This is a genomic window from Streptomyces sp. Root1310, from assembly GCF_001426425.1.
Taxonomy (GTDB): Bacteria; Actinomycetota; Actinomycetes; order Streptomycetales; family Streptomycetaceae; genus Streptomyces.
In genome coordinates this window covers 1-93,788 of record NZ_LMEQ01000011.1, presented here as the reverse complement: position 1 = coordinate 93,788, position 93,788 = coordinate 1, and the positions used below count along the sequence as shown (strand labels likewise).

The 93,788-nt window shown below is 69.9% G+C and carries 84 protein-coding genes and 9 pseudogenes; 45 read left to right on the top strand and 48 right to left on the bottom strand.

Features of this window, described 5'->3' with window-relative positions; translation table 11 throughout:
- Window positions 1-2: 2 nt before the first annotated feature.
- From ASD48_RS18125 to ASD48_RS18090, 8 genes are all read right to left on the bottom strand, one after another.
- Complete coding sequence (locus tag ASD48_RS18125; RefSeq protein ID WP_079073837.1) at window positions 3-1,199, bottom strand: ketoacyl-ACP synthase III; 1,197 nt, start codon at window positions 1,197-1,199, stop codon at window positions 3-5.
- A 176-nt stretch (window positions 1,200-1,375) separates the two neighbouring features.
- Window positions 1,376-1,837 (bottom strand): hypothetical protein, encoded by a 462-nt coding sequence (locus ASD48_RS18120; RefSeq protein ID WP_057602689.1) that lies wholly within the window; start codon window positions 1,835-1,837, stop codon window positions 1,376-1,378.
- Between the two features lie 467 nt (window positions 1,838-2,304).
- Window positions 2,305-3,888: a class I adenylate-forming enzyme family protein gene (locus tag ASD48_RS18115; protein ID WP_057602688.1), complete on the bottom strand. Its 1,584-nt coding sequence runs from the start codon at window positions 3,886-3,888 to the stop codon at window positions 2,305-2,307.
- Between the two features lie 220 nt (window positions 3,889-4,108).
- The gene (wrbA, locus tag ASD48_RS18110) at window positions 4,109-4,732 is read right to left on the bottom strand and encodes an NAD(P)H:quinone oxidoreductase (protein WP_057602687.1); all 624 of its coding nucleotides are present in this window, start codon (window positions 4,730-4,732) and stop codon (window positions 4,109-4,111) included.
- Between the two features lie 86 nt (window positions 4,733-4,818).
- A complete protein-coding gene (locus ASD48_RS18105) occupies window positions 4,819-5,817 on the bottom strand; it encodes a class I SAM-dependent methyltransferase (protein ID WP_057602686.1) in 999 nt (332 codons plus the stop codon).
- Window positions 5,814-6,971 carry a DegT/DnrJ/EryC1/StrS family aminotransferase gene (locus ASD48_RS18100; protein ID WP_057602685.1) on the bottom strand — a complete coding sequence of 386 codons (1,158 nt, stop codon included), beginning with the start codon at window positions 6,969-6,971 and terminating at the stop codon, window positions 5,814-5,816. Before ASD48_RS18100 ends, ASD48_RS18105 begins: the two co-directional genes overlap by 4 nt.
- 5 nt (window positions 6,972-6,976) lie before the next feature.
- Window positions 6,977-7,543 carry a cupin domain-containing protein gene (locus ASD48_RS18095; protein WP_057602684.1) on the bottom strand — a complete coding sequence of 189 codons (567 nt, stop codon included), beginning with the start codon at window positions 7,541-7,543 and terminating at the stop codon, window positions 6,977-6,979.
- A 39-nt stretch (window positions 7,544-7,582) separates the two neighbouring features.
- Entirely contained in the window at window positions 7,583-8,650 is a 1,068-nt protein-coding gene (locus tag ASD48_RS18090) for a type III polyketide synthase (protein WP_199875853.1), read from the bottom strand.
- 774 nt (window positions 8,651-9,424) lie between these two features.
- Here ASD48_RS18090 and ASD48_RS18085 point away from each other — a divergent pair.
- Window positions 9,425-10,384 (top strand): sigma-70 family RNA polymerase sigma factor, encoded by a 960-nt coding sequence (locus ASD48_RS18085; protein WP_057602683.1) that lies wholly within the window; start codon window positions 9,425-9,427, stop codon window positions 10,382-10,384.
- A 109-nt stretch (window positions 10,385-10,493) separates the two neighbouring features.
- Here the strand turns inward: ASD48_RS18085 and ASD48_RS18080 are convergent, their stop codons facing one another.
- Window positions 10,494-11,411 carry an aromatic prenyltransferase gene (locus ASD48_RS18080; RefSeq protein ID WP_057602682.1) on the bottom strand — a complete coding sequence of 306 codons (918 nt, stop codon included), beginning with the start codon at window positions 11,409-11,411 and terminating at the stop codon, window positions 10,494-10,496.
- 347 nt (window positions 11,412-11,758) lie between these two features.
- Between ASD48_RS18080 and ASD48_RS18075 the strand changes: the two genes are divergently transcribed.
- The gene (locus tag ASD48_RS18075) at window positions 11,759-13,009 is read left to right on the top strand and encodes an AfsR/SARP family transcriptional regulator (protein ID WP_079073835.1); all 1,251 of its coding nucleotides are present in this window, start codon (window positions 11,759-11,761) and stop codon (window positions 13,007-13,009) included.
- 51 nt (window positions 13,010-13,060) lie between these two features.
- Here the strand turns inward: ASD48_RS18075 and ASD48_RS18070 are convergent, their stop codons facing one another.
- Window positions 13,061-13,504, bottom strand: coding sequence for a nuclear transport factor 2 family protein (locus tag ASD48_RS18070; protein WP_057602681.1), 444 nt, complete (start codon window positions 13,502-13,504; stop codon window positions 13,061-13,063).
- A 389-nt stretch (window positions 13,505-13,893) separates the two neighbouring features.
- Between ASD48_RS18070 and ASD48_RS18065 the strand changes: the two genes are divergently transcribed.
- Window positions 13,894-15,666, top strand: coding sequence for an FAD-dependent monooxygenase (locus tag ASD48_RS18065; protein ID WP_057602680.1), 1,773 nt, complete (start codon window positions 13,894-13,896; stop codon window positions 15,664-15,666).
- 115 nt (window positions 15,667-15,781) lie between these two features.
- A complete protein-coding gene (locus ASD48_RS18060; protein WP_079073834.1) occupies window positions 15,782-17,293 on the top strand; it encodes an MFS transporter in 1,512 nt (503 codons plus the stop codon).
- A gap of 104 nt (window positions 17,294-17,397) precedes the next feature.
- Here ASD48_RS18060 and ASD48_RS18055 read toward each other — a convergent pair whose 3' ends face one another.
- Complete coding sequence (locus ASD48_RS18055) at window positions 17,398-18,876, bottom strand: multicopper oxidase domain-containing protein (protein ID WP_057602679.1); 1,479 nt, start codon at window positions 18,874-18,876, stop codon at window positions 17,398-17,400.
- A 450-nt stretch (window positions 18,877-19,326) separates the two neighbouring features.
- Window positions 19,327-20,526 carry a ScyD/ScyE family protein gene (locus ASD48_RS18050; protein ID WP_107104347.1) on the bottom strand — a complete coding sequence of 400 codons (1,200 nt, stop codon included), beginning with the start codon at window positions 20,524-20,526 and terminating at the stop codon, window positions 19,327-19,329.
- Between the two features lie 570 nt (window positions 20,527-21,096).
- Between ASD48_RS18050 and ASD48_RS18045 the strand changes: the two genes are divergently transcribed.
- Window positions 21,097-21,732 (top strand): hemerythrin domain-containing protein, encoded by a 636-nt coding sequence (locus ASD48_RS18045; protein ID WP_057602677.1) that lies wholly within the window; start codon window positions 21,097-21,099, stop codon window positions 21,730-21,732.
- Window positions 21,733-22,125: 393 nt separating this feature from the next.
- On the opposite strand, the gene ASD48_RS18040 is transcribed toward ASD48_RS18045, so the two are convergent.
- The gene (locus ASD48_RS18040; protein WP_057602676.1) at window positions 22,126-22,722 is read right to left on the bottom strand and encodes an NAD(P)-binding domain-containing protein; all 597 of its coding nucleotides are present in this window, start codon (window positions 22,720-22,722) and stop codon (window positions 22,126-22,128) included.
- Between the two features lie 43 nt (window positions 22,723-22,765).
- On the bottom strand, window positions 22,766-23,584 hold the full coding sequence (locus ASD48_RS18035; RefSeq protein ID WP_057602675.1) for a 3'(2'),5'-bisphosphate nucleotidase CysQ: 819 nt from the start codon (window positions 23,582-23,584) through the stop codon (window positions 22,766-22,768).
- 139 nt (window positions 23,585-23,723) lie between these two features.
- On the opposite strand from ASD48_RS18035, the gene ASD48_RS18030 reads away from it, so the two are divergent.
- The gene (locus tag ASD48_RS18030) at window positions 23,724-24,617 is read left to right on the top strand and encodes a LysR family transcriptional regulator (protein WP_057602674.1); all 894 of its coding nucleotides are present in this window, start codon (window positions 23,724-23,726) and stop codon (window positions 24,615-24,617) included.
- Between the two features lie 118 nt (window positions 24,618-24,735).
- Here the strand turns inward: ASD48_RS18030 and cydC are convergent, their stop codons facing one another.
- The 4 genes from cydC to ASD48_RS18010 are packed head-to-tail and all read right to left on the bottom strand — an operon-like array spanning window position 24,736 to window position 30,679.
- Window positions 24,736-26,511, bottom strand: coding sequence for a thiol reductant ABC exporter subunit CydC (cydC, locus tag ASD48_RS18025; RefSeq protein ID WP_079073833.1), 1,776 nt, complete (start codon window positions 26,509-26,511; stop codon window positions 24,736-24,738).
- Entirely contained in the window at window positions 26,508-28,274 is a 1,767-nt protein-coding gene (gene cydD, locus ASD48_RS18020) for a thiol reductant ABC exporter subunit CydD (RefSeq protein WP_079073832.1), read from the bottom strand. Before cydD ends, cydC begins: the two co-directional genes overlap by 4 nt.
- A gap of 47 nt (window positions 28,275-28,321) precedes the next feature.
- Entirely contained in the window at window positions 28,322-29,362 is a 1,041-nt protein-coding gene (gene cydB, locus ASD48_RS18015) for a cytochrome d ubiquinol oxidase subunit II (protein ID WP_057602673.1), read from the bottom strand.
- A gap of 15 nt (window positions 29,363-29,377) precedes the next feature.
- Window positions 29,378-30,679 carry a cytochrome ubiquinol oxidase subunit I gene (locus tag ASD48_RS18010; RefSeq protein WP_057602672.1) on the bottom strand — a complete coding sequence of 434 codons (1,302 nt, stop codon included), beginning with the start codon at window positions 30,677-30,679 and terminating at the stop codon, window positions 29,378-29,380.
- Between the two features lie 195 nt (window positions 30,680-30,874).
- On the opposite strand from ASD48_RS18010, the gene ASD48_RS18005 reads away from it, so the two are divergent.
- From ASD48_RS18005 to ASD48_RS17995, 3 genes are all read left to right on the top strand, one after another.
- Window positions 30,875-31,792: a LysR family transcriptional regulator gene (locus ASD48_RS18005; RefSeq protein ID WP_057602671.1), complete on the top strand. Its 918-nt coding sequence runs from the start codon at window positions 30,875-30,877 to the stop codon at window positions 31,790-31,792.
- 240 nt (window positions 31,793-32,032) lie between these two features.
- Entirely contained in the window at window positions 32,033-32,356 is a 324-nt protein-coding gene (locus ASD48_RS18000) for a 2Fe-2S iron-sulfur cluster-binding protein (protein ID WP_057602670.1), read from the top strand.
- 199 nt (window positions 32,357-32,555) lie between these two features.
- Window positions 32,556-33,476, top strand: coding sequence for an aromatic prenyltransferase (locus ASD48_RS17995; RefSeq protein ID WP_348983220.1), 921 nt, complete (start codon window positions 32,556-32,558; stop codon window positions 33,474-33,476).
- Window positions 33,477-33,988: 512 nt separating this feature from the next.
- On the opposite strand, the gene ASD48_RS44270 is transcribed toward ASD48_RS17995, so the two are convergent.
- Complete coding sequence (locus ASD48_RS44270; protein ID WP_157880651.1) at window positions 33,989-34,675, bottom strand: hypothetical protein; 687 nt, start codon at window positions 34,673-34,675, stop codon at window positions 33,989-33,991.
- Window positions 34,676-35,365: 690 nt separating this feature from the next.
- Here ASD48_RS44270 and ASD48_RS17990 point away from each other — a divergent pair.
- Complete coding sequence (locus ASD48_RS17990; RefSeq protein ID WP_157880650.1) at window positions 35,366-35,878, top strand: hypothetical protein; 513 nt, start codon at window positions 35,366-35,368, stop codon at window positions 35,876-35,878.
- 287 nt (window positions 35,879-36,165) lie between these two features.
- On the opposite strand, the gene ASD48_RS44265 is transcribed toward ASD48_RS17990, so the two are convergent.
- Window positions 36,166-36,489, bottom strand: a complete 324-nt coding sequence (locus ASD48_RS44265) for a hypothetical protein (protein ID WP_157880649.1) — start codon at window positions 36,487-36,489, stop codon at window positions 36,166-36,168.
- Here ASD48_RS44265 and ASD48_RS44260 point away from each other — a divergent pair.
- The 5 genes from ASD48_RS44260 to ASD48_RS17960 all read left to right on the top strand — a co-directional run bounded on the left by ASD48_RS44260 (window position 36,473) and on the right by ASD48_RS17960 (window position 38,618).
- Window positions 36,473-36,814, top strand: a complete 342-nt coding sequence (locus tag ASD48_RS44260) for an SdrD B-like domain-containing protein (RefSeq protein ID WP_157880648.1) — start codon at window positions 36,473-36,475, stop codon at window positions 36,812-36,814. The genes ASD48_RS44265 and ASD48_RS44260 overlap by 17 nt on opposite strands.
- Window positions 36,815-37,190: 376 nt before the next feature.
- Window positions 37,191-37,355 (top strand): 50S ribosomal protein L33, encoded by a 165-nt coding sequence (rpmG, locus tag ASD48_RS17975; protein WP_057602666.1) that lies wholly within the window; start codon window positions 37,191-37,193, stop codon window positions 37,353-37,355.
- 89 nt (window positions 37,356-37,444) lie between these two features.
- A complete protein-coding gene (locus ASD48_RS17970; protein ID WP_057602665.1) occupies window positions 37,445-37,705 on the top strand; it encodes a type B 50S ribosomal protein L31 in 261 nt (86 codons plus the stop codon).
- A gap of 35 nt (window positions 37,706-37,740) precedes the next feature.
- Entirely contained in the window at window positions 37,741-37,863 is a 123-nt protein-coding gene (gene ykgO, locus ASD48_RS17965; RefSeq protein ID WP_020132570.1) for a type B 50S ribosomal protein L36, read from the top strand.
- Between the two features lie 569 nt (window positions 37,864-38,432).
- Window positions 38,433-38,618 (top strand): hypothetical protein, encoded by a 186-nt coding sequence (locus ASD48_RS17960; RefSeq protein WP_242432639.1) that lies wholly within the window; start codon window positions 38,433-38,435, stop codon window positions 38,616-38,618.
- A gap of 368 nt (window positions 38,619-38,986) precedes the next feature.
- On the opposite strand, the gene ASD48_RS17955 is transcribed toward ASD48_RS17960, so the two are convergent.
- Window positions 38,987-39,553 carry a Uma2 family endonuclease gene (locus tag ASD48_RS17955; protein ID WP_057602664.1) on the bottom strand — a complete coding sequence of 189 codons (567 nt, stop codon included), beginning with the start codon at window positions 39,551-39,553 and terminating at the stop codon, window positions 38,987-38,989.
- A gap of 729 nt (window positions 39,554-40,282) precedes the next feature.
- Between ASD48_RS17955 and ASD48_RS17950 the strand changes: the two genes are divergently transcribed.
- Entirely contained in the window at window positions 40,283-41,188 is a 906-nt protein-coding gene (locus ASD48_RS17950) for a pentapeptide repeat-containing protein (protein ID WP_057602663.1), read from the top strand.
- A 328-nt stretch (window positions 41,189-41,516) separates the two neighbouring features.
- Here ASD48_RS17950 and ASD48_RS17945 read toward each other — a convergent pair whose 3' ends face one another.
- Both ASD48_RS17945 and ASD48_RS17940 read right to left on the bottom strand, forming a co-directional pair.
- Window positions 41,517-42,410, bottom strand: a complete 894-nt coding sequence (locus tag ASD48_RS17945) for an RNA polymerase sigma-70 factor (protein WP_057602662.1) — start codon at window positions 42,408-42,410, stop codon at window positions 41,517-41,519.
- 72 nt (window positions 42,411-42,482) lie between these two features.
- Window positions 42,483-43,661, bottom strand: a complete 1,179-nt coding sequence (locus tag ASD48_RS17940; RefSeq protein WP_057602661.1) for an FAD-dependent oxidoreductase — start codon at window positions 43,659-43,661, stop codon at window positions 42,483-42,485.
- Window positions 43,662-44,135: 474 nt separating this feature from the next.
- Between ASD48_RS17940 and ASD48_RS17935 the strand changes: the two genes are divergently transcribed.
- Window positions 44,136-44,870 carry a dienelactone hydrolase family protein gene (locus ASD48_RS17935; RefSeq protein ID WP_057602660.1) on the top strand — a complete coding sequence of 245 codons (735 nt, stop codon included), beginning with the start codon at window positions 44,136-44,138 and terminating at the stop codon, window positions 44,868-44,870.
- Between the two features lie 165 nt (window positions 44,871-45,035).
- On the opposite strand, the gene ASD48_RS17930 is transcribed toward ASD48_RS17935, so the two are convergent.
- The 4 genes from ASD48_RS17930 to ASD48_RS17915 form a co-directional block, all read right to left on the bottom strand.
- Complete coding sequence (locus ASD48_RS17930; protein WP_057602659.1) at window positions 45,036-45,575, bottom strand: NAD(P)H-dependent oxidoreductase; 540 nt, start codon at window positions 45,573-45,575, stop codon at window positions 45,036-45,038.
- 91 nt (window positions 45,576-45,666) lie between these two features.
- A complete protein-coding gene (locus ASD48_RS17925; RefSeq protein WP_057602658.1) occupies window positions 45,667-46,647 on the bottom strand; it encodes an aldo/keto reductase in 981 nt (326 codons plus the stop codon).
- Window positions 46,648-46,972: 325 nt separating this feature from the next.
- Window positions 46,973-47,455, bottom strand: a complete 483-nt coding sequence (locus tag ASD48_RS17920; RefSeq protein ID WP_057602657.1) for a nitroreductase family deazaflavin-dependent oxidoreductase — start codon at window positions 47,453-47,455, stop codon at window positions 46,973-46,975.
- A gap of 10 nt (window positions 47,456-47,465) precedes the next feature.
- The gene (locus ASD48_RS17915; protein ID WP_057602656.1) at window positions 47,466-48,311 is read right to left on the bottom strand and encodes an SDR family oxidoreductase; all 846 of its coding nucleotides are present in this window, start codon (window positions 48,309-48,311) and stop codon (window positions 47,466-47,468) included.
- A gap of 247 nt (window positions 48,312-48,558) precedes the next feature.
- On the opposite strand from ASD48_RS17915, the gene ASD48_RS17910 reads away from it, so the two are divergent.
- A complete protein-coding gene (locus tag ASD48_RS17910; RefSeq protein ID WP_057602696.1) occupies window positions 48,559-49,515 on the top strand; it encodes a helix-turn-helix transcriptional regulator in 957 nt (318 codons plus the stop codon).
- Window positions 49,516-50,051: 536 nt separating this feature from the next.
- Here the strand turns inward: ASD48_RS17910 and ASD48_RS17905 are convergent.
- Together ASD48_RS17905 and ASD48_RS17900 are read right to left on the bottom strand one after the other, a co-directional pair.
- Complete coding sequence (locus ASD48_RS17905; protein WP_057602655.1) at window positions 50,052-51,170, bottom strand: acyl-CoA desaturase; 1,119 nt, start codon at window positions 51,168-51,170, stop codon at window positions 50,052-50,054.
- 7 nt (window positions 51,171-51,177) lie between these two features.
- Complete coding sequence (locus tag ASD48_RS17900; protein ID WP_057602654.1) at window positions 51,178-52,233, bottom strand: ferredoxin reductase; 1,056 nt, start codon at window positions 52,231-52,233, stop codon at window positions 51,178-51,180.
- A gap of 87 nt (window positions 52,234-52,320) precedes the next feature.
- Here ASD48_RS17900 and ASD48_RS17895 point away from each other — a divergent pair, with 87 nt between their 5' ends.
- Complete coding sequence (locus tag ASD48_RS17895; RefSeq protein ID WP_057602653.1) at window positions 52,321-53,460, top strand: PucR family transcriptional regulator; 1,140 nt, start codon at window positions 52,321-52,323, stop codon at window positions 53,458-53,460.
- 298 nt (window positions 53,461-53,758) lie between these two features.
- Complete coding sequence (locus ASD48_RS17890; protein WP_057602652.1) at window positions 53,759-54,097, top strand: thioredoxin family protein; 339 nt, start codon at window positions 53,759-53,761, stop codon at window positions 54,095-54,097.
- Between the two features lie 230 nt (window positions 54,098-54,327).
- On the opposite strand, the gene ASD48_RS17885 is transcribed toward ASD48_RS17890, so the two are convergent.
- Complete coding sequence (locus ASD48_RS17885; RefSeq protein ID WP_348983219.1) at window positions 54,328-54,534, bottom strand: hypothetical protein; 207 nt, start codon at window positions 54,532-54,534, stop codon at window positions 54,328-54,330.
- A 664-nt stretch (window positions 54,535-55,198) separates the two neighbouring features.
- Between ASD48_RS17885 and ASD48_RS44255 the strand changes: the two genes are divergently transcribed.
- The 4 genes from ASD48_RS44255 to ASD48_RS44770 all read left to right on the top strand — a co-directional run bounded on the left by ASD48_RS44255 (window position 55,199) and on the right by ASD48_RS44770 (window position 57,729).
- Entirely contained in the window at window positions 55,199-55,498 is a 300-nt protein-coding gene (locus ASD48_RS44255; RefSeq protein WP_057602651.1) for a hypothetical protein, read from the top strand.
- 255 nt (window positions 55,499-55,753) lie between these two features.
- Window positions 55,754-55,885, top strand: a complete 132-nt coding sequence (locus ASD48_RS46000) for a hypothetical protein (RefSeq protein ID WP_282438196.1) — start codon at window positions 55,754-55,756, stop codon at window positions 55,883-55,885.
- A gap of 421 nt (window positions 55,886-56,306) precedes the next feature.
- Window positions 56,307-56,867, top strand: a complete 561-nt coding sequence (locus ASD48_RS17875; protein WP_199875851.1) for a hypothetical protein — start codon at window positions 56,307-56,309, stop codon at window positions 56,865-56,867.
- Window positions 56,868-57,417: 550 nt separating this feature from the next.
- Window positions 57,418-57,729: a hypothetical protein gene (locus ASD48_RS44770; protein WP_242432638.1), complete on the top strand. Its 312-nt coding sequence runs from the start codon at window positions 57,418-57,420 to the stop codon at window positions 57,727-57,729.
- 327 nt (window positions 57,730-58,056) lie between these two features.
- On the opposite strand, the gene ASD48_RS17865 is transcribed toward ASD48_RS44770, so the two are convergent.
- On the bottom strand, window positions 58,057-58,839 hold the full coding sequence (locus ASD48_RS17865; RefSeq protein ID WP_057602649.1) for a sulfite exporter TauE/SafE family protein: 783 nt from the start codon (window positions 58,837-58,839) through the stop codon (window positions 58,057-58,059).
- A gap of 411 nt (window positions 58,840-59,250) precedes the next feature.
- Here ASD48_RS17865 and ASD48_RS17860 point away from each other — a divergent pair, with 411 nt between their 5' ends.
- A complete protein-coding gene (locus ASD48_RS17860) occupies window positions 59,251-60,108 on the top strand; it encodes a MerR family transcriptional regulator (protein ID WP_057602648.1) in 858 nt (285 codons plus the stop codon).
- Between the two features lie 85 nt (window positions 60,109-60,193).
- Window positions 60,194-61,108 carry an IS982 family transposase gene (locus ASD48_RS17855; protein WP_057602647.1) on the top strand — a complete coding sequence of 305 codons (915 nt, stop codon included), beginning with the start codon at window positions 60,194-60,196 and terminating at the stop codon, window positions 61,106-61,108.
- A gap of 444 nt (window positions 61,109-61,552) precedes the next feature.
- Here the strand turns inward: ASD48_RS17855 and ASD48_RS17845 are convergent, their stop codons facing one another.
- Complete coding sequence (locus tag ASD48_RS17845) at window positions 61,553-61,888, bottom strand: MerR family transcriptional regulator (protein ID WP_057602645.1); 336 nt, start codon at window positions 61,886-61,888, stop codon at window positions 61,553-61,555.
- A gap of 931 nt (window positions 61,889-62,819) precedes the next feature.
- Here ASD48_RS17845 and ASD48_RS17840 point away from each other — a divergent pair.
- Together ASD48_RS17840 and ASD48_RS17835 are read left to right on the top strand one after the other, a co-directional pair.
- Window positions 62,820-63,112, top strand: a pseudogene (locus tag ASD48_RS17840) (ATP-binding protein); the annotation flags it as partial.
- An 80-nt stretch (window positions 63,113-63,192) separates the two neighbouring features.
- Window positions 63,193-63,778: pseudogene (locus ASD48_RS17835) on the top strand (carbonic anhydrase); the annotation flags it as partial.
- Between the two features lie 384 nt (window positions 63,779-64,162).
- On the opposite strand, the gene ASD48_RS17830 reads toward ASD48_RS17835, so the two are convergent.
- Entirely contained in the window at window positions 64,163-64,996 is an 834-nt protein-coding gene (locus ASD48_RS17830) for an alpha/beta hydrolase (protein WP_057602644.1), read from the bottom strand.
- 187 nt (window positions 64,997-65,183) lie between these two features.
- On the opposite strand from ASD48_RS17830, the gene ASD48_RS17825 reads away from it, so the two are divergent.
- Complete coding sequence (locus ASD48_RS17825) at window positions 65,184-65,576, top strand: hypothetical protein (protein WP_057602643.1); 393 nt, start codon at window positions 65,184-65,186, stop codon at window positions 65,574-65,576.
- A 73-nt stretch (window positions 65,577-65,649) separates the two neighbouring features.
- Here the strand turns inward: ASD48_RS17825 and ASD48_RS17820 are convergent, their stop codons facing one another.
- Entirely contained in the window at window positions 65,650-66,069 is a 420-nt protein-coding gene (locus ASD48_RS17820; RefSeq protein WP_057602695.1) for an FKBP-type peptidyl-prolyl cis-trans isomerase, read from the bottom strand.
- A 965-nt stretch (window positions 66,070-67,034) separates the two neighbouring features.
- On the opposite strand from ASD48_RS17820, the gene ASD48_RS44245 reads away from it, so the two are divergent.
- A complete protein-coding gene (locus tag ASD48_RS44245) occupies window positions 67,035-67,433 on the top strand; it encodes a hypothetical protein (protein WP_057602642.1) in 399 nt (132 codons plus the stop codon).
- Window positions 67,434-67,506: 73 nt separating this feature from the next.
- Here ASD48_RS44245 and ASD48_RS44765 read toward each other — a convergent pair whose 3' ends face one another.
- On the bottom strand, window positions 67,507-67,887 hold the full coding sequence (locus tag ASD48_RS44765) for a hypothetical protein (protein WP_199875849.1): 381 nt from the start codon (window positions 67,885-67,887) through the stop codon (window positions 67,507-67,509).
- 926 nt (window positions 67,888-68,813) lie between these two features.
- Between ASD48_RS44765 and ASD48_RS45310 the strand changes: the two are divergent.
- The 3 genes and pseudogenes from ASD48_RS45310 to ASD48_RS45300 form a co-directional block, all read left to right on the top strand.
- Window positions 68,814-68,966 (top strand): annotated as a pseudogene (locus tag ASD48_RS45310) (DUF3117 domain-containing protein); the annotation flags it as partial.
- Between the two features lie 24 nt (window positions 68,967-68,990).
- Window positions 68,991-69,167 carry a DUF3117 domain-containing protein gene (locus ASD48_RS45305; protein WP_242432641.1) on the top strand — a complete coding sequence of 59 codons (177 nt, stop codon included), beginning with the start codon at window positions 68,991-68,993 and terminating at the stop codon, window positions 69,165-69,167.
- Window positions 69,168-69,748: 581 nt separating this feature from the next.
- Window positions 69,749-69,859: pseudogene (locus ASD48_RS45300) on the top strand (IS5/IS1182 family transposase); the annotation flags it as partial.
- Window positions 69,860-69,974: 115 nt separating this feature from the next.
- Here ASD48_RS45300 and ASD48_RS17800 read toward each other — a convergent pair.
- Both ASD48_RS17800 and ASD48_RS17795 read right to left on the bottom strand, forming a co-directional pair.
- Window positions 69,975-70,532, bottom strand: coding sequence for a hypothetical protein (locus tag ASD48_RS17800; protein ID WP_057602640.1), 558 nt, complete (start codon window positions 70,530-70,532; stop codon window positions 69,975-69,977).
- A 91-nt stretch (window positions 70,533-70,623) separates the two neighbouring features.
- Window positions 70,624-72,735 (bottom strand): helix-turn-helix domain-containing protein, encoded by a 2,112-nt coding sequence (locus ASD48_RS17795; RefSeq protein WP_057602639.1) that lies wholly within the window; start codon window positions 72,733-72,735, stop codon window positions 70,624-70,626.
- 103 nt (window positions 72,736-72,838) lie between these two features.
- Here ASD48_RS17795 and ASD48_RS42040 point away from each other — a divergent pair, with 103 nt between their 5' ends.
- Complete coding sequence (locus ASD48_RS42040; protein ID WP_079073828.1) at window positions 72,839-72,973, top strand: DUF3099 domain-containing protein; 135 nt, start codon at window positions 72,839-72,841, stop codon at window positions 72,971-72,973.
- Window positions 72,974-73,278: 305 nt separating this feature from the next.
- A pseudogene (locus ASD48_RS46165) lies at window positions 73,279-73,458 on the top strand (helix-turn-helix transcriptional regulator); the annotation flags it as partial.
- Here the strand turns inward: ASD48_RS46165 and ASD48_RS45290 are convergent.
- Window positions 73,425-74,126 (bottom strand): hypothetical protein, encoded by a 702-nt coding sequence (locus tag ASD48_RS45290; RefSeq protein WP_242432643.1) that lies wholly within the window; start codon window positions 74,124-74,126, stop codon window positions 73,425-73,427. The pseudogene ASD48_RS46165 and the gene ASD48_RS45290 sit on opposite strands and share 34 nt — an antisense overlap.
- A gap of 488 nt (window positions 74,127-74,614) precedes the next feature.
- Here ASD48_RS45290 and ASD48_RS45285 point away from each other — a divergent pair, with 488 nt between their 5' ends.
- The 4 genes and pseudogenes from ASD48_RS45285 (at window position 74,615) to ASD48_RS17775 (ending at window position 78,014) form a co-directional block, all read left to right on the top strand.
- Complete coding sequence (locus tag ASD48_RS45285; RefSeq protein ID WP_057602637.1) at window positions 74,615-74,857, top strand: hypothetical protein; 243 nt, start codon at window positions 74,615-74,617, stop codon at window positions 74,855-74,857.
- Window positions 74,858-75,303: 446 nt separating this feature from the next.
- Window positions 75,304-75,915: a hypothetical protein gene (locus tag ASD48_RS17780; RefSeq protein ID WP_157880646.1), complete on the top strand. Its 612-nt coding sequence runs from the start codon at window positions 75,304-75,306 to the stop codon at window positions 75,913-75,915.
- Between the two features lie 531 nt (window positions 75,916-76,446).
- Window positions 76,447-76,565 (top strand): annotated as a pseudogene (locus ASD48_RS45280) (IS5/IS1182 family transposase); the annotation flags it as partial.
- Window positions 76,566-76,946: 381 nt separating this feature from the next.
- Window positions 76,947-78,014, top strand: coding sequence for a S8 family peptidase (locus ASD48_RS17775; protein ID WP_057602635.1), 1,068 nt, complete (start codon window positions 76,947-76,949; stop codon window positions 78,012-78,014).
- A gap of 49 nt (window positions 78,015-78,063) precedes the next feature.
- On the opposite strand, the pseudogene ASD48_RS42030 reads toward ASD48_RS17775, so the two are convergent.
- The 3 genes and pseudogenes from ASD48_RS42030 to ASD48_RS17755 form a co-directional block, all read right to left on the bottom strand.
- Window positions 78,064-78,889: pseudogene (locus tag ASD48_RS42030) on the bottom strand (IS5 family transposase).
- A gap of 471 nt (window positions 78,890-79,360) precedes the next feature.
- A complete protein-coding gene (locus tag ASD48_RS17760; RefSeq protein ID WP_057602693.1) occupies window positions 79,361-80,260 on the bottom strand; it encodes an NADP-dependent oxidoreductase in 900 nt (299 codons plus the stop codon).
- Window positions 80,261-80,309: 49 nt separating this feature from the next.
- The gene (locus tag ASD48_RS17755; RefSeq protein ID WP_057602634.1) at window positions 80,310-81,239 is read right to left on the bottom strand and encodes an NmrA/HSCARG family protein; all 930 of its coding nucleotides are present in this window, start codon (window positions 81,237-81,239) and stop codon (window positions 80,310-80,312) included.
- Window positions 81,240-81,331: 92 nt separating this feature from the next.
- On the opposite strand from ASD48_RS17755, the gene ASD48_RS17750 reads away from it, so the two are divergent.
- Both ASD48_RS17750 and ASD48_RS42025 read left to right on the top strand, forming a co-directional pair.
- The gene (locus ASD48_RS17750) at window positions 81,332-82,117 is read left to right on the top strand and encodes an AraC family transcriptional regulator (protein ID WP_057602633.1); all 786 of its coding nucleotides are present in this window, start codon (window positions 81,332-81,334) and stop codon (window positions 82,115-82,117) included.
- A gap of 106 nt (window positions 82,118-82,223) precedes the next feature.
- Window positions 82,224-82,364: pseudogene (locus ASD48_RS42025) on the top strand (transposase); the annotation flags it as partial.
- A 30-nt stretch (window positions 82,365-82,394) separates the two neighbouring features.
- Here the strand turns inward: ASD48_RS42025 and ASD48_RS17745 are convergent.
- From ASD48_RS17745 to ASD48_RS17735, 3 genes are all read right to left on the bottom strand, one after another.
- Window positions 82,395-84,794, bottom strand: coding sequence for a DEAD/DEAH box helicase (locus tag ASD48_RS17745; RefSeq protein ID WP_079073825.1), 2,400 nt, complete (start codon window positions 84,792-84,794; stop codon window positions 82,395-82,397).
- Between the two features lie 458 nt (window positions 84,795-85,252).
- Window positions 85,253-85,747, bottom strand: a complete 495-nt coding sequence (locus ASD48_RS17740; protein ID WP_057602632.1) for a lamin tail domain-containing protein — start codon at window positions 85,745-85,747, stop codon at window positions 85,253-85,255.
- Between the two features lie 293 nt (window positions 85,748-86,040).
- Complete coding sequence (locus tag ASD48_RS17735) at window positions 86,041-86,742, bottom strand: HNH endonuclease family protein (protein WP_057602631.1); 702 nt, start codon at window positions 86,740-86,742, stop codon at window positions 86,041-86,043.
- 257 nt (window positions 86,743-86,999) lie between these two features.
- Here ASD48_RS17735 and ASD48_RS45270 point away from each other — a divergent pair, with 257 nt between their 5' ends.
- Both ASD48_RS45270 and ASD48_RS17725 read left to right on the top strand, forming a co-directional pair.
- Window positions 87,000-87,557, top strand: a complete 558-nt coding sequence (locus tag ASD48_RS45270) for a DUF6417 family protein (protein WP_242432637.1) — start codon at window positions 87,000-87,002, stop codon at window positions 87,555-87,557.
- 243 nt (window positions 87,558-87,800) lie between these two features.
- Window positions 87,801-88,808, top strand: coding sequence for an endonuclease/exonuclease/phosphatase family protein (locus ASD48_RS17725; protein ID WP_242432636.1), 1,008 nt, complete (start codon window positions 87,801-87,803; stop codon window positions 88,806-88,808).
- Window positions 88,809-89,207: 399 nt separating this feature from the next.
- Here ASD48_RS17725 and ASD48_RS17720 read toward each other — a convergent pair whose 3' ends face one another.
- Window positions 89,208-89,849, bottom strand: coding sequence for a BlaI/MecI/CopY family transcriptional regulator (locus tag ASD48_RS17720; protein ID WP_057602690.1), 642 nt, complete (start codon window positions 89,847-89,849; stop codon window positions 89,208-89,210).
- 682 nt (window positions 89,850-90,531) lie between these two features.
- Between ASD48_RS17720 and ASD48_RS45265 the strand changes: the two are divergent.
- Window positions 90,532-90,888, top strand: a pseudogene (locus tag ASD48_RS45265) (methyltransferase domain-containing protein); the annotation flags it as partial.
- 61 nt (window positions 90,889-90,949) lie between these two features.
- A complete protein-coding gene (locus ASD48_RS45260; protein WP_242432642.1) occupies window positions 90,950-91,213 on the top strand; it encodes a hypothetical protein in 264 nt (87 codons plus the stop codon).
- A gap of 386 nt (window positions 91,214-91,599) precedes the next feature.
- Here ASD48_RS45260 and ASD48_RS17710 read toward each other — a convergent pair whose 3' ends face one another.
- The 3 genes from ASD48_RS17710 to ASD48_RS45255 form a co-directional block, all read right to left on the bottom strand.
- Window positions 91,600-91,881: a hypothetical protein gene (locus ASD48_RS17710; protein WP_057602629.1), complete on the bottom strand. Its 282-nt coding sequence runs from the start codon at window positions 91,879-91,881 to the stop codon at window positions 91,600-91,602.
- 1 nt (window position 91,882) lies between these two features.
- Window positions 91,883-92,185, bottom strand: coding sequence for a toxin glutamine deamidase domain-containing protein (locus ASD48_RS42015; protein WP_079073824.1), 303 nt, complete (start codon window positions 92,183-92,185; stop codon window positions 91,883-91,885).
- A gap of 406 nt (window positions 92,186-92,591) precedes the next feature.
- Complete coding sequence (locus ASD48_RS45255) at window positions 92,592-93,785, bottom strand: DUF2637 domain-containing protein (RefSeq protein WP_242432640.1); 1,194 nt, start codon at window positions 93,783-93,785, stop codon at window positions 92,592-92,594.
- Window positions 93,786-93,788: the final 3 nt, after the last annotated feature.

The window sequence follows — 93,788 nt, the reverse complement described above, 5'->3', positions numbered from 1 at the left end:
CATCACCATTCGATGAGGGCGAGGCCTGCGGCCATGCCGCCGCCGAAGCCGGCGAGGAGGACGAGGTCGCCGGGGTGCAGGGCGTGGTTGCGGTGGGCGGTGTCGAGGGTGAGGGGGATGGAGGCGGCGCCGGTGTTGGCGTAGGTGTGCAGGGTCTGGTGCATGGTGGCGTGGGGGAGGGCGAGTTCGGTGAAGAGGGCGTCGAGCATGACGCCGTTGGCCTGGTGGGGGATGAAGTGGCGGATGTCGTCGGGGACGGTTCCGGCTTCGTGGAGGAATTCTTTGGTGAGGCGGGGGAGGTGGTCGGCGACGAATTGGCGGACGCCGCGTCCGTCCATGGTGAAGTAGTGCTGGTTGTTTTGGAGGGTGTGGGTGGTGGTGGGCTGGCGGCTGCCGCCGGCGGGGACCTGGATGAGGTCGTGGTGTTCGGCGAAGGTGTGCAGGGTGAGGTGGCGGATGCGGGGGCCGGTGGTGGCGGGGCCGAGGATGATGGCGCCGGCGCCGTCGCCGAASAGGACGGTGGTTTTGCGGTCGGTGGGGTTGAGGATGCGGGAGTAGAGGTCGGCGCCGATGATGAGGGCGTGGCCGCCTTTGCGGGCGAGGGTGCCTTCGGCGGCGTTGAGGGCGAAGATTTCGCCGGAGCAGACGGCGTTGATGTCGAATGCTGCGGCGTGGGTGGCGCCGAGGTTGTGCTGGACGTAGGCGGCGGTGGGGGGTTGGGGGCGGTCGGGGGTGGAGGTGGCGACGATGATGGTGCTGAGTTCGGCGGGGGTGATGCCGGCGGATTGCAGTGCGTTGCGGGCGGCGTGGGTGGCCAGGTCGGAGGTGGCCTGGTGGGCGGCGGCCCAGCGGCGTTCGCGGATGGCGGTTTTGGCGGTGATCCAGGCGTCGTCGACGCCGGCCGGTGCGCCGACCTCGTCGTTGGAGACGATCCGGTCGGGGCGGTCGGGGGTGGAGGTGGCGACGATGATGGTGCTGAGTTCGGCGGGGGTGATGCCGGCGGATTGCAGTGCGTTGCGGGCGGCGTGGGTGGCGAGGTCGGAGGTGGCTTGGTGGGCGGCGGCCCAGCGGCGTTCGCGGATGGCGGTTTTGGCGGTGATCCAGGCGTCGTCGACGCCGGCCGGTGCGCCGACCTCGTCGTTGGAGACGATCCGGTCSGGCACGTAGGCACCCGTACCGAGRATCCTGACGTCGGTCATGCGGCTGCCCTCCCCTCGTATGGGCCTTGTAGAAGAATGAATGGCTGCGCCGGCGTCCGCCGGCGGCGAAGGCCCGCAGACGCGACCGCCCCCGCCGGCCGTGCCGGGCGGGGGCGGCGAGCGCGGGCAGCGGGCGCGGACGGCGGTGTCCGGCAGGTGTGCCCCGGCTCGGCGGTTCAGGCCAGATAGCGCTGGATCGTCGGCTTGAGAAGGGTGATCAGCTCCTCCGTCGAGGCCGACGCGATCGGCTCCAGCTTCACGATGTAGCGCATCAGGACGACACCCCAGACCTGGGACGTCGCCGCGTTGACGTTGATCACCGGCACCTTGATGGTCTCCGCGGCCTGGTGGATGTCCATCCCCGAGATGCCGATGGACTTGCCGGCCTGCGCGAAGAGCTGGTCGGTGAGGAAGGAGCGCATCCGGTCGGCGCCCTCCTCGCTGTTGACCGCGGCCTGCAGGAGCCCGAGCAGCCGCGGCCGCACCTGCGGGTCCTCCCACAGCACGAAGGCCGCGCGCAGAAGCTGCTCGGCGAGCTCGTCACGCGGCCCGGCCAGTGCGTGCGCACCGGCCTCGCCCAGTGCGCCGCCCAGCGAGTCCAGGGCGTCCCGCTCTTCGGTTCCGACGGCTTCGGACATGTCCCCTCCTGATGTCGCACTGCCTTACCCGTGCTGAGCGATCCTCGGCACCTCCCACCGGACGGCGGGCACCCCGCAGCCGAGAACCCGGATCGACCGTAACGGCGGCCGATCGCATACGACTTGAACCCGCCGCCGGGCGATCCCGGCTCCCGGACGGCACGGCCCGCGCGGAAAAAGGGGGGCGCGCCGCGGCGGATCCGCCGGGCACCGCCCGGGTGACCCGGGATCCGGATGCCCCGCTCCGCCGGCGAGGAGGCGAGGAGGCGGGGAAGTTGGGCGCGGGGGGCGGCGGGGCGGGGGGAAGCCGCCGCTCCCCGCAGCTGGTGGGCCCCGCCGCGACCGCCCGGCGCAGGGCGCGGGCGCGGTCGCGGCGGCCGGTGGTGTTCCCACGTGGCGCCGGGCAGCTCACGCAGGGGCGGCCGCGGGCGGCGCGCCGCGCGCGCAGCGGGCGCGGCGCACGGGCGCTAGCGGCTCGGCAGCTGGTTCCTGAGCCGGTCGGCGAGCGCCAGGCGCTGCACCTTCAGCGTGGCGGTGCGCGGCAGTTCGGCCTCCGGGATCTGGACCGGGTCGGCCAGCTGCGGGAACCCGGTCACGGCCGCACGCCAGCGGTCCCGGTCCAGCGGCTCGTCGCCGTGGGTGCAGATCACCGGCACCGCCTCGGAGTTCGGGCCCTGCACGACGACCAGCTCGCTCAGCTCGTGCAGCTTGCCGAGGACGACGTCCTCGATCTCCAGGGAACTCCTCACCCCGGGGATCATGTCGACCTCCCGGTCGAGCATGTGCAGGCAGCCCAGCCGGGTGAAGTAGCCGACGTCGCCGGTTCCCCACCACTCGCCCTTGCGGTTGGCGTCGTAGCGCTCCTGCTCGCCGTGGTACGTCTTGGCGAGCCCGGGCCAGGAGACCTCGATACGGCCGGGGCTCTGCTCGGTGGGGCGCGTGCCGTCAACGCTGACGACCCGCACCTTCGCCGCGCCCCACGGCATCTGCCAGCCCACGCACCGCCCGTTCGCCCGGTGGGCGGAGTGACGCAAGTAGGCACGGCCGACGGCGGGGCCGACCTCGCTCTGGCCGTAGATCTGGAAGAACAGGGCGCCGCGCCGGTCGGACGCCTTGAGCAGCCTGCTCATGGTGCCCGGGTGGATCGCGTCGAAGGTGCTGCTGAAGACCTTCACCGAGCCGAACGGCGCCCGCGGGTCGTCGGCCAGCCCCTCCCACTCCATCAGCGAGTTGGGCAGCGCCTCGATCAGCGCCGGCCGGTGCTCGAGGAGGTGCTCGGCGACGACGGCGGGGGCCATCTCCCGCATCAGCAGGACCGGGTACTCCTTCAGCAGCGCCAGCGACATCGCCGCGACCATCCGCGAGTGCACGAACGGCACATGGATGGCGACGGTCTCCCGCTTGCGCAGCAGCGACAGCAGCCGCCACTGGGGCACGAGCCGGATGCCCTGGGTGCGGGGGGTGTGCACCACGAGCTTGGGGATGCCGGTGGTGCCGGAGGTGTGGGTGATGACGGCGGCCTCGTCGATCGGCCGGACCACCGGCTTCACCCGCTCGGCGCCCGCGAGCGCACCGAGCGAGATGCTGCCGGGCCGGTCGTCGGCGGAGGTGATGACCCGCTCGGTGAGGTCCGCCAGCGGTATGCCGGCGAGGACGTCGAGCTTGGTGCCGTCGGTGAGGAGCGTCGGCCGGCCGACCCGCTCCAGCAGCACGCCCACGGTCGTGGCGTCCAGGGCCGGCGAGAGGTTCACCACGATCCCGCCGATGCGGGAGACCGCGGCGGCGAGCATCCAGTGGTCGGCGTTGGCCGTCTTGTAGATCACGACGTGCTCGTCGGGCCGCACGCCCGCCGCCCACAGCCGGGCGGCGAGGTCGTCGACGTGCTCGGCGTACCGGGCGACCGTCAGCCGCCGGCCCGCCTCGGGCAGGACGTCCAGGTCGTGGTCCAGGACGATGGGTGTCGAGGGGTTCACGGCGGCGGCCATCTCCGGCAGGAGACCGATGTGCAGGCCGCGCTTCTGTATCGAGGAATAGACGGTGGAGCCCTTCATCGGGCTGTCTCCTTCGGGCGAGGGATGTCTGCTGTTCGCCGGCTGGGTGCGGGATGCCAGGGCGCGCCGGCCGCGGCGCCTGCCCGGACACGGGGCGGCACGCGGGTGCCGGCCGCGAAAGGGGCGGCGGCGGTCCCGGGAACCCCGGGACCGCCGCCGCGGAGGGTGACGTCGCCGTACGGCACACACCGCCGTGCGGCGACGTCACCGTGAGGGGATCTCAGGCGGCGGCGCGGCCGGCCTTGATCGCGCAGGCGATGTCCACCACGCGCCGGGCCTGGTAACCGGCGCTCTGCAGGACGTCCTCGCCGGGACCGCCGTTGGCGCCGCCGGCGCCCGAGACGTACGAGGTGCCGTACGGGTTGCCCGTCTTGAACTGGATCGGGTCGGTGTAGCCCGGCGGCACGATGATGCCGCCCCAGTGGTAGAAGGTGTTGCTCAGCGCCAGGATGGTGGACTCCTGGCCGCCGTGGGCGGTGCCGGTGGAGGTGAACGCCGAGACGACCTTGTCGGCCAGCGCACCCGTCTGCCACAGCGGGCCCGCGGTGTCGATGAACGCCTTGAGCTGGCTGGAGACGTTGCCGAAGCGGGTGGGGGTGCCGAACAGCACCGCGTCCGCCCAGCTCAGGTCGTCGAGCGTGGCCACCTCGACCCCGGCGCTGTCCTCGGCGTGGCGGGCCCAGGCCGGGTTGGAGGCGATCGCCTCCGGCGGGGCCAGTTCGCGGACCTTTCGCAGCCGCACCGTCGCGCCGGCCTTCTGCGCGCCGGCGGCCGCGGCCTGCGCCATGGTGTGCACATTCCCGGTGGCGCTGTAGTAGATGATCGAGACGTTCACGGTTGCCATGTGCGGGTTTCCCTCCGTGACTTCTGTGTCCGGCGGCCGGGGGAGAGCCGCTCGCGCGCCTCTCCCCACGAGCCTTCGCGCGCCGCCTACCGGGCGACGACCAGGGTGGCGGGCTCCGCGGTGTGGAAGGAGACGTCCTCGAAGCCGGCCTTGACGAGCCAGTCGCGGTAGTCGCTGCGCGTCCAGGTGCTGCCCTGCCGGGTCTTGAGCAGCATCTCCGAGGCGAAGATCAGCGGGAACGCCGGGCCGCTGCGGTCGTCGTCGACGACGTAGTCGTTGACGACGAGGGTGCCGCCGGGCTTGAGGGCCTGGCGCAGCCGGGTGAAGACCTCCACGTTGCTCTCCGGGCTCTCCTGGTGAGCGATGTGCGAGTACACCGCGACGTCGTAGGCGCCGGTACCGAAGTCGGTGGTGTGGAAGTCGCCGTCGATGGTGGTGAACCGGTCCCCGACGCCGCGCTCGGCCAGCAGCCTGAGCGCGATCTGGTTGATCGGCGCCCAGTCGAGCTGGGTCGCGCGGGCGGCCGGGTTGGCCTCGAGCCAGATGCCCGAGTAGATGCCCGAGCCGCCGCCCACGTCGAGGATCGAGATCTCCCCGGCGTCGGCCAGTGCGAGCACGTCGGCGGCGAGCGCCGCGGCCGGCACCGACTGGGCGGCGATCGCCGTGACGATGCCCTCCCAGTGCGGGTTGTTGGCGACCTCGACGACCGCGTCGTCCTTGACCGGGCCGCCGGCGCGGACCACCTCGGCCAGGTCGGTCAGGGAGCCCGTGTGGGTCAGCTTGAGCCTGGCGAAGGGCGCCAGCGAGACGGGGCTGTCCTCGACCAGGTAGGTCGCCGCCTCGGGGGTGTTGCGGTAGCGGCCCTGGTGCAGCTCGACCAGGCCCACGCTGACCAGCCCGTCGAGGAGGGCCTGGGCGCCCCGCTCGGCGATGCCGGCGCGCGATGCGAGCTCGGTGGCCGTGCCGGTGCCGTCGGCGAGGTGGGTGAAGACCGAGTGGGTGGCGGCTGCGGCCAGGACCCCGGTGGCCCAGTAGCCGTTGATCAGCCGCATGATGCCGACGGGTGACGGCCGGTTGTTCGTCATGCTGCCCCTCCGAGGACCGCTGTGGAGGACGAGTGGGTGCGAACCGCCCCGCGCAGGGCGGCCACGACCCGTTCGACCTGGTTCGGCTTGAGTTCCGCGTGCATGGGTATGGCGAGGTGACGTGCGAAGAGGTCCGCCGAGACGGGGCACTTCTGCTGCGCGTCGAACACCGGCTGTACGTGGGCCGCGAACGTGCCGTGCCCGCAGCCGATGCCCTGGCCGCGCAGCTCGGCGGCGACCGCGGCGCGGTCCACCCTGGCGTCCAGCGTCACCATGTACGTCTGCCAGGCGTGGGTGCGGTCCGCGGGGACGGCCGGCACCGTCAGCAGGTCCTCGTCGGCGAGGAGTTCGGCGTACTGCGCGGCGATGGCGCTGCGGCGCCGGAGCAGTTCGTCGATGCGGCCCAGCTGCACCTGGAGGATGGCCGCCGCGATGTCGGACAGCTTGAAGTTGTAGCCGATCTCGGTGAACGTCGGGATGGGCAGGCCGACGACGTTGCCCATGTCGAAGATGCTGCCGATGCCGAAGGAGGAGCGCAGCCGCGCGTCCTTTCCGACCGCGGGGTCACGGGCGAGCAGCGCGCCGCCCTCACCGCTGGAGGCGCCCTTGCGGCCGTGGAAGGACAGGCAGCCCACTTCGGCGAGCGCGCCCGCCTGGCGGCCCTGGTACGTCGCGCCGACCGCGCAGGCGGCGTCCTCGACGAGGAACAGGCCGTGCCGGTCGGCGATCGCCTGCAGTTCCGTGTAGTCGGCGGGCATGCCGACCGTGTCCACCGCGACGATGCCGACGGTGCGCGCGGTGACCAGGTCGGCGACCGCCTGCGGGTCGATCGTGTAGGTGTCGGGCCGTACGTCGGCGAAGACGGGGGTGGCGCCGACGTAGAGCGCGGCCTGGGCGGGCGCCGGGAACCCGTAGTCGGCGACGATCACCTCGTCGCCCTCCTTGACGCCGAGCGCGAGCATCGCCAGGTGCAGCGCGGCGCCGCAGTTGCTGACCGCGACGGCGTCGGCGACGCCGTACTTCTCGGCCAGCCGGGCCTCCAGCGCCTTGCCCCGGGGGCCCTGACCGGCAGGCCAGCCGGAGGCGAAAACCTCGGCGACGGCCGCCAGTTCCTGCTCACCGAGACTCGCGTGGACCAGGGATATCGGTTCCATCGAGGTCACCTCCCGCTCTGCTGCTGGTGTGGGCCCCGGCCGGGGATGCCGGCGGCCGGCGGTTCGTAGCGCAGCGGTGTCAGCTGCTGGACGTCGTAGCGCTTGCGCATCTCGGCCACGGCCTCGGGGTCCACGGCGGTGCCGCGCGACCAGATCTCGGCGATCTCCTCGAAGTAGTCCTCGTGGACCGGCGAGGGAAGGCACTCGAAGAGCATCTTCACCGGCCTGTCCGTGGCGTTGCGGAACGCGTGCGGAGTGCCGGGCGGCACGAACATGCAGCTGCCCTCACCCGCGCGGATGACACGGTCGCCGGTCGCCGACACCCAGTTGTGCCAGCTGTCGGTCGTGCGCTCGGTCGGCTCGAAGCACAGCAGGTCCAGCTCGCCGTCGAGGACATAGAAGAACTCCTGTGCGTCGTCGTGCACATGGGCCCCGACGTCGAAGCCGGGCGGCACGATCACCTCGAAGATCGATACGGAGGAGCCCATCTCCTCGGTGGCCTTGAACGTCACCTCCTGCGCCGGGGTGATCAGTTTTCGCCCAGCCCCCGCCGGGACGATGAGGTCAGTCATCGCTTCGCTTCTCTCGTCTCTTTCGTCCGGGCACGGGCGTCAGGCGGCGTTCTGGGAGACGTCGGCGCCCCAGGTGCCGAGCGCCATCTCGGCGGTGATGCCGGGGCCGAACCCGGCGATCAGACCGGTGGCGCCGGGAGCCAGGGTCTCCTCCTCGAACAGCCGGCGGGCGGCCTCGAGGACGACGGCGCTGGCGATGTTCCCGTACTCGCTCAGCGTCGACCAGCTGTGCCGGAACACGTCGCGGTCGACCTCGAGGAACTTGGCGAGGTCGTCGAGGATGCGCGGGCCGCCGGCGTGGACGATGTAGAAGTCGAGCTTGCCGGCGTCCCAGCTGTGGTCCTTGGCCAGCTCGCGCAGGACCGGGGCGAGCGGCTCCATCGTGCCGGGCACCCGGCGGTCCAGCTGGAAGTGGAAGCCGGTGTCCTTGACGGCGTAGGAGATCCAGTCCTCGGTGTTGGGGATGAGGTAGGAGGCGTTGCGCTCCAGCTCGATGCCGACGCCGCCGATGCCGCGGACGACGGCGGCGGCGACCGCGTCACCGAACAGGCCGTCGGACAGCAGCGAGCCGATGTCGTCGGCCTCGGGCTGGTAGCACAGCGAGCACAGTTCGCAGGAGACGATCAGGACGTTGCTGCCGGGGTGGGCGACGCAGAAGTCGTGGGCCCGGTTGATCGCCGCGCCGCCGGCCGCGCAGCCCAGCTGGGCGATGGGGATCTGCCGGGTGTCGTGGCGCAGGCCCATCTTGTTGATGAGCCAGGCCGTCAGCGACGGCATCATGAAGCCGGTGCACGACACGTAGATGATCGCGTCGATGTCACGGGCCCTCAGATCGGCGTTGACCAGGGCCTGTTCGATGACCGCGGGGGTGCGCTTCTTCGACTCGATCTCGTAGATGCGGTTGCGCTCTTCGAAGCCCGGGTGCCGGAGCGTCTGCTCGATGGGCTGGACGATGTGCCGCTTCTTCACGCCGGTGTTGCGGATCAGGCGAAGGGCCAGGGGGAGCTGCTCCTTGCCGGCGTGCGCCTTCTGCGCGAACTCCAGGGTCTCTTCCACCGTGATGATGTATTCCGGCGCGCTCATCGCCGGCTTGCACAGCCTGGGCATATTGGGAATCCACTTCTCTTGGAGTCTGGGACAGCAAGGGCAGGAGGATGTCGAGCCGAGGGCCAGGGGGCAGGTCGCGTTCGCCTGTCCGCCGGCGGGCCGACGCGGGATCGCGGATACGGCAACGGCCGGCCGCGGACCGCGCCGGGCCTCCCTCGCCGCGCGAGCGGACAGGGAGGTGACGTGGTCCGCGGCCGGCCGGGCCGCAGATCGCTACAAGGGTGCTCAAGACCGAGTCGTCGCCGCTGGCGGCGAGCGCTGCGTGGTGGTTCAGTGGTTCTGCGCCACACGGATGGGGCGACGTCCCTGGCCGGCCGTACCGGACAGGGCGGCACGGCGGGCAGTGCGGGACAGGAGGGGAAGGCGGACGCGGCGACGGGCAGGACACGGGGTCAGTGCCGTGGTTCCCGCTTGCGCACGTCGCGCGGTGAGGGGCTTCAGCTGCCGGGGAACCGCAGCCGGCCGTGGTGCTTCAGAGCACTCAACTCGCCGCCCCGTAAATACTTTTGGGCAGGCGAGTGGTGCGGCAATCGTGACACATGCAGATGACCCGCGCCAAGCGCTTCTCGGGGTGACCCACGTCACACTCCAGTCGGTCCGTGCCGCGTTCCCGAGCACTTCTCGTGCGGCTTCCCGGTGGCTTTGGTGCCGTCCTGGAGTCGCCCGTTCGGGTGCGATGCCCCCGCCGCGTCCCGCATGCGCCGTCCCGGCCCGTCACATTGGTGGGCTCCGGACTGTCAGACGTGTGAGGCACCGATGGGAGGGCGTGACCCGATGAACGAAAACGAATGGCTGGCCGCTCGATTCGAGACCGACCGGTCCCGGCTGCGGGCCGTGGCGTACCGGGTGCTGGGCTCGATGCCCGAAGCCGAGGACGCCGTCCAGGAGGCCTGGCTGCGCGTCACCCGCGCCGACGCGGCAGCGGTGGAGAACATGAGCGGCTGGCTCACCACCGTCGTGGCCCGCGTCTCGCTGAACATGCTTCAGTCCCGCAAGTCGCGCCGCGAGGACCTGGTGGACGCCCCCGATCCCGACCACGCGCAGCACCGCGAGACGGAGTCGGCCGACCCCGAGCAGGAGGCACTGCTCGCCGAGTCCGTCGGCGCCGCCATGTTCCTCGTCCTCGACACGCTCACGCCCGCCGAGCGGCTGGCGTTCGTGCTGCACGACATGTTCGCGGTGCCCTTCGAGGAGATCGCGCCGATCGTCGACCGCACTCCGGCCGCGGCCCGCCAGCTGGCCAGCCGTGCCCGCCGCCGCTTCCAGCGGCAGGGCATCGTGCCGGACACCGCCGCCACCGCTCACCGCAACGTGCCGGTGCCCGACGAGAGCGCCGACACCGAGACCTCCCAGGCCGGCAAGGCCGACTTCGTGCACGCCTTCCTCACCGCGTCCCGCGAGGGCGACTTCGAGGCACTGCTGTCCATCCTCGCCCCGGACATCGTGGTCCGCGCCGACCGGGCGGCGGTGCAGATGGGCATGGCCACGGGCATCGGCATGGCCACGGGCGCGGGCCTGACCGAGGAGATCCGCGGCACCGACGCCGTCACCCGCGCCTTCGCCAAACTCTCCTGGGCCCCGGTGCCCGCCCTCATCGACGGCTCCGCCGGACTGGCCTACGTCCGCGACGGCGTGCCGCACGCCGTGTTCCGCTTCGACATCACCGACGGCCTGATCACCGACATCGACATCCGCGCCGACCTGACCGGCCTGGACATCATCATCCTGAGCTGAACCCCGGACGGCGGCACGACGAGGGGCGGCCCGCACCGGGCCGCCCCTCGTCGTGCAGCGGTTGCGCCGGCGGCGCCGCAGCGGATCGGCTCCGCTGCGGCGCCGCCCCTCAGTCCTCCAGCGCGTCGAACGCCTTCAGCAGCTGCCGCTGGATGTCGGTGATGTGGTAGTACGCCCCGAGCTTGTAGTACTCCTCCGTGGACGACAGCGTGAGCCCGTACACGAGGGTGCGCTTCTCCCCGACGTAGGCGTACGGCGCCTTCGTCGCGTAGTTGCGGAACATCTCGATGTCACGCTCGTCCTCGGAGGGCACCAGCGTGGGGTCGGTGCTGATCGCGGCGAAGCACAGCCGGTCGATCTTCCCGGTGTCCCAGTTGAGGGTGGGATAGACCGCGAACGAGCGCTTGCAGAACTCCAGCCCCAGCTCGCCCGGCACCCGCAGGCCCAGCTCACGGGCCAGCGCCACGACGGACTCCGGCTGCAGATACTCCTGCTTCAGGTCACTGAAGTAGAGGTTGACCTGCCGCTTCTTGTAGTCCATCGACGTCATCTGGACCTTGTCCAGACCGTAGCGGGCGAACAGCTCGGCGTTCTCGGCCACGGACGCCGGCATGGAAGGGATGGCGGCCAGCTGGGCCACCCCGGGCATGTCGTCGGTGGGGAAGAACGCGTACGTCTTCTTGAAACCGCCGGTGACCTCCCCGTCGATGGCGAACATCGACACCGGCAGGTGCGCGACGGTGTCCGCGAGCAGTTCGTCCACGGGGGACCCCGTCGCCTGGAACAGCCCCTCCTTCACCACGGTGGCGTACGGGTCACCCTGGCTCACCGGCACCGAGATGCTGAAGTCCAGCTCCGTGGAACGACGGCCGCTCGCCATGGAGAAGACGACCACGCCGTCGGTGAGCGTGTCCTGGAAGACGGTCAGCAACGGGTAGATCTTCTCCCGCGCGCAGGACACGTCCAGCAGGCCGGCCGCTTCCTCCATGGCCGCGTACACCCGCTCGACATCAGCGGCTCCGGACATTGAAACCTCCATGCGTTGGTTCTGACGGACCGTCAAAGGTGACGGGTCAAAGGCCCCTTGCACGACGCGACGCCGTGCGCGGCCACCCCCGCCGCTCCCCTCGCCCCAGAGTCGGACACCCGCCTCGAATCAGGCTGGAGGAACGATCGGCGCTGACTCGTCGCACGGCCCACCACCGCACCGACTCGCGCACAATGACCAGGGCACGGACCGCCCCACGCCGACACGACGCGCAACGGGCCCGGACAGTGGGCGCCCTGAATCCCGATCACCGAACAGGCCGTTCCACCACGCTGCACCCCGAGTGCGGCCACCCGAACCAAGCCCCGGAAAGGGAGAGTTCCCGGATGGCACACGAGAAAGCCGATGCCGGTATTCCGCCCCACGGCCCCTTCACGCGCCCCGCACACCAGGACGCCTGGCGCATCGCACAGCTGGAACACGAGATCCGTGAGCTGCGCCGCACCAACGAGGCACTGTGGGCGTACATGGCCGGCGAACTCGCCAGAGCCCCCGGACTCCCGGCACCCGACGGGACGCTCCCGCAGCCGCCCACCGGACACGTCCCCCCGCACGCCACCACACCGAGGGCGGCGGCCGCGGCACCCGGGCGAGCGGAGGACGCCCGGATGACCACGCGGCCCTCGCCCCGCCCGCCGGCCCCACCGCGCCCCCTGGTCGAGTTCCGTGCCCTGGGCCCGATCGAGGCCGTCGTCGGCGACCGGCTCGTCGACCTGGGCGCACCCAAGCAGCGGGCCCTGCTGGCGCTGCTGGTCAGCAAGGTGGGCAAGCCGGTCGCCGTCGACCTGATCGTCGAGGAACTGTGGACCGGGCACCCGCCGCCCTCGGCGATCCCCTCCCTGCAGGCATACGTCGCCAACCTGCGCCGCGTACTGGAACCCGACCGCGAGCCCCGCACCGCGCCGACGGTGCTGCGCACCTACGGGCGCGGCTATCTGCTCGACAGCCGGGTCGTCGAGGTCGACGTGCAGCGGTTCAGCGAACGCGCCGTCGCCGGCTGGCAGGCCCTGGACGCCGACGACCCGCAGTTCGCCGTCCACGAGTTCGAGGTGGCACTGGCCCAGTGGCGCGGCCCGGCCTACGCCGAGGTGGCCGACACCGCCGGCGTCCGCCCGGACGTGGCCCGCCTGGAAGAGCTGCGGCTGTCGGTGGTCGAGGGCCGCTGCGCGGCCCTCCTCGCGGTCGGCGCCCACGAGATCGCGGTGGCCGAACTCGAGGCCTTCGTCCAGGACCACCCCTTGCGCGAGTACGGCTGCGAACTGCTGAGCCTGGCCCTGTACCGGGCCGGCCGGCAGGCCGACGCCCTGGCGCTGCTGCGCACCAACCAGCGGCGGCTGGCGGACGAGCTGGGCATCGACCCGCGACCGGCCCTGCAGGTGCTGGAGAAACTGATACTCAACCAGTCGCCGTCCCTGGACTGGCCGCCGCCCCAGGGGCCGGCCGAGACGTCACCCCGGCGCCCGCCGTCCGTGCCGAACCCCCGCGGCCAGCACCGGTCCGGCCGCCGCCCGCTGCCGCACCACGCGGCCCTGCCCGGCGCCGAGTTCCCGCGCTCACCCCTGCCGGCGGAACTGTAGAGCGCCGGCGGTTCCCGGGCCCTGGGCACGAGCGGCCCCCCGGCGCTGCCGCTACGGGCGGCTGGGCGTGATCCCGGCCAGGGGCGAGGAGTCCTCGTAGCGGACCTCGTAGACCCGCTCGGCGAACTTCCACCCGTCACCGGTGCGCTGGTAACGGTCGTGATAGATCGCGTAGTTGATGCCGCCGCGGCCGTCGAGGGCCCGCCCCACCTCCGACATGTACGCGCGACCGGTCGCCGTGTCCCCGTCGAGCCGGATCACCCCCGGATGGGTGTTCTGCACGAGGAAGTCCACGATTTCCGGCACTCGCCTGCCCCAGGCACGGATCGCCTCCGGGCCCTCGAGCTCGACAGGGATGTTCGGCATCCGCAGCGCGCCGTCGGGCGTGAACAACCCGGCCGCCCGGTCGTAGTCACGCATCATCACCGCATCGGTGAACTCACCGCGCAGCGCCTCGATCTCGACGCGATCCACGATGTCCTGGAAGTCACTCATCGCTGTGCTCCTGCCTGCTGAATGGTGTGTTCCGCTCACCGGATACGACAGCCCCGCCCAGCCGAACGTGACACGCTCCCGCCCGGGTTCACCCGTCCGGAGGACACCACGCGCACCCGTACGGCACCAGGCGCCAAGCCGACGCCAAGCCGACGCCAACCGGGCCCATAGTGCGGGCCAATCACCACAGCCGATGCTGGAGACCGCAGCATCGGCCGAGGCGCGACGCCACGGCGGCGAGGGCCGCCGTACCCGGGCCGGGCACACAAGCCGTGTCCGGGGGCGGCCCATCGGCCGAACCGAATCCCCCGGCCCGCCCGTCGGCGACCAGGGTCGTCCCCGACCGCCCGACGCCCCGCCCGCGGGCCCTCACTCATGAAAGGCCGAAAATGGAGGAGACCGAGGTTCCGGTCCTGATCGTGGGTGGGGGAGGCTGCGGCCTGTCCGCCTCCGTCTTCCTGTCGGACCACGGTGTGGAACACCTGCTCGTCGAACGGCACGCGGACACGTCGATCCTTCCGAAAGCGCACTACATCAACCAGCGCACCATGGAGATCTTCCGGCAGCACGGTCTCTACGACACAGTCGTCGAACGCGCCTCCTCCACCGACCGGTTCGGCCGGGTCCGCTGGCAGACCACGCTCACCGGCGACGGCCCCCTGGACCGGCGGGTGATCCACGAGATGGACGCCTTCGGCGGCGGCGCGCTGACCGACGTCTACGCCGCCGACGGCCCCGTACTGCCCTACAAGCTGCCGCAGCTCAGGCTGGAGCCGATCCTGCGCCGTACCGCCGAGCAGCGCAATCCCGGCCGGGTGCTGTTCTCCCACGAACTGGTCTCCTTCGCCGACCAGGGCGACCGGGTCGTCGCCGAGATCCGCGACCTGAACAGCGGCGAGGTCACCCGGGTCGTCGCACGCTACGTCATCGCCGCCGACGGCGGCCGCACCCTCGGCCCCCGACTCGGCGTGCAGATGCAGGGCACGGTGAAGATGGCCGACGTCTCCACCGCCTACTTCTCCGCAGACCTGTCGCAGTGGTGGCACGAGGGCACCCTGATGACCTGGTTCATCAACCCCGAGCGCGCCGACCGCAACTTCACCCTGCTGGAGATGGGCCCCCACTGGGGCCGGCAGTGTGAGGAATGGGGCCTGACCTCCTTCCTCCTGGGCGACGCCGACCGCGCCGACCCCGAGGCGGTCGCCGCCCGCATCCGCGAGGTGCTGGGCCTGCCCGACCTCGAACTGACCGTGCACAAGGTGTCGCAGTGGACGGTGGAGGGCGTGCTCGCCGACCGCTACCGGTCCGGCCGCGTCCTCATCGTCGGCGACGCCGCCCACCGCCAGCCGCCCACCACCGGACTCGGCCTCAACGGCGGCATCCAGGACGTCCACAACCTCGCCTGGAAGCTCGCCGCCGTCCTCTCCGGCCACGCCGACGACGGACTCCTCGACACCTACGAGAGCGAGCGGCGACCGGTCGGCAAGCGCAACGTCGACTGGGGCCTGGCCGCCTGGTTCCACCACCGCGTCATGACGGAAGCCGCCCTCGGCCTCGGCCCGCACGTCCCGCCCGAGCGCCGCTCCTCCGCGTTCGCCGACTACTTCGAGCAGTCCGAGGCCGGAGAGGTCAGGCGGGCCAGGGCGGCGGAGCTCTTCGCCACCCACCGCGCCGAGTGCCAGGCCCACGACCTGGAGATCGGTTACGTCTACGAGGAAGGCGCCCTCGTCCCCGACGGCACCCAGGCGCCGGCCGGCTCGCCCATGGGCACCGAGTACCACCCCACCACCCGCCCCGGGCACCGGCTGCCGCACGCCTGGCTGGAGCGCGACGGCCGACGGCTGTCCACCCACGACCTGGTCGGCGCCACCGGCGGCTTCGCCCTCCTCACCGGCCCCACCGGCGCGGGCTGGGCCGAGGCGGCCGAGCAGGTCGCCGAGAAGTTCTCGATCCCCCTCACCGTCGCCCGCATCGGAGCCGGCGCCGAGTACACCGGCGACAGCTGGGCCGACGTACGGGAGATCACCGAAGACGGCGCCGTCCTGGTACGCCCCGACAACCACGTGGCGTGGCGCTCCATGGACGCGGCCGACCATCCGGCGGCCGTGCTGACACAGGTGTTGTCCCAGCTCATGGACCACGGGACACCCGAAAGGCCCTAGCCCCGAAGGCCCCGCCGGGAAATCGGTGACGGCAGCCCGTCACATTCCTCCGCCGGGACCTGTCAAAGGGACGAGGCCTTGAGTCCGACCCAAAAAACAACGAGGAGAACAGACTATGTCCACAACCAGTGCCGTGCCTGCGGCAAGGGACTCACGGCGGTGGATGGTTCTCGCCGTCATCTGTGTCGCCTACCTCATGCTCACCCTCGACATGACGGTGATGAACCTGGCTCTGCCGTCGGCGCAGGAGGCCCTCGACTTCTCGGACGCGGACAAGCAGTGGATCGTCACGTCGTACGCCCTGTGCTACGGCACGCTGCTGCTGATCGGCGGAAAGCTCTCTGACCTCATCGGCCGCAGGGAGACCTTCCTCGTCGGCCTGGTCGGGTTCGCCGCGGCCTCCGCGGTCGGCGGCGCGGCCACCAGCTTCGGGATGCTGGTGACCGCCCGCGCGGCCCAGGGTGTCTTCGCCGCACTGCTCGCGCCCACCACGCTGTCGATGCTGGCCACCACGTTCACCGACCCCAAGGAGCGCGGCAAGGCCTTCGGCGCCTTCAGCGCGGTCGCGGCCAGCGGCGGCGGTCTCGGTCTGCTGATCGGCGGCGCGCTCACCTCCGGCCTGAACTGGCGCTGGTGCATGTACGTCAACCTGGTGTTCGCCGCGTTCTGCCTGATCGTCGGCGGCCGCCTGGTCCCGCGCCAGCCCCGCGCCAAGGCCAGCCTGGACATCCCCGGCGTCATCCTGGTCTCCGCCGGCCTCTTCGGCCTGGTGTACGGCTTCTCCAACGCGGCCACGCACTCCTGGGACACCCCCTCGACCTGGGGCTTCCTCGCCGCCGGTGCCGTGCTGCTGATCGTGTTCGCCGCCTGGCAGACCCGCGCCCAGCAGCCGCTGCTGCCCCCGCGCGTCGTCACCGACCGCAACCGCGGTGGTGCCTACCTGACCTCGCTCCTCGTCGGGATCGGCATGTTCGGTGTGCTGCTCTTCCTGATCTACTACCTGCAGACCGAGCTCGGCTACTCCGCGATCAAGTCCGGTCTCGCCCTGCTCCCGATGATGATCGTCACCGGTGTGGCCAGCAACGTCGGCAACATCAAGGTGATGCCGAAGTCCGGCCCGCGTCCGCTGATCACCATCGGCATGCTGGTCAACGCCGGCGCGATGCTCTGGCTGACGCAGATCGGCGCCGACTCCAACTACGCCACCGCGATCCTCGGCCCGCTCATGCTCATCGGCCTCGGCATGGGCATGATCTACGCCGCCGCTCTGAACACCGGCACCTCCGGTGTGGCCCCGCAGGACGCGGGCGTCGCCTCGGCGACCATCAGCGCCGGCTCCCAGCTCGGCGGCGCCATCGGCACCGCCCTGCTCAACACGATCGCCGCCAGCGCGGCCAGCGACTACGTCTCCAGCCACGCGCAGGGCAAGCCGAGCGCCGAGGTGTTCCAGCTCGCCGCGATCGAGGGCTACCAGCAGGTGTTCTGGTGGTGCGCCGCCATCTTCACCGCCGGCGCCGTCCTCGGCGGACTGATCCTGCGCAGCGGCCCGCTTCCGGCACCCGCCTGGGCCGCCAAGCCGAAGGTGGAGGAGCCGGAGGCCGGCGAGCCGGAGAAGGCACTGTCCTGACACCCACCGCCTGAGCGACACGAAAGAGGGCCGGGTCACCCCGGCCCTCCTTTCGTTTCCCGGCGGCTGGTGTCAGCCGCGGCGCGCGTCAGCTACGGCGCGCGTCAGCTACGGCGCAGCGAAGGCTTGCGCACCCGGAAGTTCGCCATCATGCCCATCGACGCGTGATCGAACATGTGGCAGTGGTACACGTAGGTGCCCTCGTAGCCCGTGAAGGTCGCCTGAAGCTTGACCGTCTCCCCGGGCAGGAGCGGCACGGTGTCCTTCAGCCCGCTCTCCGGTCCGGAGGTGACGGGCTTGCCGTTGCGCTCCAGTACGCGGAACTGCACGAGATGCAGGTGGAAGTTGTGCGGGGTGTAGATGTTGGCGTTGCGCACGGTCCAGATCTCCGTGGCCCCGTACTTGATCTCGGTGTCGATCCGGTCCATGTCGTACGACTTGCCGTTGATGAACGCGTCCATGGTCGCGCCGGTCTCGTCCATGCTCAGCACGAAGTCGCGGCTGACCGTGGCGCTGCCCGCGGCGGGCAGCGTGCGCAGCGTCGAGGGCACGCTGCTGGTGTCCCGGGCGGCCCCGGTGACCCGGAACTGCAGCACCCTGCCGACCTGGTCGACGGGGTCCCCGGGCAGCAGCCCGCCGGTGTTGGTGAGGATCAGCCTGGTGCCGGCGGCGTACCGGGAGAAGTCGACGACGATGTCGGCGCGCTCACCGGGGGAGAGGGACACCGACGTCACGTCGAGCGGCTTCTCCAGCAGCCCGCCGTCGGAACCGATCTGCTGGAACGCCGAGCCGTCGGACAACTGCAGCGTGAAGAAACGCAGGTTGGCCGTGTTGAACAGCCGGAAGCGGTACTTGCGGGCGGCGACCTCGAAGTACGGCCACGCCTTGCCGTTGGCCAGCAGCACCTGGCGCTTCATGAAGTCACCCATGGTGTACACGAGCTGGCCGCTGTCGTCGAAGCGCGCGTCCCGCAGCGCGATCGGCACGTCGTACGCCCCGGAGGGAAGGTTCAGGTTCCGCTCCACGTCGTCGGTGAGCAGATAGAGGCCGGTCAGCCCGCGGTAGACGGTCTCCGACTCCTGGTGGTGGGTGTGGTCGTGGAACCACAGGTTCGCGTGCGGCTGGCTGTTGGGGTACGTGTAGACCTTCGACCCGCCGCCCGGTGTGATGACGTCCATGGGGGAGCCGTCACTGCTCTGGGGCACGTGGCCGCCGTGCAGATGGATCGAGGTGGGCACGCTCAGCCGGTTGGTCTGCCTGACCACGACGCGTCGCCCGGAGACCGCCTTGATGACGGGGCCGGGGAAGCTTCCGTTGAACGTACGGACCCGGGTCAGCCGCCCCGGCAGGATCTCCGCGTCCGCCTCCTGCAGGGTCATGTCGTAGTAACTGGTCAGGCCCAGGTCGCACACCGGCTGCACGACCCCGGGCACCGGCATCGCCTGCTGGAACTGCGGAACGGTGCTCGGGTCCAGGTCGGTGGCCTGTGCGGGACCGGCCACGGCGGGTATCAGCAGGCCCGCACCGCCGAGGGCGCCGGTCACAGCTGCCCCCGCCTTCAGGACGGTTCTGCGCTGGATCATGTCCCCTCCCCGTGGGGTGTTGCGTGTGATGAAAGAGCAAAGACCTGGCAGAGGATGCATCGCTGCACTGTCGGGGCTCTGGAGCCCTGCTGGAGCAGCGGAGGCGGCAGCCGCGTCACCGGCGTGCCGCGTCACCGGCGTGCCACGCTGCCGCGGGCCCGCGGGCCGCATCGGGAACCGGCGCGTGCGGCGGGGCGGGCGTGCCGCCTCGAGGCCCGCCGCCGTCAGCAGCGCTCCGCATTCCGCGCGGGGGACGGCCCCTTGCCGCGCAGGACCGTCGTCACCGTCCCTGCCGCCGGCGGCTGATGCCCGCCCACCGGGACCGCGGTCCTGCGGCCCACCGGGCCGGCCGGAGCGGCGCACGGCGCGGGCGCAGCGTCGCGGGCGCAGCGTCGCGGGCCGGGCCGGAAGTGGTCCGGCCCGGCCCGCGAACGAGATGATCTGGACAGGTCAGCCGATCTTGACGATCTGTCCGTCGCCGGTGGCTCCGATGTCCGTGGAGGTGGTGCAGGCCGGCGCGTCCGTGCAGGCCGGCCACATCATGGTCTTGTTCGCCACGTAGATGGAGCCGTCGGGGCCCGCCGCGAAGCCGGTGGGCGCGAACAGCTTCCCGTCCGCCAGGACGGTACGGGAGTTGTTGCGGTGGTTGATCTGGATGACGTTGCCGATGGGGTCGCCGGTCGGCAGGAATCCGGTGGTGTCGAACTGGGTCACATAGAAGTCACCGTTGGCACCGAAGCCGCAGCCGCTGATGGCGCTGAAGCCGCTCTGCCAGACCTTCAGCTTGCCGGTCTTGGGCGAGTACCGGTACACGTTGGCCGCGGTGGCCGAGTTGCCGTGCCCGGTGATCTCGCCGATGTACACCCCGCCGTCGGGGCCCACGTCGACGCAGGTCGGCACGGCGTCCGAGCCGGCCGGCGTCTTGGGGACGAAGGCGAGCACCTTGACTCGGCCGTGCCGGTCGACCGAACTCAGCGTGTTCGCCCCGGCGTCCACCAGGTAGAACCCGCCACCCGGCTTCGTCGTCAGCGCGTAGGGGTTGGAGGCGGGATAGGTGTTGGACAGGTCCGGGTGGGCCGCGGTCCACTGCCAGTTGACCGTGCCGGGGTTCGCGATCACCTTGCGCCGGCCGCCGGTGATGTCCATCACCGACCCGTACTGCTTGCTCAGCACCGCGGACAGGTCCGCGGGCAGAGTGGACGGGACCTGCTCCGGCGACCCGGCCTGAAGCGTGTACACGTGGCCGTTGGGCCCGACGGCCAGGCCGTTGGGGCCGATCGTCTCTTCCTGGTTGAACGCCGTCGGCAGGCCTTCGGCGATCCGCACCGGCGCGCCGGAAGAGACGTCCGCGACCGACCCGGTGAGGCCGTAGCACCTGGTGGCGAAGCCGGTGCCTCGGCACTCCGTGGGGGTGGCCCCCATCTCGGCGACCAGGAGGTGACCGTCAGATCCCCAGGTCAGGCTCCGCGGTGAGTTCAGCCCGCTGGCCACCACGGTGACCGGCGCGTCGCTGGTGAGATGGCTGGTCGGACGGGGCGACTGCGTGACGGCCTCGGCCGCCTGCCCGGATGGTCCGGCTCCCACGCCCACGAGCGCTGCCGCTGCCGCCACACCGGCGGCCAGTGTCCTGCTCGTTTTGAGACGCCACATCTTGGCCTCATTCCCTCCGGTTCGAGTGAAACCACGACTTGATGACTGGTGTTCACACAGGACGCACCGGGACCGACTCGCACTGCTGCGGTATGACCGCCCCCCTGCATCTTGTTCTGGCGCCTCAGCATCGATCACATGACTTGTTTGTGACTGTCGGCCGGGTTGGCGCCGACTTGGCGGCGCGGGCCGGCGGCGAACCGGGCGGCAGGCCGGGCGGCAGGCCGGGCGCTGGAGGAGCCGGTAGGAGGGCCGGCGTCCAACTGCCGATGGCCCCCGTACGGTTCCCTCCTCCGAAGCCCGCCCCGCCCTTGAGCGTGCCCGTATCGCTGCGATGTGGCCGGATCTGTTCCGCGGCTTGGCTTCGGCTCGTGACGGCGTCCAGCAGGCGGGGCGCAGACGGACTTTCTGGGTACGGTCGTCGGCGGTCACATTTGTGCGCCACGGCCTGTCATGAGGGTGAGGCCGCGGATCGGCGCGACCGGCGCGGCACGTAACCAACAGACACGGCGGACGGGGCCGGATGCGAGAAATCCGGTCCGCCGACACGGGACAGATCAGGAGAGACCCATGGGCGACAGGCTCGACATGTCGTTGATGTACGCGATGCACAACGCGCTGCGGCGCGAGCTGGACATCATGGCGACGATCACGGCGCGCGTCGACGACGACCCGCGGCGGGTCCTCACCGGCGCCGTCGGCTGGGACATCTTCAAAAAGGCCCTGCACATCCACCACACCGCCGAGGACGAGGCGCTGTGGCCGGTGCTGCGCCAGGCGGCGGCCGGCCGCGCCGACGACCTGGCCCTGCTGGACGCGATGGATGCCGAACACGCCGCCATCGACCCGCTCGTCGAGACCATCGACGCCGCGCTGGCCGACCCGGAGGGCGGGCCAGAGCGCCTCGCGATCGCCGTTGACAGCCTGGCCGTCAACCTGACCGGACACCTCAAGCACGAGGAGGACCAGGCACTGCCGCTGATCCAGGATCTCCTGACGCTGGAGCAGTGGCAGCACTACGGCCGGATCCACGGCGCCAAGACCGGACCGGACGGCCCCCTTCTGACCCCCTGGGTCCTCGATGGCGCCGACGAGGACACCGTCAACAGCATGCTCGCCGTACTGCCCGAACCCGTGCGCGCCGCCTACCGCAACCAATGGCAGCCCGCCTACGCGGCTCTCGACCGGTGGAACAGCAAGGGCTGATCCTGTCCTTCGGCCCCCGGCCGGCGCCGAAGTGGCCCTCCCCGGTGAGCAGTTCGCAGGTCCGTCCTCGTCGGCAGCCGTCTCGGGTGCCGAGTTGCAGGGACGCAAGCCGGCGCCTGCGACGTCGGTGCCGGGGCGGTTGCCGGGTCCGGTCTCGAGGAACACCCGCGGCAGGGCGATGGCGGTGTGCGCGTATTCGGCCGTTGCCCGAAGCGCGCGCCGCCCGTCGCCGTCCCCGGCGGGCCGGGCCCACGATGCAGCCGACGCCGACGCCGACGCCGATCGTCGACTCCGCCACCAGGTCGGACAGTACATCCCACGATCGCGTCCCACCGGGAACCCATCCGTGCCACGCGCCGGCTCCGGCTGCCTCCGGCCGGCGCAGCTCGACAGTCAGCGGGCGATGGAGATCGCGAAGGGGGCGAATCCGGTGGAACGGATGACGTGAGGTACGAACAGGATCGCGGCCTCTGTGGCGCGGGCGGTCCGGATCCCGCCGAGGTCGGTGATCCATTCCTTTTGCCAGCCGAGGTCGGTGAGCAGTTCGCGGACGCTCTGCTTGGCCTGCGCGTCCTCGCCGGAGAGGAACACGGTCGGTGTCTGGGCGAGCGTGTCCGGCGAGGTCATCACCGGGAAGAGCATGGTGTTGAGTGTCTTGACGACGCGCGTTTCGGGGAGCGCCTTCTGGAGCTGTTCGGCCAGGCTCGAGCCGGGGTGGATCAGGTCGGCGGGCAGTCCGTCCGGTCCGTCGGTGGTGGCGTTGGAGACGTCGACGAGGATCTTGTCCCGGAGTTCTTCGCGCAGAGCGGCGAGCCGGTCCAGCGAGCCGGCGCCCGGGGTGGCGTTGATGACGATCCGGGCAGTCCGGGCGGCGTCGGCGGCGGCGCCCGGCGTGCGGTCCGCCACTGTCACTTCGTGTCCTGCCCGGGCGAGGGCTGCGGCCAGGTTGCCGCCGACGCGGCCGTTTCCGAGAACTGCGATCTTGGTCATGATGATCTGGTCCTTCCGTGGGCGTGCGGGTTGCAGTGCGCGGTCAGCGTGAGAGCGTGGAGACGGCCTCGGCGTGGACGCCCGGCGCGGCGGCCACAAAGCTCTGGCTCTGAGGGGTCCAGGGGCGGCCCTCGGCGTCGGAGATCCGTCCGCCGGCCTCGGTGACGAGCAGCGCTCCGGGAAGCAGGTCCGCGCGGGCGCCGGCGAACTGCCAGAAGGCGTCGATCCGGCCGGCGGCGACGTTCAGCAGGTGCAGGGTCGCGGGCACGGCGACGCGGACGACGAGGGCGTCGAAGAGCATCGCGGTGATCGAGGAGCCGACCCGCCGCACGACGTTTTCGTCCTCGTCCGGCCGGGCCTGGCTGGTGGCCACGATGCTCAGGCCGAGGTCGGCGGTCCGGGAGACGTGCAGCGGCCGGCCGTCGAGGTGGGCGCCCGCGCCGGTGAGCGCGGTGTAGGTCTCGCCGGTCAACGGCAGGTGCACCGCGGTGAGCACCGGCTGGTTCTCCCGCACGAGAGTGGCGGTCACCGCCCACTCCGGCAGGGCGTGCAGGTGGTTGACGTTGCCCTCGGCCGGATCCACGACCCACCACTCGCCGGCCGGCAGCGCCCCGCCGTCCAGTTCGTCCTCCACCCAGCCGGCCTGCGGGCGCAGGCTCGTGAGACGGGGACGCAGGATGTCGAGAGCCGCGTCGTCGTTGACGGCCAGCGCGCGCATCAGCTCTTCGCGGCTCTGGTAGCGGACCACCTCGCCGAAGCGCTCGCGCAGCGCCGAACCCGCCTCACGCACGGCGATCGCGGTCTGGGCGAGCAGGTCGGCGTCGGAGGCGGCGACGTCGGTGGTCCGGAGCGTTTCGGACATGGCGGTATTCCCGTCTGAGGAGGGGTGCTGAGGCCGGTCGAGGGCCGAACTGCGCGTTACTTCCTGCGCTTTCGCCTCAACGGTAGGCAGCCCGGCGATTAACTTCAAATGCATGTCAGGCACGGCTAGGATTACTCACATGCAATTGGATTTGAACCTGCTCGCCGCGCTCGACGCGCTGCTGGAGGAGGGCAGTGTGGCCGGGGCGGCGGCGCGCCTGCATGTCACCGCCCCCGCGATGAGCCGGAGTCTGGGCCGGATCCGGCGCACGACGGGGGATCAGATCCTCGTGCGCACCGGCCGCACGATGACCCCGACGCCGTATGCGATCGCCGTCCGGGAACAGGTGCACGAGCTGCTGCATCAGGTCCAGGGGGTGCTGGCGCCGAGCCGTGAACTCGATCTGGCGACGCTCGAGCGCACGTTCACACTCCGCTGGCACGATTCCCTCGTCGCCTTGAGCGGCCCCGCGCTGCTCGCGGCCGTGCGCGGACAGGCGCCGGGTGTGCGGCTGCGCTTCGTCGCGGAATCGAGCATCGACACCCCCGAGTTGCGGCGCGGCGAGGTCGACCTGGAGGCGAACTCCAACCGCCCGAGCGCACCGGACATCCGTGCCGAGAGCGTGGGCGAGACCCGCCTCGTCGTCGTCGCGAGGCAGGGGCACCCCCTCACCCGCGTCAGGACCCTCACCGCACAGCAGTACGCCGACGCCGAACACGTCACCGTCTCGCGGCGTGGAAACCTCACCAACGCCATCGACGACGCCCTCGCCCGGCTCGGCCTCACCCGCCGTGTGGTGGCGACCGCGCCCACGGAAGGGGCCGCTCTGGAGTTCGCGCGCGGCTCCGACATCCTCATCAGCGTCCCCGAAGCCACAACGCGGCCAGCGGTCGCCGACCTCGGCCTGGTCGTGCTCCCCCTCCCGCTCGAACTGCCGTCGGCACCGGTCTACCTGTCGTGGCATCAGCGCTACGACACCGATCACGCCCACGCCTGGCTACGCGGACTGGCGCGAACCGCGCTGGCCCTGTGAGGAGAGTCGTCGTCGGCGCCGTGGCTGCGTCACCGAGAAGTGGAGGACGTTTCGATCCGGAGCGCACCCGACAGTGGAGGTGAAGACGGCGCCGGCGCCCTCATGGCGGCCCGGCACGTCACCCGGCCACGGCAGCCCCCGCGGCCCCGGCCGCACCGGAGAGCACCCGTCCGCGCTCGATCGTCACGACCTGGTCGGCGCCGGTGAGGCACTCCCGTTCATGCGTGACCAGAAGGGTCGTACGGTCACGGGTGGCGTCGAGGATGTCGGCGAGCACACCGGCCGCGACGTCCGGGTCGAGTCCCTCGGTCGGTTCGTCCAGGACGAGGACAGGCGGGTCGGCGAGCAGCGCGCGGGCCAGCAGCAGCCGGGTCCGCTGCCCGCCGGAGGGCTCCGTGCCGTCGGGCCCGAGGCAGGTGTCGAATCCGTCGGGCAGCGACTCGATCCAGTCCAGGATCCGCGCCCGGCGCGCCGCGTCGCGCAGCTCGGTGTCGCCGGCGTCCGGCCGGGCGAGCAGCAGGTTGGCGCGGATGGTGGCGTGGAAGACGTGGGCGTCCTGGGTCATCCCGGTGATCACCCGCCGCACGTCATGGCCGGCGCAGTCCCGCAGCTCGCGGCCGGCGACTTCGATGCTGCCGCCCTCGTAGTCCACGAACCGCATGAGCGCCGAGATCAGCGTCGACTTCCCCGAGCCGCTCGCGCCGAGCAGCACGGTGCGCCGTCCGGCCGGCAGGTGCAGGCTCAGACCGTCCAACGCCGGTGCGTCACAAGCAGGGTGGCGCACCGTCAGGTCGCGGATGCGCACGCCGACCGGGCCGTCCACGGCGAGCGCCGCCGCGGCGGCCGGCTCGACGACCGGCGCCGGTGTGTCGAAGAGGTCGGCCAGCCGCCCCGCCCGGGCCCGCACCTCGGCGAGCCGGAACGCGGCCGCCGGCAGCGGCGCGAGCGCTTCGAAGGCCACCTGGGAGAGCACCGCGAGCACCGTCAGATGGACGGCGGGCAGTTCTCCGTCGGCATGGGAGCCCAGCGCACTCCACACGACGGCCACCAGAGCCGCCCCCTGGAACAGCATCAGCACGGCGGACGCCAGCGACGTGGTCAGCGCACGCCGCCGCTCCAGACGGGCGATCCGCTCGGCGGCCAGCCGGGCCCGCCCGGCGGCCCGCCCCTGGGCGCCGTAGGCGGCGAGGTCCGCCGCCCCCTCGCTCAAGTCCACGACGTGCGCGGCGAGTTCGGCCCGCAAGGCCGCCTGCGCCCGCCCCGTGCCCCGGGCCACGGCGAGCACGGTCGTCGGCACGAGCAGGACGGCCACGGCCAGCAGCAGCCCGAGGAGAAGACCCGCCTCGGGCAGCAGCACCGCCGCCGTCGCGGTCGCGGCGACACACACCGCGGCGGCGGCCGCGGTCGGCAGCACGATCCGCAGCAGCAGATCCTGCGCGGCATCCACGTCGTCGACGAGCCGGGTCAGCAGATCACCGCTGCGGAAAGCGGGCGTCCCCGCAGGAGCCAGCGGCACCAGCGCCTCGTACACCTTGGTGCGGAACCCCGCGACGGCCCGCAGCACACCGTCGTGCCCGAGCAGCCGGTCACCGTAACGCAGGGCCCCGCGCCCCAGCGCCAGGGCGCGCACGGCCACGATCGCAAGGCTCACCGAGGCGAGCGGCGGCTGCTGCGCGGCCCGTGTGATCAGCCAGGACGCGGTCGCCATGAGTGCGGCTGCCGCCAGTTCACTGCCGGCCGCGGCGAGCCCCGCCGTCAACAGCCTGCGCCAGTACGGCAGAAGATGACGCACCAGGCGCACCGTCGGCCAGGACCCGCCCGGCGGCCGGACGGGGGGTACGACCGCCGGGCGGGAGTCTGTGCGGCGCTCGGCCGCCGTGTACAGGGAGGTCATGAGGTCAAAGCCCCTTCGGGGGGAAGGAGTCGCGGTGCACGGAGGGAGTCCGCCACCGTCTGCGGAGGCCCGTACTTCACCGTTGCCGGGTGCGGGTCCGCCACCGTTTCCAGCCGCCCGCCCCGCACCGTGACGACGCGGTCGGCGTACGGGAGCAGGCTCGTGCGATGCGCCACCACGATCGCGGTACGTCCGCGCATCAGCCGCACCGTGGCACGCGTGACGGCGGCCTCGCTGTCCGGGTCGAGATGCGCGGTCGGCTCGTCCAGCAGCAGCACGGGCGCGTCCTTGAGGAAGGCCCGGGCGAGGGCCAGGCGCTGCCGCTGCCCCGCGGACAGCCCCGCACCGTGTTCGCCGAGCAAGGTGTCGTACCCCTGGGGCAGGGCCTCGACGAAGTGGTCGGCGTACGCGTCGCGGGCCGCCTGCCGCACCTCGTCGTCGCTCGCGTCGGGCTTCCCGAGCCGGATGTTGTCCGCCACGGAGGCGGCGAACAGGTGCGGGCGCTGCGGCACCCACGCCAGCCGCGCCCGCCAGTCGTCGGCGTCGAGGCCCGCCAGGTCGGTGCCCCCGACCGTGATCCGGCCGGCCGAGGGCTCCACGAACCCCAGCAGCAGGGCCAGCAGTGTGGACTTTCCCGCCCCGCTGGGTCCGACCAGGGCGATGTGCTCACCGGGCCGGACCTGCAACGAGACACCGTCCAGGGCGGGCACGGACCGGCCCGGGTAGGTGACGCACACGCCGTGCAGGGACACCGGCACGGTACGGACATCGGGCGTCGCGGGCCGCTCGCCCGCGCCCCCCGCCGCTGCCGCCGCCTCACCCTCGTCGAGGATCGTGAAGACCTGCTCCGCCACCGTGACGCCCTGCGAACTCTCGTGGAAGGCGGCCCCCATCGCCCGCAGCGGCAGATACGCCTCCGGCGTCAGGAACAGCACGACCAGCGCCGTACGCAGGTCCAGCGCACCCCCCAGCAGCCGCAGCCCGACGGGTACGGCGACCAGCGCCACCGACAGCGTCGCGACCGTCTCCAGCACGAACGACGACAGGAACGCCACCCGCAGGGTCCGCATCGTGGCCCGGCGATGGGCGTCGGCCATCTCGCCGACCCGCCGGGCCTGGTAGTCCTCACGGCCGAACGCCCGCAAGGTCGGCAGCCCGGCCACCACATCCAGGAAGTGCCCGCCGAGCCGCGCCAGCAGCCGCCACTGCCGGGCGGTGCGCCGCGCGGTGTGCATACCGACCAGCGCCCCGAACACCGGGATCAGCGGCAGCGTCACGACGACGATCAGCGCCGACGACCAGTCGGTCACGAACAGCCAGACCACCACCGTGAGAGGGACGACGCCGGCGGCCGCCATGGTGGGCAGCGCCCCGGTGACATACGGATCCAGGGTGTCCAGCCCACGCGTCAGCAAGGTGGCCGTCTCGCCGTGCCGGCGCGCCGCCGGCGTGGACGGCGCGGCGTGGCCGAGCCGGTCCGCGAGCCGGCCGCGCAGCGCGTGCTTGGTGTCGGCCGCGGCCCGCTGCGCGAGGACGTCCCGCGCCCAGCCGAGCAGCGCCCGCAGCGCCACCACGCCGCCCAGCGCGGCCGGCGCCGCGAACGCGACCCCATGTCCGGCGAAGGCGTCCGCGAGGACCCCGGCCAGCAGCGTCACCTGGACGACGACGAGGACCGCGGCGAGGAACGCCAGGCCCGCCGAACGCCCCACATGGCGTCGCAGCACCGGCAGTTCCCGCATCAGACGGCGTTCGACCGGTTTCATGCGCGATCCCTCCCCCTTCTCAAGGCTGCGGCTGACGGGCGGTCTGCTCAGAAGTAGCTGAGATGACGGCGTCCCGTACGTCCCCTGAAGGCCCACCAGCTCCACGCCTGGTACGCCAGGATCGTCGGGACCACCAGCACCCCGAACCCGCTGAGGATCTTCAAGGTGGCGTCGTCGGTGACGGCGTGCCCGATGTCGAGCCCGTGGCCGGCCGAGCTGATCAGCAGATACGGGTAGTGCCCCGCCCCGACCAGCAGCACCGGCAGCGCGGTCGCACAGCAGGTGGCCACGAACGCCCGCACCTGGTGCCCGCCGGCGAAGGACCACCAGGCGACACCGAGCGCCGCCGCGATCGCGGCGGCGATCACGGCCGCCACGCCCCGGTTGGTCATCGAGGCACCCTCGCCGAACGCCGTCAGCAGCAGTGCGAGCAGCGCCGCCGCACCGGTCGCGGCCACCAGCCGCACACCCAGCCGCCGTGCCCGGCCGGCCACTTCGGGTTCCGAGCGCAGGGCGACGAAGCCCGCACCGTGCGCCGCGAACAGCAGGATCGTGGTGACACCGCACACCAGCACGAACGGCGTGAACACCTCACCGAACCCGACCCGGAAGCTGCCGTCGGCCCGCCGCGGCACACCGTGCAGCAGCAGGCCCACGACCAGCCCCCAGCACAGGGCGGGCAGCGCGCCACCGAACACGATCAGCGCGTCCCACACCCGGCGCCCGGACGCCCCCCGGGCCCGGCGGCGCAGCTGCACGGCCGCGTTGCCGAGGACCAGACCGACCAGGATCGCCACGATCAGCGGATACATCGCGGGCAGCAGGGTGCCCTCCAGGTGCGGGAACGCACCGAACATCACTCCTGCGAAGGCGACCAGCCACACCTCGTTGCCGAGGAAGAACGGAGCGATGGCATCGAGCGCGGCGTTGCGGTCCGAGGCACTGCCGCGCTCCTGCTCCTCCTCCTTCTCGCGGGACCTGCCGAGGAAGGGGTGCAGCATCTGTGCGCCGTAGTCATATCCGCCGAGCACGAAGTACCCGGCGAGCAGCAGGCCCAGCAGGGCCAGCCAGGCGGTCTGCAAAGTCATCTCGTCAACTTCCCCTCAGAAAGCCGGGACCGGCTGTTTGTCGCCGGCGCCGTCCGTGGGCCCCTCGAGCCGGTCCTCGGTGAGCGGCTCGGTGGCACCGAGCTGGGTGGCGTCGGGGCCGCGGAGGGCGAAGCGGGTGATCAGGGTCCAGTTCGTCACCGCCAGCGCCAGGAAGACGGCGATGAACACCGTGCAGGACGCGATCAACGAGGCCCTGCCGACATGGGACAGCGCGTCCTCCACCGTCAGATGGCCGTAGACGAGCCAGGGCTGGCGTCCCACCTCACGCACCACCCAGCCGGCCACCGAGGCCAGGAACGCGAACGGGATCATCGCGGTCATCAGATAGGCCATCGGACGCCACCGCACCAGCCGGTCCTTCCACAGCAGGAACACCGCGATGAAGGTGATGGTGGAGATGGTGTTGCCGATGAGCGTCATCGCGTTCATCGACAGATGGATCCAGCCCTGCGGCGGCACATAGTCACCGGGCCCGAACTGCTCCACGAGCCGGCGCTGCACCTCGGCGACACCGGAACCGTCCAGCACGGCGGCCTTCATGGGCTGCGTCCGCTCGATCACCGGACGCTGCAGCTCGCCCACCACGACGACGAAGAAGGAGGCGAGCATGGCCACCCACGTCCCCAGACGCAGGGAGGAGCGGAACAGGTCGGTCTCCTTGGTGCCCCGGGCGAAGTGCCAGGCACTGATCCCGGCGACGAAGACGCCGCCCGTCATCAGCGCGGCGAGCGCGATGTGGCCGAGGGCGACGAGCGCCATGTCGTTGGTGAGCAGCGCCCCGAAGTCGGTCAGGTAGGCGACACCGCCGCGGACTTCGTAGCCGACGGGATGCTGCATGAAACCGTTGGCGATCAGGATCCAGAACGCCGAGGCGTACGCGGTCAGGGCCACCAGCCAGATGAGAGCGACATGCACGCCCCGGCGCAGCCGCCCCCAGCCGAAGATCCACATCCCGAGGAACGTGGACTCGGCGAAGAACGCGATCAGCGTCTCGAGCGCCAGCGGCGCCCCGAAGACGTTGCCCGCGAACTTACTCAGTCCGCTCCAGCTCAGCCCGAACTGGAACTCCATGACGAGGCCGGTGACGATACCGACCGCGTAGTTGATGACGTAGAGCTGTCCCCAGAAGCGCGTCATGCGCTCCCGGACAGCCTTCTTGGCGGGATCGCGGGTGTACGCGGCCCGGGTGTGCATGAACGCCACGAGGGGGACGAGCCCCATCGTGAGGATCACGAACAGCCAGTGGATGCCGGTGGTGGCCGCGAACTGGAGTCGGGCCAGCTCCGCAGCGCTCATGGATGCGACCTTTCCTGGTAGGGCGGCGGGAGAAGGACGGAAGCGGGGCCCTCGCATCGCGTGTACAGGCACCGGACGTCACCGCCCGTCACCTGTGCGGTGACCTCGATGAGACCGTAGAGAGAATTGCTCATGCTTTCCAAGACCGGTTTTGCCATGTGACGATGCCTCGAAAGACATAAGTGAAGGTGGCTCGTGGATCTGCTGCAGTTGCGCTACTTCCAGACCGTCGCCCGCTACGAGCACATCAGCCGCGCCGCGCAGGAACTGAGCGTCGCCCAGCCCTCCCTCAGCCGCACCATCGCGCGCCTGGAGGCCGAGCTCGGCTCCACGCTGTTCGAGCGCCAGGGCCGCGGCATCAGACTCAACGCGTACGGAGCGATGTTCCTGCGCCACGTCGACCGCGCCCTCAGCGAACTCGACGACGGCATCCGGGCCGTACGCGAGGCCGGCGAACTCGGCCTCGGCCGGGTCAGCATCGCCTGCGAGACGCTCCTGACCATCACCACGGTCCTCGGCAGCTTCCGCGCCACCCAGCCCTACGCCGACGTGCGGCTCTTCCAGTCGAACGCGGAGGAGATGGAACGCCAGCTGCGCGTCGGCGAGGTCGACTTCTGCGTCGCCTCACAGCAGCTGAACGGCACACACCTGGAGTCGCTCGAACTCACCCGCGAAGAGGTGCTGCTCGCCGTCCCGCGCGGCCACTGGCTGGACGGACGGGAGGCCGTGACGATCCGCGAGATCGCCGACGAGCCCTTCGTCACCACCCGCAAGGGCCACTGGCAACGCACCCTCCTGGAGACGCTGTTCGCGTCCGAGGGCCTGACGCCCCGGCTGTCCTGCGAGGGCGACGAGCCGGGCGCGAGCCAGGTCCTGATCAGCGCCGGTCTCGGCATCGGCCTCATCCCCGCGATGTCCCGCCAGGCCGGCACCGAGACCCGCGTCCCGGTGGCCTGGGTGCACCTGGACGCCCCCGCCTGCCACCGCGTGCTCACCCTCGTCTGGCGCCGCGACGCCTACCTGTCCGAAGCCGCCCTGAGACTGCGGGAGTTCATCACCTCACGCCCCTTCATGACCCACCGCCTGCCCGACCCGAACCGTCCCCGGTCCTAGCCGTTCTCGAGCAGAGCTGGACTTGGCGTGCGGAAAAATCCTCTGCTACGGTCCGGTTTTCCTCACTTTCCCCGGCTTCGGGCATCGCGTGTCCCGACGGCCGCCGCGCGGCAGCGAGTTGACGAGGGTGTCGCGTCCCCCGCCCTCTCTCCAGCGGTACTCCACCCTTTTTCATCGGCCGCTTGACCGACCTCCGAGCACGCGCCCACGCATGGTCAAGCGCTCCCCGAGGAGTCCCCCATGCCCAAGATCACGTACATCTCCGCCGGCGGCACCGAGCGGACCATCGACGTCCCCGTCGGCACCAGCGTCATGCGCGGCGCCGTCTTCCACGACATCGAAGGGATCGTCGCCCAGTGCGGCGGCAACGCCCAGTGCGCGACCTGCCACGTCTACGTCGACGACACCACCGCCGGACCACTGGACCCCCGGCAGCCCGGCGAGGACCGGCTGCTCGACTACACCGTCTGCCCCCGCCGCCCCACCAGCCGCCTCAGCTGCCAGCTCAAGGTGACCGAGGCGATGGACGGCCTGATCGTCCATACCCCCGAACGGCAGGACTGATGCCCCCTCCCGCCCCCATCCCGGCCGCCTCCTGACCCCCCGGCAGGACACCGGCTCCCGCCCGCCAGCGGCACGACCCCACCAGCCCACCAGCCCACCACCCCACCACCGTGCCGCCAAGCCGGCGCCAACTCACCCTCCAGTCCTGGCCAAGACATACGACCCATGCTGTGCGGTACGAGCCATAAGCAGAGGTTTCATGTCGACATCTGGGGGATTGATGTCTGGAAAAGCCAACATCCAACGTCTGTATTCAGCCGTGGAAGAAGCGGCCGGCCTGTTGGACATAGCGTGCTCACGTGACCGGATGTGGCCCACCCTGACCGCATTCGAGGACGTCTTCGCCGATGGCGCCATCGTCTTCAACATGGTGACCAGCGGCGGCCGCATAGGAGACCTCTCCTTCGACTTCACGCTGCCCCCCAGCGCCGGCGACCCCTACGAACTCGCCCTCTCACACGGCCTGGTCGACGAAACCGACCACCCCATCCGCGCCCTCTTCTCGGACATCCAGGCGCGCTGCCCCCTCCAGGCGTACGGCGTCGACTACGGAATCACCAGCGGCTTCCACAAGACCTACGCCTTCTTCCCGCTCGGCGACCCGCAGAGCCTGGCACAGCTCGCCGACATCCCCTCCATGCCCAGCGATCTGTCCGAGCACGTGACCTCGTTCGCCGCCTACGGCCTGGCCGACAAGGTCTCGGCCATCGCGATCGACTACGCGCGCCGCACATGGAACGTGTACTTCAACGGCCTCTCCGCCGACCACGTACAGCGCACGGCGGTCCTCTCCATGCTCAGCGAGTTCGGCCTCCCCGAGCCGAGCGCCCAACTGCTGGAATTCATCGAGACCTCGTCGGCGCTGTACCCCACCTTCGGCTGGGACTCCTCGAAGATCGAGCGGATCAGCTTCTCCACGAGGACCACCGATCCGGCGGCACTGCCCGCCCGGACCGAACCGAAGCTGGAGCAGTTCGCGCGCAACGCCCCCTACGCCTACGAGGGCGAGCGGGTACTCGTCTACGCGGGCGCGCTGTCGCCCAGCGAGGAGTACTACAAACTCGCGACCTACTACCAGATGACCGCCGCGGCACACGACCGGGTCCGCTCCGCGAACTGACGCCCCACCGCACGCGTCCGGCCGCGCCCGGCCCGGCCGCAGGACGCCTGCGCCCGGCCCGGCCACCGGATCCCGCGCCCGCCAGGAGACGCCGCAGCCCCCCGACACCGCGGCCGCGCCCCGGCGGAGCAGCCGGGCGCCACCCGACCGCAGACCGGACGGGCACCCGGACACACCCCGCCGAGCGCCGTCCGGCTCCGTCGGCCACCTCGTGAAGCCGGCACGGCGAGGCCGGCAAGGACCGCCCCGCGTGTGTGGTCCGTTCCGTCCCCGGCGCCGCCCGGGCGGCGTCCACGTGAAGTCGTCCTCGCCGTGGGGATCCCGGCCGTAGTCCGACGAGTCGACTGCGGCTGCCCACGGGGGAGTGCCTGCGCGGAGCCGGGGAGCCCCGCCGAGCAGGAAGCGGACATCGGCGCCGGCGTCCGGCCTCCCGCAGGGACCTGCGGCAGAGGCAGCCCTCCGCCTCGCCTTCCAGCGCGACGATGACATCGGCGAGGTCATTACAGTCCAATTCACCATGGCTGCTGGTACCAGGGCGCCTGAGGGGAATGGTTCCTGTAGAAGTTTTCGAGTCGACGGTTGTACTCCGCTTGAGCTAAATCCTGTATCCGGGGCGAGGGAGATGAGTCCCCCGCTGTTTTGAGCTTCAGGAATATTTGCGCTGCGCCGAGAACCAGATAGATCGCGAAGAAGAAGGCCGGCCACAGAAATATGGGCGCTGCATAGACTAGCCATTGTGGAGGACCGTCCTGGGTCTGGGGTGCCTGAACGATCAAGGTATCGAGAAAAAATGCACCCCCCGCGGATAGGATGGCCTTTATTTTTTGAGGGGTTCGGAGTTCGTGCCAGGTCCAGTTCAGGCCCAGGGTTGGCTTTCTGGGTGTGGTCGGCCAGCCCTGGCTGGCTGCCATACGTGCGTTGTACGCCAACCTCGGGCGAACTTTTTGGAGATAGAATATTCCCGCCGCGAGATAGACAGGGCCCAAGAGGATCGCAAGCGGCGGTGCGAAGATCAAAAAGATTCGGAACTTCTGGGTGGACCCGGTTTGGATCCAGTCATAGGGGTGCTGCATGATCACGTCGGCGGCAACGCCGATGCTGAGAACAAATCCAACGATGTCGGCAGTCGCGACTAAAGCAGCTGGCACGCGGATCATCAGATCGATACTCTCTTCTGCGGCACAGGGTGGTTCGCCCATTTGGCGGGTTCGCAGGCTATGTCCGTCCGGCCGGAGCCGCATCCCTCTTTGGGTGTATTTTGAGAATTCCCGACTGCGCTCTGGTGATCGTGGTGCGCGTGTGGGGTGTGAATCGAATGTACAGGCGAGGATCCTGTGACCCTGTGTCAGGATCCATTTCGGTCGCAAGGTTTGGGATGCCGGGACGTGCCTCAACGCCGCGGAAGTCTATGTACCGACTCTCGAATGACGAATGGTTGGAAAACTGCATCTTCCCCGGTCCGGAACACCCCCGATCCTGGGTGGTCATCACCTGCGCCGCTGACGCGGACTCGCCCGTGGGCCGCCTGGTCCGCGTCGCAGGGTTCCGGCCCGTCGCAGTTGCCGGTGCGGGGGCGCAGGTGGGTGACCTGGGTACGGGCGAGTACAGGCGACCATTTCGATGCACGTAATTGAATTTTTCTGACAGATATTAACTGCATCGATGCAACTCCGCGTTGGCCGCCGGTTTCGGGGGGAGCCTTGTGGCCGGGGGCGTTGAAAAGGCCAGGGCGGCCAGGGCCTTGGGGTGACGCCTTTGCCGGGAACGACGCCAGTCACGTCGAGAGGCCGCAGAGCATGTCATTCGATCGGCTTGAGAAGTCACACCTCGTCATCCACTCCTGCGCGGTGGGCGCGGCCTTTTGGTCCGGTGCCTGGGGAGCCGTACCGGTGGCGGGAATCACTCCCGACACGGCTGGCCTGGTGGCCATATGTACCACCATGGGTGGGCTGCTCGCGCAAGTCCATGGAAAGGGCGCCGGGGAGCTGAGCTTTGTGGGAGCCGCGGCGGCCGCCGGGCAGTACTTTGCCGGGGCGCTGATCGTCAAAGGGTTGTCCTCGCTGATTCCCGTCGTCGGGACCGTGGTCAATGCAGGCATCTCCCTTGCCACGGTGGAGGCGGTGGGCTGGGCGTTCTACTTGATCCTGAACGACGGGAAGGACCCGTCGCAACTGACCAAGCAGGACATGAAGGACTACCTGCGGCGTGGTGAGCATCTACGGTCGGAGCATGCGCAAACCGAACGGTTCGCGTGGATGGACGACGTACCGACGGACGTGAAGAAGACCGTCGAGAAGCTCTCCAAGGAGGTGTCGGCACCCGGTATCGGCGAGGGGCGCCGTGCCGTCCTGCTCGCTGAGATCGAACGCCTGCTGGCCCCCTACAGGCCCATCCAGGACTGACCGCTCTTCTGGGGTGGCGTGGAAGCCGTGACAGGCCCTGGCGTGCCCGGCTGGAGCGAGGACCGCCTGCCGGAACGGCGGACGCCGAAGGCCGTCCAACACCCCGTGCACACCACCTTCGTTCGCCCTCGGCACGAGGAACTCGGGCGCCGAGGCGGGCGGGTTGGTGCGGCCCCAGCACCTGGGCCAGGGCGGGCAGCAGGCCGGGCCGCGAGGCCCGAGGCCGGGGCGGGAGACCCGACATGCGGGCGGTCCTGCCTGGTGGAATAGTGAAATCGGGTGGGGCATCAGGGCATGTGTTTCCGCCGGGCCGGCAGGCAGTGCCACGGCTTCGGATCTCCAGTCTCTTCGTCTGTCAGAAGCAGGGAGAAGCCCATGCGTAGGAAGATTCTCGTGTCCGCACTGACGACAGCGATGGCCTTCAGCGGATGGACCGCGGTCACTTTCTCGAATGCCGACGCGGCGGTGAAGGCCGCGCCCAGAGCCACCTGCAGGGTGTCCGAAGGCCCTGGTGGCCTTTTCGGGGTGTCGGGCAAAGGATTCAGGGCGGGCGAAAGAATCACCGTGCGGAATTCCAAGGGCAAGGCGGTGCGCGTGACCAAGGCGATCACAGGAGGGTTCTTCGAGGTCACCGGGCTGCCGAACGGCAACTACCGCGCCAGCGGAAGAACCGCCACCGCGTCCTGCCCGAAGTTCGTGCCGGACGACGACGGCGCCATCACGTGCACGGTCACCAAGGGCCCGGGAAAGACCTACGGCGTATCCGGCAGGGGATTCCCGGAGGGCGAGAAGGTCACGTTGAAGAATTCCAAGGGCGCCGTCGTGGACACGACCGTCACGATCAAGGACGGCTTCTTCGAGTTCACCGGCGTCCCCAACGGCACGTACACCGTCACCTCCACGTTCGCCCATGTGACCTGCCCCAAGGCCACGTAGGACAACGGCCACCGGGCCGCGGCCGAGGGCCTCTGCCGGCAGGCCGCCGACGCCGGCGACGTGTCCGCGCTGAGCGGGCCGGCTGGGCCCGGCACCAGGAGCGGGCGGGCGGCCTCGACCGGAGGCCCGGGCAGCCCCGCCGTGACTGTCCTGGCAGGCGCCTGGCATCCGCGGGATGCCAGGCGCCTGCGCGCGCATCGGCGGCAGGCCGGGATGCATCCGTGCCGACCTGCCTGCGGCCATCCCCGCCGACCTGCCTGCGGCACCGGAGCTTCGTGCCGGCCGGCCGGGAATGAGAGGGCCGGGGAGGTTGTTCCACACCATGTAACTGACATGCTCCGGTCAATCCGGAGGGTGTGGGTGAAAGGAGGACCTCATGGCACGCAGCAGCATGCGTCCCGTCGTCACGCTGAAGTCGACGGCCGGGACCGGCGTCACCTACGTGACCCGCAAGAACCGCAGCAACGACCCCGACCGGCTCGTCCTGCGCAAGTACGACCCGCTCGCGGGGAAGCACACCGCCTTCCGCGAGGAACGCTGAACCACGCTTCCGCCCCGGCGGACAGCCGTAAGGCAGGCGGCCGTAGGGCAGGCAGCCGGAAGGCAGACAGCGACAGGAAAGGAAACCCCATGAGGCCCCGCATCCATCCCGAATCCCGGCAGGTCGTCTTCCGTGACCGCGCCGCGAACGCCCTCTTCCTCACCCGCTCCACCGCGGTCTCGGACCGGACGGTCGAGTGGGAGGACGGCAACACCTACCCGCTGGTCGATGTCGACATCTCATCGGCGAGCCACCCGTTCTACACCGGCACCTCGAGGGTCGTGGACACCGCTGGACGGGTCGAGCGGTTCGAGCGCCGCTACGGCCGCGCAGCCCCGGCCCGCCCCTGACCGCGGGCCGTCATCCGGACAGGAGGAAGCAGACCATGAAGGTACGCAAGTCCCTGCGCTCACTGAAGTCCCGACCGGGGGCCCAGGTGGTGCGCCGCCGGGGCGTGGTCTTCGTCGTCAACAAGAAGAACCCCCGCTTCAAGGCCCGCCAGGGCTGACGGCACCCGCTCACCGAGCCGGCCGGCCGGCTCGGTGAAGGGGGCGGGAATGCCGGTGCGGCGGACGGTGTTGTGGACGATGTGATCGTGGAGGGGACAGTGTCCCCGGGCCTCACCTATTGCCTGCGGGGACGATCGTCCGGCTGAAGCCCCGCAGAGCCTTTCGCCGCGTAGGCGACCGCCCTTCACGACCACGCTCTATCGTCTGCGGCCCCGGTCCGGCATCCTCGCCGGCCCGGGGCCGCAGACGTTTTTGCCGCCGGCGCGGCCCCGTTCACGAACAGCCGCGCACACCTTGCTCTCTCCGGGTGGCGGCGATCGTCCCGCCGTGCCCGCTGAGACACTCGGCACCCCGCCTGCGCAGGCCCGCCGGCCGAGCCGGCCAGAAACCCGGCCTGCCCGGACCGGTGTCCAGGAGTGTCCCGTTCCTGAGCCGGGACTCTTCGCTGCCGCAGCTCACGTAGCGGCAGCGCCCGCTGCCCCTGCCGGGGGACCGGCGGCCACGTGATCATCCACGGGTGCCCCGCTGTGTGCTTACGGCTACCGGGGGCGGGGAAATGATGATCGCTATGACGAGCGCGACGCAGAACTACGGTCTCCTGTGGACCGACCCCGACGGAACCCCGCAGGCGTCCGCCGGCAGGTACGACAAGCGGTCCGCGAAGCACCGCCGCACCGAACTGAAAGCGGTGGGCTGCACCCGTGTCGAGATCGTGCCGGTCAGGCCTGGCGAGGTTCCCGAACCGGCTGCCTGAGCGGAACGGGGCGGGGCGTGAGGGCGGCATCGACGGCTCGGTCTGCGAGGGGGATATGCCGGCCCCACTGCCCCGGGGGGGAGGGGGGTGGGGCCGGCGTGCGCTCGAACGGCCGGGGGGACGGCGCTGCGTCGAGCTCATCTTCGCTGCTGCCCCCGGTCGCGAGGTATATGCACGCCTCCGGCGCTTCTCCCGTTCACACCACGACGCCACCGGCCTGCCCATCGCCTGTCACCTCGTCGAAGCCCCCGGCGGCACCCTCCGCCGATGGGCGAGTGGTGGGGTGCCCGGCACTGCCGTGCGGTGCTGTCTGCCCTGGAACCGCACGGCAAACCTCACGCGCTGCCGGCTGCTGAGCAGCGTGGGAGTCAGATCCGGCCGAGATCGATCTCCACCGGAAAGGGGGCCGCCACCTTGAGGATGCCGGTGAACACGTCTCCGTCCCGGTAGGTCTTCGTTGCGGGGTCGAGAATGTAGGTGTACACGAGAGGAACGCCTGTCGCGGCCTGCTCGATTCGCCAGTAGAAGCCGATGCCTGCCTTGGCGTACTGGTCGACCTTCACGATCCGGTCGGTGGTCTCCGAACCGGGCGACACCACCTCCGTGACCAGAAGCACGTGCTCAGGGCGGGTAGGGGTGACATCGATCGTGTCTGCGCGGTACACGACGACGTCTGGGCGGCGATTGGTGAGCGGGACGTCCTGAAGCCGGACGTCGAAGTCCGTGTCGGCATTCCACTCCGGGCCCGCGGCGGCATCGAGGGCGTTCGCCAGAATCCGGGCCAGCCGGTGGTGCCGCTTGGACGCACTCGGACTCACGACGACCATCCCGTCCACGACCTCGATGCCGGTGCACTGCTCCTCGGACCAGGAGTCGTACTCCTCCGCCGTGATCTGCTCATGCATCCACGCCGGGGCCATCATCTCGGCCGTCATGAAGCACCTCCCGGACGCTATGCGGCGGGCCCAATCCCGCTGATTCAGCCTACTGTCTGCCATCCGTCCGACCCGCTGATCTCACCCACACCCCCCTTTGCTGTGGCGCCGCGACCGGCAGGCCATGGCAGGCAGGAACGGGCGCGATGGGCTCGGCGCCGGGGGAGCGGAACAGTGTCCCCGCGATCTGGCATGTAGCGGATGCTGGCCCTGCCCAGCCCGTAATCGGCCCCTACCACCGAGGCGACGGTATTCAAGCTGCGCGGCATCCGTGGCCTCGCCGAGGTTGCCATGAAGCGTGGAGCAGGCTCGTTGGCGGCGCCCAGTCTCGATGTAGTCCAACGTTGTTGCCGTGATGTGGTCAAGGTGGGGCCGGTTCGGTGAGACACCCCGTCGGTGGGGCTGCCGCGGTAGGGGATCTGGTGGAGACCGTGCCGCAGCCTGTCCGTGAGCTGCCCGTGAGATTCGACCGACCCGTCGTAGTGTGTGACGCCCCGGCCGTGGAGGACACGACGGTGATCGTTCGACCGTTCGCCCGAAGCTGCCGGTCGCCGCACCGCCACAATCCCGGTTCATCCCGGTTTTTCGGGGTTCCATGGCTGTATGCCCAGGCTGAGCACCTTGCCGCAGTTGCGCCGAATCCTTCACCGCGGCACACGTCACAAAAGCCCAAGGCCGGCAAGACGTTCTCGCACGGACGACCGTACAGCGGGGAACCGACTGCAGTTGGTGGCGCTGTCGCTGCCGGGCATCGCCTCTCTTGCCGCCCTGCTGTTCACCTGGGCTTCGGTCGAGCAGTCGGGAGAACGGTTGCAGATCGCCGAGCAAGGGCAGGTGACCGGCCGGTTCAATGCAGCAGTCGGCAGCCTCGCCTCACCGGCTGTGGATGTCCGCCTTGGCGGCATCTATGGCCTGGAGCGTCTCATGCGGGACTCGCCGCCCGACCAGCCCACCATCGTCAGTTTGCTTACGGCATACGTTCGTGAGCACGCCCGCGGGAGGGTGGCCGGCTCAGCCGATGCCCACCCGGCCGCGGACGTCCAGGGGGCCATGACGGTGCTGGCCAACCGGGATCCCGCGCGTGACGGCAAGGGCGACTTCAACCTGCGCGGCGTTCGCCTGCACCACTTGGGCTACATGGGGATGTGGGACCGGGCGCGCCAACGCGTTATCGGTATCAATTTTCCGGAGGCGGACTTCACTTCCGCAGATCTGAGTGACGCGGACTTGGAGCACGCCCGTCTGACCGGGGCGGGCATGGCGGGCACAGCTTTGCAGGAAGCAACGCTGAATGAGGCCCAGTTGGCGGACGCCGACCTCACCCATGCGGATCTGGCACGGTCGCAGATCAGGCGAGCCGACCTCAGGCGGATCCAGGCGGCCGGGGCGCACTTCGACGATACAAACCTGAATGGATCTGAGATGGAGGATGCCGACCTGCAGCGGGCCAGCCTCGTCCGTGCCAGTCTGCCCGGCGCGATCCTGCGCGGAGCGGACCTGAGGCAAGCCGACCTCCGTGACGCGGACTTCACCGGAGCGGACCTTACCGGCGCCGACTTCACCGGAGCGAAGAACCTGTCGACGGCGAATTTTGATAGGACCGTCCGCAAGGACACCCGAGGTCTGCCTGCATGACGACAGCCCGCTTTCCGCAACCTCGACTCACGGTGAACCGGCGGAAAGATGTCCCCCCCCCCCCCCGCCAGCCCGAAGCCCGTGGGCAGTTGGCAGTTGTTTTCGTGCGTATCCCGGGTGGCCACGAAGATGATTGCGGCCACCGCCTCGCGCCACCTCGTCGGCTTCGCCGCCCGCTCTGTGGACGTTCCCGAGCCGGCGAAACCACCTCCAAGGCACCAGCGGGTCAGCCGGCCGGTCCGCTGCTCGGGGTTCCGGATCGGGCGCCGCACGGGGGCGGCAGACCTGACACCTCGGCGGCGCGCCCCCAGGGTCTGCCGGTCATGCTTCAGGGCAGCGCCAAGCTGTTGTCGGGGGTCAGACCGCTGAGCTTTTCGGGGTTGACCTGGAAGCGCAGGTTCTGGATGCGGCCGTCGGCGAGGTCGAAGGTGAAGACGCCGACCGTGTGTCCGCCGAGGGCGGCCAGGACACCGAGCTCGCCGTTGACGAGGGCCGGCTCCATCGTCAGGGCGGCCAGTTCGGGCTTGGCCAGGAAACCCACGATCCAGCGCGCAACGTGGTCAGTGCCGTGCAGGGGGCGGCGGGCGGCGGTGACCTTGCCGCCGCCGTCGGACCAGGCGGTGACGTCGGGGGCGAGCAGCTCCATGACGGCGTTCAGGTCGCCGCCCGCGCAGGCCTGCAGGAAGTGGGCGGTGATCTGCCGGCGCCGGGTCGGGTCGGCGTCGAAGCGGGGGCGGCGGGCCTGGACATGCTCGCGTGCGCGGTGGGCGATCTGGCGGACTGTCGGCTCTGGACGTTCGAGGGTCTCGGCGATCTCGGCGTGCGAGTAGCCGAAGACCTCGCGGAGCAGGAAGACGGCGCGTTCTACGGGGCTGAGGGTTTCCAGGACGACCAGCATCGCCGTGGAGACGCTGTCGGCCAGTTCGGTCTCCGCGGCGATGTCGGGAGAGGTCAGCAGGGGCTCGGGCAGCCACGGCCCGATGTAGGTTTCGCGGGTTGCCTGTGCGCAGGTGAGGCGGTTCAACGAGAGGTTGGTGACCGTGCGCACCAGATAGGCCTTGGGGTGGCGGATGGCGTCGTGGTCTGCGGTGCTCCAGCTCAGCCAGGTGTCCTGGAGGACGTCCTCGGCGTCGGTGACGCTGCCCAGCATGCGGTAGGCGGTGGCGAACAGAAGCCTGCGGTGTTCGAGGTACGGGTCCTTCTCGTCCCTGGCGTCGACCATCGGCTCATGCTGCCAGCGCTGCAACCAGGGCGGCAAGGCCCGAGATCATGGCGCTGGGAGCCTGGGCGCCCGTCATGCCGCGGGCTTGCGGGTGGCGCGGCCGCCCTTGGAGATGATGGTGGTGACGTTCATGCGCTTGCTGAGCCGGTAGGTCGTGAGCGGGCTGGCGCTGACCAGCTCCTTGTATGCGACGGCGCTCCGGCCGGTGAGATGCATGCGGCGGGGGGTGTCATCGGCCTTGGTGAACTGGATGACGGCGTCACGGCGGCCGAGGCTGACCGGCTGGTGGAAGTAGCCGAAGCGGAACGGCTTGACGGCCTTGCCGCGTACGAGCCGCGCGATGGCGTCGGCGGTGTACTGGGCGGTGGGCAGACCGCTCTGGCAGGTGCCGTGGATCTGTCCCCAGGCCTGACGGACGGCGGCGGCATCGCCGATGGCGCGGATCTGCGGGTGGGAGACCGAACGCAGGGTGGCGTCTACCAGGATGAGGCCGTGGTCGTCGGTGGCGATCCCGGCGTCGGCGGCGAGCGGCGACACCTTGACGCCGGTGGTCCACAGGCAGGCGTCGGAGGAAATGAGCCGGCCGTCGGCCAGTTCGACGGCGTCGGGCAGCACCTTGGTGACGCGGGCGCCGGTCTCAAGAGTGACGCCGAGGCGCTCCAGCGCGCCGTAGAGGTAGGCGCGGGCCTTTGGCCCCAGCATGCCGCCGGGCTCGTCCAGGCTGATCAGCGTGACGTTCAGGCCAGGGTGGCTCTCGGCGATCTCGGTGGCCGCCTCGATGCCGGTCAGGCCGCCGCCGCAGACGGTGACCGTGCCGCCGGACGCGGCGACCTCGGTGAGGCGCGCGGCAAACCGGCAGGCGGTCTCCGGGGTGTTGAGGGTGAACGCGTGGATGTCGGCGCCGGGGACCTTGCCGGTCTCGGTCGAGCTGCCCAGCGCGTAGACGAGCGTGTCGTATCCGAGGGTCTTGGTGCCGTCGACGGTGATCTGCCGGGCCTCGGGCTCGATGGCGGTGGCGGTGCCCTGGACGAACGTGACACCGGTCCCGGAGAGCAGGTCGGGGATCTGGTGGTCGGCCGGCTCCTGACCGGCGGCGATCTGGTGCATCCGCAGCCGCTCGACGAACCGGCTCGACGGGTTGACCAGGGTGATCTTCACGTCGGTCCGGCGGGTGCGGTGGGCCAGCCGGATGGTGCCGAACAAGCCGGTGTAGCCGGCGCCGAGGACGACGATGTGATGGCCGTTGTTCATCGGATCTCCCAAGGTCGGGTACCGGCATCGGTGCCGGTGACGCCCATGGGACAAGCAGCCCGCACCGGACGTGACAGGCCGCAGATGTGATCCACGTCACCTCGTGCGCGTCATTGGTGTGCTGGGACGAAGGCCCCGCAGCGTCCGGGCCCGCGCGGCCAAAGCGGAGAGAACGGCATCACCCCGGGCGGTGCGTCGAGCGGGTTCGGGAGCGAGGTGTCGGCCGAGATCGTTCTTGCGAACTGCAGGGATTCCTGCCGGTGTTGGCGGCGGCATCGGCGGGTGGGCTATGTTGCAGACATGACCACCGGGACGGCATTGCGCCACACACGGATGGGTGACCCGGTGCCCTCCTGAGCGCCGTACGGGCCGGCGCGGGCCCGCTGTCCGATCGAGGATCGTGCGCTGCCGCGCGGGCTCCTCCTCCGTCGTGTTGATCACAGGCTCGACCCATCAACCACGACAGGAGAATCCATGCCCACCAAGACGCTGCAGATCCCCACCGCGGACGGCCACGCCGATGCTTTCGCCGCCTTCCCCGTCCACGGCGAGCAGCACCCAGGGGTGCTGCTGTACGCGGACGGCTTCGGCATCCGGCCCGTACTGCGGGAAATGGCCCGCGAGCTGGCCGGGCACGGGTACTACGTGCTCGTCCCCAACTTCTTCTACCGGCACGGTCCGGCACCGGTGATCGAACTTCCCGAGCACATCGGAGAAGAGGCCCGGCCCGCGGTCTTCGCTCAGCTGATGCCCTTGATCGAGGCGCACACCGCCGACCGTGTCCTGCGGGACGCTGACGCATACCTCGGGTTCCTCACTGCTCAGCCCGAGGTCGGCGCAGGACCGGTCGCGGTGACCGGCTACTGCATCGGTGGCCTCTTGGCGACGCGCACCGCCGCGGCCCACCCCGGCCGGATAACCGCCCTCGCCGCATTCCACGGCCCGGTGGGAGCCGACGGACCCGACAGCCTTTCCAGGCTCTCCGCCGAGGTCCACTTCGGCCATGCCGAGAGCGACTTGACGCCCGAGGCTCTCGGCGAGCTCAACAAGGCCCTGGATGCGGCGGGTGTCGGCTACACCTCCGAGATCTATCCCGGCACCGTTCATGGCTTCACCATGTCTGACACCGATGCCTTCGACCCCGCCGCACTCCAGCGCCACTGGGACCGCCTGCTGCCCCTTCTCGGGCGCACCCTGACCAGGAGCTGAGGCGCTCCGGCGCGGGCCTTCCAGGCCGGTGTCGCCGGGCAACCGCGCGGCCGCCGCCCGGATCTCCGGTTGCTCGGCGTCGATCCGGTGAAGAGTGACCGGAGACCTGCATGCCCATCACCGCTGTGCCGCGATCGGCGAGGAAGGCTGTTGTTGTGAGTGCGGTCAGGCGGCGAAGGAGGCGAGCAGCTCGTTGTACTGCTTGGCGGCGGTGCCCAGGTCTTCGTCGGAAAGGCCGAAGGCGGTGCCGTAGAGCTTGACCATCGGCTGGATGTCGAACTGGCAAAGCCTCAGGGTGGCGTGCCAGTTGCCGAGGAGGGTCTCGATGGTGGCCTGGTTCGCGCCTTGGGGGGTGTAGTGGTCGGCGGGGACTCCGGCGGTGACGGCGACGACGGCCTTCTTGCCGGCCAGCTGAGAGGCGGAGCCGTCCATGGTGAAGGCCCAGCCGAGGGTGAAGACCTTGTCCTGCCACTGCTTGAACAGGGGGGTGGTGTTGTACCAGAACACCGGGTGCTGGAAGACGATCACGTCGTGGTCGGCCAGCAGCGCCTGCTCGGCTTCGGCGTCGATCCGGAAGTCGGGATAGGTGGCGTAGAGGTCGTGCACGGTGACATGGGCCAGCTCGCGGACGGCGTCCACCAGGGCCTTGTTGGCCTTCGACCGGGACAGGTCGGGGTGGCCTACGACAAGGAGGACCTTGGACATGGTGAGAGAACCTTTTCAGTGATCAGTGAAATGGATGAAGGGACGCGGGGTGGTCGGGGGTGACGGGTCGGCAAGTCGCCGGGGCGTCAGATCACCGGTCGATGGTGGCCATGTTCGCCTCGTCGTGGCGCTCGCCCGCGGCCGGTGTGAGGTTGTTCAGGCGGTCGAGCTGAGCGGCGCTGAGTTCGATGGCGTCGGCGGCGGTGTTCTCTTCGACGCGCGGGACCCGCCGGGTGCCGGGGATGGGGGCGATGTCGTCGCCGCGGGTCAGCAGCCAGGCCAGCGCGGTCTGCGCCGCAGTGGCTCCGATCTCGGCGCCGATGGCCTGTACTTCGTCGACGATGCGCAGGTTGCGCTGGAAGTTGTCGCCGGTGAAGCGCGGGTTGGTCTTGCGCCAGTCGTCGTCGGTGAAGTCGTCGACGGTGCGGATCTGCCCGGTCAGCAGGCCGTGCCCGAGCGGGGAGTAGGGCACGAATCCGATGCCGAGCTCGCGCAGCAGCGGGAGGATCTCGGTCTCGACGTCGCGGGTCCACAGCGAGTATTCGGTCTGCAGGGCGGCCACCGGGTGCACGGCGTGTGCCCGGCGGATCGTCTCGGGTCCGGCCTCGGAGAGTCCGATGTGGCGAACCTTGCCTTCGGCGACCAGCTCGGCCAGCGCGCCGACGGTCTCTTCGATGGGGGTGTTGGGGTCGACGCGGTGCTGGTAGTAGAGGTCGATGTGGTCGGTGCCGAGCCGCAGGAGCGAGCCTTCGACCGCGGCCTTCACGTTGTGGGCGCTGCTGTCGATGACGCCGGGGCCGTTGCCGGAGTGGGAGACGAGACCGAACTTCGTTGCCACGACGACGTCGTCGCGGCGTCCCTTGATGGCCCTGCCGACGATTTCCTCGCTGTGGAACGGGCCGTAGATCTCGGCGGTGTCGATGTGGGTGACCCCGAGGTCCAGGGCCCGGTGGATGGTGCGGATCGACTCGGCGTCGTCGAGCCCTCCGCCCGTGGTGTAGGTGCCGGCCATGGTCATGGCTCCCAGGCCGATGCGGGAGACATCGAGCCCGCCCAGTGACACGTGCTTCATCAGGTGCTCCTTTCATGAGGGCCGTCAGGCCCGGTCGGTGGTCGTGATCAGGGGGGTGCGCCACCACATGGCGGGCCGTGTTTCGGTGGTCCGCGTTGCCGGCGCGGGCGCTGTTGCCCAGGTAGCGGGTCGGCGCCGTAGGCGCGCCCGGCGGGGGCATGCGCCTCGGCAGGGACGCGGGGCGCGCGTTGCTCAGGCGTCGGTGCCGTCGTGGGTCAGGCTGCCGAGGGCATTGATGCTGCGTTCGTCGTGATGTGCTTCGTCCAGGCGGCCATCCGCGCACTGACCAGCCAGGGCATCCGCAGGCTGAACCGGCTGCGCCTCGTCAGTGCTCCTGGGCCGCCGGCTCCAGGACGAGGACCGGGATCTCACGGTCCGTGTTCTTCTGGTACTCGGCGTAGCCGGGGAACGCCTCGACGGCTCGGGCCCACCACACGGCCTTCTCCTCCCCGGTCACCTCGCGTGCCAGCATGTCCTGGCGCGCCGGGCCGTCCTGGAGTTCGACGCGGGGGTCGGCCACCGCGTTGTGATACCAGACCGGGTGGTTGGGGGCTCCTGCCATGGAGGCGATGACGGCGTAGGTGCCGTCGTGCTCCACCCGCATGACCGGGGTCTTGCGGATCTTGCCGCTCTTCGCGCCCAGGGTGGTCAGGATGACGACGGGCAGGTCGCGGAGCCGCTCGTCTTCGGCCCGTGCGACCAGGACACTCAGTGTCGTTCCCTGCGTACCGCCGGAGCTCTCGTACAACTCCACCTGGTCACGTACGAACTGCGCCTTGCTCGGCTCGTACTCGCCTTTGAGGGGCATGTTGTCCCCCTCAGACGCGGGTGTCGTCGTAGGCCAGGCTGTCGCCCAGTTCGCGGGATGCCTCGGCCTGGGCGAGGAGTTCCTTCGCCTTGGCCTCGGCGGCCTCGATGGCGTCCGCGCCGGCGACGAAGCGGTGCAGGGGCTTGTCCTGGCCTGCGATGGTGAGCAGGGCGCGGGCGAGCTTGGCGGGGTCGCCGGGCTGCTTGCCGTTCATGCTCTTCATGCCCTCGATCCTGGGGGCGGTGCGCGGGGCGTAGTCGTCGATGGACAGCTCGGGCCAGGTGGTGGAGCCGTCCACGAGGAGTTCGGTGCGGAAGTAGCCGGGCTCCACGATCGTGGTGTGGATGTCGTACGGCTCGACGTCGTGGCGCAGGGACTCCATCCAGCCCTCTTCGGCGAACTTGGAGGCGGCGTAGGCGGAGGTGAACTCCATGCCGACCAGCCCGGCCGTGGAGGTGATGGTGATGATGTGGCCGGCGCGCTGCTTGCGCAGGACGGGCAGGACGGCGCGGGTGACGTTCATCGGTCCGAAGAGGTTGGTGTCGAACTGTCGGCGCATCTGCGCGGGCGAGATCTCCTCGAAGTAGCCGGTGAACAGGTTCCCGGCGTTGTTGATCAGGACGTCGATGCGGCCGAAGCGGTCGACGGCGGCCTGCGCGGCCGCCTCGGCGTCCTCGATGCTGGTGACGTCCAGCTTGGTGACCAGCAGGTTGTCCTGCGGCCCGCCGAGGGTCTTCTCGACCTCTGCGGGGCGGCGGCCGGTGGCGACGACCTGGTGGCCGGCGGCGAGGGCCTCCCGGGCGATGTCGGTGCCCAGACCGCGTCCGGCACCGGTGACGAGAATGACCTTGCTCATGAGGGGATTTCCTTTCAGGCACCGTGATCCGGCACCCGCTGTGTGCGGGGGTGATGTCTGCAGCGCGGACAGCGCCGCAGAAGGGGGCTGGGACCGGTGGCACAGGCGCCGCCCTGTCCGGGCCGTTCACACCGCGGGGCGGTGCACCACCAACAAAACCGGCTGTCACGCGAGGGTGGGAGTCCCTCTTGAGGGGGTCACTGACAGGGACCCCCAACCCGGCGGATGCGCTCGTAGGGTGAAGCGCATGGCAGGCAGAAACGACCCAAACGGCACAAATCGCGACATCCGTGACGATTTCCGTGCGGAGATCCGGGAATTCCTCGGCACACGACGGGCCAGGGTCACCCCCGAACAGGCCGGACTGCCCCTGTACGGCGGAGAACGCCGACGGGTCACCGGGCTGCGCCGCGAGGAGGTCGCCCTCCTCGCGGGCATCTCCAGCGAGTACTACACCCGGCTGGAACGCGGCAACGCCACCGGCGTCTCCGAAAGCGTCATCGAAGGCATCGCCCAGGCACTCCAGCTCGACGAGGCCGAGCGCATCCACCTGCTCGACCTCCTGCGCGGCGCCGGCACCACCCGCCCGCCGCGCCGCCGCCCGGCCCAGCGGCGCATCCGGCCCACGGTGCAGCGCGTCCTCGACTCCATGAGCGGCACACCCGCGTTCATCCTCAGCGGGCGCGGGGACATCCTGGCCGCCAACCACCTCGGGCGCGCTCTGTTCTCACCCGTCTACGCCGACCCGGCACGGCCGCCGAACAACGCCCGGTTCGTCTTCCTCAGCCCGCACGCGATCGAGTTCTTCCGCCACTGGGACGAAGTCGCAGGCGACACAGTCGCCATGCTGCGCGCCGAGGCCGGCCGGGACCTCTATGACCGACGGCTGACGGACCTGATCGGGGAGCTGTCCACCCGCAGCGAGGAATTCCGTCACCGCTGGGCGGCCCACAACGTCCGCATGCACACCACCGGCGTGAAGCTCCTCCACCACCCGCTCGTCGGCGACCTCGACCTGCCCTTCGAAACCTTCCCGCTCCCCGACGGACCCAGCCAGTTCCTCCTCACCTACACCGCCGAGCCCCACTCACCCTCGCAGGACGCCCTGAACCTGCTGGCCAGCTGGGCCGCGACCGACGGCATCGAGCGGTCCGCGCAGGCCAACGACTCCGAGCCGGCCGACTCATCCGAGACACCCGACTGACCGACGAGCCACGTGAGCCGATCTGCGGCATCTTTTGCGGAGCAGCGGCAGCATCCGCCACCGATGCATCAAGGGCAGAAACGGCCCAGCCGTCTACGCGAGACCGCTGAGGTGACGTTGCATTCCAGCTCGGGGCGCTGCGGACAAACGGACAACTGCCAACCCCCGCCACAACTTCGGCTCACCCGCCCACCCCGGCAGCAGCGCAGGGTCGGACACAGGGGCGGCGAGCATCGGTTCCGGCAGCGTCCATGGCACAGTCCCTGCCTTCCACCCAGCCCGCCGTCGGCGAACCGGCGCGTACGCACCCGACCACCGGCCCGGCCACGGCAGGTCAGCGCACCGCTACACCTCGCCGGGGGCTGTGTGCTGAGCTCCTGGCGCACGTCCAGGCAGCACAGCCGGCCAAGGGCACCGGGCCGGCCGGATCCCGTGCCGTACGGTCCGATGCCGCGGCCGCCCACCGTCCGCAACGGATCTCGGCCGTACCGGCGGCACCGCCGGTACGGCCGAAAGAACTGAACCAGTGCCGGGAATCAGGCCGCGACGAGCTCCTGCTCGCGGTCCGGCGTCGTGACCTTGGGCTTCCTGTTCGGCAGCGAGAGCCTGAAGACCTTGTGCCAGGCGGAGAACACCTGCTTGGGCAGCGGCCCGGTGACGTACTCCAGCTCGTACTTCTCGAACAGCGCGCGCACCTTCACCGCGACCTCGGCGTACCGGTTGCTCGGCAGGTCCGGGAACAGGTGGTGCTCGATCTGGTGCGACAGGTTGCCGGTCATGAAGTGCATGGCCTTGCTGCCGCTGATGTTCGCCGAGCCCATCATCTGGCGCAGGTACCACTGGCCGCGCGTCTCGCCCCTGATCGAGCGGCGCTCGAAGACCTGCACACCCTCGGGGAAGTGCCCGCACATGATCACCGAGTGGGTCCAGATGTTGCGGACCAGGTTCGCGGTGAACGTGGCGGCGAGCGTGGTGAGGAACGACGGGCCCGACAGCAGCGGGTGGATCACGTAGTCCTTGAGCACCTGCTTGCGGATCTTGCGGCCCACGGCCTTGGCCCGCGCGCGGAACTCCGGGTTCTTGCGGCGGCGCTTGTGCAGGTTCTTGCCGAGCTCCAGGTCGTAGGCTGCGATGCCGTACTCGAAGAAGCAGGCGTTGAGGAAGTTCCACAGCGGCTGGCCGAGGTGGAACGGGTGCCACTTCTGGTCCTCGTCGACGCGCATGATGCCGTAGCCGAGGTCGTTGTCCTTGCCGATCACGTTGGTGTACGTGTGGTGCAGCTCGTTGTGCGAGTGCTTCCACTGGTCGGCCGGCGAGACGTGATCCCAGTCCCAGGTGGTGGAGTGGATCTTCGGGTCCCGCATCCAGTCCCACTGGCCGTGCAGGATGTTGTGGCCGATCTCCATGTTGTCCATGATCTTCGCCACGGACAGACCGGCGGTGCCGATCAGCCACGCGGGCGGGAAGAACGAGAACAGCAGCACACCCCTGCTGGCCAGCTCGAGCTTGCGCTGCGCCGCGATGACCTTGCGGATGTAGGCGGCGTCCTTCTCGCCACGGCTGGCGATCACCTCGTCGCGGATCGCGTCCAGCTCGCGGCCGAGCTCCTCGATCTGCTCCGCGGTCAGGTGGGCGGTGGGGTCGATGGCGGTCAAGGTGCTCCTACCGTTCGATGTCGCAGGGGCCCGCCGCGGCGGACACGCAGGTCTGGATGAGGACGCCCGGCTCTGCCTCGGTGATCTCGCCGGTGCGCAGGTCGCGGACGGCGCCGGCCTTGAGCGGCGTGACGCAGCCGAAGCAGATGCCCATGCGGCACCCGGAGGGCATGAGCACGCCCGCCTCCTCGCCGACGTCCAGCAACGGCGTGGCGCCGTCCGCGTCGACGGTCTTGCCGGTGGTGCTGAACGTGACCTCGCCGCCGTCGCCGGCGACGACGATGCCGGGGCGGAAGCGTTCGGTGTGCAGGCGCTCCTGAACGCCGTGCCCGCTCCAGTGCTCCTCGGCGGCGTCGAGCAGGCCCGCGGGCCCGCAGGCCCAGGTCTCGCGCTCGGCCCAGTCGGGCACGAGTTCGCCGAGACGGGCGATGTCGAGCATGCCGTCTGTGTCGGTGTGCACCTCGGTGAGCCGCAGCTTCTTGTCCGCGACCAGGTCGTGCAGTTCGCTGCGGAAGATCACGTCCTGCGGCTGTGGCGCGCAGTGGACCATGACGACGTCGTCGAACTCGGTGTCGCGCAGCATGCCCATCACGGGCGTGATGCCGCTGCCGGCCGTCAGGTAGAGCACCTTGGCGGGCTTGGCCTGCGGCAGCACGAAGTCACCGGTCGCTTGGTCGAGCTGGATCAGCGTGCCCGGTGTCGCCCTGCGGACCAGGTGGTTGCTGACCTTGCCGTCCGGGATCGCCTTCACGGTGATCGTGACGCGGCCGTCCTGGCGGTCGGTCGGCGAGGTGAGGGAGTAGGCACGCCACAGGCGCACCCCGTCGACGTCGACCCCGATCCGCACGTACTGACCGGCCGTGTGGCCGCGCCAGCCCCGTCCCGGTCTGATCACGATGGTCGCGGCGTCGCCCGTCTCGGGGTGCACGGCCTCGATGCGCCCGCGCAGGTCGGCGCCCGCACGCAGCGGGCTGACCAGGTCGAGGTAGTCCGACGGCAGCAGCGGCGTCGTGACCATCTCCAGCAGTTTCCGCGCCCTGCTGCGGAGGGCTGTACTCGTCATGGATCCAGCTTGCTGCGCCTCAGGGCGTAAAGTCCTGACCGCAGGACGTGAATCTGGTCGGTAGAACTGTTCGCAGGGAACAAAAACGTGAGCCATGCAATCCGGAGGGCCAGCGAACTGGCCCTGGATGACACGACGGTCACCGCACTGCGGGCCGCGCTGAAGACCACCGCCGACGAGGTCGTCGAGGCGATCATCGACGAGGTCCCTTCCTACGCCAACGCCCTTTCGGGCCACATGGGCGCCACCATCCGCCGAGCCGTCCGCACCGCCCTGGGGCACTACCTGGACCTCGCGAGCGGGAACGCCACAGGCGGCGACGGCGGTGACGCAGCCTACGAGCTGGGCCGCGGCGAGGTGCGCGACGGCCGCTCGATGGACGCCCTGCTCAGCGCCTACCGCGTCGGCGCCCGCGTGGCCTGGCGTGGCCTGGCGGCGGGTGCCGTACCCGCGGGTCTGCCCGCCGCCGAGGTCGCCAAGTTCGCCGAGCTGACCTTCGCCTACATCGACGAGCTCTCCGCCGCGAGCGCCGCGGGCCACGCCGACGAACTGGCCGCCCGGGGCCGGGCCCACGAGCGCCACCTGGAACATCTGGCCCGCGACCTCCTCGCCGGCGCGAGCCCGGACGTGCTGCTGGCCTCCGCTCAGCGGGCCGGATGGCAGCCTCCGGTTTCGCTGACCGCGGTCCTGCTGCCCGCCGCCCAGGCCCGGCCCGCCTACCGCGCGCTCGACCCGAGCACCCTCGTCCTCGACGATCTGCCGGACGCCACCGGCGTGCTGCTCGTCCCCGATGCCGACCGATCACATCTCCTGCGGCAGCTGACCGACCGCACCGCCGTGGTCGGCCCGGCCCGGCCATGGACTCGTGCGTCCGCCTCGTACGCACGAGCCGTACGCGCGCGCTCCCTCTCCTCCGATATCCACGACACCGAGGACCACCTGCCCGCGCTGGTGCTGAGCGCCGACGCGGACGCGTTCGCAGATCTGCGTGCCCGGGCCCTCGCACCGTTGCGGGCCCTGCCTGCCGCGACCGCACGGCGGCTGGAGGAGACGCTGCGGGAGTGGCTGCTGCACCAGGGCAGGCGGGACGAGGTGGCGGCGGCGTTGTTCGTCCATCCCCAGACGGTCCGGTACCGGATGTCGCAGCTGCGGGAGCTGTTTCCGGATCTCGCATCGCCGCACCGGGTCCTTGAACTGACGCTGGCGGTCGGTCTCCGGGTCGGCTGACGCCTGCTTCGACCGTCCCCGACCGCGTCCGCGAGCGGTCCGGCAATCGCGCCTCGTTCTCGGTGCCGTCAGCCGGCTCGTACGGCCCGGGGAAGAGCGGCATTGGCTCGGCCGGCCGGGACCGGGGCCGCCCGCACCGGGGGACCACCGTGGCTCTGCGACGGCCCCGTGCCTGCCTTCCCACAGGTCGACAGATCGACAGGTCGACCGGACGACCGGACGACCGGCCGGGCCGGCCTGGCGCACCGCGCGAGGGATGATGGGGATGCAATGACGGAACGTGAGGTCAGGAGCGTCCATGACGAAGCGGGTTCACCGGCCCCGTGAGGACGCGGAGTTCAATTTCATCCTCGGGATGAGCGGAGTTCCGGTCCTCGCCTACTTCACCGGGACATGGCCCAAGGCGATCGAGCCCTGCCGGGTGATGGACCTCGTCGTGGGTGACATCGCCGACGACTACACGGGCCGCCTGACGGCCGTCCGCGCCGACATCACGCGTTGTCCGGCCGCAACCGAGCGATACGGGATCACCGCGGCCCCGTCCTGCGTCCTGCTGAAGGAGGGAGAGCCGGTGGCGCACGGCACGGGGCCCATGACCGTCGCCGAGGTACGCCAGTTCCTGGACGGCCACCTCTGAGCGGCCGCTGCGTGTGGTGGGTCCCGGTGGTGGGGGAGCGGTGGCCTGCCGGACGCGGGTGATGAGTTCAGGCCCGCGGTGCAGTCCGCGGCTTGGGCGGCCTTGTCGAGGAAGGTGTCTTCGTGTCGCCGTCGCACGGCTTCTGTGCGGACACGGCGGCGAGGCGGGCGGGGTCGGCCTGGTGCTGGGTGGAGCGGCTCGTCGAGGCTGCCGGATGGTGCTGCGGCGCGTCAGCGGGACTCCTGTACGCCGAGCAGGGTGAGGGCGTTGCGGATGCCCTCGTCGAGGAGTTCGTCGGAGAGCCGCCGGTCGGCCAGGGCGCGGGAGAGCTGCAGCGTTCCGACCATCATGGCGTAGACGCTGAGGGTCTTGGTGCGCACCGGGCGCGGATCGGCGGGCGCCAGACGAGCGGCGATACCGTCGATGACGGCGAGCACGCCGTCGGTGTACGCCTGCCTGGTCTCGTCCGCGCACGTGCTGACGCTGTTACTCCGTATGCGACGAAGGGCCGACGCAGGCGGACGAGTGGTTCGGTGACTTGCGGGCGGTCCGTGGCGCCGAAGAACGCCTGCAACCCGTCCCGGGCCGTGGCACGTCTTCCGTGAAGCCGGGAACCGGCGCGAATCGCATCTGAGGCGAACTGGTCAAGGTGGGCCAGTAACAGCCCGGCGACGGCTTTTGGTTCGGAGAAGTGACCAGGCCGAAGCCGATGGCACCGGACCAGATGGTTCGGGGCGTGACACACCTCCGCAGCACGCCCCGAGCAGTTCGAGCCCACGAGGGGGACCCGCGGTTCGCACCAGCTGGTCATGGCGGGGGAGTCGGGGGTTCGGTCGGCCGCTGGGCCTGTGCTCAGGGATCGGGGACTGTACTCGTTGCTGACCGCGGCGTTCGCCGGCGCCCTCGGCCGGCACTTCGGCGTGGAGAGGATGATCCTCTCCACGCCGTCCCACGGCCGGCTGCGGCCCGAGCACCGCACCGCCGTAGGCGACTTCGCCAACATGGTGCAGATCCCGGTGGACATGTCGCAGGACCGCGGGCACGGGCTGCTGCGGCAGACACACGAGGCCGCACCGCACCGCCGTAGGCGACTTCGCCAACATGGTGCAGATCCCGGTGGACATGTCGCAGGACCGCGGGCACGGGCTGCTGCGGCAGACACACGAGGCCGTCCGCGAGGCCTCGGCCACCGTCGACCTGCCGTTCGGGCTGCTCGCCGAGACCGTGCTGGGCCGCAGCGGCGACGCAGGCTTCTTCCGGTACGCCCTCGGCCACGCCGCGCTGCGCCTGCACGGGGTGACCGGCTGGGCCCTGGACCGGCAGCGCGACGACGCGCTAGCGGCGACGCAGGCTTCTTCCGGTACGCCCTCGGCCACGCCGCGCTGCGCCTGCACGGGGTGACCGGCTGGGCCCTGGACCGGCAGCGCGACGACGCGATCCCGATGCACGCGATGCGCACCGACGTCATGCCCGTAAGCCAGGACTCTTCCCGTTTGACCTACGCCACCCGCCAGGCGTCCGACGCGGCGGCGGCCACGCTCACGATCAGTCTCACCATGACGCAGGACGCCCGCCTGTCAGGGGCACTGCGCCACGAGAGGGCCTACCACGGCCCGGCCACCGCACGCTCGATCCTGCCTCACGATCAGTCTCACCATGACGCAGGACGCCCGCCTGTCAGGGGCACTGCGCCACGAGAGGGCCTACCACGGCCCGGCCACCGCACGCTCGATCCTGCACCACCTCCATGAACACCTGGGCGCACTGTCCGGCTCGGCCGGGACGTGAGGCGCCGGCACAAGAAGCCGGAGACGCGCGCCGCAGGCAGAGCGCACACGTACTACCGCCAGGACCCCACCGCGTCGATGGACCGGTGCCCTTCGGGCGGCCAGTGCAGGCCGCCACAGGCCTATTGCTCCGTCGGAAATCGGGTCTGCCGCGCCCGATGGCGCATGATCATCCATGATCAAGATCTACTTTCGATACACGGCCTACTGTAAAAGATCTCACAGGCCAGCCTTTCGAGAGGCCGGCTCGAAAACTAGGCGCCGACTGGCCGGGCGTGGACTCTCTCGCGGTGGGTGAACGCCGGTGCGCTTACCATGTCCCGCGATTTGGGCCGCCCGAAGCCGAGTAGCGCCACTGGTCCTGGGGAACGATCAGGACTTCCGAACGGGCATCTCCGCTCGCCTACCCGCAAGGATCACCGATGCTTCCTGAGGTCCGCCCCCACGTATCCGCCCCGCTCGCAAACCAGTTGGAACACCAATTGGGCCTCGCTTGCGACCTCGAAGCCCGGCATCTCGATGTGGAGCGCGTCGCCGGCATCGCGGTCGTCGCGGCTGCCCACTCCGGAGGCTACGCGGCCACCGGTCATCTCCTCGGGCTGCTGGCCGCGCTCCCCGCTCCCACCGAGGCAGGCGAACGCTTCTGGTCGGACCTGTGGAGGTCCTCGGGCACCGCCTACCTGCTACCCGCCAACATCAAGGCCGAGGTGCTGCAAGCCCTGACAGGCGAAGGAACCGCCCTGGCCCGACAGACCCTCTCGGCTGTCGATGAGATGACACCGCCCCAACGCGTCGCAGCCGGGGAGGTGATCGGTCAAGCCCTCGTCGAGTCCGACCATCTCCCTGACCTCAAGACACAGGTCATCGGAGAACTGTGGCTCCGCGATCTCGAACTCACCGCCTGGCGCGTCCTGCACGCCGACCGCAGGTCGGACGACCCTGCTGGACGCAAAGCCTTCCTCGAAGCCTGGACGAGCGTCTGAACGACTGCTCCGCCAACCGCACGACAGCCGCACCGGGCATGCGGCGCCCCAGCCGCCACGCGGCCCACAGCCCCAGCCTCGTATCTCTACTCATCCGGCCTGCTCCTGTCCCTTCCGCGCCACGCCCTGGTCGCCGGCGACCAGGACCGCAGGGTCGTCGCTTCCAGCGTCGGCGACGGTTGAATGCTCTGAGCCGACGTCGACATCCAGGAACTCCCGGCCGAGATAGCGCCGTCCCCAGATGCACCTCGGGTCGCGCAGCCATGGCCCCGCGGCCCCGATCCTGTCTGTGACGGGCCCTCTGCCCGCCTGCGAGAGGGGCCCACTGCCGGCTGAGTGCCTGCCGCTGTCGGGGATCTTGGGCAGGCACCCTCCTGGAAGGGATGGCCATCTCGTCCGCACTCCGGCACACATGCGATGAATCAGGATTATTCCTGGCACGATGTCCGCTATGCAGCTGCCCGTGCCCTGCCCTGGCCATCTGATCCCGGACGCCACCGACCGGTTCGATGCTGCCTATCGGGCGGCCAAGACGTAGCGTGCCGTGTTCGTGGGCATCGAACGCGAGGGCGAGCGGTGGACGGTGAAGGCGGATGCGCTGACCGCCGGCCCGGGCCACATCGTCGACGACGCCGTGAACGTCGCCCTGCGGGCCGCCGTCGGCCGCCTGGTCCGCGAGCGGGAGGCCGGATCGGACGCCTTTGCGGGCCCGGTGTACTTCATGCTGCACGGCGTGCCGAGCGAGGGGCGGGCCCGCGAGCTCGCCGCGGCTTTCCACGCCGCCCTGTACGGGAATCTGGGCCCGCTGCGCCGTGCGGTGCCCGGCGCTGACGTTGATCAAGACGGTGACACCGCCGGTTGACGCCTCGGTGACCTGATCCGCCCCCAGAGCGTTGAGCCGGGCAGGACACGTGCACCGTCGTCCGCAGGCCCCGGCTAGCTTCCCGCTGTCGGGCCGGGGCCATGGCAGACGTCCCTTGGCCTCGCCGGCCCGCTAACGGGCCAAGGGACGTCGCAGGCCGGATCGACGCGTGTCGCGGTCCGGTGGCCAGGGAGCGGTGGCTCTGTACGCGAGAACGGGACAGCACTTCGACACCGGTTCGGAAGGCACTAGAAGGTTGGCGTCGGGCCGGAATGTTCTGTTTCGACAGCACCCCGGTGCCCTGGCGATCGGCTGGCCACTGCAAGGTCAGCGAAGGGTCTGGACTGCGTAGAGCGCGCCGATTCCGGTGGCCAGGGTGCCGAGCAGGAGCCGGAGAGCCATCTCAGGCAGGTGCGGCTGGAGGCGTGCGCCGAGGTAGCCGCCGAGGAGGCCGCCGGCGCCGCAGGAGAGGCCCAGCAGCCAGTTGGGGGCGACGTCGCCAGTGGTGGCGAGGGAGAGCAGTGCGTAGGTGGCCGCGCCGACGATGGAAGTCACGAAGGTGGAGGCCAGGGCGGCGGGTGCGACGGTGGCGACCGATGCGCCGCGACCGACGAGGATCGGGCCGAGCAGCGAGCCGCCCCCGATTCCGTAGATGCCGCCGGCCACGCCGACAGCCAGGGCCAGCGACGTCGTCGCGTGGGGCGAAGACTGGTGGCGATTGTGGGGTGGGGCCGGGCGTACGGTCCGCAGCCACAGCCACAGCCCGAGCGGCAGGAGCAGCGCCGCTATGAGGAGGCGGAAGATTCGAGGGCCGGGAACGGCGTAGACACGGATCACGGCACCGATGACGACGCCGGGAATGGTGCCCGCGATCAAGAGCCGGGTCAGCGGTCCGCCTAGCTGTCCGGCCCGCCAGTAGCGCAGGAGGGCACCGGGGCCGGCCACGACGTTGTAGAGCAGGTTCGTGGGTGTCACGGCCGGGCTGGGCACGCCCAGCACACTGACCTGGACGGGCAGCAGGAAGACCGCTCCGGAGACGCCCACGGGCGCGGTGGTGACGGATATCAGGAGCCCGGCGGCGAACCCGAGCAACCCCCTCGACCACTCCACGACGGTCCCCCTCGGCACTCTCCAGCCGGCACCCGAAACAGGCTCCGGATCAGGTGCCTTCCGTTCTCGTGAACATCGACCCCGCCCCGATCCAACCGCCTCCCGAGGCGGTGAACAACTGCCATCCAAACTCGGGTTCTGGCACGAGTTGTGTGACGCGGGCGCACGTTCAGCGACGGCCCTGTGCCTAGATGATTGAGTCCAAGGGCTCGTAGCCGTAGGTCGCCAGCGAGTGGCGTCGCATGTCGCTGCCATCGCCCGCCCAGCACGTGCAAGGCGTGCCCGTTTCATTTTGGCGGTCAGCGGAGAGCACGCGACGCATGCTTCAGCGACTCGGTGGACGTCTGGGTCGGGGCCCGGCTGGGGAATGACCTTGAGTCTCCACTGACTGGAGACAGCAGAGTAGGGGACATGGACGTTACGACCCTCTACTCGATCGGGGAGCTTTCCCGGCGGACCGGCTTGTCTGTGAGGACGATCCGGTTCTACTCCGATTCGGGGGTGGTAGCGCCGACCACCCGTAGTCCCGCCGGTTATCGGCTCTACGACCTCGACGCACTGCTCCGTCTGGAACTCCTGTGCACACTGCGCGAGCTGGGCATGGACCTGGCCACGATTCAACGGGTACTGGACCGTGAGCTCTCGGTGGCGGAAGTCGCCGTAGCGCACGCCGACGCCATGGACGTCCAGATCCGGATGCTGCGACTGCGTCGGAGCGTTCTGCGAGTCGTGGCCAGCCGCGGGTCCAGTCCCGAGGAGACCAAGCTCATGCACAGGCTCACGCAGTTGTCCGGCGAGGAACGCCGACGTTTGATCGACGATTTCGTGGATGGCACCTTCGGCACAGTGGATGCCGACCCGGCCGCGGTGGCCATGGTTCGCGCTGCCACTCCCGACCTCCCCGATGATCCGACCGGCGAGCAGGTCGCCGCGTGGGTGGAGCTCGCCGAGCTGGTCGGCGGTGAGGAACTGATGGAATTCACCCGTCAGAAGGTGGCCGAGGCCCTGGAGGCGGGCATCGACCCGCTCAACGACAGGGGCGCACCCGTCATCGACGACCTCGTGCACCGCTTCGCCGAGGTGCTCGCGCGCACCCCTGACACGGAATTCCGGGACTGGATGGCCCAGCAGTTCGAAGAGGCGCACGATCCCCGGGTAGACCGATACTGGCAGCTGGTATGGATCGTCAACGGCTGGCAGGTAGTACCTAACCTGATCCCGGTGTATCCCTGGCTCATCCAGGCCCTGTTACATGACCGTGACGCCTAGTCACCGCAGTGGGCACGCCCCGGATCCCTTAGTGAGTCCAGAGGATTATCTGCGGACATGAGGCAAGGGCGTCCTACGTCGATGCGTGACTAACAACCTGGACACTCTCGCAACGGCACTCTATGCCCGGATTGACGACGAGTTGAAGGCTTCGTCGTGGCTGGCGCCGTGGCGGCCTGCCATCGGAATCTCGCCCACGCTCAGTGACGCCGAGCTGATCACGCTCGCGGTCATGTCGGCGCTGCTCGGATACACCTCTGAGCGGCGCTGGCTTCGCCGCGGCGGGCGTGACTTCGGCCACCTGTTTCCCTACGTGCCCCAGCAGTCCGGCTACAACAAGCGGCTGCGCGCCGCGTTCTCACTGCTCACCAGCATGATCCGGATCGTGGCCCGCGATACCTCACTGTGGAGCGACGATGTGTGGCTGGTCGACTCCACACCGGTCGGTTGCGGTTGCTCCCGTGAGACGGTCAAACACTCGGACCTGGCAGGCTGGGCCCAGTACGGCTACTGCGCATCACACTCGCGATACTTCTGGGGGCTGCGTCTGCACCTGGTGTGCACACTCGGCGGACTGCTGGTCCTGTTCGCACTCACCGGGGCCAAGGCGGACGAGCGCGAAACACTGCGCGACATGCTCGATACCGTGCCAGACGTCCTCGCCGCTTACCCCGGGCAGACGATCATCGGGGACAAGAACTACTTCGGCCGCGAGTTCGAGCGCGGCCTTGCCGAGCGTCACCTGAAGTTGCTGCGGCCAGCACGAAAGGGGGAAGCCGAGCCGACCGGGTCACACCTGTTCAAATCGCTGCGGCAGGTCATCGAGTCGATCAATCAGACCTTCAAGGGGCAGCTCAACCTGGAACGACATGGCGGCAAGAGCCCTGCAGGAGTGTCAGCCCGGGTCTTGTGCCGGATCCTCGCACTCACAGCGGCGATCTGGCACAACGACCAAACTGGACAGCCCATCAAACGATCACTCACAGCCTACGGTCACTGACCGCAACAACACCCCTTGGACTCATTCATCTAGTAGATGTGGTCGTCGGCGCGTTCATCCTCGGGCGTCCGTCGGAGACGCCACACACCGAAGCCGGCCCCAAGGGCCCCGCCCATGAGAGCTGCCGCTCCTGCCCACACGCCGCTGGGCGAGAGCGCCGCAGCGAGCAAGCCGGCCAACAGGGCGCCAACCAGCAGGTACATGACGACGATGAAGCACGCAGCGAGGTAGCGATTCCTCAGAGGCGTCATGCCACCTTGCATGAGGTCCTCCTGTCCCCTTCGGCTGGTTCCCTTCTCGCATATCCCCGAACGTTCATGACAATCCGGCTCACGGGGTCGCGTCACAGAAGTTGAGCCAGAGCCCAAACTCGCGAACAAAGCAGAACCATGACAGCCCACGCGTACACCTGTCTGTCATCCGAGGCAGTGACCGCGCTCTGCCTCAGGCTGCGGGTGGTTTGGAGGCTTCGGCGGCGCGGCGATGTTCGGCGTTGATGCGCTGGGCTTCCCCGAGTTGGTCTTCGAGGATGACGATGCGGCAGGCGGCCTCGATGGGGGTGCCGTGGTCGACGAGTTCGCGGGCGCGGGCGGCGATGCGCAGTTGGTAGCGGGAGTAGCGGCGGTGTCCGCCTGCGGAGCGCAGCGGGGTGATGAGGCGGGCGTCACCGACGGCGCGGAGGAAGCTCTGGGTGGTGCCGAGCATCTCGGCGGCCCGGCCCATGGTGTAGGCGGGGTAGTCGGCGTCATCGAGACGCCCGAACGAGTCGTCTGCTGTCATTGCACCTCTCTGTGGGACACGTGGAGGGGCCCTGGTGCCGTATCGCACCAGGGCCCCGAAGGAACTGCTACACCATCTGCCGACCCCAGTAATGCGCCGGCCTTCTGTTACCGCGCGCCCGGCCTGAATGCTGCCGGGGATGCGGGGATCGCGGATGCGTGACCGGAGACCACCTCACTATCGATGTCCTGCGGTACCCGGACCCACTACTCGTCCGGGCGATCCTGATGGCGCTGGCTCCTCCGTTCTTCCCTCTGATCTTTCACTTGCCAAACCGGTACTGCGGTACTGCTGGTGGCCTGGAGTAAGCGCCACTCTTCGGCAGCCAGCCCCGTCGCCCGTCCTGCATCTGCTCTGGCTTAGAACCCCACTGCCGAACTTCCCGGTACGCGCGCCCGCAGTCAGACGCCTTTACCGGGGAATCACTGGAAAACTGCACTGCGGGTACTGCGGTCCTGCTCATGGCAGCCCCTGATCACTGCGGGCCGCCCGGTCCGGCCGTCAGTCCCGTCGCCGTCCTGCAACAGCTCTGGCTTCGGAACTCCACCGCCGCACCGTCCTGCGTACTGCTGCCCGGCAGTTCATTTCTGCCGGGCCCTTCTCGATCTCGTCTACGAGAGAAACCATAACTGGCCCGTCACCCAATGTCTACTCCGGCCAACACAGATTTTCGTTGGTCTGGCCGCGAGGTAGTCGCCCACGAGCGGACCAGCGAACAAGCGGACCCCTGGCCCCCGGCGGCTGGGCAGCCGCTCCGGTCGGCGCGCTTGCGTCTCGTCGCGGATCGCAAGCACCTCATCCGGCTTCACTCGCGATCGGCGCCGCCCCCTGAAGACCGGCCCAGCGCAGTTAGCGGGTCCAGGGCCGGGCAGGGGTGGCGTGTAGGCGGACGGGCATTGACGATCCAAGACCGCGGTGACCTGAGGACACGGTGAGCGTCAGCGCCGCAGCCGAGTGTTCCGCGAACGCCGTCGCCGGCGCACGCGATGCCACCCGGGTCTTCCTGGGGGCCCTCGGGCAGCAGGAAATCGCACCCGAAGACGCCGACTCCGTCATCTTGGTCGTCTCCGAACTCGTCACCAACGCCCTGCGTCACGGCGGCGGAACCTGCACACTCCGCTGACCGCTCATCCCGACACCATCGAGGTGGCCGTCGACGACACCAGCCCGCGAGAGCCGCGCATGCGCACCCTCGACATGTACGCCGGCACGGGAGGATTCGGCTGTTTCCTGCGCCGTGGGGCGGCGGGTGGTGCGAGGCGCCGCACGCCGCCCGGGCACAGGGGTGTCCCGGTGCATGTCTTGTTGCGGGCGCCCCACAGCATCCGAATCAGGACGCCGTGCGCCGCGCCGAAACCGCACCCGGTCAGCGGCCGTTCGCGGGTGCTCTTCGGCTGATCCGACTCACGCCTTGCCGCAGAGATCATCTTCGATCGGGGCCTGGGCGACCTGTTCGTGGTCCGCACCGCAGGCCACGTGGCAGGGCCCGAGGTCCTGGGCAGCATCGAGTACGGCGTGAGCGTGTTGGACTGCGCGCTCGTTGTTGTGCTGGGCCACGATTCGTGCGGCGCCGTCGCCGCCACGCGCACTGCCCTGACCGACGGCCTGGGCACCGCCATCGGATACGTACGTGACGTGATCGAACGCGTCACACCCAGCGTTCTGGCCGCCCAGGCCGCCGGACTGACCTCGGATGACGACATCATCGCCGAGCACATACGGAACACTGCCGACCTTCTTCTGGACCGCTCCCGAATCCTCACCGACCAGGTCAGCAGTGGGCGGACCGCCGTTGTGGGCCTGTCCTACCGGCTGGCCGACGGCAGCGCCCGTCTCGTCACCACACGCGGTCTGCCAGTCGAGGCGATCGTCCCCGGCCCCACCACTTGAGCAGTGCACGGCCACCACGACAAATATGGCTGGTGCGCCGATCGATTCAGGGACGGGCAGCGGTACGTAGCCGCATGAACCCGCGGAAGGGGTGAACTCCCGGTCCGGTATAGGGCGTGTGTGTGCTCGAGGCCAGGCTGTTGGCTTCCGGTGGGCAGAGTCTGCTGGCGCCCGGAGCGTCTTGCCCCGTATGTGTGCCGGGCGAGCGTTGTTGATACCCGGCATGTCCGCCGCGCTCATCGCCGCTGTCTGGCCTGGGGCTCGTCGCGGACGACGCGTCATCCTTGAGGCCACTTCTCGAGCGTGCTGGCGATCAGGTACTTGGTGAGCCGGTTCGTGGGCAGCTCCACGGGCTTGCGGGTGTCCGCATAGCCGCACACCCGGTCAGTCCCCGGCCGCGAACTTCCGCAGGTCTGCGGTGAGGCGGTCGGCATGGGTGGCGAAGAGGCCGTGGCCGGCGTTCTCATACACCTCGAGGGTGGCGTTCGGGGCGAGGCGCGCGGCACGGCGGCCGGTCAGCTCGATGGGCCCGGAGGTGTCGTGCGTGCCGTGGACGACGAGGACGGGCAGGTCGAGCGCGGCCAGTTCGGGGGCGACGTCGAGTTCGGCGATGAGCTCGCCGAGGGCGACACCGGCCCGTGCAGTCGAGCCGTGGCAGCGCCGGATCATGGTCTCGACGTACGCCTCGGAGAGGTCGTTGCCCGGCCGGTCCAGGGCGAAGAAGGCGTGCGCGCCGTCGGCGAAGAAGGCGGAGCGGTCGCGCCGGAAGGCCTCGGTGCCCGCCCGCAGGAGCTCCGGGTCGACTCCCTGCGGGTGGTTCGCCGACCGGGCCGGACCGGGCGCCATGCCGGCGACCAGCGCGACCCGGGTCACGCGATCGGCGCCGTGCCGGGTCAGGCAGCGGACGATCTCGGCGGTTCCGAGGGAGTGGCCCACGAGGGTGACCCCGCTCAGGTCGAGACGGTCGAGGAGGCCCTGCAGATCGTCGGCGAGGCTGTCCAGGTCGAAGCCGCCCCACACGTCGTCGGAGCGCCCGTGGCCGCGCCGGTCGAAGCCCACGCAGCGGTGTCCCTCGCGGGCCAGCGGCAGCATCTGGTACTCCCACATCTCGGTCCCGAAGTAGAGGCTGTTCACGAAGACGATCACGGGCCCGTCGGCGGGGCCGTAGTCGACGTAGTGCAGCCGTGCGCCGTCGACGGGGCTTGCGAAGTACGGCATGGGACGTCCTCCTGAGGCGCGGGGATGCCAAAGCGGCGGGTACGCCGTTCATGCTTGCGGCCACGGCCGCGGGCGTCGATTACCTCGCAGGTCATGGCCGCCGGCGCCGGGCCGGCCCTGGGTGGTCGGTCGCTTGGTCGGTCGCTCGCCCGGAAGGGAACGCCGAGAGGGGCCGTACTCGGTCGGTGTGGACTACCACGGCTGGGCCTTGCAGGACTTCGACGATATGCAGGTTCCCGTACCGTTCCCTGAGGGCTTCGAGGGCGACCCATTTCTTGCCGCTCATCCGGGGCGTCTGGACCTTCTCAGCACGGGGCATACCCACACGGCTTCGTTGACGGTCGAGGTCTGGGACACGGAGCCGGCGGTGCCCTCCGGGCAGTGGGAGGAGAGCGCCACGGCCCACATCGCCTGCTCGTCGGGCAAGCTCCGCGCCAGGGGAGTGGCAACCGGCCCGATGCCGGGGGCCATTGAGCTGTCCGGCGAGTCGGGGATCTGGGCGGTCCGCGTGGTATCTGCTGGGCGTACGGAGGTCTTTCAGCAGACACAGCACGGTGTCGTGCACGGAGAGCTCTCGTGACGGGCCCGCGAGTCCCCTGGCAACAAGTACAGGGCAGCGGCGGGGTGTCCCGTGTTCCTCAGAGGCGCCAGGCTCAGGCCGGGCCGGTCGAGCCCGGGCTCGCTCCGGCGGGCCCGCCCACGACCGAAAGCAGGTCCACGACGAAGATCAGCGTCGAGTCCGCCGGGATCAAGGGAGACGGCGACTGCCTGCCGTAGCCCAGACGCGGGGGAACGATGATCTCGCGCCGGCCGCCGACCTTCATCCCCCTCACACCCCGGTCCCAGCCTTTGATGGCCCTGCCACCGCCCACGGCGAACTTGAACGGCCGGTCCTCCTCCCAGGAAGAGTCGAACTCTCTCCCGGACGCGAACGTGACACCCACGTAGTGCACCCGGACGACCCGGCCCGGCTGTGCCTCGGCTCCCTCCCCGACCACGAGGTCCCGGATCGTCAGCTCGGTGGGCGCATCACCCTCCGGAACCTCGATTGTGGGCTTTGTCGGTTCGCTCATCCCGGTCCCATCGCTCGCCACCGGCATCCCTCGCACGGGCCGGCCGGACACATGGACCCTCCATGCGGCAGACGATCACGCTACCGGCAATGCCCGCACGCCATCCCCGAGTGAAGCTGACCAAGCCCTACCAGGGCCCTGCGCCAGTAGTTGATCGTCAGAAGTTGCCCCAGAGGGCCAAGGGCACTCCCGGTCCCGGCCGTCATCGGGCCGAGCAGATCCCGTCGCAGACGATGGCGCTGCATCCGTTCGCGGCGCTCGCCGACCGGCTGCGGAGATCGCCAGCCGACGGGCTGGCGGAACGGGGCACACGGTCCGGCGTGATCCGGCGGTGTTCACATCCGGGTCCCGGCACGCGGGCCTTCTCCGAGACCGCGCCCAGCGTCACCGCCTACAGCCTGGCCGGCGCGGGGTTCACCGCCTTCACCGTGGCCCTGGCCTGGCCTGGCCGTGGTGATGTTGCGCAGGTAGCGCAGCACGGGAGCACAGCGCCGCCGGGCCGGTCCGCGTCATCACGCGACCGGGCCCGGCGGCGCTGTAATCGGCTCAGGCACTGACGGAGTTGTTCAGGCGGCGGTATCCGAGGCTTGATCCCGAACCGGTCGCGTACCCGTGCCAGCCGCCTGGAGCCGGGCTTCCAGGCTGCGTAGGCGAACAGGCCCTCCAGCCGGGCCGCCCTCGCCCCAGGCGTCGACGGCACGCAAGACGACTCGCTGTTGCCGCGGGAGGTGAACCGGTGTCCGAGGGCGGTCAGTTCCGACCGCAGCCGGGCGTGGTTGCAGACCTTGCCGAAGACCACCGCCAGGACCGTTCGCCCGCCGCGCGCCAGACCACCGAAACGCGCGGCACGCGCCGCGCCGGTTTCGCCGGGATCGCGGGTGGGTGGATGGCATGTGACGACTTCCGATGATGAAGATCCGCCCCATACGATCTTGAGTCCAGACCATGGATGTCGGAGGGCGACGATGGAAGAGCCGCGGATACGCCTCGGCAACGATGATGTGTGGCTGGAGCTGGCGCGGATCCGTGCGGACAGCTGGCAGATCACCGCAGATTGGTCCTCCTGGCTGACAGCCGACTTCACCGCAGATCTCAGCGCTGCGGAGGTCGTGGACTTCGCGGCCCGCATGCTCTCCCACCTGCGCGCGCCGTCGGGTGGACGCTTTTCGGCGGCGGTGACTCCTGGTCGGAACAATCCGCTGACATTGAAAGCGGAGCCAGTGGGGGACGGTTTCGCCTCTTTCGTGCGCCTGACTCCCAACGGCGACGACGACGTGTGCCATCTGCAGATGGAGATCGATCCGATCGCCACCTTGGAGCTTCGTGAGACCTTCAGCGCGCTGGACGGAGCACTGAAGGTCTGACCCCCTGAGCTCGCAGACCCGTATCGGGGAACCAGATGCGACAAACTCCCGTACGTAAAAAGCGGCGTGACGGTCACTCGGTAGAGAAGATGACAAACGCGGAACTGTCGGTCATGACGAGCAGCGCCTCGCGCCCGCCGACCGCCGCCAAGCCCGCGCCGTTCGATCCCGCCACCGAGGCCCGCCTCGCCCAGCTCGACCACGAGGCGACCGCGCACGTCGAGGCGAACCGCCCCGAGCGCACCCGCACCGGATACGCCACCGACTGGCGCGCATGGCTCAGATTCTGCGCCGACGCCGACCTACCCCCGGCCGCCGTCCGCTCCGGCACCCTCGTGACGTTCGTGGAATGGTGCTGGCACCAGCCCGCCCGGCCGCCGCAGCCCGGCCGCGAGCCGGGCAGACCCACCGCGCCGTCCACCATCGACCGCCGCCTGTCCGGCGTCGTCGTCACCGCGCGCCGCCAGCTCAAGCTGCAGCTGGCCGAAGACGTCGCCGAGGAGGCCCGCGCCCTGCTGAAGGCGAAGGTCAAGGAGATGGAGAGGGCGGGGGAGACCCGCGGGCGCGGCCCGGCGCCCGCTCTGCTCGTGCGGCACATGGAGAAGATCGCCGCCTCCCTGCCCGACAACGCCTTCGGCGTGCGCGACCTGGCGCTGATGACGCTGCACTTCGCCATCGCCGGCCGCGAGCACGAGTTGGCGCACCTGCGGGTACGCGACATCGTCGAGGACTCCGAGGGCCGCGGCCTCATCGTGGACGTCCGGGTGTCCAAGGTGGCCCCCCGTACGGTCGAAGTGCCGTTCGGCTCCCGGGCGCACCTGTGCCCCGTGCGAGCCTGGCGCCGCTGGAAGACCGTGCTGGCCGGCGGACTCGCTCCGTCACCTTCGGCGACATCGTCGGGGCATGAAGGCAGACACCTCACGAAAGCCAAGCCGTTGAGCCGCCCTGTGGCGAGCTGCTGGGCCTGTCCGCCAATCCGGCTCACATGGCTGCCCGGTCGACACCGATTTCGATGCGGGGGACGATGGATGGAGCGCGCCTGTCCGATCAGTACGGAGCCACAGCCGTACACCCGTTGTCGCACTGTGGCTGGAAAGACTCCGCCCGGAGCGCTGGCGCGGCGACTTGCCCCCGTGTTTCCGAGGTGCCCTCTACTCATCGCAAGGGAGACCTCTCATGACCCGGCGCATCCCACGCAATGCCGTCATCTCGCTCGTCGCCTCATCGCTCGTTCTCGGGGCCACGGTCGTCCTCACGCCTGCCGCCACCGCGACACCCGCTCTGGGGAAGTACACAGTCACGACCGAAGACAGCGGGACGCGGGCGACGATCAGTGGTTACGCCTGGGAACCATTCCAGGCACTACCTCAGGCCGTTCCACGGCCGCGGACGGACGACGGTCCGCTCAAGGTCACCGAGGCAGAAAACGGCAACATCATCATGCGCATACCGCTCGACGTCGGCGGTCGGCTCGTAGTCGAACTCACCCCGGACGAGGCCGTTGCCCTTGGCGACGCACTCAAGAAGGTCGTCAATGACTATGAACCCATTCAGCCGTTGAGTGTCAGGGCACATGTCAAGCCGCGGACGGGCGACGGTCCGCTCGAGGTCACCGAGGAAGAACAGGGCATCGTCATGCGCATACCGCTGGAGGGCGGCGGTCGGCTCGTGGTCGAACTGACCCCGGACGAGGCCGGCACCCTCGGCGACGCACTCAAGAAAGTCGTCGACTGATGTCGTTGCTCGGCCAGGCCTGCCGCCCGACGACCCAGGACCTCCACCTCACCGTCCAAGTTGCAGGAGCCTGCGGGGGACGATCTGTCGCTGATGACCAGCACAACCGGCTCATATGGCGTGCTAAGGCCGCCGACGACCGGCGCACGGAGCGCCACCGCCGGCCGGGCGAACCAGACCTGCGCCACGCCCCATGCAGTGCACTGCAACGCCCAAGCACAAAGCAACCGCGCGTCGACTGCCTACCAGGCCGAACGTCGAGGGCGGGGCAGACCGACGAAGCCCCTGAGCGTATATCCCACCGTCAGGGCCGTTACTGACCAGTGAGACCGAAGCGTTCAGGACATTGGACGCCGCACGGTTATCCCTGCTCGGATACTTTCCGGGCCCCTGGTGTCAGTGTCCGCGGCCGGAAGGCTGTGGTCCCGGGCTGATGGAATGACTCACTGGCACCGACGCCAAGTTCGGAGGGTCGCGCAGTAGCGGCTTACCGACAGCCAGCTGCGACAGTGGCCCGCACCCTTTCAAATGAGACATCGAAACGATTCGCGATCTCCCAGAGTGTCCCCCGGCCGGGCGGGGCGATCAGCCGGTCCCGCGGCGGGCCGACCACGAAGATCCACCCTGCTTGCGGCGGCCGCGGTCGGCTCCCAGCCTTCACCCTCACTGTCGGCAGCGTCGACGACTGCACCCAGTTCGACGAGGCGATGACCCGAGGTGGCCGCCCCCGAGTCGCCGACTCGCGCGCACTCGCCAACCGAAGCGCTCAGCCACAGAGGGGGCTGTGCACCCGGCCGGGTCCGGGGGTCAGTAGTCGAGGTCGAGGTAGTCGATGTCGTTGAGGGTGACGTCGGAGAGTCCTGTGGCCCGGGCTCCGCCGTCCTGGAAGTAGATCTCTTTGAATCCTTCGGCGATGATCTGGCGCATCTGCTGGTCGCTGGCGCCTGTGTTGCGGGCGTCGAAGAGGCGCTGTGCGTACGTCGGGGGGAGGTGGACGGTGAGCCGGCGGAAGCGTCCGTCGTCGGTGGTGCCGACGGGTGCGGTGTAGCCGAACCGGGCCCGGGTCTCCACCGTGATCCCGCCCGTGGCGGCGGCTTGTTGCTGACGGCGTCTGCGGACCTGGGGCTGCCACCGCTGCCGAACGGCAGCGTCGATCCGTTCGGCGATGGCCTTCGGCGGGTGCTTGCGTTCGCCCTTGCGGTAGCGCTCCACCGACCGCTGGCTGACGCCGATCTCCTCGGCGACAGCCCGGGTCGTCTTGAGCTGCTTGATCAGGTAGCCGATCTGGCCCTTCAGCGTCTTGGGCGGCTGGCGGGTGAAGCTCTCCCGGTCGGCCCGCTCGATGGCGTCCTCGATCTCTGCCACGGCTCAGCCCTTCTCGACGGTGGGGTCCTGGCCGTCCGTGTCGGCCAGCAGGAACCAGATCTTGTGCGTCGGGCCGGTGTCGGGCACTGGCCTACTCGCCTTCGTCCAGGACGGCGTCGCCGCCCTTGATGTGGCGGGCGGGGTTGTGGCCCTGTTCCATCAGGTCGACCGCCCACAGCATCGTCTGGACGCCCTCCAGCTTGGCCAGGCCCGGCGTGGGCCCGAGGCGGAACCCTCCGGGCTGCGGCTTGCCGGAGGCGGCATACGGCAGGAAGTCCAGCGGCGAGGCACCCGGGCTGGGGTAGACGACGCAGTCGGACAGCACGGCCAGCGGGTACAGGCCCGTCAACTTCACCATGTTGGCGAGCTTGCGGTGCATGTTGACCCGCGCCTTGGAGATGACGGCGGCACGGATGTCGGGACGCCAGGTGGGGCGCTGGAGGGCCGGCCACCGCTCGCCCTCCTTGTAGCGCTTGCCCTGCGGGCGCTCGCGCAGCTTGCCGATACCGCCCTTGACGGTCGCCTTGATGGCGGCGAGGACGGCCGCCATCGCGGGGTCGACGTCCTTGTGCCGCTCCATCGAGGCGAGGAACTCCGCGTCCGTGAGGTCCCGGGTGACGCCGAGGTCGGCGAGAGTGTCGACGTAGGCGTTCTTCAGCCGGTCGTGCCACGGGTCCAGATACGCCCCGGTCTCCCGGCGCAGATACCCTTCCAGCGGAGCGACGTTGTAGCCGAGCTCCTGGGCGTAGGCGACGGTGTGCGTCTGATACCAGGCAGGTCCCGTCGGCCGCAGGCCGTCCGGCGTGAACGGCGACGGCAGACGCGGGTCCACCTCGACGTGCGACAGGTCCACCAGCCAGGACCCGGGAATCTTCGGATTGAACTTCGGGCCGTGGAAGTGGTCGGGGCCGGACAGACCGACGACCAGTCGGGCCGCGGCGGCGAGGAACGCGGTGTTCAGGTCCAGGCCGACCGCGTACGGCAGCGTGCACTCCTCATCCGTCAGCAGGCTGACGTCACGCACCCACTGGTACGCCTCCTCGTTCAGGAACCCGCCGCTCCAGCCGGAGTCCACGACAACGGGGTGTTCGGGGGTGGCCTCCGGCGGCGCCGGGTCCATCGGCTCCGTCCCCAGTGAGCCGGGGTTGTGGCCGGGCACCCAGTTGCCCGTCTGCGGGTCCTGCATCGCGCGGGTGGGCGGCCGCAGCGCCGTCATCAGTTCCAGCCCGGACACGGCCGTCGACCCTCGCGGGGTGATGACCCGCTGGGCGTATACCCCCAGGACGCGGGCGATGTCGGCCGGCTCCATCTCCGCCGTCCCGGGCCACGCCCGCTCGTCGAGGGCGTCCCAGGACAGGACCGCCAGCTGCACACACTGCCGTTCGCGCCCCTGGACCTTGCGGTAGATCCTTGCCCACGGCCCGAACCCGCGCTGCGTGAGCCGCCACTTCGCCTTCACCACCTGCTTGACCACCGGATGATCCTCCGGCAGGCGCAGAGAACGGCGCTGCTCGTGGCCTTCCAGGCGTTCAGGGAGTCCGAGTTTCACGGCGGCCGCGGCGGTGAGGACGATCAGCGGATCGGAGTCCTTGCCGTTGCGGTGCAGACGTGGCGCGCCGAGGCCGGACTCGTGCAGCGTCCACTCCACCAGCTCCACCACGCTTGTCGCGGGGCAGTCCAGCACGATCCCGTCGACGCCGTACGCGCTGCCGTCACCGTCCAGGACCGCGAGGGGGCCGTGCGGGAAGCGCGGGTCGGCTGCGGGCTGCGCCGCCTTCTTCGCGGCCGGACGCCGCGATGCCACGGCCTGCCGGGCGGCGGTGGGGCGCGACGGCGCCGCGGTTGGAACGGCGGCAGCCTGCGGGGCGTTTGCGGGGTCCACCCCGGACGGGGCCGGTTCAGCCGGCGCCGTCGCGGCAACCGAGACCGCCGGGGCTGCCGGGGCCGAACCGGGGGCGGGGTACTTCGCCGCCCACCCGTTGAGCAGCCGCTGGTAGGCATCCAGGCGCGGCGACTTCGGCTCGCTGCGGCCGTTCTCCCAGTTCTTCACCGACTGGGTCGTCGTCTTCAGCGCGGTGGCCAGGCGGGCCTGGGTGATGCCGGCGGCCTCACGCAGCCGGGCACGCTCCGCAGGAGGCGGCAGGTGCGGCTCCTCGTTCAGCAGAGCGTCGACGGACGCGAACAGCTCTTCCTCAGATGCCATGGCTGCACCTTAACTCAGGAACGAATCCAATGTAACCACAAACTTACCCCATTTCTTAACCCTCCCGTGCGAGCAGCTGCTTGCGATTTCTACGGAGGCCCCCATGAGCCGAACCCCATGGCACCGGACCGGGGCCGAGTCCATCACCCGCGCACGCACCGGCCTGTCGGAGGATCTGCGCAGCCGCCAGCGCCGCTACATCGGGGCCATGCTGGTGCACAGCGCCTGTGTGCCCTGATGGCCGTCACCCTGGAACAGCTGGCCCGCCTTCGCCCGTTTCCCTCCCGGCGTACCGGCCGCCGCCTCCTCCCGCACACATACGGCCTGCCCCGCAGACGCCCCGGCCGTACAGGCTCCGGCCCGCGGACGGGTGTCCGCTCTCCACCTGCCCCGCCGGCCCGCTCCGTACCTTCGCGATCCGCCGGGCGGCCCCTGCAGCTCACGGCCGGCAACCAGGAACCAATCCAGCCGTAGCGACGTGCAGGTACGGGGGAGCGCCTGGAATGCCGTCCCGGACCGGGACATGACTGCACAGGCCGACGGATGGATGCGAGTGCGCACCGCATGGATGCAAGACACGACGAAGTAGGGGAGTTCGCGCTCCTGCTGATGCGCTTGAAGAAGCGCACGGACCGCAGCTACGCGGCGCTGGCCCGCCGTCTGGACATGACGTCCTCCACGCTGCACCGCTACTGCACGGGCGAGGCGGTCCCCCTGGACTTCGCCGGGATCGAGCGGTTCGCCACCCTGTGCGGAGCCTGCCCCGCGGAACAAGCGGAGTTGTACCGCCGGTGGGTCCTGGCCGTCGCGGCCCGGCAACGGCCACGCCCGTGCGACGCCCGGCGGGCACCGGCGCCCGACGGCACCACGAGCACGGCGGCCGCGGCCGCGTCCCCGAGCCCCAGCAGTGCGGCGGACGAGGAACCCGAGCCGGTGCCGCCGTCCGTCCCGGACTCCGAGCCGGTGCCGCCGTCCGCCCCACGCCCGGGGCCCATCTCCCCGGTCACTTCACGCCCGGAGTCGGCCTCGGCGGGCGAGCCGGGTCCCCGCCCCGGGCGCCCCCGACGGCGGCCCGGGCGGGCGATGGCACTGGCGGCCTCGCTCGCCGTCGTGCTCGCCGCTCTCACCGCATCGGCTGCCGGCCTCCGTTCCGACGGCCCGGTGTCGGCTTCCGCCCCGAGCACACCGAAGCCGTCGGCGTCGGCCACACACAGCGGCAGCGGCCCGCACAGGAGCGGGGCGAGCGCCGGTGCCGTCCCGCCGCCGTCCTCCGCCCCCGTCACCGCACCGCAATCCTCCGCGTCGGCCACGCACAGCGGCAGCGGCCCGCAGGAGAACCGGACGAACACCGGTGTGGCCGCCCTGCCGGCCCCGCTCACCTGGACCGCCAACTCCCAGGTGTGGGGAGAACTCGAATGCGACCATGACTACGTCATCGACAAGCCGCCGCAGCAGGTCCCACCGCCGCCGAACCCGGCGGACGCCGCGCCCTGGGCCGCGTCCCAGGGCGCGGTGCACGGGCGGGACACCAATGTGCGGATCACGGTGCAGGGACGTGGCTCCGCGGCCGTCGTCCTGGAGGCCCTGCATGTGCGCGTGGTCGGCCGCGCCGTCCCCGCCACCCGCCGGGGCATCGCCTACTCCACGGCCGATGGCTGCGGCGCCACCCTCCAGCCCCGCTACTTCTCCATCGACCTCGACGCGCACCGGCCTCGGCCCCGTGCCGTGCCGGCCGGCCGGCCGGACTCACCGAGCTTCGCGGTCGACTTCCCCTACCAGGTGTCCCTGCAGGAGCCGGAGGTCCTGCTGGTCTCGGCGGGCACCGAGGCCTGCACCTGCGACTGGTACCTCGAACTCGAATGGTCCTCGCAGGGCCGCGGTGTCCCTGCAGGAGCCGGAGGTCCTGCTGGTCTCGGCGGGCACCGAGGCCTGCACCTGCGACTGGTACCTCGAACTCGAATGGTCCTCGCAGGGCCGCAGCGGCACGGTGCGCATCGACGACCACGGCCGCCCGTTCCGTACCACCAGCATCAAGGGGCTGCCCCACTACTGGTACCGCGGCCCCGCCGGCTGGGTCCCCATGACCACCGCCGCCGACGGCGAGGCGGAAACAGGCGGCTGACGGGCGACTTCGGCCGCATCCGATGGCCGGCCGGCACGGCGCGGGTCGTCCCCGCGTCCCGGAACGGCATCCCGGGCCTCCCGGCAAACAGGCGGCTGACGGGCGACTTCGGCCGCATCCGATGGCCGGCCGGCACGGCGCGGGTCGTCCCCGCGTCCCGGAACGGCATCCCGGGCCTCCCTGTTCGCGCAGGTCAACGCAGGTGGGACGGTCCCGCTGTCCCGGGTACGGGGGCAGCTGTTGCCGGGGGTCCGCGGCGTCCAGGAATCTGTGGATGTCGCACCGGCCGAGGCGGCACGACCGCCCGGCCGGCAGCACGACGACCACCGCCCTGCGCTTGTGCACCGGGACACCCCTGTGCCCGGGCGGCGTGCGGCGCCTCGCACCACCCGCCGCCCCACGACGCAGGAACACCCGCGCTCTGAACCTGAGAAGGAAACCACCACATGAACAGGAACACTCCCGCACGCCGTCGTCCGGCCCGCCGCGTGGCCGTCGCCGCCGGCCTCGCCCTGGCCCTCGGGCTCGGTGCGGCGGCGCAGGCCTCCGCCGCTCCGCAAACCGCCGGCGCCCCGGTCAGCGCTTCTGCCCCCTCCACCGCGCTGTCCGACTCGGGCGCGCCGCTGTCCGGCCGCCAGATGGTCCGGGTGCTGAAGTCCCTGCTGCCCAAGGGCGCGAAGATCTCCGACGAGCAGAGCCAGGAAGGCTACGCCGCCCTGGTCTGGGACGACGGCCGCGGAAAGAGCATGATCGGGGTGAACGCCCAGCACGACATGGGCGACGTCATGGACGGGCTCATGGGCTGCGAGGGCGAGTACATCGCGTGCCAGGCCCTGACCCTGGCCGACGGCACCCAGGTGAAGCGGGCCAAGCGGGCATCGGAGAAGGGCGGCTCCGCCGTGGTGTGGCTGGTCGACACCCTCCACCCCGACGGCCGCCGGGTCATCGTCCAGGAAGTGAACTCCTACGCCGAGGGCGGCCCGGTGACGCGGCCGAAGCCCCCGCTCACGCTCGACCGCCTGCAGACCATCGCGCTCGACTCCCGCTGGGCGGGCTGACCGGATCGCCGCTCGGACGCGGCGTGCTCACACGCCATCGCAGAAGGGCGCTCGACCGCTGCTTCGCCACAGGTGCCTGTGGCGAGAGCGACGGCATCACCAAGTGCGGGAAGCGATGCCTGAACTGACGTGTCCCGGCGGCGGGGCACCGAAGCGGTGCTCCGCCGGGTGAGCGCATCCTGCAGGGCCGCCGTCCGTCCCACGTGGGACGGACGGCGGCCCTGCAGGCATGTGTCGCAGCGGACATCGCCCCGATCCCGTCGGCTTCCCGGTTCCCGTCAGCCACAACCCAGCCCCAGCTCCGACACCGCCTACAAACTGCGCTCCGCCGCCGTCCCCTACGGCGGCTGCACCGCACCCAGCAACGTCAAAGCCGCAGGCAGCTCCTGCCCCCGAACAGCACATCAACGAACTGCGCGCCGACCGCGAAAGAACCTCAGTCGAACAGGCCGAGATCCGCCAACTGCCGGCGCTGCGCATCCGGCAACGACGCCCGCCGACTGCGCATAGTCCTGCGCCAGACCCCCAGGCGCAGCCCGAATTCACGACATCCCGGCCGCTCTGATCTGACAGCCGACGACATCAAGTGCTGGGCGGACAAGGCGTATCAAGGTGCGAGCCCCGCCATCCGCGTCCCATTCCGAGGCAGGAGCCTGCGCGGGGTTGGCGCTGCCGAAGGAGCCACCGTCCGACGTCCTGTCCTCCCACGGTGACGCCCGGCAGGAGCTCCGTTCCCTCCTCGTCGCGCAGCAGCTCGCGCACGGCCGCGTAGTGGCGTTGCCAGCCGGCCGGCCAGGCCGGGTTCCAGTCCGAGTCGATCGCCTCGAGTGCGGCCGCCCACTTCGGGTGCCCGTCCGGCGCACCGGGCCGTCGAAGATTCGCCAGCCACATCCCCAACGGCCGGTCCAGCACGGTGGCCGTGCGCGGAGCACGGTTCCGTCGAGCGCGTACACCGACCCACCCGCACGCCTCGGCGGAACCGCTCGCCCCCTGTGCTCGTCTTGTGCGCTGACTGTGTACGAAACGGGCAAGTGGGGGACGTCGTGACGCGGAATGTGACGAAGGCCGGTCTCATCGCGGTGGCCATGGTGACGGTGTTCGGGGCCTCGGCCTGCGGCGGGGAAGCCGGCGCGGCGGCCTCCGGGGGCGGGGCGCCGTCAGGCTCGGCGGCGGTGCCCGACGCCGACCTGGAGAAGCTGGCCGCGGCGGCGCGAGTCACCCGGAACGTGCCGTGGAACCTGGACATCCTGGACCAGCGGTCGCGTCCACTGAACGGGAAGCTCACCACCACCGCCACGGGCAAGGGCGTGCACGTCTATGTGATCGACACCGGGATGGACATCGCCCACAAGGAGTTCGGCGGACGCGCCCACCTCGGCGCCGACTTCGTGGGCCCGAAGGACTCCGGTGACTGCTTCAGCGAGGAGGGGACCGGCCACGGCACGTTCGTCGCCGGCGTCATCGGCGGGGCGAAGTACGGGGTGGCGCCCAAGGCGGAGCTCGTACGGGTCCAGGGCGTCCTGTGCGAGAGCGGGGGCGGCGGTTCGTCGGCGGCGGCCGAGGCGGCGCTGGTGAAGTCGGTCAAGTGGGTCACCGCGCACGCGCAGAAGCCGGCGGTGGTGAACATGTCGCTCAACCTCGACCACCGGTCGGCGGCGCTGGAGTCCGCCGTGAAGAAGATGGTCGATGCGGGGATCCCGACGGTGGTGTCGGCCGGCAATTTCCATGACGACGCCTGCAAGCACTCCCCGGCCGGCGTCCCCGGCACGATCGTCGTGGCGGCCTCCACCTCGAACGATCGGGCGTGGAGCGACGGCGGCTCCTACGGCTCGGGTTACGGACGGTGCGTGGACCTGTACGCCCCCGGCCAGAAGGTGACCTCGGCCCTCGCCGGCGGCGGTACGGTCACGGAGACCGGCGGCGCGACGTCCTGGGCCGCACCGCACGCGACCGGCGTGATCGCGCTGTACCTGTCGGCACACCCGCACGCCACGGCCGACCAAGTCCACGTCTGGCTCGACCACACGGCCACCCGCGGTGTCATACGCGGTGTCCGTTCCGACACCCCCAACCGGCTGCTCAACACCGGCGGCCTCTGACCTGGTGGGTCAGGGCACCACTTTCGGTTCCCTGCTCTCGGGCTTCGAGTCACCCGACCGCACCCGCGGCCCCCTGTGCACGGCACGTCCGCCGTGCTTCTCCCGGCGCCCGGCGGCCACCCGCTTCATGGATGTCGGCCCTGCGTTCCCATCGGATGCGCAGACGGCGGAAGCCGTGCAGCCACGCAAAACTCCTCTCCACGACCCAGCGGTAGGTGCCCAGTCCCGTGCCGTGCAGGGTGCCGCGTCTGGCGATCGCGGGCAGGATGCCCCGGGCGCGGACCTGGTCACGGTAGATGTCATGGTCGTAGCCCCGGTCAGCGAACAGCGAGTCCGGCTTGCGTCGGGGACGGCCGATGCGGCCGCGGACCGGTGGGATCGCGTCGAGCAGGGGCAGCAGTTGCGTGACGTCGTTGCGGTTGCCGCCGGTCAGCAGGACCGCGAGCGGGGTGCCGTGGCCGTCGGTGATCAGATGGTGCTTCGAGCCGGCCCGGCCCCGGTCGACCGGCGAGGGGCCCGTGTGGATCCCCCTTTTAGCGCCCTGACGTGGGAGGAATCGACCACGCACCTTGGCCAGTCCAGCCGGGAGGCCGCATTCGACTCGGCCAGCAGGACTTCGTGCAGCCGCTGCCACACGCCGGCCTCGTTCCAGTCCCGCAGCCGTCGCCAGCACGTCATGCCCGACCCGAAGCCGAGTTTCTGCGGCAGGTATCCCACTGGATCTCCGTATGCAGCACGTACAAGATCCCGCACAGCACATCCCGGTCCGGCAACGGCCTGCGGCCGGGATACCGGAACCTGCGCTCACGCTGCGGCAGCAGCGGTTCCACGCGGTCCCACAACTCATCCGACACGATCCACGGCGACGTCCCCACACCAGACCGAACGCTCAACTCCCGCACCCGTCACGGCAGCCAGGAACGACCCACCGCTTTGCGTTAGCCGTTGTTATAGCCCTCTCATCTTCAGCAAGAACACCAACGCACCCACACCACCGCTACCAGCATCAATACGACCAGGCAGCCTAACCAAGATCGAGAAAGCCACTCAGCGCAAAACGCAGCCCCCGAGCACATCGGCCTGGCCCGCAAGCACGTGGACGACCTGCCGGCGCTGCACGACGACTTGGTGGACGGCTGCCGCGACATTCCCTTCGTGGCCGCGGCAGCCGGGGACGGGCGGACGTGGTGCGAGCAGCAGGCGGAACTGCTGCTCGCCCGCGGTCCCGGCCGGCCACCTGCGGCAGGCAGGACCGGTGAAGGCGGACGAGCTGGCCGGGTTCGCCAGGACCGTGACGACCGGCCGGTGCGCTGCCGTCGTGCCTCCCCAGCCTGCCGGTGACTGAGCTACGGCCGCAGGATGAGCTTCCCGGCGGCGTGACCACTCGCGCTCAGCTCCTGCGCCTTCGCGGCGTCCTCCAGCGGAAGGCTCTGCGCGAGGCGCACCGTGAGCTTGCCGTCGGCTGCGAGGCGGGCGTACTCGCCGAGGCGGGAACCGAACGGGGCGCCGGGGCCGGAGTAGGGGATACCCAACTCGGCGGCCTTCGGATCGGCGATGGTGATGATCCGGTCGGTGCCGCCGCGCAGGTCGATCGACACCTCCAGGTCGCCCGCCCCCGCGGTGTCGTACACGGCGTCGATGCCCTGCGGTGCGGCCTCGCGGACCCGGTCGGCGAGGCCGGCGCCGTAGGCGACCGGGATCGCGCCCAACGAGCGCAGGTAGTCGTGGTTGCCGGGGGAGGCAGTGCCGATGACCGTGGCGCCGCGGGCGACCGCGAACTGAACACCGACGGCGCCGGACACACCCGCGGCTCCGTGCAGCAGGAGCGTGTCGCCTCCCCCGACGCCGAGGGCGTCGAGCACGCGGACCGACGTCTCGACGGCGACGGGCAGTGCCGCGGCGAGGTCCCAGTCGAGGTCCGCGGGCTTCGGGCCGAAGTCGACGGCCAGCGCGTGCTCGGCGTACGCGCCGGTGACGGTCCAGCCCAGGACCTCGTCACCCACCGCGACGCCGGTCACGCCTTCGCCGACCTCGTCGACGACGCCGGCCGCCTCCAGGCCGGGGATCGCCGGGAACGGCGGCGTCATCTGCGGCCTCCTCCCGTTTTGGATCTTGAGGTCGAGCGGGTTGACCGCTGCCGCCATGACCTTCAGCCGCACCTGTCCGGGTCCGGCGTGCGGCTCGTCGACCTCTGCGAGGCGGAGGACTTCCGGGCCGCCCAACTCGGTGTAGGTGATCGCCTTCATGTCCTGCTCCAAATCGGTTCCGGCGGGGCCGTTCATCGCGGCTGGAGGCTCAGGAACCAGCCATGTTTGTGGGCGCGGTCCAGCCGGTGGATCGGATCCACTCGACCAGGTCCAGGGTGGCCGGCTCGATCGAGCGCACCACCGCGAGGTCCGACGGGTATTCCGCCGCCTCCGCGAACTGGCGGAACATCGCCTTGTCGAGGTCGCTGGGAAGCACGCTCAACGGCAGGGCCTCGTACCGTGCCGGGAGTCCGGCGTGGGCGCCGAACGCCGCGGCGATCTGGGGGCCTGTCAGCTCGTCGCCGACGAGCTCGACGGCTCCGCCGGGCGCCTTCGCGGTGTCGAGCAGGAGCGCGGCGGCGACCCGGCCGATGTCCCTGATCGAGATCATCTTCAGGGCGGCGTCCTCCGGCATCGGCAGCCTCAGCACGATCTCTCCGTGCTCCAGGCTCGGTGCCATCACCTCCATGAAGGGGGCCGGGCGAACCATCGCGGCCCGCAGGCCGGACTTCCTCAGGTGCTCCTCGATCCAGTGCTTGGAGTCGTGGTGCGGCACACCCCTCTCCCGGTCCGCTCCGATGACCGAGTTGAACACGACGTGCGGGACGCGTGCCGCGACCGCCGCGTCGACGAGCGCGGTACCGACGCGGATCTCCGCCTCGACCTCTTCGAGGCTGTTCGCCTCCGGGGTCATGAAGTAGAACGCCTCGACCGCCGTCAGCGCGGTGGCCAGCGACGCCGGGTCGTCGGTCCGGATGGCCGCCAGCTCGACGCCGCGGGCGGCCAGCGCCTGAGCCTGGTCGGACTGCGGGTTGCGGACCAAAGCCCGCACCCGCGCCCTGCGGTCCAGTAGCGCGTCGACCACCGCCCCGCCCTGTTGCCCCGTCGCGCCGAAGACTGCGATCGTGCCGGTCGTCTGTGTGGCGGTGGGGGAGGACGACGCGGGCGCGGCGTCCTCGAGCTTGATCTGTTGTGACATGTCTCCACGATGTGGTCTGCGGCGCCAGGCGGACCACCGGTATCCCGCCAGGTTCTTCCGATAACCCGCCAGTGGCGGGTAGCCTCGATCGCGTGTCCGACCCCAGCGGCGAGCCGACCTTCTGCACCGACGATGCGCCGTTGTCGGCGCCGCTGGCCCATGGCGCCGACGTGGCTGCGCACTTCCACGACTACGGCCAGCTCCGCTACGCCGCGCGTGGGGCCCTGGTCACAGTGACCCAGGTGGGCACCTGGGTGGCGCCGGCCAGTCGGATCATGTGGGTGCCGCCTTTCGCGGTGCACGGCAGCAAGGCGTACGGCGAGACGGACATCCGGGTGCTGTCGCTGCCCGTGACGCTGACCGGACAGCTGCCGGCCGAGCCGTCGGTCTTCGTGGCGAGCGCGTTGCTGCGCGAGGCCTATCTGGCACTGATGAGCGAGGGCGTGCCGCTGGAGAGCCCCCGTGCGCGGCTGCTGATCGACGTCGTACTCGCCGAGCTCGCCCGCGCCGCACAGGAGCCGATGCGCCTCCCGGAGCCGAGCGACCGGCGTCTCAAGGCGGTCACCGACCTGCTCCACGTGGACCCAGCAAGCTCGGCGACCCTGGCCGAGCTAGGCCATCGCACCGGCGCCAGCGAACGCACCCTGAGCCGGCTGTTCGGCAGCGAGCTGTCGATGAGCTTCCGCCAGTGGCGCACCCTGCTGCGCATTCAACGGGCGCTGATCGAGCTCAGCGACGGTGCCTCGGTCACCGACACGGCGATCCGGCTGGGCTGGTCGAACCCCAGCAGCTTCATCGACGCCTTCACCGAGCTGGTCGGTCAGACACCCGGAGGCTATCGCTCGTCGGCTCGGTCCTCCCGCAGCTCCCATGGGTGAGAGGTTGCCCAGGTGCGGGACCTGGTCTCGCAGTACATGGGTGCGCTCAGTCGGCGCGGCGTTGGCCTGGGGGTGGGCGTCACCATGCTCAGCCCGAACATGCCGAGTCGTGGAGAGGAGTTTCGCGTGGCTGCACGGCTTCCGCCGTCTGCGCATCCGATGGGAACGCAGGGCCGACATCCATGAAGCGTTCCTTAAACTCGCCTGCTGTCTCATCACTCACCGACAACTCGGCTCATTGTGTTAGCCGTTGTTAACCAGAAACTTATCCCATTCATTAACCTTTGCGTGTCCATTCCAATCCCAGCGCGGCGAGCGCGGCTAGTTTGTCGGCGGTGAGCTTGGCCCGCCTGCTCTTGCTGTTGCTAAGGAACACCCCGAGTTTGACCTCGGTGCCGTCTTCCAGCGGTTCGACGTGCCCCCGTGGGACCTTCACAGAGCCCTCGCGGGCCTTGTACAGCGCCAGGGCCGCAACGCCCCGCTCGAAGGCGCTCAGAGGCGCCGTGGACGGCTTCACGGGGGCTTCCGGCTCTGGAGCCACCAGAACCCCCGGGACGGCGCCGACGGCCTCCAGGCGTTCGCGCTGCCCGTCGTGAAGGGCCTGCCAGACCTCCGGTTTCCGCTGTCGGGCCAGCCACTTCCCGACGTCCATTCCCTGCACGGTGACGCCGGGGAGGACGTCGGTCTGGCCCTCTTCGTCGCGCACGAGCTCGCGCAGCGCGGCGTAGTGCCGCTGCCAGTCCGCCGGCCATGCCGGGTTCCAGTCCTCGTCCACGGCTTCCAACGCCGTCTTCCACTCGGGGTGTCCGTCGAGGGCACCCGGCCGCCGTAGATTCGAAAGCCATTGCCCCACCGGCCGGTCCAGCATCGTCGCGGGCCGGGGCGCGCACAGCGTCCAGTGCTGCTCGTAGTACGCCTTGGCGGCTTCGAGGTTCTCCTGGAACCGCTCATCCGCGAGGCTCCACACCATGCCGAGCTTCTCCAGCCGCTGGGCGCGCAGGCCGGTCATCTGCCCCGCCCCGAAGGCCCTTCGCTGTTCCGCCACCCACTGCCCAAGCGGATACGGGCCGGGCGGCTCCTTGTGGCCGTAGGGCACCCGGGCGTGCCCCTCGCGTTCGGTGAACCGCTTGAGCGCCGCCCAGCCACGCGCCCAATCCTGCTTCTCCGTGTCGATCACGTTGAACGACACCCACTCCGCGACCATCACCGGATCCCTGGGGGCGGCAAAACGGAGCAGCAACCGTGATTCATCCTCACCGTCCTCAGGCGCTGCACCGATGTACACGGAGGGCTGTGCGACGTCCTTCTGCGGCTCTTGTGGAATCGCCAGCAATTCGACGGCCTCTTCATCATGAGCCCGCAGGCCCTCCAGGATTTTCACCAGGGGCCGGTAAGAGCTGGATGTGAACATGTCTTCCGGCTTTTCTCCGGGCTGGAGAAAGACGGGCACGATCAGGGAGGCGAGTTTGCCTTGTCCGGGCTTCTGTCGGAGCGCCCGGCCGATGGCCTGGACGATGTCGTGCGGCGCGCCCTTGGGGTCCAGCAGGGCTACGGAGTCCACGGCTCTGATGTCGACGCCCTCGCCCAGGACACGACAGTTCGAGAGCACGGCCCGCTGCGCCGTCGACCCGAACCCGGCCAGGACTTCCCGCCGGCGTTCGGGGGCGTGTTCGCCGCACAGCCAGTCCGCCCAGATCCGAGCGGGGTACGTCTCGGGCTGGTCGGCGTGCAACTTCGCCGCGACGCGCTCCAGGCCCTCCGCATACGCCTGCGCCTCTATCGTCCGGTGGTGAAAGGTGATGCACGTCGACAGATCGTGCTGCGCCATCGTGTGCAGCAACGCCGCCTGCAAGGCCCCGAGCCGCTGCCCCCGCACCTCTTCCGTGTGCCGCTCCTCGCCCATCAGCCGCTCGGGCGTGACGACCGGGTCCTGGAGCTCGAGGACGATGATCTGATACCGCGCCAGCAACCCGCGCGACACCGCCGACGCGAGCGACAGCTTGTAGAGCACAGGACCGAAGATCTTCTCGTCGTCCATGGAAGCCGCCATCTCCCTGGGCAGCGGATCCCGCATCCCCTCGGCAACCTCCCGGTTAAGCCGCTCTTCCCAGATCCGCGGCGTGGCCGTCAGGTACAACCGCCGGTACGCCGGGACAACGGTCTGGTCATGGATGTCTGCCCACGCCTTACCCATGGACCCGGACGTACGGTGCGCCTCATCGACCACCGCGAGGTCCATCGGCGCCAACTGCTGCCCGTACACACCCTCGAACGCCTCCGCCAGCACCCCCAACGACGCATACGTGGCGTAAATGGTGACCGGCCCCTGGCCGTGCCACAGCGCCAACTGCACGGGGTTCGTGGTGGAGCGCACCCGCAGGTTCCACAGCTCCGGATCGTCCTGAAGCGAGCACACCGCAACCGCGGGCCCCGTGTGCCCGACCTCGTGCCACGCTTTCACGGTCTGAGACAGAAGGTCCAGCGTCGGCACCAGAACGAGCTTGCGCCCCTTCGGCACAAGCTGCTTCGCCGACGCCGCAGCAATGAAGGTTTTCCCCGTCCCGCACGCGGCGTGCACCTGCCCGCGCAGACCATCGAAGGGAATCCTGCCCGCCGGGACATCGAAGCCTCGCACGATGGCATCGACGGCTTCGATCTGATGGGCACGCAGTTTCACGATTGCCCTTTCCCTGTATGCGGTGTCAGGAACCACGCTCCGACCACAGACGAGATCAGCTGCGCAGCATTCCTCGGATCAAGGCGAGCATTTCACTGGTCGAGGTGATTCCGTCGCCAGGGTGGCCAGGAACACGAGCGCCCAAGCGTCAAAAGACTCACTTGTAGCCGTGGTCACCAACAATGGTGGTGGCGCGCTGTGGATTCCGGGTGCTGTCGAGAGGCAGGATCGCCTGGGCGACGACCCTCTGCTCAGCAGCGGGCATGGGCGGTCCGCGAACGTGAACCTGAAGGGCGAAATGGAGCTCTCGAAGCCCTTGCCGACGACGCAGCAGCTCGTATGGGCTGCTGCGTCGTCGGCTACGAGAGGCATCCGACTCGGCGCAACGACGCGGTCCGGGGGGCCTGCACTGAGAGGGCGCTGGATTGCGGTTGCCCGCGAGGCAGCGGTGGCGCCTGTCAGCCGTGGTAGTTGATGTATCCGTTGCCGTCGGCGTCGTTGGTGCGCTTGGTGTAGGAGTGGACGTCCGCCTTGGCGCCGGTGGGCTTGAGCAGGTAGATGGTGTCCTTGTCGTTGTTCCAGATGAAGTTGCAGTTCTGGCGGTAGGCGACGTTGCCGGCGTCGGAGTTGGTGCCCTTGCCGCCGCGCAGCTTCACGTAGTCGCCGGGCTCGAGCTTGTGGCTGGCGGTGAAGGTGAACTTGTTGCCCGTGGCGTCCTTGACGACGTAGCCCTTGAGGTCGACGGTCGCGGTGCGGGAGTAGTTCTTGATCGTCAGGTACTCGTCCTTGGTGTTGCCGCCGGAGCACCGGTTGGAGTCGCTGCCGGGGGCGTCGTACTGGACGCCCTTGAGCTTCAGCGCGGATGTGTACTCGGTGGCCTGGGCCGGTCCGGCGGCGATCACGGCGATCGTGCCCGCGGCGGCAACTGCGGCCAGGGTGTGGCGGATACGCATGAGGAAATCCCCCCTCAGTGGTGCGAATGGAGCGTCAGGAGCATACCGAATGTGATCTACAGATGTATCTACTGTGTGCATAACGTGAAGACTGTGGGCGGGGGCGGGTTTGTGCGGGGCAACGTCCAACGGAACGGGACACGGGGGAGTGAGCTGCCGCAGCCCGGGAGCGGCTACCTGCCCGGTGACTGTGCTCGGCTGCGATTGTGAACACGACGGGAATTCGCGAGACCTCTGGGCAAAGGGACCCCGGCCCGTGGGCTTCACATCCGTGGCGGGGGCCGGGCCGGAGTTCAGCGGGCGAGGGTGACGGTGATGGGCTGGTCGGGGCATGCAGCGAGGCGCTGGGCGAGGGCGGCCTGTTCGGCGGGGTCGATGGTGAGACCGTAGCGGGTCTTGTCGGCGATCCAGTCGGTGACGTACTGGCACCAGTAGCCGGCGTACGGGGGCAGCCAGGTGGAGGGGTCCTGGTCGGACTTGGACCGGTTGGAGGTTGCGGAGACCGCGATCAGGGCCCGGGCGTCGTCGAGATCGTTGGCGTAGTACTCGCGTTCCTTCGCCGTCCATGCCGAGGCGCCGGAGTCCCAGGCTTCGGCGAGCGGGACGAGGTGGTCGACGTCGAGTTTGCGGGCGGCGTCAAAGTACTGGTCGTCATACGGCGAGTACCAGGATCCGCCGGTGAGCGTGCAGTTCGGGCCGACCTCGGGATCGGTGACCGCTTCGGCGAGGAGAACTTCGGCCCGTGTGTTGCAGGAGTCGCGGTCTGCGTCGGTCCAGTGCCGGAACTTCGTCCGCTCGTAGCCGGTGCGGCTCTCGCCCTGGACGGTGAGCGCGGCCAGGGCGTCGCGGACCGGCAAGGTGATGGTGTCCCCGGGAGCGTGCCGGAGTGCCACCTGAGCGGGGGGGACGGCGTGAGCGGCGGTGGTGGGAGTGAGCAGGGCGGCGAGCGCGAACAGCGCGGCGGCTGTCGCGCTGGCGGTGAGGGTGAGGCGCACGAGAACGGATCCTCTCGAAGATCACGAACGGTTTGTGATCTTCGTAGTGGTCGCGTCTGCGTTGTGACGGCTGTTCGGCTTGGGGTTCACCCGCGTGGTGGGCAAGTCACACGATCGTATGAGGGTGGCAGCGAACGTCTCGTGTTCTTCAGGTGGTACGGCACTCTCGTGTCGGACGTACGGCTGCCGTGGGCTGCCGGTGATGACGGGTGTGGGGTGGCGGGGTGCAGGGAGACCGGACGCTCGAGGTTCTCAGAGTGGTGTGGAGGTACGAGGAGGAGGCCGAGCACGGCTGGGTGCTGGATGTGGTGGCGCCGACGTTGCAGCGGCGTGTGCGTAGCCTGGCGGGGGAGGCGCTGGTGGAGACAGCTGGCCGGGAGACGCGTGCGGAGCTGTCGGCGTGGGAGGGCCGACCGGTGCGCTGGGCGGCCCGTCTGTCGGCCGCCGGGCACGACCTGCTCGCCTACGCCGGTGTCCGGCCCGTTCCAGCGTCTTGCGGGATGGGGGTGGGGCAGCGGTTGGTGCAGCTGGCGCCGTCGCAGATGGCGGCGCTGCGGGTGTTCATCGGCCTGGCCGACCAGTTGAAATCACCGCCGGCGCCCGGACTTGCCGAGCAAGTCCGTACAGCCGTGTACGACCGTGGCGCCAGGCGCTGGCGCCTGCACCTCACGCAGGAACAGACCGCGTCGGTGGCGTACGGGTTCTGGCTGCACCGGCTGACCGGATCCGCCGCAGAGGCCAACCGCTTCAACCGCGACTACGGCATCCTGCACCGACCCAACGCGGAGGACCGCGCGCCGGCTGCGATGTTGTAGTGGACGGATACGCCCCGGCGGCATCAGCTGCCGCATCGCCCCCCCCGAAGAGCTCTCTGCCCAGGCTCTTCTCGACGTGGCCCTTCAGCCATCGGCCGTGAGGGAGCGAGCACCTCATGCTGCCTGTGAAGGCGACGACGGCTGCGCTATCGGATGGCCTCGTGCTGAGGGCGACACGCTCTTAACGGCGCGTCTGTCACCTCAATGGGCTCTTGTCCGCACCCTGTGTCCCTCCGAATCTCAGTGCAATGGCTGCTGCAAAAAGGAGAGGCCCACGTGCCGACGGAACCTGATGTCCTGGCGCCGCCGCACCGGGTTGCCGCACGGCTCTCGCGCTGGGAGGAGGCTCTCGATGCGCTGGTGCCGCCCAAACCGGGGACGAGTCTGCGAATCGCGACCTGGAACCTGCGGGGGTTTTCCGGCCTGACCAAGGCCTGGACGACTCCTGAAGGCGCCTCCCCGAAGCGGAACTTCACCGACGTGCACCTGATCGCCGCCGTAGTACGCCGGTTCGACGTGGTCGCGGTCCAGGAAGTACGCGGGAATCTGCGAGCACTGCGGTACCTGATGAAGGTGCTGGGGGAGGACTGGGCGTTCATCCTCACCGACGTGACCGAAGGCAAGGACGGGAACGACGAACGGCTGGCGTTCCTGTTCGACACCCGACAGGTCAAACCGTCTGGGCTGGCCTGCGAACTGGTGGTCCCCATCGAGAAAGACGCGGGTGTATCGGCGGGAGAGCTGGACCGGCAGTTCGCCCGCACTCCCTACGCGGTCAGTTTTCTCTCCCGGGGCCAGACGGTCACTCTGGTGACGCTCCACATCCTGTACGGCAAGGAGGCCGCCGAACGGGTCCCGGAACTGCAGGCGATCGCCAACTGGCTAGCAGGCTGGGCGGAGCGCGAATTCGGCTGGGACCACAACCTCATCGCACTCGGCGACTTCAACATCGACCGCGCCGACGACCCGCTGTTCAAAGCCTTCACCTCCACCGGCCTCGTGCCCGCCCCGCAACTGGCGGGACTTTCACGGACCGTCTTCGACGACCCCGGAGCGGAACACTTCTACGACCAGATCGCCTGGTTCACCACGGAACAGAAACGCCGACCCGTCCTGACACTGGAAGCAGGGGCCGGCGGCCACGTGAACTTCGTTCCCGAACTGCAGGGCGATCACAGCCTGACCGACCTGTCCTGGCACATCTCCGACCACTACCCGATGTGGGTCGAATTCGCGATCCCCGCACCATGACCCCAACAGCGGCGGTGCCCGTCCGGGCCGTTTGCGGTGCGGGACGACGAGCCCGGTGCTGATGTAGACGCCGTCGCCGAGCACGGGCCCCTACGGTTGTGATCATCGAGATACCCCCGCGAGCCTCTGGCCAGTTCATCGAAGCATGGCAAGGTATGCCAGGTCCGGTAATCCCGCCCTCGTCCGGCCCTGACGGTCACCGACAGATGGAACTTCAGCAGCAGGCTCAGCCGGGCAGGGTACGGGCCTGCCGCGACCAGTGCCTGGACAAGCCGCCGACACGAGCAGCGAGTCCCGGCCCGTAAGGCCGGGACCCTCTACTGCGCCAATTCGTGCAGCAGACTGCTCAGTGCCCGTGCCAAGAACGCAGAGGCCGGCGCCGGGGGTGCCGAAGCGGAGTCATGCACCGGCCGCTGCGGACTGCTCCTCAGCCTGCTCCGGCACTGCGGTAGCCGTGTAGAAGACTGACGAGCCCTGCTTGCTGCGCTGCGCCTGGCTTTTGGCCACCAGCCCCTCGAGCGTGGTGCGTACCACGGTCGTCTTGACGCTGCGGTCGGGATGGGCCTTGCCGAGGGTTGCGGCGATCTCCGCCGCCGAGCGCGGCTCGCTCTGCTCGGTGAGATGGCCACGGATCAGGTCGACCAGTGTCGGCTGCGCGGTTGTCGCCGATTCAGCCTTGTCGGACTTGGTGGAGGCCTTCTTGGCGGCCGGCTTGCCGGCAGCACTCCGACGCGGCGCGGGAGCGGTCTTCTTCGGCCGTGCATGCTTGCCCGCGCGGGGCTCAGCCTGCTTCTTTGCCGCTCGAGGGGCGGGTACAGCGGCGCTGTCCGGCAGGACCGAAGACTCTGCCGCAGGCGGTGCTGCGGCGATCGCCTGCTGGATGCCGACCAGCACGGCGTGGTCACGCTGATGCGCTGCCAACTGCTCCTGCAGAGCGGTGATTTCCGCGCCGATCCGCTCCTGCTCCTTGGCGTTGCGTTCGAGGTCGGCACTTACTTGAGCGGTGTACTGCGATGTCAGTTCGGTAGTGTTCTCGGACATGAGGTGCACAGCCTTTCCTCGACCTTGGGCCGGAGTTGAAGGGCCTGCCACATATGTGTGTCTGCCCGTGGCTGATGCCTGCGGGCGGCAGCGACGGTCCAGTGCGCAGTGCCCTGTCATAGGGATAGTACGGATATCCGGAGCTGCTTGTTCCATTCGGGCATGTCGGTGAACTGTCTTCAGTGATCCGGCTGCCTGTTCCATCGAAGGGCAGGCCGGGGGAGGGCGTGCTGTGGGGGCAGTGCCAGACCACCTCATCGGTCTCCTGGGTGCGGTGCCAGCCGGCCGGCGTGCCTTGCGCCACCAGCCGGTCCAGGAGCTCTCCTGTCTGGTGAGAGGAATGGCCGCACAGGCGGGCTAGGACGGCCATGCCGGTGTCGGGACTGCCGCGGCTCGACAGGTGTGCCGCCAGCACCAGGGCAGTCAGGCGCAGCACGGGGTGGCGCGGCGGCAGTCGCCGGGGTGCTCCCGCCCTGCAACGACTGCCGCTTCGACGCCTCCGTCCTCACTGTCTTGGCGCATACTCAGCAGCCTGAGCACCCCGGACAGGCAACGTCCGTCCCACCGGGCCGACGCCATCACCAACTACGTCGCCAACGCCGTCACTCGCGGCTACGCCCGCCATCCCGGTGCCCGGCCCCCCGTTCGCCGAACGTGTCACCTACATCTCACCGCATTGTCAATGGTTGCCCGTAGCGGCAAGGGCATGCTCGAAGCAGGCGAGAACTCCTTCTGCCCGGGCGCGGGCTCCGAGGCGGAGCAGCATGCTGTGGGCGTTCAGGCGTATTACGCGCGCAACGCCGAGCAGCTCGGGGAGCGATACGGGCGTGTCTATTTCGATGAGATACACGGGGGAGTGGCGGACTTGTTGCCGCCGCCTCCGGCGCGGGCGCTGGACGTCGGCGCCGGTACCGGACGCGACGCCCACGCGCTCGCACGGCGCGGCTACGACGTGGTGGCAGTCGAGCCCGTGCGCGAACTGCGAGACGTCGCACAGGAACCGAATCCTCACGAGCGGGTCCGATGGGTGCAGGGCGCCCTACCAGACCTGGGGCGGCTGGAAGGAGCCTTCGACCTGGTGCTGCTGTCGGCGGTGTGGGATGCACCTGCCGCCGGCCGAACGCAGGCCGACGATGCGGAGGCTGGCCGAGCTGCTGGCTCCGGGCGGTCTGCTGGCGATCTCGCTGCGGCGCGGGGAACCGCCGGAGGACCGGGTGATGTTCGACGTGCCCGCACAGGAAGCCGCGGGCGACGGAGAGCGTGCGGGGCTGGAGCTGATCCGGGTCGTGGAGGAAAGCACCGACCGGCTCCGGCGCTCCGAGGTGTGGTGGCAGAGCGTCGCACTGCGCAAGGAACAGCAGTGAACGGGCGCGCGTTCTACGCCTAGGACGCCTCGGCGCGCGCCTCGTGGCGGCTGGCGGTGCTGTTGGGCGCCAACTCCCGCACCTACAAGTTCGCCCTGGGCCAGGCCCTGCTGGAGTTCGCAGGGGCCGGGCGCCGATCCGGTCCCGCTCGCCGAGTTCGCCGTCCCCTACAGCCTGAGCATGTCCAGCTCCCGCCGCAGCCGGCCAGCGCTGCTCCTGCGCTGCAAATACGTCCGCGGCTGGACATCCGGGCGCGGCCCGAGTGGCGACGGTCCTCGCGCTGCCAAGACCAACACCGTGGAAACGCCGTCTGAAGTTCGTGGACAGCGGGCCTCGCCAGGACAATCCTGACGAGGCCCGCCACGAATACTCGGAATGACGCCTGCTCAGAGCAGGTCGCGCTCCATGAAGTCGTCCGCCTCTTCCCAGTCGATGAAGCGGCACGACCCGGTCGTCAAATCGACTGCGACTGGTAGGTTCCCGCCGAGTTGCATGTCCTCGTGTCCGTGGTCGAGGTAGTCAACGTGGTCGTAGGGAGCGATGAAGCGTCCCCCATCAGTGAAGCAGTACTCGGGAATGATCCGGACGAGGGAGGACGGGCCCCAGGACTTGCTTTCGGTAGCGAGGAACTCCGCAGCCCTGCGCTCGGCCTCTTCCCTGTCGAGCATGTCAGTTGGTCCTTATAAGGTAGTAGTGGCGGTATCTCGTTGCTGCCGGATTCGCCTTGCCCGACTGGAAATCAAGGAAGACTACCTTTCCATCGATGTTAGCTACGTTGAAGTAGTGACCGACGCCCTTCGATGGCCACGCTCCCACGATCCCGCGTGCTCCAGGGCCCCACTGCAGTGGGTTGTTGACGATGACGTTCAGCCCACCGACCTTGCGCCACGGGAGCCCTGTGATCGCCGAGACCTCGGCCCTGGTCAACGGGCGGTCGGCTCCGGAAACCGAGTTCGGGTTACGGCCCGCCATGAGGTCGTCTCCTGCGGTGGCGCACAGCCCGCAGTTCCTCCTGCCGCCCTCAGGGTTAATGCGCTGTTTCGAGGATGGTGTCTCGGGTGTGTAGTACGGGAGTCCGAACCTCGTTGCACTGGGTTCTCCGTAGTAGCGTCCGCTGCCTGGCTCAACTGCTGCGCCGCCACCCTGTGAGGCCGCCCACCCCCACGAGGGCGATCTGCTTTGTCAGTTCGTCGGCTGCCTCGCCATACAGGTCGGCGAGGGCGTCGCAGCCTTGTTGGCGGAGCATTCGCGTACCTGCGGGCTCTACCCGTGCAGCGACGGGCGGCACCTGAGCTAGGAAGTGCCCATAGCAGCTTTAGGTATATCGCTCGGGTGGTTTCTTCGTCGTCGTCAGCCACGAGGACCTACTGCTTGTCGATCAGGTGTGTTCTTGGGTGTCGTCGGGGTTGAGGGTTTGCCAGCGTCGTTCGAAGACGCGGAGGTGGGGGGTGAAGTGATGGAAGCGGAGGGGCCTGTTGTATTGGGCGGTGATGCCTTGGTGGGTGAGTTCTTGGGTGATGCGGTGCAGGTCTGGAGTGCGGGTGGTGGCGCGGTGTGGGGCCCATGCGGTGTAGAGGCGGAATTGGAGGAGGTAGCGGGAGAGAGATTTCGGTTTGATGGGTTGCTGGCTGCGGTCAAGGATGCCGTGTTCGGCGAGGTGGGTAGAGAGTTCGGCTGCATCCGGGTACCGGTGGTGTCGGTGGTGAAAGTCGGCCCAGACCTGGTAGTAGCGGTCGACGGTGGTAGGCCGTGGCCGTGGCCGTGGCCTGGGAGCGGGAGCGGTGCGAGGGGGCTGGGCGGGTCGTTTGTCTGGCAGTCGCGCGCCGTCTGGGGTGGCAGCTATGGCGTAGTGGTCTAGGGATCGCAGAGTGGACTGGGCGCTTGCAGGCTCGGTTCCGGGAGGAGTGCTCCAGTCCGGGGAAATGGGGGTGACGCGCCGGTTGGGCTCTCCGTTGTCCTTGCGTGAGCTCTGTGGCGGGCGGGGCTCAGCGTGTGGCGCCGGTACTGCCGGGTGAGGCGCGGCTGTGCTGGCCTGAGCGGGCTTGTGGTGCCCGGTGGCGCGCATTCGTGGCGGAAGCTGCGGGGCGTGTTCAGCGGCCCGAGTGTCCGGGTTGGTTCGGGCAGTTGCCGCCTGTTCCTGCTGAAGCACTGGTGTTGCGCCGGCGGTCGGCCCACCTCCTGTGCGGGCCGGGCCGCCCGATTCCGGTTCCAGTTGGTGGGCTGCTGCCAGAGGCGGCTGCGTGGGTTGTATGCCCGCCGCCGCCAGGCCCGCGGGGGCGGTCTCCGCCAGCGGGACGCCGTAACGGGCCAGCCGCAGCGGCATCAGTGACTCCACCGGGGCCTTGCGGCGCCAGGCACGGCCGAAGCGGGAACGCAGCCTCGCCTGGTAGACGAGACGTTCCTGCTCCAGCTTGATCACCTGTTCGTAGGAGCGCAGCTCCCACAGCTTCATCCGGCGCCAGAGCAGGAAGGTGGGCAGCGGGGAGAGCAGCCAGCGCGTGAGGCGCACGCCCTCCATGTGGAAGGTGGGCAGCGGGGAGAGCAGCCAGCGCGTGAGGCGCACGCCCTCCATGTG

Excerpts from the sequence above, each read along its gene's own strand:
- ASD48_RS18120 (WP_057602689.1), bottom strand. The coding sequence starts at position 1,837 with ATGTCCGAAGCCGTCGGAACCGAAGAGCGGGACGCCCTGGACTCGCTG.
- ASD48_RS18115 (WP_057602688.1), bottom strand. The coding sequence starts at position 3,888 with ATGAAGGGCTCCACCGTCTATTCCTCGATACAGAAGCGCGGCCTGCAC.
- wrbA (WP_057602687.1), bottom strand. The coding sequence starts at position 4,732 with ATGGCAACCGTGAACGTCTCGATCATCTACTACAGCGCCACCGGGAAT.
- ASD48_RS18105 (WP_057602686.1), bottom strand. The coding sequence starts at position 5,817 with ATGACGAACAACCGGCCGTCACCCGTCGGCATCATGCGGCTGATCAAC.
- ASD48_RS18100 (WP_057602685.1), bottom strand. The coding sequence starts at position 6,971 with ATGGAACCGATATCCCTGGTCCACGCGAGTCTCGGTGAGCAGGAACTG.
- ASD48_RS18095 (WP_057602684.1), bottom strand. The coding sequence starts at position 7,543 with ATGACTGACCTCATCGTCCCGGCGGGGGCTGGGCGAAAACTGATCACC.
- ASD48_RS18090 (WP_199875853.1), bottom strand. The coding sequence starts at position 8,650 with ATGCCCAGGCTGTGCAAGCCGGCGATGAGCGCGCCGGAATACATCATC.
- ASD48_RS18085 (WP_057602683.1), top strand. The coding sequence starts at position 9,425 with ATGAACGAAAACGAATGGCTGGCCGCTCGATTCGAGACCGACCGGTCC.
- ASD48_RS18080 (WP_057602682.1), bottom strand. The coding sequence starts at position 11,411 with ATGTCCGGAGCCGCTGATGTCGAGCGGGTGTACGCGGCCATGGAGGAA.
- ASD48_RS18075 (WP_079073835.1), top strand. The coding sequence starts at position 11,759 with ATGGCACACGAGAAAGCCGATGCCGGTATTCCGCCCCACGGCCCCTTC.
- ASD48_RS18070 (WP_057602681.1), bottom strand. The coding sequence starts at position 13,504 with ATGAGTGACTTCCAGGACATCGTGGATCGCGTCGAGATCGAGGCGCTG.
- ASD48_RS18065 (WP_057602680.1), top strand. The coding sequence starts at position 13,894 with ATGGAGGAGACCGAGGTTCCGGTCCTGATCGTGGGTGGGGGAGGCTGC.
- ASD48_RS18060 (WP_079073834.1), top strand. The coding sequence starts at position 15,782 with ATGTCCACAACCAGTGCCGTGCCTGCGGCAAGGGACTCACGGCGGTGG.
- ASD48_RS18055 (WP_057602679.1), bottom strand. The coding sequence starts at position 18,876 with ATGATCCAGCGCAGAACCGTCCTGAAGGCGGGGGCAGCTGTGACCGGC.
- ASD48_RS18050 (WP_107104347.1), bottom strand. The coding sequence starts at position 20,526 with ATGTGGCGTCTCAAAACGAGCAGGACACTGGCCGCCGGTGTGGCGGCA.
- ASD48_RS18045 (WP_057602677.1), top strand. The coding sequence starts at position 21,097 with ATGGGCGACAGGCTCGACATGTCGTTGATGTACGCGATGCACAACGCG.
- ASD48_RS18040 (WP_057602676.1), bottom strand. The coding sequence starts at position 22,722 with ATGACCAAGATCGCAGTTCTCGGAAACGGCCGCGTCGGCGGCAACCTG.
- ASD48_RS18035 (WP_057602675.1), bottom strand. The coding sequence starts at position 23,584 with ATGTCCGAAACGCTCCGGACCACCGACGTCGCCGCCTCCGACGCCGAC.
- ASD48_RS18030 (WP_057602674.1), top strand. The coding sequence starts at position 23,724 with ATGCAATTGGATTTGAACCTGCTCGCCGCGCTCGACGCGCTGCTGGAG.
- cydC (WP_079073833.1), bottom strand. The coding sequence starts at position 26,511 with ATGACCTCCCTGTACACGGCGGCCGAGCGCCGCACAGACTCCCGCCCG.
- cydD (WP_079073832.1), bottom strand. The coding sequence starts at position 28,274 with ATGAAACCGGTCGAACGCCGTCTGATGCGGGAACTGCCGGTGCTGCGA.
- cydB (WP_057602673.1), bottom strand. The coding sequence starts at position 29,362 with ATGACTTTGCAGACCGCCTGGCTGGCCCTGCTGGGCCTGCTGCTCGCC.
- ASD48_RS18010 (WP_057602672.1), bottom strand. The coding sequence starts at position 30,679 with ATGAGCGCTGCGGAGCTGGCCCGACTCCAGTTCGCGGCCACCACCGGC.
- ASD48_RS18000 (WP_057602670.1), top strand. The coding sequence starts at position 32,033 with ATGCCCAAGATCACGTACATCTCCGCCGGCGGCACCGAGCGGACCATC.
- ASD48_RS17995 (WP_348983220.1), top strand. The coding sequence starts at position 32,556 with ATGTCGACATCTGGGGGATTGATGTCTGGAAAAGCCAACATCCAACGT.
- ASD48_RS44270 (WP_157880651.1), bottom strand. The coding sequence starts at position 34,675 with ATGGGCGAACCACCCTGTGCCGCAGAAGAGAGTATCGATCTGATGATC.
- rpmG (WP_057602666.1), top strand. The coding sequence starts at position 37,191 with ATGGCACGCAGCAGCATGCGTCCCGTCGTCACGCTGAAGTCGACGGCC.
- ASD48_RS17970 (WP_057602665.1), top strand. The coding sequence starts at position 37,445 with ATGAGGCCCCGCATCCATCCCGAATCCCGGCAGGTCGTCTTCCGTGAC.
- ykgO (WP_020132570.1), top strand. The coding sequence starts at position 37,741 with ATGAAGGTACGCAAGTCCCTGCGCTCACTGAAGTCCCGACCGGGGGCC.
- ASD48_RS17960 (WP_242432639.1), top strand. The coding sequence starts at position 38,433 with ATGACGAGCGCGACGCAGAACTACGGTCTCCTGTGGACCGACCCCGAC.
- ASD48_RS17955 (WP_057602664.1), bottom strand. The coding sequence starts at position 39,553 with ATGACGGCCGAGATGATGGCCCCGGCGTGGATGCATGAGCAGATCACG.
- ASD48_RS17945 (WP_057602662.1), bottom strand. The coding sequence starts at position 42,410 with ATGGTCGACGCCAGGGACGAGAAGGACCCGTACCTCGAACACCGCAGG.
- ASD48_RS17940 (WP_057602661.1), bottom strand. The coding sequence starts at position 43,661 with ATGAACAACGGCCATCACATCGTCGTCCTCGGCGCCGGCTACACCGGC.
- ASD48_RS17935 (WP_057602660.1), top strand. The coding sequence starts at position 44,136 with ATGCCCACCAAGACGCTGCAGATCCCCACCGCGGACGGCCACGCCGAT.
- ASD48_RS17930 (WP_057602659.1), bottom strand. The coding sequence starts at position 45,575 with ATGTCCAAGGTCCTCCTTGTCGTAGGCCACCCCGACCTGTCCCGGTCG.
- ASD48_RS17925 (WP_057602658.1), bottom strand. The coding sequence starts at position 46,647 with ATGAAGCACGTGTCACTGGGCGGGCTCGATGTCTCCCGCATCGGCCTG.
- ASD48_RS17920 (WP_057602657.1), bottom strand. The coding sequence starts at position 47,455 with ATGCCCCTCAAAGGCGAGTACGAGCCGAGCAAGGCGCAGTTCGTACGT.
- ASD48_RS17915 (WP_057602656.1), bottom strand. The coding sequence starts at position 48,311 with ATGAGCAAGGTCATTCTCGTCACCGGTGCCGGACGCGGTCTGGGCACC.
- ASD48_RS17910 (WP_057602696.1), top strand. The coding sequence starts at position 48,559 with ATGGCAGGCAGAAACGACCCAAACGGCACAAATCGCGACATCCGTGAC.
- ASD48_RS17900 (WP_057602654.1), bottom strand. The coding sequence starts at position 52,233 with ATGACGAGTACAGCCCTCCGCAGCAGGGCGCGGAAACTGCTGGAGATG.
- ASD48_RS17890 (WP_057602652.1), top strand. The coding sequence starts at position 53,759 with ATGACGAAGCGGGTTCACCGGCCCCGTGAGGACGCGGAGTTCAATTTC.
- ASD48_RS44255 (WP_057602651.1), top strand. The coding sequence starts at position 55,199 with ATGGTGCAGATCCCGGTGGACATGTCGCAGGACCGCGGGCACGGGCTG.
- ASD48_RS46000 (WP_282438196.1), top strand. The coding sequence starts at position 55,754 with ATGACGCAGGACGCCCGCCTGTCAGGGGCACTGCGCCACGAGAGGGCC.
- ASD48_RS17875 (WP_199875851.1), top strand. The coding sequence starts at position 56,307 with ATGCTTCCTGAGGTCCGCCCCCACGTATCCGCCCCGCTCGCAAACCAG.
- ASD48_RS17860 (WP_057602648.1), top strand. The coding sequence starts at position 59,251 with ATGGACGTTACGACCCTCTACTCGATCGGGGAGCTTTCCCGGCGGACC.
- ASD48_RS17845 (WP_057602645.1), bottom strand. The coding sequence starts at position 61,888 with ATGACAGCAGACGACTCGTTCGGGCGTCTCGATGACGCCGACTACCCC.
- ASD48_RS17830 (WP_057602644.1), bottom strand. The coding sequence starts at position 64,996 with ATGCCGTACTTCGCAAGCCCCGTCGACGGCGCACGGCTGCACTACGTC.
- ASD48_RS17820 (WP_057602695.1), bottom strand. The coding sequence starts at position 66,069 with ATGAGCGAACCGACAAAGCCCACAATCGAGGTTCCGGAGGGTGATGCG.
- ASD48_RS44245 (WP_057602642.1), top strand. The coding sequence starts at position 67,035 with ATGGAAGAGCCGCGGATACGCCTCGGCAACGATGATGTGTGGCTGGAG.
- ASD48_RS17795 (WP_057602639.1), bottom strand. The coding sequence starts at position 72,735 with ATGGCATCTGAGGAAGAGCTGTTCGCGTCCGTCGACGCTCTGCTGAAC.
- ASD48_RS42040 (WP_079073828.1), top strand. The coding sequence starts at position 72,839 with ATGAGCCGAACCCCATGGCACCGGACCGGGGCCGAGTCCATCACCCGC.
- ASD48_RS17780 (WP_157880646.1), top strand. The coding sequence starts at position 75,304 with ATGAACAGGAACACTCCCGCACGCCGTCGTCCGGCCCGCCGCGTGGCC.
- ASD48_RS17760 (WP_057602693.1), bottom strand. The coding sequence starts at position 80,260 with ATGAAGGCGATCACCTACACCGAGTTGGGCGGCCCGGAAGTCCTCCGC.
- ASD48_RS17755 (WP_057602634.1), bottom strand. The coding sequence starts at position 81,239 with ATGTCACAACAGATCAAGCTCGAGGACGCCGCGCCCGCGTCGTCCTCC.
- ASD48_RS17740 (WP_057602632.1), bottom strand. The coding sequence starts at position 85,747 with ATGCGTATCCGCCACACCCTGGCCGCAGTTGCCGCCGCGGGCACGATC.
- ASD48_RS17720 (WP_057602690.1), bottom strand. The coding sequence starts at position 89,849 with ATGTCCGAGAACACTACCGAACTGACATCGCAGTACACCGCTCAAGTA.
- ASD48_RS45260 (WP_242432642.1), top strand. The coding sequence starts at position 90,950 with ATGCACCTGCCGCCGGCCGAACGCAGGCCGACGATGCGGAGGCTGGCC.
- ASD48_RS17710 (WP_057602629.1), bottom strand. The coding sequence starts at position 91,881 with ATGCTCGACAGGGAAGAGGCCGAGCGCAGGGCTGCGGAGTTCCTCGCT.
- ASD48_RS42015 (WP_079073824.1), bottom strand. The coding sequence starts at position 92,185 with ATGGCGGGCCGTAACCCGAACTCGGTTTCCGGAGCCGACCGCCCGTTG.
- ASD48_RS45255 (WP_242432640.1), bottom strand. The coding sequence starts at position 93,785 with ATGGAGGGCGTGCGCCTCACGCGCTGGCTGCTCTCCCCGCTGCCCACC.